Origin of the sequence: Staphylococcus sp. Ze2, assembly GCF_048568365.1 — a bacterium.
GTDB lineage: Bacteria > Bacillota > Bacilli > Staphylococcales > Staphylococcaceae > Staphylococcus > Staphylococcus xylosus.
The window spans coordinates 634,386-749,728 of the sequence record NZ_CP183486.1; the positions used below are offsets into that span (position 1 = coordinate 634,386).

Genomic DNA, 115,343 nt, shown 5'->3' on the forward strand with positions numbered 1-115,343 from the left:
AGATAAGTTTCCATTATTAACTAAAATATTAGATGCAAATGATAATTTGTCAGTACAAGTACATCCAGATAATACGTATGCGCAAAAGTATGAAGGTGAATATGGTAAGACTGAATGTTGGTATATCTTAGATGCAAAAGAAGATGCAGAAATTATTTACGGTGTAAATGCACAGAATCAAAATGAGTTAAATCAAATGATTGATAACAAACAATTCGATGCATTATTCAAATCAGTTAAAGTACAAGCAGGAGACTTCTTCTATGTGCCAGCGGGTACCGTGCACGCAATAGGAGAAGGGATATTAATCCTAGAGACACAACAATCTTCTGATACTACTTACCGCATTTATGATTACGATAGAACTGATAAGGATGGCAATAAAAGAGCGCTTCATTTAGAAGAAAGCAAAGAGGTAATTGACCTTTCGGCTAGCTCACCCAATACATCAGCTAAGCATGAAATGATTCAAGGTCAGGATTATACGCAATTTGTATCTAATACGTTCTTTACAGTGGAAAGATGGATAATCAATGGTCATTTAACTTATACAAAACCACAATCATATTGTCTAGTATCTATTGTAGAGGGCAATGGCGAAGTTACGGTAAATAATGAAACTATTACTTTAGAAAAAGGGGCACATTTTATACTGACGACTGAGGATGAAGAAATAACATTTAAAGGTGAGATGACATTTATCGTTAGCTATGTATAAAAAAGTTAAAGGCGAGATAATTTTAGTTATCTCTGCCTATCTATGTAATCATAGGAGGTAATTACCATGCTGAAAATTTGTACAGATATAGGTGGAACAAAGACAATTGTAGGTTTGATTAATGAAGATTTAGAAATTATAGAGAGCCATAAATTTGAAACGTATATAGATAATCCTGAACAACAGTTTACTGAAATAATCAATATAGCTAACACTTACTTAAAAAGTGTTGAACATGTGGATGATAAAGTACTAAATATTGCTATGCCTGGGCCGTGTGATTATACTCAGGGTGTTTTTTTAAATCCTCCTAATTTGCAAAGATACAATGGCTTTAAGGCAGGTAAATTCATCACTGAACATAGTTCATTCAAACCATATTTTGTAAATGATACGGATGCTGCTATATTAGCAGAACAACGCTATGTTTCATCGAGCACAAAAGATTTTATATATTTAACTATAAGTACAGGTGTTGGCATGGCATATATGAGAAATGGCAAGCTAGTTTCTGGTAGCGATGGTAATTTCGGTGAGATTGGTCATACAATTATTAAAGATAATAGTGACTACCTATGCCCTGTTTGTAGACAATATGGTTGCGTCGAAAATGAAATTTCTGGACTAGCAATAAGTAGAAAAGCAGGTGTATTGCTTAATAAAGAAGTTAGTACGAGAGAAGCAATAGAACTATATAATGCAGGAGAAAATAAGCAAATCGTACAGATGATAGAAGAAGTAATAGATTTAACACAAAAGTTATGCACGAACCTATATAGTATCTTCAACGTATATGATATCGTACTTGGAGGTGGTGTAACACAAAGTTCATTACCTTATAAAGCGCGAATTGAAGCATATGCACAAAAACATCACTTGATTCAAAATAGAGAAATAGTAGTCAGAATAAGTGATTTAGATGCGAATGTGCTAACGGGGCTTTATTTTGTGAACAAAAATAAATAAAGGCTTTCTAGTGTCTATGGGAGTGATACAGAAATCTATTTTTGATGAAAAGGTTCTGTTCTCTCTCCGAGGCAATGGAGACTAGAGTTGAAAAACATCTTTTAAAGGCTTTTTCAACTCTAGTCATCTTTACCATTATAATGAGTTGAGACAGAAACATTATTTATATTTCAATCACATGCGCACTGTGGAACTTTTTATAATTTGTTTCTTTTCACTAATAATAATTTACGGATATTGAGTGTCTTCGATAACTGGTCAGAAAGTAACAGGCCTAGAGCAATTGATCCAGCAATCAAAATAGCACGAATAAATGTATTTGTAGCATCTGTGAAATTGAGCGTCACAAGTTGCTGGGTCGCTCTAAAGGCAATGCTACCAGGGACCAAAGGTATAATACCAGGAATCATAAATAACACAACTGGTGCTTTATAAACACGACTTAAGATATGTGCTATTAAACCTAGTGTTAAACTTCCTAACAAACTTGTGTATATACTATCCATATGAAAGTTTCTTTCTAAAATAAAAGTTATGGAATAACCCATAGCGCCAGCCAATCCGGCAGGTAAGAATATTTTTCTAGGTGCATCGTAAATCACATTGAAAAAGTAAGATGCACTGAAACTACATAGAAATGTGAATAGAATCGTCATTACGATCCCCCCTTTAAAAGATGAGATAAGCGATAGCAATGCCAGACCCTATAGCAAATGCGATTACAAGTGCTTCTAAGAACTTGGCTGTAAACATTAACATATGTCTTCCGAACAAATCTTGAATAGCTGTTGTTATTAGTACACCTGGAACTATTGGCATAACAGCTGCAATCATCGCTGGACCGAACATTTTATTGACATTAAATAAATTGGACCCCAAAATAACCAGCATACCAAGTACAAAAGAACCCACAAATTCAGGAATAAACATCGTCAATGATTTACTCTGCATATATTCAACAATTAAGAAACCAATTGACCCGGCAATAATTGTGGTGATTGCATCTGCCCAGGTTCCCCCTTGTAAATATAGAAAACTTAATGAAATTATTCCTGCAGCCATTACCTTTTTCCATAATGGAATACTTAAATTAGCGCGATCGATATTTTTTAATAGAATATAAGCCTGATCAATAGATAGTTGGTTACTGGTAAGCTGTCTAGAAATTGAATTAACTTGAAATATTTTTAATAAGTTGGTGCTGTTTTTGTTTATGCGTAATATACGTGTGTCATGTTCTTCGCTTAATGAAAAGTTGATGAACACATTAATTACATAACCTTGGCTATTATAATAGCCCATACAAATTGCGATGCGGCGCATGGTATCTTCTACTCTTGATACTTCAGCACCAGAGGAAAGTAGTATCTTTCCAGCTAATAGGATAACACTTACGGTTAACTTGTCTTTATTTTCACTCAAATGAACACCCCAACTTATGCGATTAATATGATTATTATCCCAATATTAATTTACAAATTCAATATGAAATATAAAGCATAGATAAAGGTATAGCGAATATAGAGGGGAGGCTTAGGTTTGTGTGAGGTCATAGTCCTAGGGAGTCTAAAAAGTTCATTGACTGGTGGATAGGAGGAACCTATGTATTGTACTTCACTATTCATTTTTACATATGATATATGATTAAGGCTGAGGCAATTAATTTGCCTCAGCCTTTTTAGTATTAACCTAGTTTTTAGTTTAGTTTTGTTTTGCATAAGCATCACTAAGCAAATTCCTACGTTAATTTTCAAGTGTTTAAAGGAATACAAAAGTAATCTTTTGCATAAGCATCACTAAGAAAATTCCTACGTTAATTTTCAAGTGTTTAAAGGAATACAAAAGTAATCTTTTGCATAAGCATCACTAAGAAAATTCCTACGTTAATTTTCAAGTGGTTAGAGGAATACAAAAGTGTTCTTTTGCATAAGCATCACTAAGAAAATTGCTACGCTAATTTTCAAGTGTTTAAAGGAATACAAAAGTAATCTTTTGCATAAGCATCACTAAGAAAATTCCTACGTTAATTTTCAAGTGATGCTTTAAAACCTTTTTCAAGGTCATTAATTATGTCATCAATATTTTCAGTTCCAACTGATAATCTTACAAGTTCTGGTACAACGCCTGAAGCTTGTTGTTCTTCAGGTGATAATTGTAAATGTGTAGTACTAGCAGGATGGATGATTAAAGATTTAGAATCCCCAACATTTGCTAAGTGAGAGAATAGATTTAAAGCATCAACAAATTTTGCAATATCTTCAACAGAACCGTCTACACCAAATGTGAGCACTGCACCTTGACCATTGGGTAAATACTTTTGGGCAAGATCGTGATATTTATTGTTTTCTAATCCTGGATAATTCACCCAAGTTACGTTTGGATGTTGTTCCAAATATTGTGCAACACGCAAGGCGTTTTCAGAGTGTCTTTCTAAACGTAAATGTAAAGTTTCTAATCCTAATAAAAATTCATGAACGTTGAACGGTGACACTGCTGAACCTAAATCACGTAATAATTGTACACGTGCCTTCGTTATATAGGCTGCTTCTCCAACATCTTTAGCATATGAAATGCCATGATAACTTGAATCAGGTTCCACAAGGCCTGGGAATTTACCATTATCCCAATTGAAATTACCACTATCTACAATAACACCACCTATAGAAGTACCGTGACCACCTATAAATTTAGTTGCTGAATGTACAATAATATCTGCACCAAATTCAAAAGGACGTAGTAAATATGGTGTTGGGAAAGTATTATCCACAATTAAAGGGATGTTATTTTGATGGGCAACGGTTGCGACTGCTTCAATGTCTAACACATCAATTTTTGGATTACCTATAGTTTCAGCATAAACAGCTTTTGTTTTATCGGTAATAGCGTGTGCAAAATTTTCAGCATCACTTGGGTCTACAAAATGAACTTTGATTCCTAATTTTTTAAAAGTAACATTTAGTAAATTATAAGTTCCTCCATACAAGTTAGAAGAAGCTACAATTTCGTCTCCAGATTCTACAATATTTAAGAGTGCTAAATGAATTGCAGCTTGTCCTGAAGACGTCGCTAAAGCTCCGATGCCACCTTCAAGTGCTGCAATACGTTCTTCAAAAACATTTTGCGTTGGGTTCATTATTCTAGTATAAATATTGCCAGGTTCTTCTAAAGCAAAAAGCTTTCTCGCATGTTCAGTATTATCAAATACATAACTAGAAGTCTGATAAATAGGAACTGCACGTGATTTTGAAAAATCATCTGTTACTTGACCGCCGTGGATGGAAAGTGTATCTAAATGCCAAGGGTTTTGAGTCATGATATAAATCCTCCTAAAATTAGAATTTTCTGATAATTTTCACTATACAAGAGCTTTTTAACCTTTTCAACTATTTCTTATTAAAAAAGTAAGAATTAATTTGTGTTTTTTACAATGTATTTAATCCAAAGAGGTTGCAAAGAGAAGAGAAATTGTTTATAATTCTTATCGTTATAGTAGGATATTGTGAAAAAGAATGGAAATGGTTAATTCATGGAGGAAAAAATGATTGGTTTTGACTTAATAGGAAACACACCGCTTGTACTTTTAAAATCATTTAGTAATAAAGACGTTCAAATTTATGCAAAGTTAGAACAGTTCAACCCTGGCGGTAGCATAAAAGATAGATTAGGGAAGCATTTAATCGAGGTAGCTTTGAAAGATAGTGCGATTCATGAGGGCGATACAGTAGTTGAAGCATCAGCTGGTAATACGGGCATCGGCGTTGCTCTTGCAGCCAACTATTATGGTCTAAATAGTGTAATCTTTGCGCCTTTAGGTTTCTCTGAAGAAAAAGTGTCTATTATAAAAGCTTTAGGAGCGAAAGTAATAAGAACAGAACAAGAACTTGGTATGGAAGGTGCAAAAATAGCAGCACGAGAATTCGAATCAAAAACGGGAGCTTTTTATTTAAATCAATTTGAATCGAAACATAATCCTGAAGCCTATCAATATACCTTAGCACAGGAAATTACGGACCAACTAGATGACATTGATTATTTTGTCGGTGGTGTAGGATCTGGTGGAACCTTTGCAGGTATTGCTGAACATTTATCTCAATTTAATATTGAAAGTGTCATAGTAGAACCTGAAGGATCTATCTTAAGCGGTGGCCAAGCACATGCACATGATATAGAAGGCATTGGTTCTGAACAATGGCCATCATTTTTACCTGAAACATTAGTAGCGGATATTATAAAAGTCAGCGATGATGACGCATTTAAAAATGTAAAATTAATCGCTCAACAAGAAGGGCTCTTAGTTGGCAGTTCATCAGGGGCAGCGCTACAGGGAGCACTAGACATAAAAAAACATATTAACAAAGGTGTTATTGTCACAGTTTTTCCTGACGGAAGTGACCGATATATGTCAAAACAAATCTTAAATTATAAGGAGAATGATTATGAATAAAAAAACACAATTAATACATGGCGGCGTGACAACAGACCCATACACAGGCGCAGTAACGACACCAATTTATCAAACGAGTACTTATATTCAAGATGATATTGGGGATATGAGACAAGGTTACGAATATTCACGGTCTGCGAATCCTACAAGAACTGCGTTGGAAGGGCTAATTGCAGATTTAGAAGAAGGGCAATTTGGCTATGCATTCGGTTCTGGTATGGCAGCCATTTCAGCAGTTATTATGTTGTTAGATAAAGGTGATCATTTATTAATTAATTCAGATGTTTATGGTGGCACGTATAGAGCATTATCTAAAGTGTTTACTCGTTTTGGTATAGAAGCTGATTTTATTGATACAACGAAAATTGACGAAATTGAACAATATATTAAACCTGAAACGAAAATGTTATACATTGAGACACCATCTAATCCATTATTACGTGTAACAGATATTAAAAAATCTGCCGAGCTAGCTAAAAATCATAATTTGATTTCCGTCGTAGATAATACGTTTATGACACCTTATTTCCAAAATCCATTAAAATTTGGTATCGATATTGTATTGCATTCTGCAACAAAATATCTCGGAGGTCACAGTGATGTTGTTTCTGGCTTAGTTGCTACAAATGACGAAGCATTAGCAGAACGTATTGGATTTATTCAAAATTCAACAGGTGGTGTACTTGGACCACAAGATAGTTATTTATTAATTCGAGGTATTAAAACCTTAGGTATACGTATGGAACAAGTACAACGCAATACCCTTGAAATTATAGCAATGTTGCAAGAACATAATGCTGTTAGACAAGTATTCCACCCAAGTATTGCTACTCACTTAAATCATGATATTCATCAAAGCCAAGCAGAAGGGCATACAGGTGTAATTGCATTTGAAGTTGCAGATATAGAAAGTGCTAAGCAAGTAATTAAAGCATCTAAGTATTTTACGTTAGCTGAAAGTTTAGGTGCGGTAGAAAGTTTAATTTCCGTACCTGCGTTAATGACGCATGCATCTATACCAAAAGATATTCGTGAGAAAGAAGGCATTGCAGACGGCTTGATTCGTTTGTCTGTTGGTATTGAAGATACAGAAGATTTAGTAGAAGATTTAAAAACAGCACTAAGTACTTTAAATTAATTAGATATAAAGATAACCCAGGAAATACTTCATTTAATCAGACCCTTTAAAGAAGATGTTAAAAACTTCTTTAAAGGGTCTGATCATTTTCAGAAGAAAACTGGGTTATTTTCAATTTATACGAAATTGAATAGCTTAATTATTGTTATATTCTGTTTGCGATGGTGTTTCAAATTCAAAAGAACGTTCTGAATTTAAAACATCAGCATTGGTTTGTTGTAATTTGCTATAGTATCCTTTAGGTACTTTGCTTTTGGTAATTTCAACCTTAGGATAAATTAATAGAGGTATGAAACCAATTACGCCATATATTAAAAAAGTCTGTTTGTAGCTTAGTATATCTATGAATACACCTGCGAAAGAAGAACCGATGATTTGTCCAACTGCTAATAGTAAAAAAGGAATACCTATACCTAACGAAGCATTTTTTACAAATAATTTAATCCCCCAAACAAGTAAAACACCTGTTAAAAATATATAACTCATACCAAATAATGAAGATGAAATAAATGGGAGTAACCATATATTTGGGGTGAATGCTAGTAAAACTGTGGCACATGCTAACGCAATTACGCCGATATTAAACGCAAAATGAAGACTTTTCTTATCGATAATAGCTCCAGATATACCGCCAATCACCCCGAAAATACCAATTAAAATCCAAAATATAGAAAGAGCTATATCTGAGTAATGACCAGTAAGTTGAACAAATGACTTTGAAAAGGTCCAAAATGGTGCAGTTGAAACACCGAGTATTGTAGAAGCCATTACAATACGTTTACTAGCGGAAATATCTCTGATATTCAAACTACCAGTATCGATTTTAATATCCTGTTGTAGACTTGGAATTATAATATAATTCCAAGTTAATACAATTAATGATATAAATGCATAGATTAGGTAGGTGTCACGCCAATCAAGAAAGATAAACATAGCAGTTATACCAGTGAACACTAAACCTAAACTTGTACCTGAATTAATCCATGTATTTGCTTTGCCTTGATCTTGCATTTTAATCCATAAAGAAATTGTATAACCATAGGGTGGTGATACTAATCCAGTACTAGCTCCAGCAAATATGACACCTAAGGAAAGTATGATTGCATCTGATGAGAAGCCTATTAGAATTAAGCCAATTAATACAGAAAGCCCTGCAAAGATAATCATCCGTTTAGGGCCGACCTTGTCAGTTTTCAACGTAGAATAAATAATTGTAAAACAATAGGCCAAATAAAATAGTGATGAAATCATACCCGCTTGAGAAGCTGTTAACCTTAAGTCTGTGGAAATCTCTGGGAGAAAGAGACCAAAACTAAATCTGCCCAAGCCATAAGTCGTAGCAATCATAGCGATACCTGGTAATACAAGTTTTGAAAATTTCATAAAATACCTCCACATTTATATAGAATGTTCATTCTAATAAAAGATAAAAATATATAGAATGTTCATTCTATTTTTGTTTTGAAATAACGAGTAGGGTAGTGATTCTTTCGAATACTAGTACCTACTCGTCTATGATTTATTGATTATGCGCTTCATGTAATAATAACTTTGCCATAGTAATAGCATGTTCAGTAGCTTCTTTAGACCCCAGTAATGCAGTCATTGAAGTTGTGCCTTCTAATAACAATGTGTATTGTACAGCGAGATCATAGCCGTTATCAATACCTGCATCGTTAGCGAGTTTTTCTAAATAATGCAACAGGCGTGCTTTATGTCCTCTTGCAGTGCTTTCGATTTCATTATCAGTATCAGCATAATCTTCAATCGCTCGCATAAACATATCACCTTTATAAGAGTAGTCATTAAGCCATTGACAATGTGCTTGAACGGCTGAAATAAAAGGCTTATCTGGGCGTTTTTCGACGAAACTATCGAGATAACGCCAATAGCGTGCTTCTCTTTGTTTTAATACTTGTGCTACTAAATTATCTTTAGATTCAAAATGGTTATATAGTGTCATGGTTGCAACATTTGCTTCTTGAATAATCTGCTTTAAACCAACACCACGAAAGCCATGCTCATAAAATAAACGTTCCGCGACACTCAGTATATCTTGTTTCTTCTGCGACATAGTATCTCACACTTCCAAAATAGAATGGTCATTCTACCTTATGGTATCAATAGAGAGATATGATGTCAAAAGCGAAGTATGTCGCAATGCACTATTTACTTTGAGGTATTTGAATAACATGACCTAATTGTTTAGGTGCATCAAAATGTTGTTGTTGATCAAAATAATTTTTAATTTTTTCTTGAATAGGTGTTGGGAATTCTGTGCTACTTCTAGTATGGTTGTTAACCCCCATCATCATCGCTTCATATGTAGCAGTGCGTTCATTATTTGCGTTGAACATAGTTAAGAATAAATGTATCCGTTTAGCATCATAATTATAAATATGAATCTTGATGTAAAAAGCATCGTGAAGTAATAGTTCCTTTAAATAAGAAATGTGCGCTTCAACGTTAAATATTGTAACGTCTTGGCTGTGACGATAATCAGTTGAAAAATCAATATGTTCCAAAAATCCAGCGACTGCATCACTAAATACGGAATAATATTGCGCATCATGCATATGATTATTATTATCTATCCAAGATGGTTGTACTGTGTTTTTATAAATATATTCTTCTATCACAAGATCACTCCTACCAGAAATTATTTATTAGCCTTTACTATTGTAGCAATAATAAAAGTACAGAGTTAACAATTTGTTTATTTATAAAAAGCATTTGGTATTCTTTATTAATAAACTAGGTTAAGATGGTATGACAATTAGTAATTTTAGTGAATGTTACTCAGATGGGAGGGGGATTTTATGGTGTTCGTTGCATTAATATTATTTATTTTATCTTTAGTTTTACTTATTTATTCTATTACTTTATTAATGGGGAAAGATGGGACATTATTTAGTTTGTTTACTAAAAAAGAAAATGAATTGAAAAAAAGTCAAAAATTAACAATTTATATTACGACGATTGTATTATTAGTATCTAGTCTTGTGTGGTTCTTGAATATAATTTAGTTTTTTAATTATAATACCATGAGTTTTACAGTAAGTGTTATTTAGATTAGTCGTTAGTTAAATTATCAAACTAGATTAATATAAAAAGGAGAGCGCAAAATTTTGGGCTCTCCTTTAGATTATAGTTTTTAATATTTTCTTAAAAAATCCACATCACGATCAAATATTGTTTTTACTACAAATTCTTGTAAGGTCGTCAATATTTTTTCTATTATTTGTGTTTTGTTTGATAATATTCGAATGCTAAAACCGTGTGTTGGTAACTTAGTGATGCCGAAACGACAATCATATTGCTGTTGATAATGCTTGATTTGTTCATAAACACTGTCGATTAATTTTTGATTTACATTAGGGTGTATAAAATAACACGACCCTAAGTGTGTGTAATCTTCCATATAACCAAGCCCATCGACTTTATTCTTGGATGGTTCAAGCAAAGTATTATCAAAAACTACCAATTCATCATCAACATAAATTTCATTTAATAGGTGCATATACTTATAACTGAATTTTTTATCATCTTTAGAATAACCTGGAGTTAATATGTCTGTATAAAATAATGCAGCTGTAGGTTTTAAATGAAAAGTATTATGTTGATAGAATTTTGCATTTTCAAAAGCGATAATTGGATCGCCTACATACTCAGCATATCCATCATCTTGAATACTAAAGTTTTGGTATTGTTCTACATGATCATTAGGTGTTTTATAAATTTTTGTAGCACCTTGTGAAGTTAAGATAACTTTTGCATTAGGTTCAATATTAAAATCCATTTTGTAACGATCTCCATCTAAGTAACCGCCACCTACATTTACAATATAAAATGTAGGTATATCAGAGTTATTTAAATAAACTGGTCGCATGACTTTTAAGGCTTTTTCGAAAAAAATATCACGCGCCACCGATTTCTTGCCATTATTAAAGACAGTTAAATCTAATTGGCCGGTCCATTGATTCTGTCCATCAGACATTAAGCTAACCCTTTAAGAAATACGTCTTGTTCTATCCACTCAATAACTTCATCTAAACCTTCATCTGTTTTAAGATTTGTAAAAGTGAAAGGACGATTGCCACGGAATACTTTTGTATCTTCGGCCATGCGTTCTAATGACGCACCAACATAAGGTGCTAAGTCAGTCTTGTTTATAACAAAGAAATCGGATTTAATCATACCTTGTCCACCTTTTCGAGGGATTTTTTCCCCTTGAGCAACATCGATAATATAGATAGAGAAATCTACTAATTCTGGACTGAAAGTAGCAGCTAAATTGTCGCCACCAGATTCGATGAAAATAAGTTCGATATCATCGTTTCGTTCTTTTAATTCATCAATTGCAGCAAAATTCATTGAGGCATCTTCACGTATAGCTGTATGGGGGCAACCACCCGTTTCTACACCGATAATTCTGTCTTCAGGTAATACGCCAGAATTAACTAATATTTTTTCGTCCTCTTTTGTATAAATGTCATTCGTGATGACACCAATACTCATGTCTTTTGCTAAGCGTTTTACAATTTTTTCAATAAGTTGCGTTTTTCCTGCACCAACAGGTCCACCAACACCTATTTTAATTGTGTCTGTCATAAAGTTTGACCTCCTAAGATATAAAAATTCTTACGTTCACGTTTTCATGTTCCATCTGGTTGATTTCTAAACCTGGTGCAGTAATACCAAGTTGTGATTCATCTAAAGTCATAATATGATCTCTAGTATCTTTCATGATAGGTATCATTTGATGAACGATACGTTGCCCAGCAGTTTGACCTAAGGGTATTGCGCGTACTGCATTTTGAGTAAGGCTAGACACGTTTTGATATAAATAGTAATCAATAATCGTTTCTATATCGACCCCGAGATGATGGCCAAGCATAGTAAAACAAATAGCGGGGTGTAATATCGCTTTTTTATCAAGCATTTGAGCATGATACCAGTCTAACCAATCACTATCATATAGCTCAGAAGCAAGTTTCACCATACGATTACCCATCTGTTTAGAACCTTGCCGTGTTTCTTTTGGTATATTTTGTACAAAAAGGATACGATCTAATCGTAAAATAGCTTGTGTATCATCTTGTTCGAGCGCATTGTATACGAGACGCATCGTTAAGCCATCAGCATAAGTTAATTGTTCATTTAGAAAAAGTATGAGCCATTGCTGAAAACTTTGTTCATCATGAACGATATCGCGTTGGATATAAGTTTCAAGTCCAAATGAATGGCTGAAAGCACCTGTTGGAAATTGTGAATCACAAAATTGAAACAAGCGTAGGTGTGCGTGATCAATCATGTGAATGACCTATATGTCTGAATGCTTTATTAACTTTACGATCTTCATGTTCATATGGTATTCCTAAATCTTTCAATAGTGATTCGACTAAGTAATCATATTGAACGAGCATCTCAGTTTCTGTAAATTGCGCAGGTAAATGTCTATTACCAAGTTGATGAGCGATATCTCCCATTTCTTGTAAAGAGCGAGGTTTAATTACAAGCAAATCTTCAGAATTTACATCTACGACGATCATATTAGTATCATCTTTATACAAAATATCTCCATATTGTAAGTCGATTGGCTGTTTTAAACGGATACCAATTTCATTACCGTGATCTGTTTTAACACGTTGAATGCGTTTAACTAAATCAGAGTTTTCTAAATATACTTTTTCTATATGTTTTCCTTTATCGCTATCTGAAATGTTAGCAATATTACCTACGATTTCTTCGATGATCATTTTTAACCTCCTAGAATAAGAAATAACGTTGTGTTAATGGTAGTTCTGTAGCTGGTTCACTCGTGATTTTTTCACCATCTACAAATACTTCATATGTCTGCGGATCAACGTCTATTTTTGGCGTTGCACTATTATTTTTCATATCTGCTTTAGTTAGCTTACGAATATTATGCACAGGTCTTAATTTACGTTTTAAACCTAATAATTTGCCAATATCATTTTCATAAGCAGTAGTAGATACGAATGTCATTGAAGTACCTTGCATATTTCCTCCAAGTTGACCATACATCTTACGGTATTTTAGTGGTTCTGAAGTTGGGATAGAACCATTAGCATCCCCGTTAATTGCAGTGTTTATTAATCCACCTTTAACAATGACATCAGGTTTAACGCCGAAGAATGCGGGCTCCCACATAATTATATCAGCGAGTTTACCTTCGTCGATTGAACCTACGTAATCTGAAATACCATGAGTAATAGCAGGGTTAATTGTATATTTCGCAATATAGCGTTTGATTCTATTATTGTCATTATATTCGCTGTCACCATCTAGTGAACCACGTTGCTCTTTCATACGGTGTGCAACTTGCCAAGTTCTTGTAATTACTTCACCGACACGTCCCATAGCTTGTGAATCAGAGCTAACCATACTAAATACACCAATATCTTGTAATACGTCTTCTGCAGCAATCGTTTCTTTACGAATACGTGAATCTGCAAAAGCAATATCTTCTGGTATAGAAGCATTTAAATGGTGAGTAATCATAACCATATCTAGATGTTCATCAATTGTATTTACAGTGTAAGGTAAAGTAGGGTTTGTGGAAGATGGTAGTATGTTGGAATAAGCTGCGGATTTAATTAGGTCAGGTGCATGTCCGCCACCTGCGCCTTCTGTATGGTACATATGCAGTACACGGTCTTTAACCGCAGCCATTGTTTCTTCCATAAAGCCTGCTTCGTTTAATGTATCTGCGTGTAATGCAATTTGAACGTCATAATCGTCAGCAACTTGAAGGGCATGATCTAATGCTGAAGGTGTCGCACCCCAGTCTTCATGTACTTTTAAACCGATAGCGCCAGCATGTATCTGCTCTACTAAAGCAGTATGGTTAACTGCTTGGCCTTTACCAGTAAAACCAATGTTTAAAGGTAACGATTCTGCTGCTAGTAACATACGATGTAAATGCCAAGGGCCTGGAGTAACAGTAGTTGCTTTAGCACCTTCAGATGCTCCTGTCCCACCACCGATATGCGTTGTAATACCACTTTCAAGGGCAACTTGAGATTGTTCAGGATTTACGAAATGGACGTGAGTATCGATACCGCCAGCTGTTATTATTTTACCTTCTGCAGAAATAATATCTGTAGTTGCACCAATAATAATGTCTACGTTATCCATAATATCTGGGTTGCCAGCTTTACCTATTTTCATAATATAACCATTTTTGACACCAATATCTGCTTTAACAATTTTATCGTAATCAAGAATTAGCGCATTTGTAATTACTAAATCTGCTACTTGTTTATCATCACGTGTCACATTAGGGTTCTGAGCCATACCGTCACGGATTGATTTACCGCCACCAAATGCGGCTTCATCACCATATGTTGCGTAATCTTTCTCGACACGAGCAAATAAATTGGTATCTCCTAATCTTACAGAGTCTCCGACAGTAGGGCCATATAGACTTGTATATTGTGATTGCGTCATTTTAAAACTCATCTGTTATACCCACTTTCTTTATTAGCATTTTCGCTGACTTTATTTTCTTCAGCTATAACTTCTGTAGCGCTGTCGTCATCTTCAGCCTTATAAACACGCGCCTCGTCAATAGGTCCATTCACTTCACCATGGAAACCAAAAATTCTTCTTTTACCGCTATATTCAACGAGCTGAACTTCTTTTTCGTCACCAGGTTCAAAACGCACTGCGGCACCAGCAGGGATGTCTAAACGTTTCCCATAAGCTTTTTCTCGTTCAAATTGTAAGGCGGGATTCGCTTCAAAAAAATGATAATGAGAACCTACTTGAATAGGGCGATCTCCTGTGTTTTTTACATCGAGTATAGTAGCGTTGTGTCCGCGATTAACTTCAATTTCTGTACGTTTAACTATAATTTCGCCAGGTTTCATAATTAACTTCCTCCTCTACACAATTGGGTGATGAACGGTAATTAATTTAGTACCATCAGGGAAAGTTGCTTCAATTTCCATTTCGGTTAACATATCTGAAACGCCCTCCATTACATCATCCTCACCTAGTATTTGCTTGCCGTAACTCATAAGTTCTGCAACAGTTTTTCCATCTCTTGCACCTTCTAATAACTCAAAACTTATAATGGCAACTGCCTCAGGATAATTCAACTTAAGACCTCTTTGTTGACGTCTACGAGCTAAATCCGCTGCAATAACTAACATTAGTTTGTCTTGTTCACGTTGTGTAAAATGCACATGCTCACTACCTTTCGACGTTTTTATAAAATAAATATATAGTATGTGACTAATCTAATAATAAGACGATTGGACGTATACTACAAGAATAACCCTCTGAATTAAATTAATGACGAAAAAAATAGGGTTGAAATTAAATATGTATTGCTTTAAATTTTATCCGGTATAATATATTATATTGTATGGTGGAATAAGTATAGAAACTAGGTGACAATGTGAACGCTGTTCGAATCATATTAAAGAACATCGCACAAGTACTGCTCTTAGATAATGCATGGACAGGGCTATTTATTTTATTAGGTTTATTCGTAGGAAATTGGAAAGTTGGTATTATGGCCTTAGCTGCGAGTATTATTGCATTATTATTAGCGAAACGAACAAATTACTCACAAGAAGAGATTAATACGGGATTAGCAGGTTTCAATCCAGTACTAACAGCAATTGCATTGACACTATTTTTAGTGCCAGAATGGTACAGTATATTAATTGCTTTTATAGCAATTGTGATTACAATGCCAATCGGCTCAGCATTTAGAGAATTTTTTAAGCCTTTTGGTGTGCCTATGTTAACTATGCCATATGTGTTTGTTAGCTGGGTAATCTTACTAATGTCATTTCAATTTAAGTTTGTAAATGCAGATGTCAATATATTGCCTGATATAGTACAAGAGATACAATTTTCAGGACATAGTATACATTTTATAAATGCTTTTTTATCAGGCTTTAGTGAAATATTCTTGTTGAAGAGTATTATGGCAGGATTATTGATTCTTATAGGTATTTTTATTGCTTCAAGAAAGGCTGGTTTATTTGCTATAGTAGCCAATTTAATTGGTTTTACTGCTGTATTAGTGCTTGGTGCAAATCATGATCAAATTAATGATGGATTATTTGGATATAATGTCATACTTACAGTGCTGGCTTTAGGTGTTGCTTTCCGTACTAGGATTCAACGATATGTCAGCATTGTTTTAGGAATCCTTTTGACAGTTGTATTACACGCGGGCATGACGACTTTATTAACGCCGTTCGGTTTGCCAGTGTTTACGCTTCCTTTTATTATAGCGACGTGGATTATGTTGTTTGCAGGTAATCAAATGAAGGTACAACAAATTGATTAGCGTGGCATTATAGAATCAATATCCTAAATCATATTTTATAATATAGGCATCGTTTAAGAGTAGCTCGATTTTCTAATTGATTATTAATTTATTAGGAAGAAGGAATTATAGTGAAAAAAATTGTTTCATTACTTGCAATATCAGCCGTAGTCTTAGCGGGGTGTAGTGGTTCAGGCAATGAGTCCAAAGGAAAAACTTTAGACGTTGAACTGCCATTAAAAACAACTTCTATTGCACCTTATGAGACAGACGTGCCTGTGAAAATAGGTGCTGCAGAAGCTTTATTTAAAGCTGGTGCAGATGGTAAAGTTGAAAAAGTATTGGTTGATTCATACAAACAAAAATCACCAACACAATTGGATATTAAGTTAAAAGATGATATTAAATTCCAAAATGGTAAGAAAATGACAGGCGAAGCGGTAAAAGCTAGTTTGGAAGAAAGTATTAAGAAAAGTGATCTCGTTAAAGGGTCGCTTCCAATTAAAGATATTAATGTAGATGGTCAAAATATTACGATTACTACAAAAGAAGCTTATCCTGAATTAGTGTCAGAGTTAGCAAGTCCGTTTTCTGCAATTTACGATACAGAGGTAGAAGATGTTAATAAAACGCCTGTTGGTACAGGACCATACCAAATTAAACACTATAAGCAATCTCAAAATATCAAGTTAGATCGTTTTGATGATTACTGGCAAGGTAAACCTAAGCTAGATCATGTAAATGTTACATATCAAGAAGATGGTAATGCACGTACAAGTGATTTAGCATCAGGTAAAGCTGATGTAATTACAGATGTTCCTGTTGAAAAGGAAAAAGAGTTGAAAGATGGAGATAAGACAACTACTGATACAGTATCAGGATTTAGAACGTCATTACTTATGTACAATCATGCAAGTGACAAAATGTCAAAACCTATACGTAAAGCGCTAGATAAAGTTATTAATCGTGAAAGTATCGCGCGTAATGTCTCTAAGAATCATGCTCAACCAGCTACAGGACCATTTAATACAAAATTAGATTTCATAGATAAGCAACCTATACAAAAACAAGATTTAGAAGAAGCCAAACAAATTATGAAAGAAGAAGGATATTCTGAATCGCATCCATTAAAATTAACTATATCTACGTATAATGGGCGACCAGAACTGCCTAAAATGGCACAAGTCATTCAATCAGATGCTAAAAAAGCCAATATCGATATTACTATTCGCAATGTAGATGATATTGAAGGTTATTTAAGTTATAAAAAGCAATGGGATGCCTCTTTATATAGCTTTGGTACAATACCTAGAGGAGATACAGGGTACTTCTTTAATCAGGCATACAAACCTAAAGGTGCAATTAATTCTGGAGACTATAACAATCAGAAAGTAACAGCATTAATCGATGAGTTTAATAAAACAGTAGATAAATCTGAACGTAATCGATTAACAAATGAAATTATTAGCATTACGCAAAATGATTTTGCAAATAGCTATATTTCATATATGGATAATATCGTCGGCATGAACAAAGAAGTGAAGAACTTAAAAGCAACACCCGAGGGTATCTATTTAATCGATTATAAGGTCGATAAGAAATAATGATAATTAAAAATATACTCTCTAGAATTGGACAAATGATCGTTGTATTGTTTGTCCTTTCTAGCATTACATTCATATTAATGAAACTAACACCTGGCGATCCAGTTAATAAAATTCTACATTTAGATATAGCAAATGTATCCTCAGACCAAGTAGAAGCTACAAAAGAAAAGCTAGGACTAAACCAACCAGTTGTCATACAATATTTTCAATGGTTAGGACAAATTGTACAGCTTAATTTCGGAACGAGCTACCAAACAGGTGAACCCGTAATAAAAGAATTAATTTATTATACACCGCCGACATTAAGCATTGCTTTTCTAACTATAGTGGTTGTCTTGCTAACAGCAATTCCAATGGGGATTTTAGCAGCGAAATATTATCATACGTGGGTTGATATATTTATTAGAACTGTAACATCCTTTACGGTGAGTGTTCCTTCATTCTTTTTAGGTACAATCTTAATTTATATTTTTGCGCAGAAATTTAATGTTTTGCCATCTTCAGGTATAGATACGATAGCTGGCTACATTTTACCTGTGATAGCATTGAGTGTGGGTATGAGCGCATACTATGTCAGATTGATGCGATCGAATTTAATAGAATTATACCAATCTAAAGAGGTTGAGGCTTCACGTCTTAGAGGTATGTCTGAAAGATACATTTTGTGGGGTGATTTGTTTAAACCGGCGATTTTACCTGTTATAACGGTGCTAGGTATGTCTGTGGGGAGTCTTATAGGAGGCACTGTTGTCATTGAAAATTTATTCGGAATACCAGGTATTGGGCACTTCCTAGTAGATAGTATACGTGCAAGAGATTACCCTGTTGTACAAGGTGCGGTAATTATGATTGGTTTCTTTGTGGTTTTAGCTAATACAGTAAGTGATTTATTATTGTTATGGTTAGAGCCCAAACGCCGTTTCAATAACACACGCCATCTTAAGAAACGGCAAAGACAGGATGGTGAAATATAATGAAGCAATTAAATAAACAGCATCTTATATTTTATGTGTTTGCATTGTATTTATTGGTTCTTATCATCGCACAATTTTTTGTGTCAGTAATTAACGCTTATGAGGTGAATTTAGGAAGTAGTCTTGAACTGCCGAGCTTAAACCATTGGTTAGGCACAGATGATTATGGTAGAGATTTACTTTCAAGAGTTATTATTGGTGCAAGGTATACATTGATTATTAGTTTGATTACCTTGTTGATTACGGTCATAATTGGCATGCCATTAGGATTAATTGCTGGTTACAAAAAAGGCATCGTTGATACAATTATTATGCGCATTATTGATATAGGATTAAGTATTCCTGAATTTGTCCTTATGATTGCATTTGCTAGTTTTTTTAAACCTAGTATTTGGAATTTGGTTATAGCAATTACCATTATTAAATGGATGACTTACACTAGGTTGACCCGTTCAATAGTAAGTAGTGAAATCACAAAACCTTATATACAAATGGCTCGATTATTTAACGTGCCAACACATGTCATTATCTTTAAACATTTCTTTCCACAAGTTTTACCATCTATTATTGTGCTGATGACAGTAGATTTTGGGAAAATAATATTATATATTTCATCGCTTTCATTTCTTGGTTTAGGCGCACAGCCACCTTCACCTGAATGGGGAGCAATGTTGAATACAGGCAGAGATTATATTAGTTCATATCCGTTACTTTTAATTGTTCCAGCGTGCTTAATTACAGCAACTATTCTCTTGTTTAATTTAGCTGGCGATGCATTAAGAGATAAATTATTAAAAGGAAAGCGTGATACGAATGACTAATTTATTTGAGATTAACAACTTAACAATTAAAGATGAAAGATGTACTACATTGATAGATCACATAAATCTCAATTTAAAAGCAAGTAAAGTAAATGTTTTGGTAGGAGAAAGTGGTTCGGGAAAGAGTTTGACTGCCAAAGCGTTAGTGCAACAACTACCTGATAATTTAACAATGACCTACGACAGTTTAAATTATGACAGTGAAAAATTGTTGAATATGCACGAACTTTTGGGAAAAGAAATTGGTTTTATTTCTCAAGATTATACGCATAGCTTCAATGAGCATACGAAATTAGGTAAACAATTGATTGCGATTTATAGGCAACACTATAAGATAGATAAAGCTAAGGCTAAAAAATTTGTAACGCAAGCGCTTGAATGGGTTGATTTAGTACCTGATAAAACAATGGATAGTTACCGTTTTAGTCTGTCAGGTGGGCAACTTGCTAGAGTACAAATAGCGAGTGTGTTGATGCTCAATCCGAAATTAATTATTGCTGATGAGCCCACTGCATCACTAGATGTGATAACAGGCGCTAACATTATGAACCTAATCAAACATTTGGCAGAGGTTCATAAAGTTACGCTTTTACTAATAACGCATAATTTATCACATGTTTTAAATTTTAGCGATTGGATACACGTGATCCAAAAAGGAAAAATAGTCGATTCAAACCATATACAAGCCTTTAAAAATCATGATGTAGATCCATATAGCTTGAAATTATTTAACTCCCGTAGCCAATTAAAGGAGGGGAGCAGTAATGATTAACATAAGTAACTTGAATTTTAAATATGGTCAAACCCCTATTTTAAATAATATAAATCTTACTATACAGTCAGATGAAATTGTAGGTATTGTAGGTGAGAGTGGTTCTGGTAAAACGACATTGGCACAAATTATTTTAGGTCTATTACCAGTACCTCAAGAACAATATACAAATAATAATTTTCGATTATTACCTATATTTCAACATGCTTATGATAGTTTTAACCCAAAATTTAAAATTTCCAAATCTTTAGAAGAAGCGATAAAGTATCATCGTGACTCAAACTCATATGAAGTTCGTCAGCGAATGCATATACTAATGAAAAACATGTACCTAGACGAAAAGTTATTGAATAGGTTCCCCGATCAATTAAGTGGTGGCCAATTACAACGTTTTAATACGATTCGTACATTGATGTTAGCACCAGATATGTTGGTTTGCGATGAGATTACAGCTAGCTTAGACGTTATTGCTGAGCAAAGTATGATCGGAGTATTAAAACAGTACTACGCAGATACACACAAAGGTATGTTATTAATATCTCATGATTTAGCATTTTTAAATCAAATCGTTGAACGATTAATTGTCATGAAAAATGGTGAAATCATAGATGATTTTAATATTAAATTTTTATTCGACAAACAGCGCCATGAATACACGAAACAGCTACTAGCAATTTATTAGGTAGCTGTTTTTAATTTTTAATGATAGAAAAACTATATGTTTTAATTTTAAAAATAATGTGCGTCATATTATTGAGAATCATATAACTTCATGTATAATTATATTCAATATGAGAAAAGGGGATATTTTACGCATGAAAAAAATATTATTACCATTGCTAGCTTTAATACTTATGTTAGCAGCATGTGGCAATGGTTCAAATGACAAGTCGTCAAAGGAAAATAGTGAAAAGACAGCATATAAACAAGACTCAGGAGAAAAAGTTGAAATACCGAAAAAACCTAAACGTATTGTAGTCTTAGGTGCTACATATGCTGGGGGATTGAAACAACTTGATGCCAATATCGTTGGCGTAGCTAATATTGTAAACGATAGTAAAGTTTTAAAAGATAAATTTAAAGATGTAGAAAAAGTAGATGCTGAAAATGTTGAAAGTGTAGCAAAACTAAAACCAGATTTGATAATTACGTACAATACAGATAAAAATATCAAAAAATTAAATAAAGTTGCACCTACAATAGCTTTTGACTATATGAAACATGACTATAAAGAACAACATAAAGAGTTAGGTAAAATTGTAGGTAAAGAAGATAAAGCAGACGCATGGGTTAAGCAATGGGAAGAAAAAACGAAAGACGATGGAAAAGAAATTAAAGACGCAATTGGTGCAGATACTACAGTATCAATTATTAAAGACTTTGATAAAAAAATCTACGCCTTAGGAAAAACATATGGCCACGGCAGTGAAATTCTATATGATTCCTTTGGACTGAAAATGCCTGAAAAAGTAGAAAAAGCAACACAAGAAAATGATTTGGCAGATATCTCTGAAGAACAAATTCCTGAAATGACAGGTGATTACGTGGTAACACCAGTTGCTAAAGGCAGTGATTTATCATTCGAAAATAAAGATGTTTGGAAGAATACAGATGCAGTGAAAAAAGGGCAAACGTTTAAAGTAGATGAAGGTATTTACTGGTTAAATGATCCTTATTCATTAGATTATGAACGTAAAGATTTAAAAGAAAAATTATTACAACATTAATTGATTTATAACACCATGCTCTAATAAAGCATCAATCTATTCTTTATAATGGATTGATGCTTTTTAGTGAGCACTTTTTAGGTATTATTTTTGGTCAAACAGAAGTTTAATAATTAATTGGTATTAAGGATGTATAAATGTTTTAGCAATACTTATCAAATTTATGTATTAATTGATAAAGGTCTCAGCAAATATTTCAATATACGTTATGATGATGTAAAATATTAATAACAATTAATAAATTGAGTATTAGGGATTTATATATGAAGGATGTATATTACATTGGCTAACTTTAATATAAATGATTTTTTATGAGTAAAAGATAAACTATGAGAAGTAATCATAGATATATCTTTGGGAGGATATGATGGAAAAACAACAAAAAATCGATAATTGGGTACAATTAACCAAATACGTTCATTATATAGAAACATTAATTGAGAAAAAAATGAAGCAATCTTACAATTTAAGTTTGAAAGAATTTTATGTATTATATGAAATTTATAAAGCTAAAGGAAAAAAATACAAAATTAATGATTTGATAAAAATTGTTGATTTAAGCCAAAGTGCAATGTCTAGATTGATTGTACGAATAGAAAAACCAGAAAAAGCATTAGTTGTAAGGCAAGAATGTGTTGAAGATCAACGTGCTATGTATATCTATTTAACAGAAGAAGGACTTAAAATCACAGAATCGGCTTTAAATACCTATGAAAAATTAATTAAAAAAGTAGACTTTTCTAATATTCGTAAGTTATCCCAAATAGATGAGGATGAAGATTAATCTTTTGCTAACATATAAAACAGGTTCGCAACATTAATGTTCCGAACCTGTTTTTGTTTATTAAGAAGGTTTTCCTTTTTTAGAATGTCTCACACCGTATACGAGATAAATAATTAGCCCTATGATAAACCAGGCAAGTGTATATAATTTTGCTTCTGAACCTAGTCCCCAGAATACGATGACTACACTCACGAATGTGATAACGGGCATTACAGGATAAAAAGGCATTTTGAATGCTGGTACTGGAATGTCTTTACCTTCTCTAGGGCGTAAACCAAAAATTCCTATAGAAACAAACATAAACGCGACAAGTGTACCGGCAGATATTAATTGAGCCAAGAACGCAAATGGGAACATTGACCCAATAATAACTGCAATGATAGTAAGTATTATTAGTGCGCGATTAGGCAAGTTTTTATTATTTAATTTTCCTAACCAAGAAGGTAAGAGACCGTCTCGACCAAAAGAATACAGTAAGCGCGAACCTGCTAACATCATACCGATGAGTGCTGTGAACATACCGATTACAGAAATTGCTTGTACTATTGCAGCTACTACACCAAATCCACTTTGTCTTAAAGCCCAACCAACAGGTTCTGCGTTACCAGCATATGCTGAGTACGTGAACATGCCGACAAGCACAAGTGAAACTGCAACAAATAGTACTACTGCAATTAATAGTGAACCTAAGATTCCTCTAGGCATTGTTTTTTGTGGATTGATTGCTTCGGCCGAATTAGCAGCAATTGAATCAAAACCAATATATGCTAAGAAAATCATAGACACACCAGCATAGATACCTTGCCACCCTCCAAAGGATCCAGTTTCGGTAACTTTATGTTCTGGAATAAATGGTACATAATTACTGAAATCAATAACTGTTAAACCTACGACAATAAATAATAATACGGCTAATACTTTAATGACGACAAGTATATTTTCGATACGTGCAGCTGCTGATACGCCGTATGCTAATAAGCAAGTTGTAAGAATAATTACGATAGCTGCGACAATATCAATGACACCACCATCATTACCTAATGTGTTAGAAAGTGATTTTGGTAATTCGAGTCCTAATGGTGAAACTAAACCACGTAAGTTCGCAGAGAAACCTGATGCAACAAAGGCGACAGCAATAAAGTATTCTGCAAGTAAGGCCCATCCTGCTACCCAGCCAAACACCTCACCAAATACTACATTTATCCATGAATAAGCCGAACCAGCAAAAGGCATTGCAGACGACATTTCAGCATATGCAAAAGAAACAAGACCAGCTACTACTGCTGCTAGTAAGAATGAAAGTGCAACTGCAGGACCTGTGTGTTGTGCTGCAACGACTCCGGGCAGCGTGAAAATAGAAGTAGAAACTATGGTGCCGACACCTAAAGCTAAAAAATCCTTAACTCGTAATGTTCTATTTAAATGAGCATCTTTCACTTGATAAACGGATGGTTCCGCCCTTTTAAAAATTTTGTTAAAAAAATCTTTCATAATAAACCTCTCCCAATGAATACTATATCGTAAAACTTTATAACTAAATTATGATAATTTATATCATAGCATAAATACTTCTAAATATTCAGAAAATTTTGTGAAATTTATATGTAAAATAGTGAAATATAGCTCGTTTGAGTGTTATTAGTTGTTTAAAGTGATTATTTACTCTTTTGTGTGGTGGTGAATCTTGTAATCTATTGATTTTAGAAATATATATAAAGGGCGAGAATGAGTATAATTAAATTATCACTCACTCTCGCCCTTACAAGCTAAGTTTATCTATTCATATATTAAGATTATTATATTTATATTTATATTGTGTTTGATTATCATAGTTGCACATCAAATACCAAACTTTATTGTCTTTATAATGAAATGACTTGTGGTTGGACTTCGACATCATGATTGGCAATCGCTTTGATACAGTGTTCGTCTATTGCTTGGGCTTTTACCCAATTTAATGATTTGATTGCATCATCTTTATTTATTACGAGACCAGGCAAAATGCCGTTTTTCCAAGATTTTTCAGCATAACCTACATCTGAGGCCAACAATAAATATGGTGCATCATCTTTATGCGCTTTAACACGTGTAGTACATAGTCCAGCGCTATGCCCAGGTGTATGAATAAACTCGAGTGTACCATCACCAAATAAATCAAAGGATTTACCTGTAGGTCCAATACCATTATCTGTTAAAGGATAAGTTTGAATATTAATATTGTCCCATTGGTGTGGAAGATAGTGAATTTTATCGTTATTTGCAGCATTCCATTCTAATTCACTGACTAAGATATTTTTTGCATCAGCTACATGTGCCAAGCCATCAGCATGATCACAGTGTAAATGACTCAACATCACATAATCTATATCAGTAGGTTGATAGCCTAATGCTTCAATTTGTTCATGTACAGCGGAACCTTTAGGTAGAACTGATTTGTTTATTGGATATTGAAAAGCTAAATTTTTAATAGGCTTTGTTCGATTGATTTCATGCCAACCCGTATCAATTAGAACAAGGCCCTTTGGATGCTCTATAAGATAGACAGATACAGGTAGACGCAGTTGGTTCTTTTTAGATCTAAATAATCCAGTCCATGCTAAAGGGGGATTATATTTATAGTTGAATGGTAATGCTTCATCTACTATCACTGAACCAGTGTGTAAGACGTGCACATTGATTGTACTAGTCATTTTATTTTACTCCTTTTAGTTAAAACAATATGGCTAATGTAAAACGAATAATCAGAGATATGTAGGATTTGATTATTCAAATGCCATAAAATACTGATGATTAATAATATACTTTAATTTCATCATAATTTGGTTATAACTATCTTTAGATGCTTTAAAGTGTTGAAAATAAGCAAATAAGATGTTAAAAACTTTAACTCATTTAGAGATTATGTGTCAAATAAATATGAATTTATTATCGTAGTTTATTAAGGAAATTACCGTATAAGCGAGAAAGACGAGGGATGAGATAGTTTCATTATAGCGCTTTAAAAGTGGAGTATGGTATGGTGATTAAAAATGGGGGGACTAAAATGAATATACAATCATCTTGGCTTAATCTACCGGTAGAGGATTTAGCAGCAAGTGAAACATTTTTTAGTGAAATAGGTTTTACAATTAAAAGGAACGAAGCAGTTTTAGATAAAATGAGAGGAATTGAAACTTTAGATAATAAAATCATAATGCTTATTGAACGCAATCAATTTGAGAAAGTTGCTCAAGTTTCAAATGTCGGAAGTAATAGTGCATTAATTTCTATTTCTGTGGCTGAACCAGAAGATGTGGATTATTTATTAGAACAAGTTGAAGCGTCAGGTGGACAAGTTCTACAAAGTGGTACTATGCATGAAGGTTATTATGGCGGTTTATTTAAAGATATTGATGGTCACCTTTTTAATATTATTGTAATGTAGTTTAAACAAGTATATGACTATTTAATTATACCTCGAAAACAGAAAGGAGTATCAATGATGATAAAAGCAATCGCAGTAGATAAAGATGGTACATTTTTAAAATCAGATCACACATATGATAAGGCATATTTTGAGAAAATATTTTATGAATTGAAACGGCAAGATATTAAATTTATTGTGGCAAGTGGTAATCAATATGCTCAATTACAGTCATTTTTTCCAGAAAAAGATCAACATATTACGTATGTTGCTGAAAACGGTGCTGTTACTTATTATGATAATGAATTGGTGACATCTTACTATTTTGATCCACAACTTATTTATGATGTAGTGGAGACACTTACAGCAGACTTTGAGTTAACGGACATTGTATTGAGTGGTATTCAATCAGCTTATGTCAAGCAGACAAGCAGCGAAGAATTTTTGAATTTTATTAGTAATTACTATTATGATATTGAAAAAGTAGAGTCCTTTGAGCAAATAGAGGATGATAATTTTGTGAAAGTTGCTATGCGCATCAAAGATAAAGATTTAGTTAAAGAAGTTATGGATACATTAGAAACTAAATTTAGAGGAGAGTTACGCGCAGTAACAAGTGGTAACGACAGTGTAGATCTTATTTTACCAAATGTTAATAAAGGTGTTGCAATTCAAGATATATTAAAACAATGGGGTATTGAACAAGACGCGTTATTAGCATTTGGAGATGCCAATAATGATTTAGAAATGTTAGGTTTAACTACACATAGCTACGCGATGGCTAATTGCAGTCCGGAGGTAGAAGCGGTTGCCCAGCATAAAGCACCTTCAAATGATGACTCTGGTGTCTTACAAGTGATTGAACAGTATTTGAAGCAACATCAATAAAAAATAAACTCAATGTCTCTATCATAAATGAATAGAAGCATTGAGTTTTTTGTATGAAGGCTAATTTATAATAAGTACGGGTATATCCACGTTACTTGCAATCTTGTGTGTCACATTACCAAGTATATTTTTAATATCTGATTTTGTACGCGTATTACTCATTACAACAATATCATAGCTGTGTTCTTTAATTTCTGACAAAATTGAGTTTTTGATGTAGCCAGTACTAAATCTAATATTTACATTTAAACCTAGGTCTTTTAATTGATTAACAAAAGGTTCGAGTAATTCGCTTTTTTCATGTGCCAAATCTTCAAAATGTTTATTATCATACCGTACTGAAGTTTCTAACTCACTTTCCGGTATAACATGAAACACTGTGATTTCAGCATCATCCACGCCAACGGTTAGATTTTGCAACGCTTCAGGTACATTGTTAAACGAATTATCAAAATCGTAAGCTAATAATATATTTTTATACATAATGGCACTACCTCCTTTTATTATACATATACCCTATTATTATTAAAGTAAAAGAGGCAGTGCAAGAATGAGTGCAAACAAGCACCTAGAAATATTAGGCGTCTAATCCAATAATTTCACTAACGTTATTATAACCATTAGATTTGAGATAAAGTGCTAGTTGCTTATTTAATTTTTGAGTTAATCCAGGTCCTTCAAAAACTAAAGAACTATATATTTGCACTAATGAAGCACCACTACGTAACATTTTAATGACATCAGCATCATTGAAAATACCACCTGTACCAATAATTAAGAATTTGCCATTTGTTTGCTTATAAGCATATGAAATTAATTCTAGATTGCGGTTGAATAACGGTCTTCCACTCAATCCGCCTGTTTCATGACGGTTGTCTGAATTTAAATGCTCACGTTGCTGAGTTGTATTAGCTAGTATAATACCGTCAAAAGTTTGCGTTATCGGCTCTAGCATTTGACCAAGACCGTCTAATGTTAAATCAGATGTAAGCTTGATGAAAATAGGTACATTTAGATTTTGATTTTCTTTATAAGATTGAATAGCTTCGCACAATTGGGCGAATTCATCTTTATCATGGAAACTTTGTAGATTTTTTGTATTAGGAGAGCTGATGTTCACCGTGAAAAAAGTAACGTCATTTTCAAATGTATCTATAACTTTAATATAATCTTCATATCGCGCATCATGAGATGTAGTCTTGTTAACCCCAACATTTAGACCTATCGGAATTTGATAACTATATTTACGTAGATTACTTAAAGCTTTATTCATGCCTAAATTATTAAAACCCATTCTGTTAATCAGTGCGTTATCTTCTACTAAGCGATACATACGTGGTTTGGGATTACCGGGTTGTGGTTTAGGTGTGATACCCCCTAATTCAAGTGCACCAAAACCAGCGTTTTCTAAGGCTTTAGGTACTTCACAAGATTTATCAAACCCAGCTGCTAATCCAATTGGGTTCTCGAAATGTATGCCTTTGATATTTTGGTGTAAGTGTTCATTTTTATAGTGGAATAATTGGTTAACAACAGGTAAAAGTTTTGGATATTTTTGGACGAATTTGAGTGCGTTAATTGTCATCCCGTGCGCTTTTTCAGGATCTATTTGGAATAAAATAGGTTTGATGAGTTTGTACATATCATAATCGCTCCATTTATCAAATTATTTGTAATAAAACTATGTATTGTGATGAGTGCCTAATCAATTTTGTAAAAGTAAAATTGAAAATGATGTCTTTAATAGACTAGCATTTTACGTATTATATGCCTAGAGTAAATAAAAGAATTATTAAAACTTTCACATATAATTTATTTGAACTTGTGTGTGATTACATAAGATGAAAAAAGGCAATAATAATGATGTGCTTATTTTAAATTTTAACAATTGGAGGTATAACTCATGAAACAGTCATGGCAAACACAACTGCCTTTAAATAATATAAAGTCTATTTCACCTGTTAACGGTGGAGATGTAAATGAAGCATTTAAAATTGAAACAGCTGAGGAAATTTATTTTTTATTAGTTCAACGAAACCGAAACGCATCTTTTTTTGATGCTGAAATTTCAGGTTTAGAGCTTTTTGAAGAAGCTGGGATTACTGCCCCACGAGTAATAGGTAGTGGTGAAATTGAGGGTGACGCTTATTTACTATTAACTTATTTGGATGAAGGTTATTCAGGGAGTCAAGAAGCATTGGGGGAATTAGTAGCCCAAATGCATAGTCAGCAACAAAAAAATGACAAGTTTGGTTTTGATTTGCCTTATGAAGGCGGGGATATAAAATTTGATAATAGCTGGACAGATAGTTGGATAACATTATTTGTAGATCGACGCTTAGATCATCTGAAAGATACCTTAGTAGAGCAGGGCGCTTGGAGCGACGACGATGTTAAACAATATGAATCTGCACGTTCAGTAATTGTAGATACATTAAAACAACATCCAAGTAAACCTTCTTTATTGCACGGCGATTTATGGGGCGGCAATTATATGTTCCTGGCAGATGGTTCGCCAGCGTTATTTGACCCAGCGCCATTATATGGGGATAGAGAATTTGATTTGGGTATTACTACTGTGTTTGGTGGCTTTACAGAGGAGTTTTACGATGAATATGATAAATACTATCCACTAAATAAAGGGGTAGAACAGAGGCTCGAATTCTATAGATTATACTTATTGATGGTTCACTTAGTTAAATTTGGTGATATGTATGCGGGAAGTGTTAAACGTTCTATGAAACAAATCTTGGCATAATAAGATATAAAAAAAGGAGCGAGCAAGCAATCTATCTTAAACTAGATTGCTGACTCACTCCTTTTTTGTGATTTAGTTAAGATCTAATGTTCCCATTTCTTCACGTAATTTATAAACTTTATCTGGTGTTACATCTTCACCTAATGGATCAACTACTTTCATTGTTGAAAATGTGTTAATAACTTGTCCACGAATCATTTGTAAATATTCTTGTCTTAATGTGTGTTGCTCTTGTTTTTCTTCAACACTCAATACTTCTACTTTTTCTTTATTTGCAAGTTCATTAATTCTGTCTAATAATGTCATTTTTATATTCCTCCTGTAATAAATGTGGCGGGAAATGTGGTATTACATAATCGCCAATTTCTGTTAATAATGATTTATATGATCTATCGCTTGATTTTAAATGTAACATAATATGATTTGTGCCAATTTTTTCATAGGATTTTAGAATTTTTATTAAAGTATTTCTACCTAAACGATAACCACCTTTAATAGGTTTCACTAATTCGTTCGGTTGGTTTGATAAATCTACAACAAGCGGGTGCATAAATGGTTTGAAAGTATCATTGTTGTGCCATTCTTGAAGTAGCGTTTTCTGTTGTTGAAATGGTTGTGGGTAAAACATTAATCCGTCCATATTTGACTTTAACCAAGACATTTGTTGTTTTGAATATCCTGTGGCAAACATTGGGATATGTTTATGCTTTGGCAACATTTGTAGCCCTGAATCTTCGTATAGTTCAAATATTGAGTTCGATATATCTGGTGAATGTACTTGCCATAACTCATTTATAGCCGAAATAGCATCTTGAAATGTTTCTGTTAACTGTTCTTCTTTTATCTTAAATGTAGGAAATTCAAATTTACGGTCTCCCGTCGCCATACCTAACAAAAAGCGCTCATTTGAAATTAAGTCAAGAGAAGTAGCAGCCTTAGCTATATGAATCGGATGACGTAATGTAGCAACAATGCTAGAGGTTCCGAGAGCGATTTTAGATGTTTTGGCACTGAGATAAGATAAAAATACAAATGGATCGTAGTTTGTCGTTACATTTCCTAGATGTGGACTATAAAGCGGACTGTCACGTACAAATAGGCTAGTAAATCCGAGTTCTTCAGCAAATTGAGCTAACTCAATTTGATTTTCAAATGATAATTCATGGTCTTCCGAATTGTCGAAAGGAAATGCTAACCCTAAGGTCAAGTGATCCTTTTGAAAAGTTCGTTGGAAGCCATGATGGTGTTGGATTGTTGTCACGTCTATCCCTCCTAACTTTTAATTTACAACACGAATTGTCTAACTAACACCTGTTGTATAGATGTATTGTATAACGTGTTTCTGTTTAAAGCAAACAACATGTTTATGCATATATCGTGTAAACAACAAATAATGTTAAATGTTGTTTAGATATGCAAATCTTTATTTAATGAATATAAATTATTCTATAAATAATGAAATGCTTTTTCACAAAGAAATTTAAAATATAATATAATTTGATTATTTTTAGAAACTTCTTTAAATTGAAGAAGAGATTTATATTTTATTGGAGGGTTAATTTATGTTGAAAAGAATATTAATTAATAGTATTGCATGTGCTTTTATTGCTGCATTGTCATTAGCAATGTTTAATAGTGATAGTAAGGTCGATGCTCAGAATACTAATGCAACAGCGCAAGATACTGAAGCGACGCAAAATACAGCAGATCGTCCTGCTGAAAACAAAGCAATGCCAAGAGTTATATTACCCAACGAAGATAGAACACAAATTGAAAATACAAATAGTGGACATTATCAATCTATTGGTTATATCAATATTGGAGACAATATCGCAACAGGTGTTGTAATAGATAAGAATACGGTGTTAACGAATAAACATGTTGCAGACCTTTCAGATGGCAACATGACCTTTGCACCAGCTGCCCAAGATGCTGATACATTTCCTAATGGTTCTTTTACTGAAAAAGAAATAAAAGCGTACCCTGGTGAGGAAGACTTAGTGGTTGTTCATTTTAATAAAAATAAAAACGGTCAATCAGTAGGTGATGTTGTTCAACCAGCAACGTTACAAGACGCTTCAAATGTTAGTAAAGGTGCACCTATAACAGTTACTGGTTATCCTGGAGATAAGTCACTAGCGACAATGTGGGAAAGTAAAGGTGAGATTTTAGCTAATAATAGCAATATACTTACATATGATGCGAGTACTTATGGTGGTAACTCTGGTTCACCACTCTTTAATGAAAATAATGAAGTCATTGGATTACATCAAGGTGGTATTGAAGGCGAAAGTAATAGCGCAGTGGCGATAACAGGTAAAGTGTTAGATTTTATAAATGAAAATAGAGAATAAAGAATTAAGAAATATACATTTGAAATTGTAAAATGATATTTAAATTACAGTATAAAATATAAAGCGGAGCTATAAAATCAAAAATGCCATTTGGTTTTATAGCTCCGCTCTTTAAATATATTTAATTAGTATTTTGATTCATTAGGAAAGGAAGTGCTTGTTTAATATAAGTTTGAGCTGGTAATTGACTCGTATGGAACCAATGCTTTGCCGTTCCATAAAGTCCCCAAGACAAAAATCTCGCAGTTGTAGCAAGCGTTTCACGATTTTCGTTAACGTGTTGTTGTACTAGCAGTGTTAAAAAGATATCTTCTAATTCTTCTTTCACCTTTTTCTCTACAACTTGTCCATAAGCTTCACTATTTAACTTGCATTCATTATGCGTCTGTTGAATATAGTTTGTGATAGTAATAAAACTTTTACATAGTGTTTCTTCATTAAGTTTCGTTGATATATTTAATGAGTCATTTAAGTTTTTAAGTAAAGTTTCCGATAATGTATAGTCCATAATGTCATATTTATCATAAAAATGAGCATAAAACGTTGCACGATTAACAGTTGCACGGTCTGTAATGTCTTTCACTGTTATGGATTGAAGTTTCTTTTCTTTTGCTATAGCTCGGAAGGCATCCATTAATAATTTTTTAGTTCTGGTAATTCTTGGGTCAACATGAGATGTCGGCATTGACCTTGAACCTCCTTTAATTTAAATCACTAGCATATTATTCGATATAAATTATCTTGCTTTCAAAGGAGAATGTCAATGTGACTGTTTGGTTCAAGTTGAAGACATAGTATTCATTATATTTTGAAAATCGTTTTGAAGTTATAACGAAATAGTATACATTGATGTAATTTGATAAATTAGTTGAAATTTTGAATCTCACTATTGTTTTCTCTAATTTTGGCATTCATAAAGCTATAAACAAAAATACCTAAAGTGATAATAATGATACCAATAATACTAATAGGATCTGGTAAAGGTAACCCTAAAAATAACATTTCACCAATGAGTGTAAAGACTATTTCGGTAGCTTGAGTTGCTTCAACAGCAGCTAATTTAGCTTGGTTGTTTTTTACTAAATTTGTCGCATAGAAAAAAAGCGTAGTCGCTATAATACCAGAAAATACAGCGACTAAAAACGTTTGTAATACTTGGTTAGCAGAGGGGAATCCACTGTTCAAAACACCGATTACAAAGATAATAGCCCAGATAGGTAACGTAACTAAAGTCATACCATAAATACGTTCAATTGTTGTTAATTCATTGTCGACAAGTTCCATCATTTTACGATTACCCAAAGGATAACTGAAAGCTCCAATGACTAGTGGAACAACAGATAGAATAAAGGTTTGCATTTCTATGGACGTAATTTGAGGTATTTGAACTAACACGACACCAAATACCATAACGCTAGAAGTACTAACAGAACGCCAAGAAATACGTTCCCTAACTTTAACTAATTGTTTATCAAGCTGAACATATTCATAAAATAAAGGTGCAAGTAATAAACCACATATAATTGTTAATTGCCATGTTGCTGATATTAACCAACCTGGACTGTAATTGGAGACAAATGTAATTGGAATATAGAAAAAGACAAAACCAAGAGTACTCCAAAGTAACCATTGTAAGAAGTGCTTTTTAATATGTCCAAGTATGTATCGGTGTCTTTTTTTTATATAAACAAAAATAAAAAGAAATGGGAACATAAATATAAAACGTAATGAGGCACTGAATAACCAATTGCCACCACTACTTGCCATTGAATGATTTAGTATAAAAGTGACTGAAAAAAATAACGCTCCGAGAATACCTATAAAGATCGCGCGCATCAAATCCCCCCTTATATATAAGTTAATATTTTTAATTTAACAGTTTTTTAAATATAAGCAAGAGTAGAATATTTATGAATACAATATAAGTAATGTATAGAAAACTTTTAAAAAAATAATTTAAGTTGAAATATGAATATAGTTGATTTATGATTGTAATATTATGTAAGCGCATACATAAAGCGGTTTGATTTTTTTATTATTGAATTAATAGTAAATATAATAGGAGAAATTATTTGCTAAAAGCATGTTAACACACTATTAATGTGATTTTGTTGTAACGTTCTTGTTCAAGTAAAAAAGTAGTAAAATAGAAATGTGCACATATTTCAAGGTTAAGGGGTTAGGAACTATGGCAGACAGATTAAAGAGAGAGTTAAGTAATAGGCATATACAATTAATTGCTATTGGTGGCGCAATAGGTACAGGTTTGTTCTTAGGAGCTGGCCAGTCTATTAGTTTGGCAGGTCCATCAATTTTACTTACATATATTATTGTAGGATTTGCATTATTTATGTTTATGCGGGCTATGGGAGAAATGTTGCTTTCAGATTCAAAATTCAATTCGTTTGCGGATATAACAAATGAATATGTTGGCCCACTCGCTGGTTTTATTACTGGTTGGACTTATTGGTTAACGTGGATTATTTCTGGTATGGCAGAAGTTACAGCGGTAGCTAAATATGTATCATTTTGGTATCCAGAAATTCCAAATTGGTTATCGGCATTAGCGTGTATTTTATTACTAATGTCATTCAATTTACTAAGTACAAGATTGTTTGGAGAGTTAGAATTTTGGTTTGCGATTATTAAGGTTGTTACTATTATCGCATTGATTATTATAGGTATTGTTATGATTGTAATGGCTTATCAAACACCATTTGGACATGCAAGTGTTTCTAATATTTATAATAATGGGGGGATTTTTCCAAATGGTATGTCAGGATTTTTAATGTCATTCCAGATGGCTATTTTTTCTTTCCTAGGTATTGAAATGATTGGTATTACAGCGGGAGAAACTAAAAATCCCCACAAAACTATTCCACAAGCTATTAATAATGTACCGTTTAGAATTTTAATATTTTATATCGGTGCACTAGCAGTCATTATTTCTATTATACCTTGGAATCAGTTAGATCCAGACAATAGTCCGTTTGTTAAAGTATTTGCGTTAGTCGGTATCCCATTTGCTGCAGGGATTATTAATTTTGTTGTGTTAACTGCAGCGGCATCTGCTTGTAATAGTGGTATATTTGCAAATAGTAGAACATTATTTGGATTAGCAGATAGAAAACAAGCGCCACCTAAATTCCAAGTAACGAATCGTAGAGGCGTACCTGTTACAGCAATATTAGTAACATGTACATTATTGCTCTTTGCAGTATTACTAAATTATTTTATACCTAATGCGACAACTGTATTTGTTTATATTAGTACGGTTTCTACAGTATTAAATATATTTATATGGACATTGATTATGATTGCGTATTATAGATATACACGTGCTCGACCTGATTTACATAAGGGAAGTAAATTCAAAATGCCTGGTGGTAAGATAATGGCGTTATGTATCATTATATTTTTTGCTTTTATTTTTTGTGTATTATTTGTAAATCCAGAGACACGAATAGGTGTTATTTTTGCGCCGTTGTGGTTAGTTGTACTTGCAATTATGTATAGACAGTACAAAAAACATGCAGTCTAATAACTTTTAACTTTGAAATATACACGTCATGTATTTTTATGATTGGAGTGAAGAATGTGAGTAAAAAAATTATTATGGATTGTGATCCAGGGCATGATGACGCGATTGCGTTAATATTAGCAGGAGCTAAAAATAGTACGTTAGATATATTAGCTGTAACAACAGTGGCTGGTAATCAATCAGTTGAAAAAAATACGAAAAATGCTTTGAATGTATTGGAAGTAATGGGAAGAGGAGATATTAGTGTATCTGTTGGTGCTACAAGACCATTGATTAAGCCAGCTTCATTTGCATCACAAATACATGGTAATAGTGGATTAGATGGTCCGAAATTACCAGAAGTACCTTCGTTAAAACCAACGCAAAGTCATGCCGTTGATGTAATAATTGAAACACTAAAACAGAGTGATGAACCTGTAACACTAGTGGCTACAGGCCCTTTGACGAATATTGCAACGGCTTTAATTAAAGAGCCAAGTATTACACAATATATAGATTCTATAACAATTATGGGTGGAGGAACCTTTGGAAATTGGACGCCTACTGCAGAATTTAATATTTGGGTTGATGCTGAAGCGGCAAAACGTGTATTTGATTGTGGCGTACCTATTAACGTGTTTGGTTTAGATGTAACACATCAAGTGTTGGCGACCGATGCCATCATCAACAGATTTAAAGCTATAGATAATCAAATTGCAAAATTTGTAGTGGAACTTTTAGAATTCTTTAAATCTACATATAAAACACACTTTAATATGGATGGTGGCCCTATACATGATGCTTGTACTATTTTGTATTTATTAGAACCCAATTTATTTACCATGCAACACACACATATTGATATCGAATACCAAAGTGCACTTACCTATGGAACGATGGCTGTTGATTTAAATGATATTACAAATAATGAAAAAAATGCTTATTTTGCGACTACTGTAGATGTTGAACGCGTATGGATATTAATGGAAGATATACTTAAAAGTTATGGTGATGCCCAATAACTAATTAGTGAAAATTTAAATGAGAGTTGTATGTACACTGTTTGGTCGTGCTTCAATACCTGTAAAATAATAATTGTACAGTTTTAAGTTATATGTGGAAGCAGAAATAAGAAATAGTTTATAGATTTTTACGTCAAACTAAAGTATGAGGTGCTTTTTAAGCGTATTATTAGTTTTTTGGAGCTATAAAAAGTATACTTATGAACTAATAATAACTATTTAAAAGGTGATTCATTTAGTGAAAAATACGTTAAAAACAATTGTACTATTAATCATTATAATCGTTCCATTTATTTTCTTAATGATGAATATGGATTATATACAAAAAAGTATAAATGAAAATTTTTCAGAAATCAGAAATCAAAATAATACAAATGAGCGCTCGACATCTTATACAGATTTTTTTGATCGAAGCAGAGAAACTGAAAATTTCGGTGAATATGAGTTTAGCGGTTTTGATGGGAAGCATTATGGAATAGATTATGATTTGCCTGAAGATACGCCAGTTAAAACTGCAACAGATGGCAAGGTTACTCGTACGTTTGAGAATGACTTAGGTGGCAAGGTAGTGCAAATAGCTGAAACGAACGGACAGTATCACCAATGGTATATGCATTTAAACCAATTTAAAGTTAAAGTAGGAGACAATGTACAAGCGGGAGATGTAATTGCACTCTCTGGTAATACGGGAGAACAAACGACCGGATCTCATCTTCATTTTCAGAGAATGAATGGTGGGATCGGTAATGATTACGCGGAAGATCCTAAAGATTTTGTTGAAAATTTACCAGATGGTGAGAAAAGTCTATACGAACTCAAATAACCAAAGCGTTTATTATAACATCATTATAAAAAACTACCGTTTACCCTAAAGTGTTGATAGGATAAGCGGTAGTTTTACGTTTGTTTACGATAATTATGGTTGTTTACTGTAGTAACTCTTGAAGCACAATAGCTTGATTATGTTTTTTATCTTTAGCAGCAAATAATAAAATAATATCTTTATCAGTCTCAGAAACTTTATTTTGCAATTCTTCAAATGCTTGTTTTTGATCAATATTTTCACGGAGTTCCTTCTTGTACTTTTCTTTAAAAGCAGCATATAACTTGGTGTCATGGTTAAACCATTTTCTTAATTCGGAAGTTGGCGCCACTTCTTTTATCCAATGATCTAAATGTGCATCGTCTTTGGCTATACCTCTTGGCCATACGCGATCTACAAGTATCCTTAAGCCTTCTTGTTGTTTGTCTTCATAAATTCTTTGAATGTATATCGTCATATAATAAACCTCCTCAAATGTTTACCTATTAGTTTAATCATTACCTTTAAAAATTGAATGAAAAACGTTTACGGATAAATATGTACTTGTTATATAAAAGGGTATATTAATAAAAATGACTATAGGAGTGACCGTAATGACTAAATTTGATCATATTCAGCCACCTGGCCAGTTTAAATATCGGGATGGCCAAGTTTTGATAAAGAATTATTATGAATTCACTTGTGATAATCGAATTTATTTTACAAATACAGCGCATAAAGACCTAGAGGATCAACAATATCAATTTAATATTGAGATTTTATCAGACATAGATAAATATGGATTGGCATTAGATTTTAATGAAGTTGATAAATTATACCAAAAAGAAATTGAACCATATCTAGATGGTCAGTTGGTAAATGATACGTTACCCGAAATGAATACAACTGCTGAAAATATTGCTATATGGATATGGGAACAATTTGAAAAAAATTTACCTAAGAACAACCAATTGCAAAAATTGGAATTTTTTGAAACGGCATCTCAAGGGCTTGTCCTAACAGCAAGTCTAATGAAGCAATGAAATTGCAATTTTGTTTTACTAACATTTTCTTTCCTTGCAATAATATCATTAGGAAATATGTGAATTATATATAGAAGTAGGTAGACGAAATCGAATTTAAAAATTGAGATTTCGGTTGCCTACTTTTTATATTGCAATATTTTAATAGTAGGTGGGTAATTTTAGTTGCTATCTTGATAAAAAAATTTCTCGAAGATATAAAAATATTTGAGGAAAATACAGAAACAATATTCTGAAAATTAAGGAAATATGATATATTAGTATTTATTTCAGCTTAGGGGGAACTTCTATGATTAAAGTAAGTCCAAAACAATTTTTATATAATGTACTATCTGGTGTAGCGATTGCCATAGTAGCAGGGTTAATACCTAACGCTATTTTAGGAGAATTATTCAAACTTTTCGCTCCTAAGTACCAGGTTTTTCAAACATTATTACAAGTAGTAGAAAGTATTCAATTTACTGTACCATTATTAGTTGGTGCACTAATAGCAATGCGGTTCAATTTATCACCTTTAGCAACGGCTGTCGTCGCGAGTTCTGCTTTTGTTGGGAGTGGCGCAGCGCAATTTAAAGATGGTGCTTGGATGCTTGTAGGTGTTGGAGATCTTATTAACACAATGATCACTGCAGCAATTGCTGTGTTTTTAATATTAGTCGTTGGTGAAAGATTTGGTAGTTTAACGTTAATTATTCTGCCGACCATTGTCGGTGTGATAGCGAGTTTTATAGGTGTACTTATATTGCCATATGTCCAAATGATTACAACTGGTATTGGCAATTTAGTCAATACATTTACAGAATTACAACCAGTATTGATGTCTATGCTTATTGCATTAGTATTTAGTTTTATAATTATTTCACCTATATCAACTGTAGCAACTGCATTAGCTATAGGTATTAGCGGTTTAGCTGCTGGGTCTGCTTCACTGGGGATTGTGGCATGTGAAGGTGCATTAGTTGCAGGTACGTTAAAAATAAATAGAGCTGGTGTGCCTTTAACAATCTTTTTAGGTGGTGTGAAAATGATGATACCTAATATGGTAAGGCATCCTATTATTCTATTACCAATTTTCTCTAATGCACTAATCACTGGCTTTGTTGGTGCGCTCATAGGAATTGGTGGAACAAAAGAATCAGCAGGTTTTGGAATCATTGGGCTTGTTGGGCCAATTAGTGCATTTAGATTTATGGAACATTCAATATTATTAAACTTAATGTATGTATTTATTGCATTTTTTGTAGTTCCGTTCGTAATGGGATATTTGATAAATACGTTTTATATGAAAACATTAAAGCTATATGATAGAGAAATCTTCAAATTCTTGGCGTAAAATTATAAATAATGTTTAAAATGTATCGTTATTTCTGTAATATAATGTAATGTTTTGAATGATGGACAAAAGAAGAAAATATATTAAAAAGGCCACAAAACAGTGGTCTTTTTAAATTTCAGACAAAAAAATTTGCAAGTTTTACTCCAAAGTATAAATTTTTTGTCCTTTTATTATTTTACAGTTGTGTAACAAAAAGATTTGCTGTAATAATTCAGACTACGTAAGATTATTCGATGATAAAGTTATGAAGCTTAATATAACAGCAATATACACAATATAATTTGAAAATGATGTGAGAATTATGCATTACAAAACAAAACAGCGATGTTTCAATGTTACAAAGTATAGTTTCTTTTGTAACGTTTTGTTATTGAAGTGTAATATAAAAAGGCGAAATATGTGTTATATTATTTGTGGCGAAAAAATAAAACATAAAAATTAATCGATTACAGCACATACGATAAATAATTTAACGAAAATATAATTTTACTTAAAAAGATTTTAATTGGAGGATTTTTTAATTATGAAGAAAACAATTTTAGCATCATCATTAGCAGTAGCATTAGGTGTAACAGGATACGCAACAACAGCAGACCACAATCAAGCTCACGCTTCAGAAGAAAATATCGACAAAGCGCATTTAGCTGATTTAGCTCAAAACAATCCTGAAGAATTAAACCAAAAACCATTACACGCTGGCGCGTATAACTATAACTTCGTTTTAGGTGGAAATGAATATACATTCACTTCAAATGGTCAATCTTGGTCATGGAATTACACAGCTGCAGGTGCTCAAAGTGCAACTTCTAACTCAGTACAAGACGTAACTACTCAAGCAACTACAAACACTAACGAAACTTCAGCTAGTGAAGTAAGTGCTCAAAAACAATCAAGCAATACTCCAGTAGCAGCAGTTGAAGCGCCTAAAGCTTCTTCTAATACAAGTGTTAAAACTGCTCAAACAAGCACTACTTCTAAAACAACAACTACAAATACATCAAGCATTGATGCCATTGCTAACCAAATGGCAGAACGTACTGGTGTATCAGCGTCACAATGGAAAGGTGTTATCCAACGTGAAAGTGGCGGTAATGGAAGTGCGGTTAATGCGTCATCAGGTGCATATGGTTACTTCCAATTATTAGGTCATGGTGAACATGCAGGTATGTCAGTTCAAGATCAAATTGACACAGCAGTAGAAGTTTACCAATCTCAAGGTTCTAGCGCATGGGTTGGTTGGAACTAATTAATAAATATTAAGGCTGAGAGCGACTCAATTGAGTCGCTCTTTATTTATGTTGACATGTTTGAATATTCTGATAAAATTAATGGTAATTTAATAAACTTATCCAGAGAAGCTGAGGGATTTGGCCTGATGAAGCTTCAGCAACAGACTTTGTTATAAAAGTACTGTGCTACTTCCAACAAGCAATAATGCTTGAAAGATAGGTGACATGTGTAACTATATGCCACACAAGTCGGCATATAGTTTTTTTAATAGGAGGATTTTTATGACAATTTCAGATAGATTGGCACAGATACCAGATAGTTATTTTGCAAGAACAATGGGCCAGAAAGTAGAACATGGTCCATTACCTTTAATTAATATGGCTGTAGGTATTCCTGATGGTGAAACGCCCAAAGGAATTATTGACTGTTTTGCTGATGCGCTACGTCAGCCCGACAATCAAAAGTATGTTGCTTTCCATGGTAAAGACTCATTTAAACAAGCAATAGTAGATTTTTATCAAAGACAATTTCAAGTTGAATTAGATAAAGAAGATGAGGTATGTATTTTATATGGTACTAAAAATGGTCTTGTAGGTTTACCAACATGCATCGTGAATCCAGGGGAAAATGTGTTGTTACCAGATCCTGGATATACGGATTATAAAGCTGGGGTATTACTTGCTGATGCCCGACCACAACCACTCGTTTTAGAACCTCCTTATTATTTGCCTCAGTGGGACAAAATAAGCAAAGAAATATTACTCAATACTCGTTTAGTTTATTTGACTTATCCAAATAATCCGACAGGTTCAGTTGCTACAAAATCAGTATTTGAGGAAGCGATTGAGCGTTTTAAGGGAACAAAGACAAAAATCGTTCATGATTTTGCATATAGTGCTTTTGGTTTCGATGCTAAAAATCCTAGCATATTGCAAGCAGAAGGAGCAAAAGACTTAGCAGTAGAAATTTTTTCATTATCAAAAGGCTACAATATGTCAGGATTTCGAGTGGGTTTTGCAGTAGGAAACAAAGATATTATACAAGCATTAAAAAAATATCAATCACATACACATGCAGGTATGTTTGGCGCATTGCAAGACGCAGCAACATACGCTTTGAATAATTATGACGCTTTTCTAGAAGAGCAAAATATAGCATTTAAACGTCGTAGAGATGAATTTGAAGCTAAACTACAACAAGCGGACATACCTTTTGAACCAATGAAAGGTGGCATTTTCTTATGGTTACGTACGCCGAGAAACTTTGATGGGGAAAGTTTTGTTGATTATTTATTACAAGAACAGTCAATCCTTGTTGCGCCAGGTATACCATTTGGAGAACATGGAAAAGATTATGTGCGTATTTCTTTAGCATTAGATGATGAATCATTATTAGAGGCTGCAGAAAGGATACAAGCGCTTAAGCATCTTTATGAATAGAACAAATCTGATTGGAGTGATTAACTTATGACAAGTATTAAAATTTTTGGAGTAAGAGAAGAGGATATACCTTATATTAAGGCATGGTCAACAAAGCATAGTGTAACTGTCGATTTAGATGAAGCATTACTATCATCAGAAACTGTCGATCGTGCAAAAGGATTTGATGGTGTTTCGATATCACAGCAAATTCCTTTTGGTGAAGATGTATATCGCAAGTTGCATGAATTTGGAATTAAGCAAATTGCTCAACGAAGTGCTGGTTTTGATATATATGATTTCGATTTAGCTCAAAAATATGATTTAATTATTTCTAATGTGCCATCTTATTCACCGCATTCTATTGCTGAATACACAGTGTCACAGGCGCTTAATTTGGTTAGAAACTATAATGATATACAACAAAAAACAGCTTCATATGACTTTAGATGGCAACCAGAGATCTTATCACGCTCTATTAAAGATTTGAAAGTTGCTGTTATAGGAACTGGTCGTATCGGTTCAATCGTTGCTAAGATCTTTTCACAAGGTTTTGAAGCTGAAGTGATTGCTTACGATGTTGTCCCTAATGAAAGCTATAAGTCATTTTTAACGTATGCCAATAGTATAAAAGAAGCTGTGCAAGAGGCTGATATTGTTACGGTTCATATTCCTGCAAGTAAGGATAGCGATTATTTATTTGATGATGCATTGTTTAATGAATTTAAACCAGGATCAGTATTTATCAATTGTGCAAGAGGATCCATTGTAAAAACTAGTGCGTTAGTACATGCGCTGGATAACGGTATTTTAAAAGGGGCAGCAATTGATACATATGAATGGGAAAAAGGATTGTTTCCAAGCGACCAACGACAAACGGGATTAAAGGATGAAGTATTAAAGCAATTAATCGAACGACAAGATGTTATTGTTTCGCCTCATATTGCTTTTTATACAGATGCTGCTGTTGAAAACCTAATTGTCGATGCTTTAGATGCAACAATCGAAGTTATTGAGACTGGTGATACTAAATTACGCGTGAATTAATAAGAGAGCAAATATAGATTTAAACCGTGAAAATATAAAAAAAGAGCAGGACAGAAATCTAATTTGTTAGAGAAGATTTCGTTGTCCTACTCCGGTATGGATAAATAGAGTTGAAAAAGGCTGGTTTAAAAGCTTTTTTCAACTCTATTTAATTACTGCTATCACACTGAGTTGAGACCGAGACATTAAATATGTCCTAGCAACTTTATTTTACGTCATAACCTTGATCCTCTATTGCTTCGTACATGTTTGGTGATGTGACTTTGTTATCATCAAAATCAACTTTAACATTACCTTCTTCAAGGTTAACATCAGCTGTTGATACACCATCAAGATTTGTTAGGGCACTTTCAACTGCATGTTTACAGTGCTCACAACTCATACCTTCTACTTTAATTGTTTCAGTTGCCATATCAATCACCTCCTTAAAAATGATTTGTCATATAATCATCTCAAATTTTAATTATAATTTCATGCGTTTTAATCTAAGCGCATTAGCGACAACACTTACAGAACTTAAAGCCATTGCAGCACCGGCAATCCATGGTGCGAGTAAACCTAGTGCAGCAATAGGAATGCCTGCAACGTTGTAACCAAATGCCCAAAATAGGTTTTGACGTATATTACGTATAGTCGATTTACTAGCTGTGATTGCTTTAGGTACGAGTAACAAATCACCACCAAGAATGGTAACGTCAGCGGCTTCTATGGCAACTTCTGTACCTGTACCAATAGCAATTCCTATATCTGCTTGGACTAATGCTGGGGCATCATTTACGCCATCTCCTACCATAGCTACAGTCTTATTATTAGCTTGTAATGATTTTATCTTAGTCGCCTTTTCTTCTGGTAACACTTGTGCAATGACTGTATCTATACCAACTTGTGAAGCAATGGCTTCTGCTGTAAGTTGGTTATCTCCAGTCAACATAACGACTTCTATATTTAAATCATGTAACTGTTGGATTGCTTTCTTGGTAGAATCTTTGACAGTATCAGCTACTGCGATTGCACCACTTAATTGTTGATCAACCGCTATCAACATAGCCGTCTTACCTGATTGTTCAAACTGGGATAATTGTAGTTCAGAACTATTAATGGTTACGTGATAATCTTCTAAGAATTTACGATTACCCACCAATAAAGATTTTCCGTCAATTGTAGCTTTGATGCCACGTCCAGGTACCGCTTCGAAGTCATGAACTTCTAATAAATCAACTTGTTTTGTTTTTGCATAATTAATGATAGCTTCTGCGAGTGGGTGTTCAGAAGCTTTTTCGGCGCTAGCTAATAATTGTAATGTTTCACTATCGCCATCAAAGTCTGTAACTACAGGTGTTCCGTGTGTGATAGTTCCTGTCTTGTCTAAGACAACGGTATCGATTTGATGCGCACGTTCAATATGTTCGCCACCTTTAAATAGAATACCGTTTTCGGCAGCCTTTCCAGTACCTACCATAATCGAAGTAGGAGTGGCTAACCCAAGTGCACAAGGGCAAGCAATAACCATGACGGCAATTGCTGCTACTAAAGCTGGTTCAAATTGGCCTTGGTGTACTAAAGTAATCCATATAGTAAATGTTAGAATAGCAATACAAACTACAATAGGCACAAAATAGCCAGATATAATATCAGCAAGTCTCTGAATAGGTGCTTTAGAACCTTGAGCTTCTTCAACTACTTTGATAATAGAAGCGAGCGCAGTGTCTTTTCCAACTTTCGTGGCTTCGATTGTGAGCACGCCATTTTGATTCATTGTTGAACCAATAACATAATCGCGCTGTGTTTTTTCAACAGGTATAGATTCACCGGTTAACATGGATTCATCTACAGAAGTTTTGCCTTTGACAATTTTTCCATCTACTGGTATTTTCTCTCCCGGTTTAATAATTAAATAATCGCCTTCTACGACTTCACTTAAAGGTATCAGAAATTCCTCATTATTACGTAGTACACGTGCTTCCTTAGCTTGCAAGTTTAGCAATTCACTTAAGGCATTTGTTGTATGTGATTTTGCACGTGCTTCCAAATACTTACCAAATAAAATAAGTGTAATGAGTACAGCACTTGTTTCGAAATACAAATGAGGCATAATCTCTGTATTGTTCAGCCATTTAATCATCTCATATAAGCTATAAAAATAGGCTGCGCTCGTTCCTAATGCTACTAATACATCCATGTTTGCTGAACCATTGCGAAGATTTTTATATGCCCCAACATAAAATTGCCAACCAATGATAAATTGTATCGGAGTTGCTAAGATAAATTGAAACCATGGATTCATTAAAATTGAAGGCAATTGCATGTTAAAGAGATGTACAAACATAGTTAATAGTAACGGGAAAGCCAATATAGCTGAAACAATTAATTTTGTAAGTTTACGTTTTAACTCTATTGCTTTGTGTGATTGTTTTTCATCAGCTTCTTTTTTAGGCTGCGCATCATAGCCCAATTTTTGAATTTTTTCAATTAAAGTATCGACGGAAGTTGAATTAGGATTATATAAAATCGTAGCATTTTCAGTTGTAAGGTTTACGTTAGCTTCCTCTACACCATCAGTACGATTCAATACCTTTTCAATACGGTTAGAACATGCGGCACATGTCATGCCTGTCACGTCTAAGTCAACTTTTTCATTTAATACGCCATATCCTGTTTTTTCTATTGTATTGGAAAGGTCAGTAGACGAAGTCGAGCTAGGGTTATAAATTATTGTGGCTTTTTCAGTTGTTACGTTAACGTTAGCTTCAACATCATCCATTTTGTTTAAATTTTTCTCAATACGGTTAGCGCAAGCTGCGCATGTCATACCCGTAATATTGAAAGTAGTTTTTTTCTGTTCACTCATTGGAGTAGCCTCCTTTCAGGTTGCAAATAAATACCCGTAACAATAGAATCTTTACACTATTAATATACCCCTAGTAGGTATAGTTGTCAATGTTGTTGTTTTAAAAAAGAGAGACTAGAAATACAAAATCAAAATTTACAAATTGACTTTGTATTCCTAGTCCCTCAAGATATTACGATAATGATTTACTAATTTGGCTTGTTTGCTTTATACATTCTGTTCGTAAGGTTGATTCAATGATAAACACACTAATAATAAAAAATAATGGTATTTTACTTTACTATAGTTTAGTTTTGTTGGAACTTAATAAATGAAACAACAAAATCAATTTAATATGCTTATTCTGTATTCTATGCGAACTAACTTGAATTTATAAAAGATGCTGCTGGTTTACTTTACTTAATTCGTTAACAATTTTACGACTATCTTTATTTAGATGCTGGACATAAATTTTGTTGTTCTTTTTATGGTAATTTTCAATTAATGTATCTATGGCATTAACTGCTGAATCATCCCATAAATGTGCTTCTTTAAAATTTAGATAGATAGTTTTGTCCCGTAATTCTAAATTGAGTTGGTTCATTAATGAATCTATAGAAACAAAGAAGATTTGCCCTTTGATATTGTAATGAATAGCATGGTCAATTTCTTCATATTGTACGGAAACATTTGAAATTTTGGTAGCGAAACACAAGGCGCTTACAATTACACCAATAATTACGCCTAATGCTAAATTGCTTGTAATTAATACGATAGTTACGGTAAGAAGCATCACGAGCGCATCTGTACGAGGTGCTTTTTTAATGAATTTAAATGACCCCCAATTAAAAGTCCCCACAGAAACCATAACCATAATAGCTGCTAGAATTGGCATCGGAATTTCAACGACCCAATCACCAAATACGATGATTAAAATAATTAAGAACACACCAGCAGTGAAGGTTGAAAGGCGCGTCGTAGCACCAGAGCGGACATTGATTACAGATTGACCGATCATCGCACAGCCACCCATAGAACCAAAGAAACCGGTGATAACATTGGCGATTCCCTGGCCACGAGATTCTTGGTTTTTACTACTGTAGGTATCTGTTGCTTGATCAACAATTCGAGCTGTAAGCAAGCTTTCCACAAGTCCAACAATCGCCATAGATAAGGCATATGGGAAAATAATTTTTAGTGTTTCTAAGTTGAACGGAACATCAGGAATAAAAAATTGAGGTAATGAACGTTTAATTTCACCTAAATCTCCAACTGTTTCTACATTTGCACCAGTCACTATGTAAGCTACTGTTAATAATATGATTGCAATTAGTGGTGCAGGTATCTTGTTAAAAATACGTGGTAAAAGGTAGATAATCAATAAGGTAACGATAACAAATAGATAAGTAGCAAAAGATATGCCAAAAATATGTTTGATTTGTGTTAAGAAAATCATGATTGCTAAGGCATTAACGAAACCAATCATGACAGAGTTGGGGATAAACTTCATTAAACGACCAATTTTTAATATGCCGAAAATAATTTGAATAAGCCCCATTAGAATAGTGGCTGCTAATAAATATTGGACACCGTGATCACGTACTAAAGGTACAATAACTAGAGCTACAGATCCTGTTGCTGCAGAAATCATAGCTGGTCTTCCACCTACGAAAGAAATAACAACTGCAATAATAAAGGAGGAATATAGACCAACCATAGGGTCTACTCCTGCTATAATTGAAAATGAAATGGCTTCTGGAATTAATGCTAAGGCGACGACGATACCAGCCAATATATTGATTCCTGGAGCGGTTAGCCATTCGCGTTTGATTTTATTTAACATCTATTTTACTCCTTATTTAAAAATGAACTAGACTATTATATCATATGGTGAAAGTTATTACTCCTAAGCTATAAAAGTAGCTCTAAAATAAAAAGTTCAAAATATGAGTGAATCATGATTTTCAAAAGGTGTGACAAGTTTGTCATTTTAGAACCTAAGGTTGTTAGATGAAACGAACGAAAATATACTGCGTCTTAGTTAAACTAAGGTTATAAATTATTTAAGGAGTGAAGGACATGTCTATATTAAAAGTAGAGGGGCTTACTAAAAGCTATGGCAACAGACATAGACAACAAGAAGTGCTTAAAGGCCTTGATTTTTCTATAGAAAAAGGCGAGTTTGTTACGATAATGGGACCATCAGGATCAGGAAAAACAACATTGCTAAACGTCTTAAGTTCTATTGATTATATTACGAGTGGTACGGTCGAAATCAATGGCAATAAAATAAATAAAATGAGTAATAAAGCATTAGCTGATTTCAGAAAAAAAGAAGTGGGCTTTATTTTTCAAAATTATAGTGTGCTAAATACACTTACAGTTAAAGAAAATATTATGTTACCACTTTCCATTCAAAAAATGTCTAAAACAGAGAAAGAGCAAAATTATAGTGAAGTCACTAAGGCTTTAGGGATTCAAGATTTAGGCCATAAATACCCTAATGAAATATCTGGTGGCCAACAACAACGTACTGCAGCAGCGCGTGCGTCCGTTCATAAACCAGCGATTATATTTGCGGATGAACCAACAGGTGCATTAGATTCTAAAAGTGCACAAGATTTGTTAAATCGCTTAGAAGATTTAAATAAAAATTTAGAAGCGACAATCGTTATGGTTACACATGATCCTGTCGCAGCAAGTTATTCTAATAGAGTAATCATGCTAAAAGATGGCAATATTCACTCTGAAGTGTACCAAGGTGATGATTCAAATCAAGCCTTTTATAAAAATATTATTCATATGCAGACGGCATTAGGCGGTGTCGCACATGAGTTTTAATCAAATTGTACTTAAGAATTTAAAACAGAACTTACGTCATTATGCGATGTATATTTTTTCATTGATTGTAAGTATCGTATTATATTTTAGTTTCGTGACTTTAAAATATACAGATAGTATTAATAATGAGAATTCAATGGCAATTATAAGAAAGGGGTCTGACGTTGGATCTTATTTCTTATTTTTTATCATCATTATCTTCCTAATGTATGCAAATCAATTGTTTATTAAGAGACGTACGCGTGAATTTGCTTTATTCCAATTGATTGGCCTAACTAAGTCTAATATATTGCGCATGCTTATAATTGAACAGATTGCTATGTTTTTAGTCACTGGTATCATTGGTGTCATAGTAGGGGTGTTTGGATCTAAGTTATTACTCATGGTTGTGTTAAAAGTTTTGCATATTAGTACAAGTGTAGCTTTAACTTTCCAATTTGCTGCAGTATTTCAAACAGGTTTACTAATATTCATATCTATGCTGCTAATTATTATACAAAGCTATATTTTCTTACGCAGACGTAGTATTTTATCGATGATGAATGATAGTACAAAATCAGAAGTATCAAAGAATACCATATCAATAGTTGAGGTTTGCTCAGGTATCTTAGGTATTGTGATGATTGTGATTGGCTATTATATGTCTACAGAAATGTTTGGGAAATTCTCAAGTAACATGATGTTTACACCATTTATTATATTGTTTTTAACAGTAGTAGGTGCTTATTTATTCTTTAGAAGTTCTGTATCTGTTATTTTTAAAATGATAAAAAATGCAAAACGTGGCAAAGTGTCAATCACTGATGTTGTATTTACATCTTCAATCATGCATAGAATGAAGAAAAATGCTTTGTCGTTAACGATAATTGCAACTATATCGGCAGTAACGGTTACTGTTCTTTGTTTTGGGGCAATCAGTAAATCAACTATTGATGATAATGTCGCCTTGACATCACCTCAAGATTTTAATTTTATTGACAATAAACAAGCAGAGTCATTTGAAAGTAAAATGAAAGAAGCGCATATCGATTTTGATAAAAAGTATAAAGAAGTTTCTGAAGTGAAAATGTCGAAAGATACTTTTTTTAAAGATAATGGTAATCCAGATATGTTTAAACGTGATTCGATGTTAATTACGAGCAACAAAAATTTTAATGATAATCAAGTTAATGGTAATCGTGCGAAAGTGGTTAATATGGTAGCTCCTGGAGGAATGGTTCAGCACAATGAAAAAGGTGAGATTGTGTTAGAAAATCAATCCCAACAAACGTTTAAAGTCGTTGGATCAGAAAAAGACGTTAACTTCATGAGTGCAATTAGTTTTGGTGGTCCGGTGTTATTAGTTAGTGATGATAAATATAATGATTTAAAACTTAATTCTAGCGAAACAAGACAACAATTTGGTTATAATTTGGAAAAACAAAGTGATTGGAAAGCAGCAAACCAAATTGCTAAATCAGTGTCGCCAAATATCGAATCGAAAAAAATGGTACGTCAATCGATGGATGATACTGTAGGTATTTTATTATTTGTTACATCATTTTTAGGATTAGCCTTTTTAGTCGCAGCGGGCTGTATCATCTACATTAAACAGATGGATGAAACTGAAGATGAAATACCAAATTTTATTATTTTACGTAAAATTGGCTATACACATTACGATATGTTAAAAGGTTTAGCTTTAAAAGTGATGTTTAACTTTGGCTTACCTCTCATTGTATCCTTACTGCATGCTTATTTTGCAGCAAAAGCATTTATATTACTTATGGGCGGTAATAGTATGTTACCAGTTTATATTGTTATGGGTACTTATTCTGTTGTGTATTGTATATTTGCAATTATGGCATTTGTACATTCAAGTAGGATCGTAAAGCATTCAATTTAAAGGAAATCATAGAAGTCATTTAAAATAAGATAGAACTTAACTGCTATAGATGAAAGTAAGCTTGCCTATATTGGTTAATTCTAGAAAAAGTATATTTACTACAAAGTAGATATAAATGATTAGCAGAGGTGTCTGCTGAATAAATTGCACGTTGTTTATACCATGTAAGCCTTTGGGAAATCCGTATATTTCTCAAAGGCTTTTTTTGTGGTATTAATAAGTTGTTTACTATTGAATGTTGGTCGAACATGTTTGATTCCTATTGAAAGTGGTATTTGGCAGTAAAAGGGTAAAATGGAGGTATGTAGCATATGAATTTAACTGAATTCCATAAAGAAATTAAAGGATATACGCAAGATAGACAGCCAGGTATACAAAAAGATATGAATCCACAACCTATTACTGAGATGGAAGGTTACAAAAGTGGTGGTAAACTCCAAGGTAAAATTGCATTGGTTACTGGGGGAGATTCGGGGATTGGTCGCTCTGTTGCGGTATTATATGCCAAAGAAGGGGCAGATGTGGCGATTGGTTATTTCGATGAACAGGAAGATGCTGAAGCGGTAGTAGAACAATTAACTTCATTAGGTGTCAATGCGAAAGCATATGCGCATGACTTAAAAAGTGTCGACGCATCACAAAATTTAATTGATAAAGTCGTTAAAGATTTTGGAGGATTAAATATATTAGTTAACAATGGAGGGGTACAATTCCCTCAGGATAACTTTGAAGATGTTTCGCCAGAACAGATTAAAGAGACGTTTGAAACAAATGTTTTTGGCATGATGTTCTTATCACAAGCTGCAGCACCGCATTTAACAGATGGTGATGCAATTATAAATACTACAAGTGTAACTGCTTATAGAGGATCGGCTCATCTGATTGATTATTCTGCTACAAAAGGTGCAATCGTTGCTTTTACACGTTCATTAGCGTCATCTTTAATTGATCAAGGTATTCGAGTAAATGCTGTTGCGCCAGGACCAATTTATACACCATTAATTCCTGCTACTTTTTCAGAAGATAAAGTTGAGAATCAAGGTGGAGATACACCAATGGGAAGAAGAGGGCAACCAGCAGAACTTGCACCGTCATACGTTTTCTTAGCATCATATGCAGACAGTTCTTATATTACTGGTCAAGTTATACATGTGAATGGCGGAGACTATATCACATCATAATATAAAATTAAAAATAAAAAGCAACGAGACAGTCTTTTGGCTGTCTCGTTGCTTTTATGTCTGAAGGTTGTCTTGGAAATTTCAGTATAAACAATTTATGTCAGTTGTAGATTATTTTATCTAGAAGAAAGTGTATAAACGTTAGAAGAAATCTGAAGGTTTCAGATCATTGAAATCTAAATTTTTTAAGCTGTCGAAGTTAATGTTTTCAATACTTTGTACAATTTCACCACTTTTAACTTGGTTATAATAGTTTGTCGCTTCTGAAACAACATCGTGTTCCTGGAATGTTTTTACTATACCAAGTATTAAGACAATTGCTATCGCTCCTTTAAATAAGAATTTCATAATTATTGACTCCTTCTATAAGTTTATAACGTTATTTTACAGTGTTTTTTCTAGTAAAACATGCGTCCATAGTATAGAAAGTGTATCATACATAAGTTGTATGTTGTATATTAAATGATTGTGTTTAATTTATTTTTTATAATCCGAATGCGATAGGTAACCAGAAGTAAGCAAAGAGTGAAATTACAATGATAGCGAAAATATTTAATATAAAGCCAGCTTTCACCATATCTTTCATCTCTATTTCGTCAGAACTAAATATGGCTGCATTCGGTGGTGTTGAAATCGGCAGCATAAATGCACATGTAGATGAAAGGGCAACTATACCCATAATTATAAACGGATCTTGGCTAATCGCTGCTGCAAAGCCAATACTAATTGGCATCAACATATTAGAAACAGCTGTGTTTGACATCACCTCTGTTAAAAATAGAATTGCTGTTGATAATACTAGCACGATTAATATTAATGGTAGAGGTTTTACAATTCCCATCATGCTACCAAACCATTTTGTAAGTCCTGAATCTTCAAAGGCTGCAGCTAAAGATAACCCGCCTCCGAATAAGAGTAGTATACCCCAAGGGAGTTTGGTCATATCGCCCCATATAAGTAGCCCTCCTTTTTTGGATTTTGCAGGAATGAGAAACAGTAATACTGCGCCAAACATTGCAATGCTAGTGTCTGTTATATGTAATGAACCAGGGAGTAATCCGCCAAATATCCATAAAAGACTGACAAATAGAAAAACAATTCCCGTAAGTTTCTCTTCCTTAGACATAGGTCCTAAATCATGTAATGCTTTCTTCGCAAAATCTGATGATATATGATCAGCATCTTCAATTCTGAATAACCATTTCGTTAGTAAGAAATAAAGAATTGCTAATAATATGACAGTAAGAGGTACGGCAAAAATCATCCACTGAGCAAAGGATACTTTCCTATCAAGGCTAGACGACGCAATTGCCGCAAAAACGGCGTTTGGCACTGAACCGATAAGTGTTGCTAGTCCACCTATAGAGGCCGAATAGGCTACAGTTAGGAGGAGTGCTTTACTAAATTTACTAGCAGACTCAGGCTTAAGAAATTGTGCGTCTTTAATTTCTTTGATGAGTGCTAAAGCAATAGGCAACATCATGAGTGCCGTAGCCGCATTTGAAATCCACATAGAGATAAAGGCGGTAGCAATCATAGTACCTAGGATGATACGGTTACTACTTGTTCCCATCATTGATATAATGGTCATTGCAATACGCTTGTGTAAGTTCCATTTCTCAATGGCTAAAGCAATAATAAATCCACCCATATACATAAATACGATAGGATCAGCATAAGCACTCGATGCGATAACTTCATCAGTGCCTCCTGTTAATGGAAGTAGAATTAATGGAAGTAGGGATGTTGCTGGTATAGGAATAGCTTCGGTTATCCACCATGTTGCCACAAATAGTGTAACTGCAAGTACAGCTCTAGGTGAGTCATCCAACCCTGTTATCCCAGGAATAAAGTAAAAAATAAGAAAAAGTAAAGGGCCTAAAAATAACCCGATTTTTTGTTTCATAATTATTTCCCCCTTGTTTATGACGCTATAACTGTAAGAATATCAATAAGCTAACGTATAGACAATTAATTTTTCAGAAAATTATAAAAATATACAACTGAGACTGATAGAATATAAGTAATAGATTAAAACAAATATAAGCAAGGGGATGATTTTATGGTAGTGGGGGCACTTATAGACAAAGGAGATACATGGATTTTATGGGCAATCATTATTGTGTGGGCAACTATGAGCTTATTTTTAGAACAGAGGTATCAATGGGCTAGTAAAATTTCTGGGGCTATTATTGCACTTGTTGGTGCGATGGTATTATCTAACTTTAAGGTGATACCAACGAGCTCACCAGTTTATGATACTGTATGGGATTACATTGTACCTTTATCGATACCATTACTGTTATTTAGTTCTAATATTATGAAAATATGGAAAGAAAGTAGAAGATTGTTGATTATATTCTTCATTGCTTCGATAGGAACTATGATTGGAACATTTGTTGCATTTATTATATTAAATCAATGGATACCTTATTTGAATAAGATAGGAGCGATGATGACAGGTAGTTATATTGGTGGTGGAGTTAATTTTGCGGCGTTAAGCTCTAAACTTGAAACACCAGGGGATATGGTGTCATCAACAGTAGTCGCAGATAATAGCGTTATGGCGTTGTACTTTATGCTATTGATTGCGCTCCCTTCACTTCCATTAATTAAAAAGCATTTTAAAACAGATTATAATATAGAACAATCTCCAAAGGTGCAACAATCGTATTGGCAACCCCAAAAAATTCAATTGCTAGATATAGCATTTTCGGTAGCGAGTGCAATAACACTTGTAGCAGTAAGTTTTAAAGGTGCTGAATTGGTTCAACAATGGATACCTAAAAGTAACGTTGTGCTCACTATTATTAGTTCTTTCTTTGGAGATGCCTATCTTTTATTAACTACTTTAACATTAATTGTGGTAGCGATATGGGGAGACTTCTTTGAAAAGTTAGCTGGTGCATCTGAAATAGGAACTTTTTTAATTTATATTTTCTTTGTAGTTATAGGGATTCCTGCTTCTTTTGCCACAATTATAACAACGGCACCTTTACTCTTTGTTTTTGTTATTATGATACTTATTTTTAATTTAGGGTTAAGTTTGTTGTTAGGTAAAGCATTTAAATTTAAAATTGAAGAAATATTATTAGCAAGTAATGCCACAGCAGGTGGACCCACAACAGCAGCTGCACTAGCTATTGGAAAAGGATGGACAGGACTTGTTGGACCTATTCTTATAATAGGAACATTGGGTTACGTCGTAGGAAATTATGCTGGAACATTGATTTATCAATTGTTAAGTCATATGACCTAAATAGCATTGAAGTATAATATGTAATTATAATAATAGGTGAATTAAACTAAATGTCTATGATAAGAAAGGAAGAAATAATTATGAGTGAAAAAAATAAGATGCTAGCTAGTGAATGGTACGATGCAAACAATGATAAAGATTTAGGGGCAGAGCGAATGAAAGCTAAAGATTTATGTTTTGATTTAAACCATGTTCGTCCTAGCGATCAAGCACAGCGACAAGGAATAATAACAGAGATTTTAAATTATGAGCCTCAATCATTAGAATTACTAAGTCCATTCCAAGCTGATTATGGCTATAATATCAATTTAGGCCAGCGTGTCTTTATTAATCACGATTGTTATTTTATGGATTGCAATAAAATTACGATTGGAGATGATGTATTTATTGGTCCTAATTGTGGCTTATATACAGCAATTCATCCTCTTGACTATCAATCGAGGAACAAAGGGATAGAAAAAGCTTTACCCATCAATATTGGAAACAATGTTTGGATAGGAGCAAATGTAGCTGTATTGCCGGGTGTGACTATAGGTGAATGTGCTGTTATAGGAGCGGGTAGTGTGGTTGCTAAAGACATACCTGCCAATGCGCTTGCACTCGGCACACCTGCTAAAACTGTTAGTACAATTAATCAATAAGCAAGTTTTTTCTGATTTTACATGATACATTCATATAATATTTAAGAGAATGCCGTCAAAAGATTGTTGTTTTGGCGGTATTTTATATAATTTGAATTTCTTGTTTTAATTTATAGAGTTTCGATTTAGTTTGGATAAATAATAAAAATCGATGTATCTTTCACATAAATGTTGTAGGGAGTGGAATTATATTTGTATTTGGTTGTGTAATATCAAAGAACAAATTAAAATTATATTGAAAAATATTCCGCAGAGCTTAAATTAAAAATAATTAAATTGTTCGGAATATAATTGAGATTTGTGTTAAAATATAAAAATGTGAGTGAAATGGTAAGAGTAATAATAGTGACTATATAAACATGAATGCAAAATTTATAAAATATAAAGTTTTTACAGATTGTTTGAACAAGCCAACTTTTAAATGACGATTTCCATATCTAACTTAACGATTACTAGACAAGAAAAGAGGAATATTGAATATGGATATTTTAATTGGAACATTATTTTTAATTATAGTGTTAGCTTTATTTACAATATTTACATATCGAGCACCTAAAGGTATGCGTGCCATGGGAGCTTTAGCAAATGCAGCAATTGCAACATTTTTAGTAGAAGCTTTTCACAAATATGTAGGTGGAGATTTATTAGGTATTAAGTTTTTAGGTGAATTAGGTGATGCTGCTGGAGGTCTAGGTGGCGTAGCGGCAGCGGGCTTAGTATCATTAGCAATTGGTGTTTCACCGGTTTATGCGTTGGCAATCGCTGCTTCATGTGGTGGTTTAGATTTGATACCAGGATTTGTAGCTGGTTATGTAATTGGTTATCTAATGAAATATGCTGAACGTAAAGTACCAGACGGTATAGATTTAATAGTAGGTATTATTATTATTGCGCCTTTAGCGAGATTAGTTGCAACGGGTGTAACGCCGTTAGTTAATAATTCGCTATTAAAAATAGGGGACATTATCCAAAGTTCAACTGAAGTAAGTCCAATTATTATGGGGATTATTTTGGGTGGGGTCATCACTGTTGTTGGTACAGCTCCACTAAGTTCTATGGCTTTAACTGCATTATTAGGGCTTACGGGTATGCCAATGGCGATTGCAGCAATGGTGTCATTTGCTTCTTCATTCATCAATGGTACCATGTTTAGCAAACTAAAATTAGGTGACCGTAGATCTAGAATTGCAGTATGTATCGAACCACTATCTCAAGCCGACGTAGTGTCTGCGAATCCAATACCGATATATACAGCAAACTTTATAGGAGGAGCGATTGCAGGTGCAGTCATTGCCTCTTCCGGTATGATCAATGATGCTACAGGTACTGCTACACCGTTAGCTGGATTTTTGGTTATGTTTGGATTTAACGATCCAGTGAAAATCTTTATTTACGGTGCTATTGTAGGTGTTATTGGCTTAATTGTTGGTTATGTATGTTCTATTATATTTAAGAATCATCCAATTGTTTCAAAAGAAGACATTGAAGCAAGATAAAATAAAAAAGCACTTTGACGTTTGTTTTTAGATACGTCAAAGTGCTTTTCTTTAATCGCTTAATTGGCTATCAGGAATATCTGTAATGAACATATGACCGGGAGCGTGTGTAATCATAATGTCTGGTTTAGCATCTAAAGCGACAGATTGAGGTGTCACACCACATCCCCAAAAGACAGGAACTTCATTATTTTTAATTATTACAGGTTCACCAAAATCAGGCTTACTTATATTAGAAATACCAATTTCTGAAGGATTTCCAATATGCATAGGTGTACCATGTACATTTTTAAAACGAGAAGTGATTTCCGTTGCTTTAATCGCTTGTTGCATAGTCATAGGACGCATGCTTACGGTGATGTTACCAGAAAATTGGCCGCTATCGGCAGCTGGAATATTAGTCATATACATTGGTACATTATGTCCTTCTTCTAAATGACGTATAGGAATACCGGCTTCCAGTAATGCATGTTCAAATGTAAAGCTACAGCCTATTAAAAAACTAACCATATCTTCTGTAAACAAAGCGTCGATGTTAGGTATTTGTTCTATGAGTTTACCTTGTTTATAAACACGATAGGCAGCAACTTCGGTAGTAATGTCAGCTTGTTGACCAAAGGTAGGAAATGACTTCGATCCTTTTTCAGACACATCTAAGAGTGGGCAAGTTTTAGGGTTTCTAAAACAAAATTTCAAAAAGTCATAAGCGTAAGCAGAAGGAAGTATGACAACATTAGCCTGAATATAGCCTTTGGCCATACCACTTGTATGGTCAGTCAGTTCTCCTTGTTTAATCATTTTTCTTATTGTAGCTGGTTGTTGTATTTGTAAGTCCAAATTTATCATCCCCTTATAAAATAATAATATCATTTTACCAAAAATTCAGAAAATTATAGTGTTGAACATATTTTAATTACTTTGAAATACGGTTTTAAAATACTAAAAGTGACGTTATAATAAATTAGTAGATGCATTGAGTCATAATGATTTCTTGGGAGGATACATATGAAGAGAACTGGAGAAAAAGTACTTGTATGGATTGGTATTATCTTACAGTTTATATTAATATTTTTAATGGCAATTATCACACCATTTTTAAATGATGTAAGCGTGAAAAACGAATTAGCAGATGCTATTTATAATAGCAGTATGTATGATCAAGGCACACCACAAATAGATGCATCTAATTTAGTAGATGTTGCTAGTCAGATATTTCTTCTAGCTTTAGTTATAGTGATTATATGCACTGTTTTGGCAATTATATTTGCTTTATTCATTAATAAAATTCCAAAAGTTGTAGGCGTATGCTTTATTCTTCTTGGCATTGTTACCGTATTAACGCTAAATTGGCTTACGGCGGTTCTATGGTTGATTGCTGGCATTATGCTGTTGGTAAGAAAACAAAAACATACAGAAAGCCTGTATGAGCCGAGTGTGTATAATAATTATAACAGAAGAAACTAAAGTAACTATAATGGAATGCGAAGAGCTAAGGTAGATGAAACTCCACAGGCGCGTAATAAACTTAACGTTATAGAGCAAAAGTAATCAACAAAATTTAATCGTATTGAAAGTAATGAGAAATAGTATTATTGAATATTGTGTATACTCAAGATATTGTCAAACAAAATTGGAACATAATTAGCGACAATTAAAATAAAAGGTGAGACAGAAGTAATAAGTTACTGTCTCACCTTTTTTATATGCAATTCATGGAGCGAATAACGTTAATTCATTTTGCCATGTTTATAACTTTCATAAACACTATCATATTTGATATTACCGATACCACCGACAATAAATTTACCAAACTTAAATAGGTTAAATAAATATGCTAAGCAGACAGACACTACTAAAGTGATAATAAAGTTAAATACAATATTACGTATCGAACTATCAGCTCTTAATAACCCTAAATCATGTACAAAGAAATAGTGGGTTAAGTAAATACAAAATGAATAGTTACTAATAAATAATATAAATTTAGGGACATATTTTATATAAGAAGAGAATAAGAAAAAGACTAATATGACCATAGTGACATAAAATGGAATGTCAAAACGTTTTGATTCCACCCAAGTACTAACGCCTAACAGGTAATTACCAATTAAAATAGAGGAGGCAATTACTAGTCCTATAATAATGGGCCAAGTGAAACGTTTAATATTTTTCATGAATGTTTCATAATAAATACCTGTATAAAATCCAAGTAAAAAATAACTAATCCATCCTAAAAATAACATCCAGCCTTCTCTTTCCCAAAATAAGCCTAAAATATCATTTTCTGATTGTGGTACATACTGGCGGAACGCCCAGTATATTGTAGCGAATATTATCGAACCAATAATCATTGGAATAGGTTTCCATTTAATTAAATACTTAGCAAAAAGAATATGCAATATGTAAAATTGGAAGATAATGACAATAAAGTAGGTGACGGCACCACCATGAAACATAGTATCTCCGACATTATGCATATATTGAGCTAATGTTTTGGGTTCGAAATAAAAATATGAAATACCAAGATTAATCAAGATATAAGGAATACATAGATAGATTAACTTACTCTTCAAAAATCCTGGTTTAGTTTTAACGTGATAATTTTTAGCTAATAAAAATTCTGAAATAAATACGAATAATGGTGTGCTAAACATAAGAAGTAATTGTAATACTCTAATAGTTGTACCATAACCAACAAAATCCATTTTACTAAAAGTTGTTGTAATCGAATGAATAAGAACAATACTTAAACAAGCTATCGCACGCATCCAAAATATCACAGATGTATAAGTTCTCATTATAGCTGACCTCTCGATTGTTCTATTTGTATTTTTAAAATAAATATAAAAATAATTATTTGTGAATAATCATCCTAACATATTGAATTTAATCTAAATGTAAAGTTTAGATTACAAATTATTAAATCTCTATGTTATATATTTATTAAAGTGATAATAAATGTGATTGAATAAAATTTCAAATATCAACGCAATTTGATGAAATGAGTTCAACACCATTTATTTTAATAAAAAAGGTTGTAAGCGATTGCAATTATTGTTTGATATCTATACAATGGCATTAAGAATGGAAACATTTCCATTTAGTTTTCTATTTACAAACTGACATGGGGGTAGAAAAATGGTAGTCAATTATCACAACGAACCAGGCATTGATTTTACAGATAGTAAAAATGTCGAATCATTCAAAAAAGCTTTAGAGAAAGTTAAAGGTGAATTGAATCAAAAAATTCCTTTAGTTATTAACGGGGAAGAGAAGTTCACAAAAGATACGTATCAGTCTATCAATCCGGCTAATACTTCTGAAGTTATTGCTGAAGTTTCAAAAGCAACGCAAAAAGATGTAGATGATGCATTTGATGCGGCTAATGAAGCATATAAATCTTGGAAGAGATGGTCTCACAAAGACCGTGCAGAGTTTTTAATTAGAGTTGCAGCGATTATTAGACGTCGTAAAGAAGAAATCTCAGCTGTTATGGTTTATGAAGCAGGTAAGCCATGGGATGAGGCTGTTGGTGATGCTGCAGAAGGAATTGACTTCATTGAATACTATGCAAGATCAATGATGGAACTTGCAGATGGTAAACCAGTATTAGATAGAGAAGGCGAACATAATAAATATTTCTATAAACCTATCGGTACAGGTGTAACAATCCCACCATGGAATTTCCCATTCGCAATCATGGCTGGAACAACATTGGCACCAGTAATTGCTGGTAACACAGTGCTTTTAAAACCTGCTGAAGATACGCCACTAACTGCTTATAAATTAATGGAAGTCTTAGAAGAAGCGGGATTACCTAAAGGCGTTGTTAACTTTGTTCCAGGTGATCCAAAAGAAATCGGTGATTACCTTGTAGATAGTGTACACACACACTTTGTAACATTTACAGGTTCTCGTGCTACAGGTACAAGAATCTTTGAAAGAGCTGCAAAAGTACAAGATGGTCAACAATTCTTAAAACGTGTTATAGCTGAAATGGGCGGTAAAGATGCGATTGTAGTTGATAAAAACATCGATACAGATTTAGCAGCAGAGTCTATTGTAACGTCAGCATTTGGCTTTTCAGGACAAAAATGTTCTGCATGTTCTCGTGCTATCGTTCACAAAGATGTATATGATGAAGTGTTAGAAAAAGCAGTAGCTTTAACTAAGAACTTAACGTTAGGTAACACTGAAAACAACACATATATGGGTCCTGTTATTAATCAAAAACAATTTGATAAAATCAAGAACTATATTGAAATTGGCAGTAAAGAAGGTAAGTTAGAACAAGGTGGCGGCACAGATGATTCTACTGGTTACTTCATTGAACCAACAATTATCTCTGGCCTTAAATCAAGCGACCAAATTATGCAAGAAGAAATCTTTGGTCCGGTTGTAGGATTTGTTAAAGGTAAAGACTTTGAAGAGTTATTAGAAATTGCTAATGATACTGATTATGGTTTAACTGGTGCAGTGATTACAAATAATCGCGAAAACTGGATTGAAGCTGTAGAGTCTTATGACGTAGGTAACTTATACCTCAACCGTGGTTGTACTGCAGCAGTTGTAGGCTATCATCCATTTGGTGGCTTCAAAATGTCAGGTACGGATGCTAAAACAGGTAGCCCAGACTACTTATTAAACTTCTTAGAACAAAAAGTTGTTTCAGAAATGTTCTAAAATAAATGACTAAAAGGAGCGAGTATACGCAATCAAAATTGATTGCGTATGTCGCTCCTTTTTTATTCATCTATGACTTGAATATTAATTAATTTCCTGAAATACTTGTCTAGTTCAGCAGGTGGCAGTTCGATACATTGTTCTCTAATCCACTCTGTAAATCCAAACAGACTTGCACCATAAACATAAAATATAAGTTCGGCAGGAATATCAGAGTCAACTGAAATACGGTGCTCATTTTCTTTAATATCATTCTGTAAAACACTAATGAAGTGATTTGATATCGTACGTTCAAACTCTTTGTCATGTTGTTGTTTGTCCTTAATACGTTGCAATTCAATCACATCACTAGTTCTATCTATTACTGTAAATGGTGCATTGATACGTTCTTTTAAATCGATTGAAAAGTAATCTTTTGTTACGTATTTAATCAAATAAATCAAAAGATCATATTTGTCATAAAAATGCTTATAAAATGTTGTTCGATGTACTAATGCTTTTTCGCATATTTGATTTACTGTAATAGTTGAGAAAGTTTGTTTTTCAAGTAATTCATAGAAACTTTTCGAGAGAGCACGTTTAGTTTTAATAACACGTAAATCTTTTGTGTTCAATATACATTTCTCCTTATTTGTAGTTTAAATATACAAATTGTAATAATTAATTCTTTTAATAAAAGGGTAAAGCATTTAATATGTGGATAGAAATAATCTACAGTATATATTTAAACTATAACGTTGATTAATTTAGGAGGCAATAGTTTGGCAAAGTTTTTATATAGAGTAGGATCGTTTGTGGCTAAGCATAAATGGTGGAGCATTGTTGCGTGGGTAGTTTTGCTTGCGGCTATTATTATTCCCCTTACAATAAGTTCGCCGAAGTTCGATAATGACATTACTATGAATGGCTTACAATCACTCGATACTAACAAGAAAATTGAAGATGAATTTGGTCAAGATAGTGAAAAAGCTCAAATAAGAGTTGTATTAAAAAGCGATGCAAAAGAAGGTATCGTTAAGCCTGATGTGACAAAAGACGTCAAAAAAGCTTTGAAAGATATTAAAGATGACGATAAAGATATCAAAAATGTTTCTGATCCTTATGACAGTAAACAGATTAGTAAAGATAAAACAACTGCATTTGCAGATGTCAATTATGATGTTAAAACGACATCACTTAAATCAAGTTCTAAAGATAATATCAAAGAAAAAGTAGATGAAATTAAAGAAGACCATAATGTACAGGTTGAATTAATGGGTACGGGTATGGAGTCGACAGAAATTGGTGGCGCTTCTGAGATAATAGGTGTCATTGTAGCATTTGTTGTACTATTAATTACATTTGGTTCAGTTATTGCTGCAGGTTTACCAATCATCAGCGCATTACTTGGATTAGGTACAGGTGTGGGTGTGATTTCATTACTTACATATGCATTTGATATACCTAATGTTACTTTGACTTTAGCAGTTATGATTGGTTTAGCAGTTGGAATAGATTATGCATTATTTATATTATTTAGATATAGACAAATAATGAAGACTGAAACAAACCATATTAAAGCAATTGGACTAGCAGTAGGTACGGCAGGTAGTGCAGTGATATTTGCTGGTGTCACTGTAATTATTGCAGTATGTGGTCTATCTCTTGTAGGAATAGATTTCTTAGCAGTTATGGGGTTTGCTTCAGCAATTAGTGTATTTGTAGCAGTGGTGAGTGCACTTACTTTATTACCAGCATTAATAAGTATATTCCATAAACAAATTAAACCTAAAAGAACGAAATCAGAATTTAAAAATGATAACGACACAGGATGGTCAAAATTTGTTGTAGGAAAACCATTATTAGCTATATTGGTTGGTTTAATTATACTAATATTAGTTGCTATACCAGTTAAAGATATGCGTTTAGGTATCCCAGATGATGGTATGAAGACTGCGGATTCCACGCAGAAAAAAGCATATGATATTATCTCGGATAAATTTGGCGAAGGATTTAATGGTCAAATTGCAATGTTAGTTAATGTTAAAGATCAGAAAGATAACCCTCAAGCTTTACAGAATGATTTGAAAGCTATGCGTCAAGATATTAACGATATGGATAACGTTGATGTAGTTACAGCTCCACAACTAAGTGAGAGTAAAGACTATGCGATGATCGCAGTTATACCTGAAAAAGGGCCGAACGCAGAATCAACAAATACATTGGTTCATGATTTAAGGGACTATAATGATAAAGCTAAAGATGAATATGACTTCAAGACAGAAGTTTCAGGCCAAAGCGTTATTAATATAGACATGTCCCAAAAATTAAATGAGGCAATTCCATTGTTTGCTGGCGTAATTGTGGCATTAGCTTTTATATTATTAATGGTTGTATTCCGTTCGATTATTATACCTTTAAAAGCAGTACTTGGTTTTGTATTATCCTTAATGGCGGCACTCGGATTTACAACAGTAGTTATGCAAGAAGGTGTAATGTCAGGACTGTTTGGTGTCGATACTACAGGACCATTGCTTGCATTTTTACCAGTTATAACTATAGGACTATTGTTTGGTTTAGCAATGGATTATGAAGTGTTCTTAATGTCACGTATTCACGAAGAATATACAGTAACACATGATAATGAACGTGCTATAAAAGTAGGTATTAAAGAGAGTGGCCCAGTAATTGTTGCGGCTGCGTTAATCATGTTTAGTGTCTTTATTGCCTTTGTCTTCCAAGACGATGTGATGATTAAATCGATGGGATTAGCACTCGCATTTGGTGTACTCTTTGATGCAGTTATCGTCCGTTTAATATTAGTACCAGCATTAACTAAAATATTCGGTAAAGCATCATGGTATATGCCTGCATGGTTAAACAAAATCTTGCCAAGTGTCGATATAGAAGGACATGGGTTAAAAGATGATATAGATAAATCAGATAAAAAGTAAATACTTGTTAATGAATGCATACTAAGATTAGCCATGAAGAAATCTATCAAAATAGAATTCTTTATGGCTATTTTTTATAATTTTAAAGAAGAATTTATAGGATTTATTAGTTTTAAAACTCATGACTGTAAAGTGTATTTCATCCCCAGTTACATTTGATAGAATGGAGCGACGTGAAATTTTTGAAGCAATACCATTTTTGTGGCACTAGCTTTTTGTCAAAAAAAGAACAAATTCTAGAATTTATAGATTATTGGGGATATTTCTTTAAAATAATAAACTATAAAGAGGTGAATTATGGAAACTTTTTATAGTATAGATTTCATGGAAAAGACTAAGGATAGTACCCAGATTAACCAAGGGTTACGAATTGGTTTAATATTGAATAATGAGATGTCAATTTGGAAATCTAATGAATCTAATGAGTTCAATGAAGGCGATGTATTTATTATTAATCATCGAGAACCGTATAGGTATAAGAAAGACAAAGATACTTTATGTATAGTGCTTCATTTAACAGAAAGTTATTTGAAACAGTACTTAACTGACTTTAGCGATAAATTATATATATTGGACAAAGCTCATATACAAGATGCGATATATAAACAAATTGTTAATATTGTAGCGAAAATCGGGGTTGTTTATATTAGAAGGGGTGAATTTTATCGCCTTTATATAGAACAACAATTGATAGAATTAATGTTTATTATTGCACGATTTTTACCTACAAAAAGCAATGAGTTTTATAGAGATAGTGTAGAGGATAATCGTGTAGCATTTGTATGCAATTATATAGAAAATAATTATAGTAATAGTCTTTCTCTCAATGAAGTAGCTAATATGGTACATCTCAGTTCTGCTTATTTATCTAAAGTATTCACACGACAAGTTGGTATGGGTTTTAGTCAATATATCATCCATATAAGACTGAAACATTGTAAGAAAGATTTAGTCATGACGGATAACTCAATTACACAAATTGCTGTGAAACATGGGTTTAGTAATTCGAGCACTTTATTAAAACATTTTAAAGCACATATGAAATTAACACCTTCGCAATTTAGAGAAAAATATAAAAATTTAGAATTAGTAGAAACTATAAATAAAGAACAAAAAGAAGTTATTTATCAAAGATATTTATATTATTTATCATTATATATTTACCAAACAGATGATATGTTACTACAGTCACCTGAGGCTCAAAAAAGAATAGATATTAAACTTAAAGAAACAAAGCGAAGGCTGTCACCTTATGGACATGTCATACAAATAGGGGACTTAGAAGTATTACTCATCAAAAGGTTTAGACGACAACTGCTTGAAGCTAAGCATCATATCGGTGTAGATCATGTGCTAATCAAGGATCCAATCAAAGAGGGGTTTATAGAGCATAAATGGATTGAAAGTGATGAAGAAATACCCAATATTCACCCATATATGAAGTTAGATGATTGCTTTAATTTTTTAATTGAATATCAAATAGGTTTAGGAATAGAAATAAACCCACCTAAGGCAAGAGTGAACTTTAAAGTGTATTATCAGGAAATGACTTATTTATTAGAACACATATATAATACATTAATGGATAGAAAATCACTTGATTTAATAGTTTATATTAGTACTAATGATGAACATTTATTTCAGTCTCTTTTGAAATTGTTTAAAAATTATTTTCCTCACGTCAAAATAGTGATGAATACAAACATTGATTCAGAAAAACAAGCAACCGCAACTAAGTATATTTTAGATCATCATCGAAATAATATTGATAGTATTAGTTTTAGTGCAAATCAAAATGATATGATTAATTTTAAATCAATCGACGATAACCAATATACCCAAACAAAAAAACATATTAAATTAAAATTGAAGCAAATTAAGCATTGGTTAGGTTTGAAAGATTATTGTATTCCATTTACGTTGTTAAAGTGGAATACATTAACGGGTAATACAAATTATACTAATGGCGCATATTTTCGAGCTGGTATTATTTTTGAACAATTAGTGGAAATGAACGAGGACATTCGTTCTATTGGGTACTGGCTAAATTTTGAGATACATCAACAATACTGTCAGAAAGAAACTATTGCTCAGTTGAATGGTATCGATTTATATCATCAATTTGGTGGCAAGAGACCTGCATTTTTTACCAGTACAATGTTTTCAAAACTCACTGAGCACATTTTATATAAAAATGAAAACTGTATGGTTACAGGTGATTTTAATCATTTTCAAGTGGTTATATGGAATGCAGAACATTACAATCCATATTTCACGATAAATGATTCATCGAATGATATAAATTACAATGAATATCAGTTTAATATTACAAATGCTTTACCAGGTATTTATAAAATTAAACATTACACTTTAGATAAGAATCATGGTGCATTATATAAAGTATGGCAACAATATAATACACGCTATGGCATGGATAAAGAAACGATTGATTACGTAAATAGAGTTAATTATCCAAAATTAACTATTAGTGAAATCAAAGTTACAGATACAATTACATATCACTTAAAATTACTAACTAATGCATTACAAATTATTGAATTCAGAAAGTATTATAATAAATAAGCTTAGTAGCTAACCTAGGGGATTGAAATTCAAACGCCCTGGGTTAGCTTTTTTGTTGGGATAATGATTACTTAGGGGTATTGTAAAGTTTAGTAGTAATGACAAAAAAAGGAGTTCTTTTTTTGTCATTGCTTAAAACGGACACAAAGTCATTATAAAAAGAATACAAAAATAGCAAATAATCTATATTAATAAGAATTTGAGCGCGCTACAATCTTTTTTGAGAGAGGATAGCAAGTATCATTGATAGAAGATGTTTAGTAAACATCTCACAATTGAGCTTATCTTCCCTATTTGTCATTTGTAAATTTAAAAATAGGAGGAACGTAAAATGACTCAAAAGGGAAATGCGCAAACATATAAAGGTGACAATAAACTGATTTTAGGTATCGTGTTAGGTGTTGTGACTTTTTGGTTATTTGCACAATCTTTGTTAAATGTTGTACCTACGTTGCAACAATCGTTTCATAGTAATATCGGAACAATCAGTATCGCAGTGAGTATTACGGCACTGTTCTCTGGGATGTTTGTTGTTGGTGCTGGAAGCCTAGCTGATAAGGTAGGTCGTGTAAAGATAACTTATATCGGCTTATGGTTAAGTATTATTGGATCATTATTAATTATCGTTAGTAACTTACCAATATTATTAATTATTGGCAGAGTTATTCAGGGATTATCAGCAGCAGCTATTATGCCCTCGACATTAGCAATTATGAAAGCTTATTTTTATGGTAAAGATAGACAACGTGCATTAAGCTATTGGTCAATAGGGTCATGGGGAGGTTCAGGATTAGCATCACTATTCGGTGGGATGGTCTCAACATTTATTGGCTGGCGTTGGATTTTTATTTTATCTATACTTATAGCTTTATTATCAATGTATTTAATCAAAGGGACGCCTGAAACGAAATCACCAGTAACTAATAATAAGCACTTTGATTATGTTGGTTTGATTTTATTTGTAATTATGATGTTAAGTATCAATGTTGTTATTACACAAAGTAGTGCGTTGGGATTATTCTCACCAATTATTTTAGGACTTACTCTCATTTTTATACTTTCGACAATTATTTTCTTAAAAGTTGAAAATAAAATAGGTAATCCATTAATTGATTTTAAACTATTTAATAATAAGGCGTATACAGGTGCAACATTATCCAATTTCTTATTGAATGGTGTGGCAGGTGCTTTACTAGTTGCTAATACATTCGTACAGCAAGGGTTAGGGTTTAGTGCATTTCAAACAGGATTGCTATCAATAACATATTTAATAACCGTATTATTAATGATTCGTGTTGGCGAAAAAGTATTACAAAAAGTTGGTGCGAAGAAACCAATGGTTTTAGGAACTTCTTTTAATATGGTTGGTATCATTCTAATTTCGCTAACTTTTTTACCTAGTATGATTTATGTAGTTGTATGTATTTTTGGCTATTTGCTTTATGGCTTAGGGTTAGGATTTTATGCTACGCCTTCCACAGATATGGCAATTTCTAATTCACCAGAAGATAAAGTTGGTGTAGCTTCAGGTATATACAAAATGGCTTCATCATTGGGCGGTGCGTTTGGTATTGCTTTATCTGGCGCATTATATGGTATTGTAACTCATTTAACTAATGTACAAATTGGTGCGTTAGCGGGCTTATGGTTAAACGTTATTATGGCATTATTATCCTTATTCATCATTATGGTCATGGTGCCAACAACAAAACAACTTAGAAAATAAAATCCCAATAGGGCTGACAAATATTTCGATAATAAAAAGTGTATAATGTAATTATCACGTTATAGGGGGAACTATTATGGTGAAAGAATTAATAGATTTATTGAAAGATAAAGAAGAACGAATGATTGAAATTCGTCGATTTCTACATCAATATCCTGAACTATCGTTTCATGAAGAGCAAACTCCAAAATATATTGAAGAGTTTTATAGAAATAAAGATTGTGATGTAGAAACTAACATAGGGCCTAACGGATTAAAAGTGACAATTGATAGTGGGAAACCTGGCAAAACAATTGCTATTCGTGCAGATTTTGATGCATTACCAATTGAAGAAGATACAGGTTTATCATTTGCTTCAAAAAATAAAGGTGTGATGCATGCATGTGGTCACGATGCTCATACAGCATACATGTTAATACTTGCAGAAACATTAATAGAATTAAAAGAACGATTTAATGGCAAAGTAGTAGTTATTCACCAACCTGCAGAAGAAGTCCCACCAGGAGGAGCACAAGCAATGATTAAGGATGGCGTGTTAGATGGTGTGGATCACGTGTTAGGTGTTCATGTTATGAGTCATATGCCTACTGGAACGATTTTTTATCGTGAAGGTAACGTGCAAACTGGTAGAGACTTTTTTAAACTTACAGTAAAAGGACAAGGTGGTCATGGTTCATCACCACATACAGCAAACGATGCTATTGTAGCTGGTGCGTATTTTGTTAATGCTGCTCAAACAATTGTTTCAAGAAGATTAAATCCGTTTGAAACAGGCGTCGTAACGATTGGTTCATTTGATGGTAAAGGTCAATTTAATGTCATCAAAGACAGTATCATTATTGAGGGAGATGTTCGAGCGTTAACAGACGATACAAAACGCACAATTAAAAATGAGGTTACACGCCTATCAGAAGGTTTAGAATCAATGTTTGGTGTAACTTGCGAGTTAGAATATCATGACGATTATCCAGCGCTATATAACGATCAAGAATTCACACGTTTTGTAGTGGATTCTATTGAAAATGCAGAAACAGATGCAATTAAAAAAGTAGAAAGATGTGAACCACAACCACCATCTGAAGATTTTGCATATTATGCTAAAAAGTTACCGAGTGCATTTATATATGCAGGCGCAGCTCCAGAAAATGGGGATATTCATCCTCATCACCATCCTAAATTCACAATTAGTGAAAAAGCAATGCGAGTTTCTGCAGAAGCGGTAGGCATTACTGTATTAAACTATTTAAAATAAACCAATATTTAAGACACCTTATTATAAAGCGATAACTATTCACTTTATAGTATTAAGGTGTCTTATATTATGTTGCGCTAATGATTATCAAACTATTATTTAAATCCATCACTTTAATATTGCTATAAAAGTTTATGAGCTAACTATTGAGTGTATATATAAAAAGATAATAAAAAGATGAAGGATGATGATGATGAATGGCGACAAAAAAATAAGTGAATTACTAGATAGTTATAAAAAACCATTAAAAAAACTTTTTAAGTATGATAAATCAAAAGCCTTAACATTTGATAAAGAAAGTAGAAGTAAAGTTGAAAATGAAAAGGGTATCTTTGTCATATTTAATAATAAAAAGCCGATATTTGTTGGACAAGCTGGTGGATTAATGACGGGCTATAAATTGACCCAAAAAGATTTGAATGATAAATTAGGTCAATTTAATTCGAAATCTGCCGCAGGTACAGCGAAATTTAGAAGAGTGTTTAGCACACAGCAAAACTTAGATGAAATGGAACAACAAAATATTAAGGCAGAAACTTATAATTTAAAATTTCAATATATTAAAGTAAAAGAGAATCCAGCAATGATCAATATATTAGAACTACTTGCTATAGAATTCGCAAAAGATAATGAAATTGAACTGTATAACTTTTTATAATTCAAGGTGTATCATACTCAATTTTTAATGCTTAAAGTGAGGTGTTTTGAAATGAATTTAAACTCATTAAGTATTTATTTTCAACATCATGAAATAAGAATAAAACTACCGAAAAACTATTTTAAGACTGAAGGGAAGTCTTATCCACTAGTTATAGTACAAGATGGCGACTATTTATTTAAAGATGTAAACAAAGATGTAGTGTTTGCAGGAGTTGTTCCTAATGACAGAAAGCAAGAGTACACGCCTTGGTACACAAAGGTAAATGGAATTGAATTTGATGGCAAGGCAGACGACTATTTAGTTTGGATAACGAGTGAATTATTGCCATATTTGAAAAAATGTTTCAGTATTTCTGAGGAACAGAAAGATATAGCTATCGCAGGCGCATCGCTGGGGGGCCTAGTATCGTTGTATGGACTATTAACGGAGAAGTATGCTTTTGGTAGCTTTATATTAATATCGCCATCAATATGGTATCCTGGATTTTTAAAATTTATGAAAGAGCATGAAATTCTTAAACAGCCATTCCATGTTTACTGGTATGTAGGAGAGTTAGAAGGAAAGCAAAACAAACTTTCAAACCAAAATATGATTTCACAAACAGAACAAGGCGTCGATATTATAAATGAACTATTAATATCTGAACAATCGGTGTTTCACTTTGTAACTAATAGAAAAGGTATACATCGTAAAGATTACTTTAAAAAATACTTCAAGCATGCAATCAAGAAATTGTTTTAACGAAATGAAAAAGTTTTTCGTTTATATTGTCAGAAAATTCTTTATATTAAACTAAATTTGCCACTTTCAAGTTAGAAAAATGGTAATATTTATAGTGTAAATATTTATAAAATAGATTAACATGTATCTAATGATGAAATGTAACACTTTGAATATAGCATTGATTAATGATTTGAATTTTTATAAATATTAAGTGAAATTATATTTAAATATAGGGGATGCTTTTATGACAGAAAACACTAAAAATTTTTCGGGAAGTAAGTTATTGACTGGTATTGTATTATCTATATTAACTTATTGGTTGTTTGCACAGTCTTTTTTAAATATAGGGCCAAAGATACAATCAGCATTTGGCACTAGTCCAGATATAGTTAATATTTCAATTAGCTTAACTTCGTTTGTTACTGGCGTTTTTATGGTTGTAGCGGGTAATTTTTCAGATAAACTTGGTAAGGTGAAGATGACTAGGATCGCATTGATACTTAGTATTATAGGTTCGCTAATGTTAATCGTTTCTGGAAACGTTGTTTTATTACTCATGGGGAGAGTAGTACAAGGACTATCAGCAGCTATTATAATGCCGGCCACAATTTCAATAGTAAATGATTTTTTTGAAGGTGATGAGAGACAAAAAGCGTTGAGTTATTGGTCGATTGGCGCTTTTGGTGGTACTGGTTTATCTTCTTTTTTTGCAGGTGCAATGGCAACATTTATATCATGGCAATCGATTTTTGTATTATCTATTATTTTATCTCTTTTGGCGTTATTTTTGTTGAACAAGTTGCCTGAAAGTAAATTAGTTAAATCCACGTCTAGTCAATTTGATTATATAGGACTTACTATATTTGTGATTATGATTGCAAGTATTAGTTTTGTGATAACACAAGGTTATAAAATGGGGTGGTTAAGTACACCTACATTAGTCTTAAGTTTACTATTTTTCGTTTGTATTTTTGTGTTTTATAAATTTGAAAAGTCCAAACGAGCACCTTTTATTGATTTAGAATTATTTAAAAATAGACCATATATTGGCGCAGTATTGGCTAACTTTTTATTGAATACAGGTGTAGGTGTTATCGCTTTGTTTAACATGTATGTACAAGGTGGAATGAAATTGAGCGCATTTCAAGCGGGGATGCTTACCTTACCTTATGTAATTACATTATTACTTGTTGTTAGATTAGGTGAAAAGAGTATTAAACGTTTTGGAGCAAAACGTGTAATGGTTATAGGTCCAATTTTTACAGCTTTAGGAATATTACTGTTTAGTTTTACTTTTTTTGATAAACCTATATATATAATTGTATCGTTAATAGGGGCTGTGTGTTTCGGAGGAGGAACCGGATTGTTTGCGACGCCAGCTCTAAGTACAGCAGTATCAACTACGCCACCTGAAAAAGTAGGAGTCGCATCAGGAATTTTTAAAATGGGATCTACACTAGGTGGTGCATTTGGCATCGCAATTATGACATCTATTTATACAGCTATAATACAAAGTGGCCAGAGTATGGAAGTAGCGGCAAGCATAGGTTTTATCGTTGGGACATGTTTAGTTGTATGTGGCGTGTTAGCGAGTGCGCTGATTATCCCAACTAGGAAGATTAAAACTAGATTGAAAACAAGTTGATTTTTTAATCAATACGTAAATTGTATAGATGATAGTTTAAATAACAGACATATTATGAAATTAATGATTAGAAGAAGAGGAGTTGACAGCCACAGACTTGGTTTATCTACTCCTCTTTATTCTCAATTTATATTTTATGTTTAAAAGCTAAATGTAAATCGTGAGTAAATACAATCAAAGGTCTTATCGTCATTTGAATACTACCTATAACGAATAATACAGTACCAGTTGTTACAGTTGAACTGTTGAAAAATAAAAAGCTACCACATAGGAATACTAAGCCTAAGATAATATCATTTAATTGGTAGAGTGCTTTATAAATTAATGTAATGCGTTCGGATTTTGGATTTTTATGAAAATTAAGGTCTATATTTTTGTGGTGTTGTTTGAAGTGACTCACTTAGAACCTCCTAGAGTTAAATACTATATGAGTTGTACATACCCCTAAGTATTTACATAAAACAAATAAAGTTTTATGATTATAGCAAATTAAAAGGTGGAAAAGAGGGATATTATGTATTATAAAACAACTTATCAATCACCGATTGGCCAAATCACCTTAACCTCTGACGGAGAAAGTATTACAGGTTTGTGGTTACCAAACCATCAAGACATTGAATCACATTACGATGATAAATTAATTGAAAAAGATCAACCAGTATTTGAACAAGCTACACATTGGTTAGATAGCTATTTCTCAGGAAATAAACCTAAAATAGATTTTCCTTTGAAGGCGATAGGGACTCCCTTTAGAGAAACAGTTTGGAAAATATTGTTAGAAATACCACATGGAGAAACGGTAACTTATAGTGATATTGCCCAAAAAGTAGATCTAGAAAGAGGTAAAGAGAAAATGTCGTCCCAAGCTGTAGGTGGAGCAGTTGGAAGTAATCCAATTTCTATTATCATTCCATGCCATAGAGTTGTCGGGAAAGACGGAAGCTTAACAGGTTATGGTGGTGGCATTGACACTAAAATTGAATTATTAAAATTAGAACAACAAGATATGACTCAGTTTTACAAACCTAAAAACAGTACCAAACCTTGAGTTTGATACTGTTTATTTTGCGTTTTCAAAAAATAAAATATGTATAAATAAATATACTGGATTTTATGGAAAGTTGATTACTATCTTCAGTGTGTTATTCTGTACAACATAATAATAATTTATTTAGGTGGTGCGATTTTTGGGAGATGATGAAATGCGATTTCAAGTGTATTTGTTAGTTCTTATTGGTGGAATTTTTTAATCCAATTTGGAGAAATAACAGGATACATAGATAACAGTTTAATAAGAAATTCTGTCATTCAAATTTTAGAAGATGGATACATTGTTTTTAAAATGAGAAAAAATATGGACTTATAGTATATCTTTGTGTCTCTATAGACTACGACGCTATAATATGTGTAACGAAAATAAGTGTTCACTTATATACTAATCCCCTCACTATGCCAGTAGTGAGGGGATTGATGTTGATGTGGCATAATGTCTCCTAATTTTATTGTATTTACTTAGCTAATAAGTAAATACGTAACGGCACAGCCCTGATGACTGGCGCTATGATGTGGAAGAAAGCATCCCTTTATACATCTACTCTCTACGTCAAATTGGCACCTGAGAGTTAGGCGGATTCCCTACAAATGAAAAAAGCATCTCCACTTCCAATACATTGAATGATGTCAGTTCAAGAGCAAAATAATGTGCCTTACTTTGATAAAAGTTGAATTCGACTCTAGGATTGACCATATAATCATTTTGTACAGATATAAAGAACAAATGAGGCTGGAACAAATGAATTTTGCCCCAGCCTCACATTAATTTATAAAGAGATAAGAATAAGTGATTTAAAACTTAATTTAAGGTATTATAATTACGGATATGATCGTTAATGCTTTCAAGATAGAAAATTGCATTTTCTTCATTTTCTAATTCAGTTTCGTGATCAAATTCTAAATTATCAAAACGGTTGAAGAAAGTTTCATATGTTTCAACTGAGATTTCTGTACGGTTGTTTAGTAAATCTTTATGTCCTTGAATATCGAGCGCATCTTGGTAATCTTCAACAACTTTACCGCTAAAGAATTCTCCAACAGATCCAGAACCATAACTGAATAAACCAATTGTGTCATTAGCAGCTAAATCATGCGTTTCTAATAATGAGATTAAACTCAAATATAGAGAACCTGTATAGATGTTACCTACATAACGATTATAATAAGTAGCTGCATCATAACCAGTAGTTAGACGCGTTTTAGTTTCTTCATCTATGTCATCTGTTAAAATTGAATCAAGTGCTTTTTTGCCCATTTTAGTAAATGGTACATGGAAGCATAAAGAGCTGAAATCAGCTAGTGATTTATTGTAACGACGTGCATATTCTTGCCAACTTTCTTGGAATGAATGGATGTACGCATCTTTTGATAACGCACCATCTACAAGTGGATAAGGTTGGCCACTTGGACGCCAAAAATCATATACGTCTTCAGTGAAAGCAACTGCGTCGTCATTTAGTTCAAGAATACGTGGGTTTTGTGATATCATCATAGCAACTGCACCTGCACCTTGTGTAGGCTCGCCACCAGAATTTAAACCATAACGCGCAGTATCACTTGCGATGACAAGTACTTTCTCATCCGGACGTTGCGCTAAATAATCTTTAGCTAATTGGATAGCTGGTGTTGCAGCATAGCAAGCTTCTTTCATTTCAATACAACGTGCAAATGGTTGAATACCTAACAAATTATGTATCTGCACTGCTGAAGCTTTTGCTGAATCTATTGCAGATTCAGTTGCAACAATAACCATACTGATTTGTTTTTTATCTTCTTCTGTCACGATGGCTTTTGCAGCATTAGCACCCATCGTAACAATATCTTGACTCATAGGACTTACTGACATCTCAGTTTGCCCGATGCCTAATAAGAACTTGTTTGGGTCCACTTGACGTGATTCGGCAAGTTTAGCCATATCTACATAAAATCTTGGAACATAAAAATTAATTTGATCAATACCGACTGTCATAAAGCGTATCGACACCTTTCTATATATAAATAAGCAACTGTATCATACCAAATCATAAGCATAAAATACAATTATTTGAAAAGAGCTATAAAGGAGACTAATTATGAATAAAGTAGCAATCGTAAGTGCAAAACGTACACCAATAGGAAGATTTAGAGGGAAATTAAGTAAATATTCAGCAGTTGAACTTGGAACAAAGACATTAGAAGCTGCGATGAAGGCAATTAACATAGATCCACAGAAAGTTGAGCAAGTTATCTATGGTAATGTATTACAAAGCGGCAGTGGTCAAAATCCTGCCCGTCAAATAGCAATCCATTCCGGTGTTCCAAATACAACACCAGCTATGACCATAAATGAAGTGTGTGGCTCTGGCTTAAAGTCTATTATTTTAGGAAAGCAATTAATCCAATTAGGTGAAGCTAAAGTAGTGGCTGTAGGTGGTGTAGAAAGCATGACAAATGCACCTAAGTTAGTGCTTAATGAAGGTGAATCCCCTGTAGATAGCTTTATGCACGATGGTCTTACTGACGCTTTTTTAAACGTACCTATGGGTATTACAGCTGAAAAAATTGCAGAAAAGTACAACGTATCACGTGAAGCACAGGATTATTTTGCTAACGAATCTCAACAAAAAGCACAACAAGCGACAGAAGCAGGTAAATTTAATAATGAAATCGTTCCATTAGAAGATGTAAATGGAGAAATGATGACTAAGGATGAAGGTATTCGTGGAAATAGTAGTGTTGAGAAATTAAGTACATTAAAAACAATATTTAAAGAAGATGGCACGGTAACAGGCGGTAATGCGTCTAGTATTAATGATGGTGCGTCTACAATTATTTTAATGGATGCTGACTATGCGAAACAAGAAGGCTATGAAATTTTAGCTATAGTTGGAGAGCATGCTGAAATTGGTTGTGATCCGCAGTATATGGGCTATGCGCCATATCATGCAGTGACAAAATTATTAGATAAGACAGATAAGGTCATCGATGACTTTGACGTAGTAGAAATGACGGAAGCTTTTGCGTCACAAAGTATTCCTGTGAGAGACAATTTAAGTATATCTGAAGATAAGCTGAATTTATATGGTGGTGCGATTGCGTTAGGTCACCCTATAGGTGCAAGTGGTACACGCTTAGTTACAACTTTAGTTAATATTTTAGCTCAAGAAGAGAAACAATCAGGTATAGCAACCGCTTGTATCGGTGGCGGTTTAGGAATTGCAATTCAAATTGAAAAGGAGAATAACTAATGGAACCATTAGGTAAGACGTTTCGTCATTTGTCTAGAACAGAAAAGTTAGAAGAGTTAGTAATTAAAGGTTGGTTATCTGAAGAAAATAAAAATGTGTTACTCAATAATCCTTTAATTTCGGAAGAGATTGCGAATAGTCTTATAGAAAACGTCATTGGACAAGGGGCATTACCTGTAGGATTATTACCTGAAATCAACGTAGATGGTAAATCATATGTTGTACCAATGATGGTAGAAGAACCTTCAGTAGTTGCAGCAGCTAGTTACGGAGCAAAGCTTGTAAATCAAACTGGCGGCTTTAAAGTTATTGCTAGTGAACGTTTAATGATTGGTCAAATTGTGTTTGATAGTGTGACAAATACAGCAGTTTTAGAGGAGCAACTTCAACAACTTGAAGTGCAAATGAAACGTATTGCAGATGAAGTGTATCCTTCAATAATTGAGCGTGGTGGCGGCTTTCGTAAAATAGAAATAGATACATTCCCAAATGAAGGCTTAGTGTCATTAAAAATCTATGTAGATACTAAAGATGCAATGGGTGCAAATATGTTGAATACCATTTTAGAAGGTATCACAGCGTATTTAAAAAATGAATTGGAACATGTTGATATATTGATGAGTATTTTATCTAATCACGCTACTGCATCGGTTGTTAAAGTGCAGGGGGAAATCTCAGTTGATGCATTATCAAAAGGCGGTCGTGATGGTAAAGACGTTGCTAAAAGAATGGAACGCGCCTCTGTATTAGCTCAAGTTGATATACATCGAGCGGTAACACATAATAAAGGTGTGATGAATGGTATTCACGCTGTAGTGCTGGCGACAGGTAATGATACTCGTGGTGCTGAAGCGACAGCACATGCATATGCAAGTAAAGATGGTCAATATCGTGGTCTAGCTACGTGGCATTATAATGAAGAAAAACAAGTGCTTGTAGGGACAATTGAGGTGCCTATGACATTGGCTACTGTGGGCGGCGGTACAAAAGTTTTACCAATTGCAAAAGCCTCGTTAGAATTAATGAACGTTGATTCTGCACAAGAATTAGGTCATGTTGTCGCTGCCGTAGGATTAGCTCAAAATTTTGCTGCATGTCGTGCCTTAGTTTCTGAAGGTATTCAACAAGGTCATATGAGTTTACAATATAAATCATTAGCAATTGTAGTAGGTGCGCAAGGTGAAGAAATTGCTCAAGTAGCAGAACGTTTAAAAACACAAGACCGTGCCAATACAGCAGTTGCTCAACAACTCTTAGAAGAGTTAAGATTACAAAAACAATAACATAAACTAATCCCTAAATGAATTCTCCAATACATTTAGGGGTTTTTATATAAATAAAATAGATAGTGATTTTTAAAGGGATTGATTTATTTGAAACTATGGTTGCCATATAATTAAAATATAAAGAAAGTGAAGAAAGGGGAAATGATTAATGGAAAATAAAAAATTACCTGCGTTATCGTATACGAGAAATGCTAAAAGTGAGGTGCCCATTCTTGCTCATGAACAAGGCCTACAAACCATTACGGCTGAACCATGGTTAGAGATTTCTGATAAGGGATTACAACTTGAAGGACTTTGCTTCGATAGAAATGGAGACTTAGTACTTTGCGAAGTCTTTGGGGGAACTATTTTTCATGTATCCTTACCTGACAAAAAAATCACACAATTATTAAAGTCACATAAAGATAACCCAGCAGCCGTTAAAATACATAAAGATGGACGATTATTTGTATGTTATTTAGGTGATTTTGATAGTTCGGGTGGTATTTACGCTGTTGATGGAAGCGGCAATAAAATTCAGGAAATTGTATCAGATATTGAAACAGAATATTGTGTGGACGATTTAGTGTTTGATAGTAAAGGTGGGTTTTACTTTACGGATTTTAGAGGTTATTCGACAAATCCTAAAGGGGGAGTATATTATGTCTCACCTGACTTTAAGTCCATCACTCCTGTGATACAAAATATTGCAGTTGCGAATGGTGTTGCGCTTAGCACTGACGAAAAAATACTTTGGGTAACTGAAACGAATGCAAATCGATTACATCGTATAGAATTATTAGAAGACGGTGTTACGATTGCGCCCTTTGGAGCTTCTATTCCTTATTATTTCACAGGGCATGAAGGGCCAGATTCTTGTTGTATAGATAGTGATGATAATTTATATGTTGCTATGTATGGTCAAGGAAGAGTATTAGTTTTTAATAAGAAAGGATATCCAATAGGTCAAATTTTGATACCTGGTCGTGATTCGGGTCATATGTTGAGATCAACACATCCAGCATTTATACCAGGAACAGATCAATTGATTATTTGTTCAAATGATATTGAAAATGATGGCGGTTCTTGGATTTATACCGTAAAAGGTTTTGCTAAAGGACACCAAAGTTATCAATTTCAATAAAGTAAAAAGAAACGTTAATTTGCAACGAAAAGCTGCAAATTAACGTTTTTTTAGAATCAAAGAGTTATTAACTGCTTAGAAAACTATCTTACGCAGCTTCCTAATAGATATAGTTATATTTGGCAGCTGCTGATTTACTTAATATTCTTGTGCCATATGCTAGAGGACGATTGTAATTATATTCGGATACTTTGATACTACCATTTTTATAAACAGTTTCTACATAAGCAACATGGCCATATGTGCCAACAGTTGATTGCATTACCGCTCGTTTCGCCGGTACTCTACCTACACGATAGCCACTATTTTTTGCTTTGTAATACCAATTTTTAGCATTTCCCCAACTATTGGGTACAGGTTTACCCACGCTCGCTCTTTTATTAAATACATACCATGTACATTGATTTTTACTATAATAATTAACTGCTGCATTAGCAGTTTGATTTTCATGTGTTGTTTGAACAGTTGTTGTCCCAGTTATAAGTATCGTATTCGCAATAAGTGTGTTTGTTGTTATCTTTTTAATATTCATACATTACTCCAGACATTTTTAAAAATTATATATTTATCATAAGTAGATAGAGTAAAAAGTACAATAAGATAAACTATTATTACAAATAACTTTAATATATTTGAAATATATGCCACGCAATTGTAATTTTGCTAAAAAACACTTAAAGAAAAACTATAACAGATATTTTTTTAATGATAATAAATGTAATTTATTGAATATAAAAATTAAAATTAAACATAAATTTAAATAATAAAGGAAGTATTGAAAGTGTTTCTCAACTTGAGTATGATTTAACTAACAAAGGAGGTGGCTATTATTTTTAGTAGAAACACTAAAAACAATAGTAGTAAGCACAAGGTGAAAAAGCCATTAGGTTTTGTTTCGGCGATTGTTACGTTAGTGACAATGATTGCAGCAATGCTTTTTACAGTTGCAGTACTAGAAAAGGAACCGCATATTCCTTTATTAATAGGAACAGCTGTAGCGATACTAATTACAATGTTACACGGTTACGAGTTTAGTGAAGTTGAAGAAATGATGTATAAGGGGATTCGTCATGCTTTGCCAGCAATCGTAATCATCATACTTGTAGGATTAGTAATAGGATCATGGATAGGCAGCGGTGTAGTCGCAACGATGATTTACTATGGATTACAACTGATAGACCCAAGATACTTTTTAGCAGTTGTTATTATCTTATGTGGCATCGTAGCTTTAGCTATAGGTAGTAGTTGGTCGACGATGGCGACTGTGGGGGTTGCCTCGATGGGTATTGGCATTAGTATGGGTATATCACCCGGTATCGTTGCTGGTGCAGTGATTTGTGGGTCATACTTTGGTGATAAGATGAGCCCGCTATCGGACACTACGAACTTAGCTTCTGGATTAACTGGTGTTGACTTGTTTGAGCATATAAAACATATGTTTTATACGACAATCCCAGCATTAGTTATTTCATTAATTGCTTTTTTCTTTATAGGGCAACGCTTTGGTGGAAGAAATTTTGATGCAAAAAACATAAATGACATTCTTGCAACGATGCAAGATAACTTTTTAATTACACCATGGCTATTGCTTATACCAATTATTGTAATTGCACTTGTTGTAGTAAAAGTTCCTGCGATTCCAGCAATTTGTGTAGGGATCATATTAGGATTTTTTGCTCAGATATTTTTACAAGGTGGTTCTATTACAGAAGCACTTACAGCTCTGCAAACAGGCTATACAATTGAGTCAGGCAATAAATTGGTAGATGAACTATTCAATCGAGGTGGATTGGAGTCAATGTTCTACACAATATCACTGACACTTGTTGCAATGACCTTTGGGGGTGTCCTAGAATATTCAGGTATGCTCACAGCGTTAATTGCTGTTATTTTAAAAGTGGCTAAATCTACGGGATCATTGATTGCATCCGTTATTATATCGTGTATTGGCACAAACTTTACTTGTTCTGAACAATATATTTCCATTATTGTGCCATCGCGCATGTACATAAATACGTTTAAAGATAAGAAACTGCATCCGAAAAATCTATCTAGAGCGCTAGAAGATGGTGGAACATTGACGTCTGTGTTTGTACCTTGGAATACATGTGGTGTCTTTATTGCATCAACTTTAGGCGTTTCAGTGGTAGAATATGCGCCGTTTGCTATTTTAAATTATACTGTACCAATCATTTCGATTATATTTGGTTATATTGGTTTTAAAATTATTGGTTTAGATGAATCAGAGAGTGAACAAGCAGACCAATCTCAAAAAAATGATACAAATTTAGCATAGTGCATAAATATAATAGCTGTAATTATTATGAAGGAGTGGGACATCATAGGTGTTCCGCTCTGATTTTTATACGATAAGTTTTTGAATGACTATATAAAGTATGTGATTGAATTATTAGAAATTCTACGTATACTGAACAGTATTAAATATGTTTCAAGTAGAGGTGTAAACATATGGATATTAAACATATGAAATATTTTGTCGAAGTCGTAGATCAAAAAGGAATGACTAACGCTTCAAAATCACTATATATTGCTCAACCTACAATTAGCAAAGCAATAAAAGACTTAGAAAAAGAACTTAATATGACTTTTTTCGATCGGAGTAAGAGACAACTCGTATTAACTGATGCTGGAAAAGTATTTTACAAAAAATGTAAGGAAATTTTGACTTTATATAAAGATTTACCAAAAGAAATTAATAGCTTGTTGGGATTAGAAACAGGTCATATAAGTATTGGCTTATCAGCAGTAATGAACATGAATAAGTTTATACATATCTTAGGTGAGTTTCATCAAGAATACCCAAACGTGACCTACAATCTTGTTGAAAAAGGTGGCAAAATGATTGAGACACAATTAATCAATGATGAAATTGATATTGGTATTACAACGATACCCGTAGACCAAGATATTTTTCACTCTATACCACTGTATCAAGAAGACTTGAAATTAGTAGTAAATAAAGAACATAGATTAGCGGATAGAGAACAGATTAATATGGCTATGTTAAAGGATGAAGATTTTATCTTATTTAATGAGGACTTTTATCTAAATGATAAAATTATTGAAGCGGCAAAAAACGCTGGTTATGTACCGAAAACGATATCTAAAATTTCGCAGTGGAATTTTATAGAGAATTTATTAAGTGCACACTTAGGCGTAAGTATATTACCGGAAAATATTGTGAATTTATTAGATGGTAGCTTTAAAAACATAACAATTGATGATCCGAGTATGCGTTGGGAATTGGGAGTTATTTGGAAGCGAGATAAATATCTTAGCCACGCAACAAGAAAATGGATTGAATTTATGAAAGAACGTTTATAGAAATGAGTTGTAAAGTGCCACATTACTTTTAAGAAAGCTTTATTTAAAAAAGTTGTTCATAGCAAGTGGGTCGGCGAAACACTTTTGTACATTGTGTTTTCGTTGTCCCGCTCTTTTTTTATTTTGAAAAATAATCAAGCAAGTAAAAAAATAAGCGCGCATTAGCATATTTCCAGTTTTTGTTAAAATTTATTAATATGGAATAGTTATAGATAAATATAATTGAATAAACCGCTTTCATTCATAAAAGTAATAAGTCATATTAAAAATCAATATTTTTATTATATGATCAGGGGACTTATAATAAGAGATGTAATCAATAAAGTTTAAAATAATAATGCAATAAAGGATGATGAATATTGCAAATATCAAAAAAGGTATCAAAAATTTTACTGCAAGTATTATTAATTATGGGAATCACTTATATAGGCAATGTAATTCAGAGCGTATTGCATATACCAATCGCAGGTAGCATTGTAGGATTACTTGTGTTTTTCCTCTTATTACAGTTTAAAGTAATTCCGTCAAAATGGGTCAGTGAAGGCTCTAACTTTTTCCTTACAACGATGGTGTTTTTCTTTGTACCGTCAGTGGTTGGTGTTATGGATGTCGTTTCTGATATTAACTTGAATTTTATCCTATTCTTTTCAATGGTTATTTTAGGAACATGTTGTGTCGCATTAATTTCTGGTTTTATAGCTGAGAAAATGGTTAAAACTGCGCGATACGGGAATGGACAAAATTAGATGATGTTTTTAAAAGGCTTTTTAATGATTGCTTTGACACTAGCAATGTTTATAGGTGCCAAAAAATTACAGTTAAAATATAAAACACCATTTTTAAACCCGGCATTAATATCGTCTATAGGAATTATTATTGTACTTCTATTATTTAAAGAAGATTATCAAGATTATATGACTGGCGGAAAATGGATTCATTATTTATTGAATTGCACTGTTGTTTGTTTAGCATTTCCACTATATCAAAATCGCCATAAAATACTACAAAATGCGAGTATTATTTTTAGTAGTGTGCTGACAGCAGTGATGTTAAATTTCATATTTGTGTATAGTATATTGAAAATTTTAGGATACTCAAAAGAAGTAATCGCGACAATGTTACCAAGATCAATGACTGCTGCGGTAGGCATAGAAGTATCACATCAGCTAGGTGGTATTGATACTATTACAGTTATGTTTATTGTAACTACTGGTTTGATTGGTAGTATTTTAGGTTCATATTTATTGAGATTAGGTAGATTTAAAACTTCAATTGCGAAAGGTTTGACATATGGAAATGCTTCACATGCTTTTGGTACAGCGCAAGCATTAGAGATAGATTTAGAATCTGGTGCATTTAGTTCTATTGGAATGATACTAACAGCAGTTCTAAGTTCAATCATCTTACCTATTCTGATCCTTTTCTTATACTAAATGATTACTGTTTAGTGATAATAGATTGCGAAGTTAATTAAAAATATGGGAAAACAACTTGAATATTGAAAGGAGCTATTTTGATAATGGCAAAAATTAAAGCGAATGAAGCATTAGTGAAAGCATTACAAGCATGGGACATTGATCACTTATATGGTATTCCTGGTGATTCTATTGATGCAGTGGTCGATAGCTTAAGAACGGAAAGAGATAATATTGAATTTGTTCATGTTCGCCATGAAGAAGTAGCAAGTTTAGCTGCTGCTGGCTACACAAAACTAACAGGTAAAATTGGCGTCGCATTAAGTATCGGTGGCCCTGGTGTTATTCATTTACTAAATGGAATGTATGATGCGAAGATGGATAATGTACCTCAATTGATTTTAGCAGGCCAAACAGACAGTACTGCTTTAGGAACAAAAGCCTTCCAAGAAACCGATATTAGCAAAATGGTTGATGATGTAGCAGTATACAAACATCAAGTAACTGAAAATGATAAAGATATTTTTGGAATTGTAAATGAAGCAATACGCACAGCTTACGAGAAAAAAGGTGTATCTGTCTTAATCTTGCCTAACAACTTATTGACGCGCAAAGTTAAAGACACTACTAATCAAAAAGTGGATACTGCACCACCAGCTCGTGTAGCACCAAAACCAAATACTATAAAGAAAGCGGCTAAACTCATTAATAAAAGTAAAAAGCCAGTAGTATTACTTGGTACTGGTGCACAACATGCAAAAGATGAAGTCCGTGAATTTATAGAAGCATTTAAGATACCAACGATTGTAACGTTACCAGCAAAAACAGTTCTGTCTGATGCGCATCCTTATAACATAGGAAATCTTGGTAAAATAGGTACTAAAACAGCATACCAAACGATGCAAGATGCGGATTTATTAATTATGGTTGGTACTAATTATCCCTATGTAGATTATTTACCAAAGAAAAATATCAAAGCAATACAAATTGATACAAATCCAGAAAATATTGGACACCGTTTTGATGTTAATGTGGGCATTCTTGGTGATAGCAAACTAGCATTGCTACAATTAACTGATATGGCTAAGCATGTTGCAGATCGCAACTTCTTAAATAAAACATTAGAAAGAAAGGCTACATGGGATGCTTGGATGGCTGAAGATATGGCTAATGATAGTAAACCTATTAGACCAGAACGTTTAATGGATGCTATAAATAAAGTTAGAACAGACGATGCCATCTTCTCTATAGATGTCGGTACAGCAACGGTATGGTCTACACGTTATTTAAACTTAACAGTGAATAATAAATTTATTATTTCTAGTTGGTTAGGTACGATGGGGTGTGCGTTACCTACTGCAATAGCTGCCAAACGCGAGTATCCAAATCGCCAAGTAGTTGGTATTATTGGTGACGGTGCGTTTGACATGGTTATGCAAGATTTTGCAACTGCAGTGCAGTATGATTTACCAATGACATTATTTGTATTAAATAATGAACAACTTTCATTTATTAAATATGAACAACAAGCTGCCGGTGAATTAGAATATGCTATTAACTTCACTGATATTGACTTAGAAAAATTTGCTGAAAGTTGTGGCGGGGTTGGTTACACACTTAAAGATCCAAACAGAATTGATGAAGTAGTTGAAGCTGCTATGGCTGAAAATAAACCAACGATTGTTAATGTTTATGTAGATGAAAACGCAGCGCCATTACCAGGTAAAATTGTAAATGAAGAAGCAATTAATTATGGTAAATGGGCGTTTAGATCTATTACTGAAGATAAAAAATTAGACTTTGATGAATTGCCACCAATGTCAACAGCAGTAAAACGTTTCTTCTAACATAACAATGAGGCGTTAGTTGCTATAGATGGAGATTTGAAATGTTTTATTGGAAAATAGTTAGTGAATATAAATGATATAAGTAATTTTATAGGGCGAGAACATGTAATCAAAGAAACTTTTGATTTGTGTCTCGCTCTTTTTTTATATACTAAGATATTGATAAAAATCAAGACTATGGAATAATAGAGTTAACTAAATTTTCAGACAAAAGTAGAAAAGCATGCATTGTGCATCAATAACACTTAGGACTTATAGTGCATTGATTATTTTATAGCATAGTGTAGTTAAATTGGAGAGGGATGTAAAAATGATTAAAAAAATATTCAAAAATAATCAATTAAAAACACCGCACACTTATGCTCTGTTACTCTTTATTATCATCTTTTCTAGTGTACTGACATATTTAATACCTGCTGGTGAGTATGCAAGAGAGAAGAAAGATGGACAGACTTTAGTAATATCAGGTTCATATGAACAAGTTCAGCAACAAGGTGTATCGTTCTTTGATATTTTTAGGGCTATACCAGAAGGGTTGATTAGTGGTGGAGAAATTGTATTTTATATTTTTCTAGTAGGTGGGGCGTTTGGAATTGTACATAAGACTGGTGCATTTGAAAATGGTGTGAATAAAGCGATGCAAACACTAGGTTCATACAAAGTGCTAATGATTCCTTTAACTATGACTATTTTCTCGATATTAGGTTTTTCAATAGGATTAGCGGAAGAAACGATTATCTTTGTTCCTATTGGCATAATTATCGCACGCACACTAGGTTATGACGCGCTTACTGGTGCAGCAATGGTTATTTTGGGAGCGGCCAGTGGTTTTATAGGTGGAATGTTAAACCCTTTTACTGTAGGTGTAGCACAAACTGTGGCAGAATTACCAATGTTTTCGGGATGGGGTCTACGTACCATTATTTATATATTTATTCTAATTGCTGCAATTACTTCAGTTATGTTATATGCGCGAACTGTAAAACGAGATATGTCTAAATCTTTAGTATACGAATTAGAACAAGTTGAAAGTCATGAAAATAGTGTGATTGAAGCAGCACGCTTTACAAAACGACAAGCAATTGGTTTAGGGTTAATAGTGATGGTAATCGTATTAAATGTATATGGCATATTTACGTATGGTTGGTCATTTAATGAAATGAGCGCTAACTTTATACTTGCTGGTTTACTCGCTGGTTTCATTGGTGGCCTTGGATTAAATGGTACTTTTGATGCGATGATTGATGGAATGAAAGATATTCTGTTTGGTGCTATGATAGTTGGATTTGCCAAAGGTATTATTGTTATTCTGGAAAATGGTCAAGTTATTGATAGTATTGTGCATGGCATGACAACGTTACTTGCGGATGTACCATCTTCTTTAGTCATTATTGCTATGTTTATATTACAGTTTATGCTTAATTTCTTTATACCATCTGGGTCTGGTCAAGCCTTGACTACAATGCCTTTAATGGTACCTATTTCTGATTTGTTAGATATTAATAGACAAATTACCGTGTTAGCATTCCAATACGGTGATGCTATTAGTAATGTATTATTTCCAACGTCAGCTATTTTGATGGGAGCCTTAGCAGTAGGTAAAATAACCTATACGCAATGGTTGAAGTTTGCTTGGAAGATCATCTTAGCTTGGGTTATTATCTGTTGTATTGGTATGTCCATTGCACTTATAATTGGTTATTAACGTGAGTTGTTTGGTGCAATTGTATAAGGTCATACAAATTAAAAATAAAAATTTATATTGTATATTTTATGAAAGCGTTATATAATGTAAAAAAACATATCGTTACTTTGCGTGTTACTGGTTAAGCAGGCATGAGCAAACAGAAAGACTATAGGGAATAGTCTGTTTGCTCATGCCTTTTTTGCGCACTAATAACGATCAAATTATATTTTTGGAAGGGATGTTTTTATATGTTTAAAAAGCTATTCGGACAGCTTCAGCGTATAGGTAAAGCTTTAATGTTACCAGTCGCTATTTTACCTGCTGCCGGGCTATTGTTGGCAATAGGTACAGCTATACAAGGTGAGGAACTACAACACTATCTACCATTTATTCAAAATGCGGGTGTTCAGAGTGTTGCCGAAATGATGGCAGGCGCTGGAAGTAGTATATTTGATAATTTACCAATGATATTTGCTTTGGGTGTTGCGATAGGTTTAGCTGGTGGAGATGGTGTTGCAGCAATTGCAGCCTTTGTCGGCTATGTTATTATGAACAAAACAATGGGGGCATTTTTACATGTGACACCAGATAACGTTAATGATGCAGCAAGTGGTTATGCAAGTGTCTTAGGAATCCCAACGTTACAAACAGGTGTGTTCGGCGGTATTATTATTGGGGCATTAGCAGCGTGGTGTTATAACAAATTCTATAATATTTCATTACCGTCTTACTTAGGTTTCTTTGCTGGTAAACGTTTTGTACCAATTATGATGGCAACAACTTCATTTGTATTAGCGTTCCCAATGGCATTAATATGGCCAAGTATTCAAACTGGCTTAAACGCATTTAGTGAAGGATTATTAGATTCAAATACAGGGGTCGCAGTTTTCTTATTCGGATTTATTAAACGTTTGTTGATTCCATTTGGTTTACATCACATTTTTCATGCACCGTTTTGGTTTGAATTTGGCGCTTGGAAAAATGCAGCTGGCGAAATAATTCATGGTGACCAACGTATCTTCATTGAACAAATTAAAGAAGGTAGTAATTTAACTGCTGGTAAATTTATGCAAGGGGAATTTCCAGTTATGATGTTTGGTCTCCCAGCAGCAGCTTTAGCAATTTATCACACAGCAAAACCTGAAAATAAAAAAGTAGTAGCTGGATTAATGGGGTCAGCAGCTTTAACTTCTTTCTTAACAGGTATTACAGAACCATTAGAATTTTCATTCTTATTTGTAGCACCATTACTATTTTTAATTCATGCAATTCTTGATGGTCTATCTTTCTTAACTTTATATTTACTAGATGTACACTTAGGCTATACTTTCTCAGGTGGATTTATCGATTATGTCTTATTAGGGGTCTTACCTAATAAAACACAATGGTGGCTAGTTATTCCTGTAGGACTTGTCTACGCAGTAATTTACTACTTTGTATTCCGATTCTTTATCCTTAAATTTAAATACAAAACACCAGGTCGCGAAGATAAACAAGCGCAAGTTACGAATTCATCTGCAAGTGAATTACCGTTTAATGTTTTAAACGCAATGGGTGGACAAGATAATATCAAACACCTTGATGCATGTATTACGAGATTGCGTGTTGAAGTAGCAGATAAAAGTAAAGTGGATACTGCGGAATTGAAAGCATTAGGTGCTTCAGGTGTACTTGAAGTAGGTAATAATATGCAAGCAATTTTTGGACCTAAATCTGATCAAATTAAACATGATATGTCTTTAATTATGAAAGGCGAAATCACAAAACCTAGTGAGACTACAATCACTGAAGAAGATGAGGAAAATACGGTTCAATTAAATAAAGACTCAGATACAGAGATTTATGCTCCGGGTAAAGGACAGCTTATTCCTTTATCAGAAGTGCCTGATCAAGTATTTGCTCAAAAAATGATGGGTGATGGTGTAGGTTTTGTTCCAGAAAATGGAGAAATTGTAGCACCATTTGATGGAACCGTTAAAACAATCTTCCCGACGAAACATGCTATTGGTCTAGAATCTGAACAAGGCATAGAATTATTGATTCATATCGGCATCGATACAGTTAAGTTGAATGGTGAAGGTTTTGAAAGTCTTGTGAATACTGGAGATACGATTAAGAAAGGTCAACCGCTTATGAAGGTTGATTTAGACTATATTAAGTCTAACGCACCAAGTATCGTAACGCCTTTAATCGTAACAAATTTAGAAGATCGTACAATTGAAACAGCTGATGCGAACCATGTATCTGCTGATGAACTAATTATGAAAATTAGCCAAAAATTATAAATCATAAAATTAAAACTAATAGAGCTCGAGACATCATACAATATGTCTCGAGCTTTTTTATCATGATAAGGATTATATAGAAATAAAAGTGTTGAAATATTCTGAAATTGTAAATATCATTAGAATTAAGAAAAGAGAAAGTAATGGGTGATAAAAATGAAATATAAACCAACTATGCATGTAATGCCGAAAGTATCGTTAGTACCACCAGAATTAAATATGGCAGAACCACTGTATAGAACAATTAAAAATAACTTTACACACTTGGCACCGTTTTTAGATTTTATAACAGAAGATGTGACGATTGAAGATGAACGTGCATATTTAAAAATGATGATTCAGCAACATGCGGACAATAAAGCGAGGTTATTCTTAATTTACTATGAGACATCACTTATAGGTACTGTTGATTTACATAAAATAGATCATAACAATCGTAAAGCTGAAGTAGGTTATTGGATAGCTGAAGGATATGCGGGTAAAAACATAGTAACGAATTGTGTTAATCATTTATGTCACTTTGCATTTGAAACCTTATCTCTTAACAAACTTATAATTAAAGCGGATGTTAGAAATATAGCCAGTAACAAAGTGGCTGAAAAAGCAGGATTTACTTTTCTAGCAACAGATGTAGAAGACATCTTTGATGGTGAAAATTATAGAGATATGAATAGATATGTCTTACTTAAAAAACAATTTGATCAGCAACCGAGATAATTTGTTATTAGGAGGGGAGTATATGGAACTTACTAGAGGCATTAACCATATAGGCTTAACAGTTCCTGACATTGAAAGTGCTACTCAGTTTTTCAAAGAAGCTCTAAACGGTAAAATTGCGTATGATAGTCAAACTAAAGCAGAGGAGCCACGAGGGGGAGCACATGTTGAACATGTTTTAAATATTGAACAAGGGGCAGTAATTGTAAAAAAACGTATGATGGTATTTAATAATGGTCCTAATATAGAGATGTTTGAATTTGAACAAGCTAAACAAAATAATCCGACGTCTTTACAGGATATAGGATTTACACATATTTCATTTTATGTTGATGACTTTGACAATACACTAGCACAAGTTAAACAAGCCGGAGGTATACCAGTATCTGAACCACATACTAATACAAGATATGAAGATACGGTAGGTAATCAAACAGTGTATATTAAAACACCATGGGGGAGTCTCATTGAGTTACAAACAGTACCTAATGGCTTTTATTATCCGGAACATAGCGAAGCAACTGTTTTTATACCAGAGCCATAAACAGATATGACTAAAGGGAGGAAATAAAGATGTTACAAAACAAATTAAATGTAGCTAATTTGAAAACACCTATTCATAAATTAGAACAATTAAGTGAGACTTTAGGTAAAAATATTTATATTAAAAGAGACGACTATACTGGAACTGAGATTTCTGGTAACAAGGTGCGTAAATTAGAATATACCTTGCAATATGTCTTGGATAATGGCTACGATACAGTAATCACAACTGGAGCCATAACATCAAATCACGCAAGAGCGACCGCTGCATTATGTGCACAATTCAACATAACATGTCATTTAGTACTCCGAGGTAACTTGGCAGAGTTTGAAGGGAATTTATTTTTAGATGCAATGTTGGGGGCACACATTCACATTATTGAGCCATCTGCTTCAAGAGAAGAAGCAATGGAAGCATTACAAACTGAATTAGAAAAACAAGGGAAACGGACATTTGCTATACCGACAGGCGCTTCTGATTGGATAGGATCACACGGTTATATCAACGCTTTTAATGAGATTGTTGAACAAGAAACAGATATGGATGTCCAATTCGATTCAATTAATTTAGCTGTCGGTTCTGGAGGAACTTATGCTGGTCTTTGGTACGGTAATATAAGCCATGATTTAAATAAAAATATCACGGGATTCGCAGTTACTCAAAGTGCGTATGAATTTAAAACAAAAATAATCGATATATTAACTCATTTAGATGATAGTATAGCATCATTTGACACGATATCTATCAACGATGATTATATTGGTCTAGGTTACGGGCAAGCTACAGATGAAGAATTACAATTTTATATCGATATTGCCCAACAAGAAGGAATTATTTTAGACCCAACCTATACAGGAAAAGCCTTTAGAGGCTTAGTAGAAGAAATTAAAGCTGGTAGCTACGACAATCAAAATAATATTTTATTTATCCATACAGGTGGATTACAAGGTTATACACAGGCAACAAGAACGCGTATGCAACAGTTACTTACTGAAATTTCACATGATAAAAAGAAATAACCTAGGAACTATTATTATATTTGGATTAAAGTAATGTATTACAGACAAAGTTTATATTGGTGAATTTGTGTATTATTATATTTATATTATTGTGGAGTATCATTCCACGTAATTATATAAGGAGCGTAATGAATCATGACCGTTAGAAAATTAGTGTCAGAAAAAGCGATAGAAGTGAATGGTTACGATATAGATGGGATGGGTATCGTAAGTAACATAGTATATATCAGGTAGTTTGAAGATTTACGTACGGATTTTATAAATCAATATATGCCTTACTCTGATATGATGAATCAACATATTTCACCAATATTAATGAAAACAGAAGCAGAATACCAAACACCTATAACGATACATGATAAACCAATAGGACGTTGCTACATTGTAAAAGCGAGCAGATTGCGTTGGGAATTCGAATTCGAGATTGTGTCGGAGAACAAAGTACATTGTTTAGGCCATCAAAATGGCACATTTTTTGACTTACAACAGCAAAAGTTAACCAAATTACCAGAAGTTTTTCAAAATATATTGCGAGAATAGAATTAGCTTAGTGAGGTATTTGAATGAGTTTATGTATGATATTATAGGTAAGCATAAAGTTTGCTACATTATAGATAAACACGGCATAATGATATTCAATTTATTAAAACAAAGGTGGTGTTCAATCGTGCAACAAACATTGACAACGATAGATTCATTTCACGACTTTATAGCTCGACATCCATTGGCTATAATACACATTATGAGGGACAATTGTAGTGTGTGTCACGCAGTATTGCCACAGATAGCTGACATAGTAAAGGATTTTCCTAATGTACCATTGGGTATTGTTAATCAAAGCGAGTTGGAAGAGATAGCGGGTGAATTATCTATCTTTACAGTACCGGTAGATTTGATATATCTAGATGGAAAAGAGATGCATCGCCAGGGTCGTTTCATTGATATGCAACAATTTGAACATCAATTGAGATTAATGTATGAAAGTTTAGATAACTAAAATTTGGTGAGCGCTTTTTTGTAGTTACTCATATTAATAAAATAATGAATCTCTGTTAATATAATATGAACTTCTTTTGGGGTTGCTATATATTTGAAAGCTATTAAGCAAAGATTATGAAAGAGCTGAGACAATAATTATCTCTCAGCTTTTTTTTGTTTTCTAGAAATCAAATTGCTCATCATAAAAGAGTGGAAAATTTGATAAAAACTGTCATAATTACATTAAATAATGTATGATAAGTAAAATTCATAGTGCTAAGGGGGATTTTTATGCGAATTGAAAGGGTTTGTCCGAATGAAGCGGAAGCGCTTTATGATTGTATGAAAAAAATTGATCAAGAGTCCCAATATATGCTCTATTTACCAGAAGAGAGAAATTTCGATAAAGAACGCTTTGTAGACGATATAAGACGCAATTTTTATATTGGTGTTAAGTCGGAAAATAATCAAATCTTAGGTTATTTATCGGTACATATTAGTACATTAGCAAAAGTGAGGCATATTGGTTACATTGTTACTGGATTAATCAATGACATACAACAACAAGGTTTAGCAACTCAAATGTTTGATGAAACTTTTAAATGGGCTAAACGAAAAGGTCTCAGAAGGTTGGAATTAACAGTGATTACTACCAATAAACGTGCTGTGAATTTTTATGAAAAGATAGGATTCAAGATTGAAGGAATTAAACATAGTTCTGTTTATATGGATGATCATTATTTTGATGAATTGTATATGTCTATGATGTTAAATGAAATATATGATAGCGAGCCTAAAGATATAGGGTAAGCCTTTTTGTTAATTTTAGATAATGTCATTGTTAGCTAAGGATATAGTTCCTTTTGTTAAAATTATTGCTAAGTTTGTTATAAACTATATGTAATAACAATATTAATGTAATAGGCAAGGAGGAAAAATTGTGATAAAGAAAATAGCTGCATTATCAAGTGTGACAATTGCTGCTTCATATCTATACGTAAAAGTAAGAGAAAAACGAAGTTATAAAAGTTTTTTATATGAATTAATGTTAAAAATTACTAATGCGAAAAGTTCATTTGAAAATGTTGAAAATGCGCAAAAAAGCTTAGATGCTGTGAAAGAAGAAACAAAGGGTCTATACGATGGTACAGCGTATCGTTTTAAACATAGAGTGCAAGCAACAACTGTCCAACAGTCTACGGTTTATACGGTCAATGATCAAGCCGATAGACAACAACAAGTCGTATTATATATACACGGTGGTGCTTGGTTCCAAGATCCATTGAAACATCATTTTGATTATATCGATACACTTGCAAGTGAATTGAACGCTAAAATCGTCTTACCAATTTATCCCAAAGTGCCACATGCGACATATAAAGAGACATTTACATTATTAAAAGAAATATATGAAAGTATTGTGAGACAGGTAGAAGATCCACATCAAATCATAGTGATGGGAGATTCAGCGGGTGGGCAAATCGCGTTATCATTTGCTCAGTATATTAAAATGCAATCACTACCTCAGCCAAGTAATATTATCATGATTTCTCCTGTACTAGATGCAACATTATCTAATCCTGAGGCAGTAATTTATGAAGAAATTGATCCGATGTTAGCTAGAGAAGGAAGTAAGTTTTTTTTAGAATTATGGTCAGGAGATTTACCATTAACAGATTGGCGTATTTCCCCTATGTTTGGAGATTTAGAAGGACTTGGGCATATTACGTTAATCATTGGTACAAAGGAAACATTATATCCAGATGCACTTAAACTTTCGAATATGTTGAATAAACAGAATATAAGTCATGATTTTTTACCAGGGTATAACTTGTTTCATATTTATCCAATATTTCCAATTCCAGAAAGAGCACAAGTAATAACAAAACTAAAGCAGATTATCAAAAAATATTAGTCTCAATATGGAACATAATAGTTTAATAGTGGGATGATAAAACTTAATTAATATAATAAAGAAGTGAGTTAGCAGTCTAATATATAATTTAGACCAGTTAACTCACTTCTTTTTAATTATTTATTAAAATAAATCATATAGTTCTTAACATCAATTTAATAATATACTAATTTTTATTTTAGATTTTTTAAGTAAGTAGGGAAAAATTCTGTGTATAAATCAATGAATTTGAAGTAGCTATCTTTCTCAACATATTCGTCTACTTGATGAGCCTGACTTACAAGGCCAGGACCGTACATGATAAATGAAAAATCTTCATCTTTATCAACTAATAAGTCAGAAGCATCTGTAACTCCTGGCGATGCTTCGTAAGGTAAATCTGTATTTAAATATTTTAGCCCTAAATCGTGAGCTAGTGTTGCTAGTTTATTTTTACCGGTAGTATAAACGGGCGGTCTAGACATATACGTATCAATTTCTATATCTGTTTGATCAGTTTCAACTTGTTTTAAAATTTCGTTAAAATAGGTTATGAATTGGTCATTGTCATGTTCAGGAATAGTGCGAATGTTAAACTCAGATTCAGCATGTTCTGGTATAGAGTTTACTTGATTGCCACCATTGAAAATTGTAGCGTTCATAATTGGATTTCCTAATAAATCATTATTTTGATCAAATTTAGCGAACCCTTCATCCGCTTTATATACAAATTTAACTAGAGGTGAGATTGCATTAAATCCTAATTGTGGCATAGAGCTGTGGGCAGCCTTTCCTCTTGAAATAACGCGAATGTCCATAGAACCTTTATGGGCATAGATGATTCTATCTTGTGAAGGCTCTGCAATAACTAGTGCCTCTACATCTTTCATGTAACCTTCTTGTTGGAAAGTTTTAGCACCTTCACCAACAATTTCTTCTCCTGCAGTGGCTAATAGCCTGATACGACCATATTCTAATAAGTTTTGATCATGGATATCAATCATGCTTAATACTAAAGCAGCTAATCCAGATTTCATATCGGCTGATCCACGACCATATAGTTTGCCATCTACTTCAGTCAATTTAAATGGATCATATGTCCATTTATTAATATCGCCTTCAGATACGACATCCATATGACCAGAAACACCTAAAACAGGCCCTTCAGTTCCAATCTCAGCAACTAAGTTAGCTCTCGTATCATTGATTTTAATTATTTTTGATTCGATACCGTGTTGTGATAATAAATCTTTTAAGTACTCACAAACTTGGAGTTCATGGTTATTTACGGATTTAATTGTCACTAAATCCTCCAAAATTTGAACCTTTTCACTATCTGTAAATTTACTCATAATTAAAAACCCCTTTTCAATAAATATAAAATTCAGACAATTTAAGTATAGCTAATAAAATTGAAGAATTGTAACTAAAAGGGTTGAATTTAACGTAAAGAAAATTTGGGTAGCAATGCTTTGTAACATAAATAATAAAGTGGTAGAGCTTATTAAATATAAAAAATCATACATGATTTTTTATCAACTTTGTTCTAAAGTCCATGTATGATGCTGATTATCTTTCATTGAAGATACATTATTTAATTTGTAATCATTACTAGATTGTGAATCTTGAGGTATATCACTAGATTCAGTAGTTTTTAACTTAGAAGATTGGGAACTGTTGTTGATATAGTCTACGTTTTCAATATTTTTAGTGTTATCAGAATCTAATACGGCGCCTCTCATATCATTACCTTGAAAACTTCCTACTAAAAGCATAACCAGATAAGCGCAGCAAATAATTGCTACCACAGCAAGATATATTGAAACCACCAATTTGACTGATTTACTCATAAACTACCTCCTAAAATTTGTATCAGCTGTCCCTTACACATATAAGATAACATTTGAATTTTAAGGCTATGTAAAAATGAGGTAAATAATATATTTATTTGTTTTCATTATAAATACTTAGAAAAAATAAAAAATATTAAAAATCTTCTTATAAGAATAAAACGTGTACAAAAATAAAGAAAAAGCTTTTGTATAAGGATTTCTAAGTGGAATTAATTTGTTTTCGGATTAATTGTAAACTTCAATTTACAAATTATTAATAGATAATTCAAACTATTTAAACTAAATCAATAACTGCATGATAGCATGTCATTATCAAAAGGTTGCAGTAGAGTAGACATGTCATTTAGTAATTATTGATATTCTACGCTATTTTGAATACATACAATTAAATAGGTTGTTGAAAAGAGGGATAAAATTTGCTACTAATCATAATTTGTATCGGGGTTATTCTTTGGTTAGGTATTGTTGAAAAGAAAAGACATTCTAACAGATTAGAAAAGATTCCTATACGCATCAATATAAATGGTATTAGAGGTAAATCTACTATAACTAGATTGATTTACAGTACTTTACGTGAGGATAACTATCGCGTTATTGGTAAAACAACAGGTACAGATGCGCGTATGATGTATTGGTTTACACCTAGAGAATACCCAGTTTATAGAAAACCACAAGGAGCTAATATAGGAGAACAACGGGATATTATCAGGAAAGTTGTGAAACAAAAAGCCAATGCTTTAGTTAATGAATGTATGGCTGTAAATCCCGATTATCAAATAACGTTCCAAAAAGATCTTGTTAAAGCCAATATAGGCGTCATCGTTAACGTAATGGAAGATCATATGGATGTTCTTGGACCGACGTTAAATGAAGTGGCGGAAGCTTTTACAGCAACCATACCTTATAAAGGACATCTTGTTGTAATGAAAGATGACTATACAGACTTTTTTGCTAAAGTAGCAAAAAAGCGTAAGACGAAGCTTATCGTTGTAGATAAGGAAGAAGTGCCAGAATCGTATTTAAGGAAATTTGGCTACATTGTGTTCCCTGATAATGTAGCTATTGCAATGGGTGTTGCAGAAGCACTTGGTATTGATAGAGAAATAGCATTAAAAGGTATGCTGAACGCACCGCCAGATGTTGGAGCCGTTGAGGTTAAATACTTTGATGCTAATCAGTCAACTAATGTTTATGTCAATGCGTTCGCTGCTAATGAACCGAAATCGACTAAGGCAATATTAAATAAGGTGGAAAGTTATAACTATCCATATAAGAAAATTGTTATCATCTTGAATTGCCGTTCTGATAGGGTCGATAGAACAAGGCAGTTTGCTGAGGACTTTATTACTGAAGTTGATTTTGACACATTGATTTGTACTGGTAAGAGTACGCAAATGGTTACTGAAGTAATGAAAGGCCAACCGGATAAAAAGTATTTGAATTTTGAAGGTAAAGATATAAAAGAAATAGAGCAAGCGTTATACCAAGAGTCTCAAAATGCATTGATATTTTGTGTAGGTAATATCCATGGACCAGGTAAACAAATAGCGCAGTATATAGAAGGGATCAAATAATATGATAGGTTCAGAATTATATTTTTCATTATTTGTGGGCATTGTATTAAGTTTAATCTTCGCTGAAAAATTTGGTATTAGTCCAGCTGGATTAGTAGTACCTGGATATTTAGCTTTAATTTTTGATCAACCCATTATGCTATTATCTGTACTGATCATTAGCTGTATTACATACTTTATCGTAAATCATGGTATAAGCCGTATTGTTATACTATATGGCCGAAGAAAGTTTGCAGCCATGATATTGACTGGAATGGTTTTAAAATTTGTTTTTGACTTGATATATCCAATCACACCATTTGAGATGGTTGAAATGTCAGGCATAGGTGTGGTTATACCAGGCATTATAGCAAATACGATTCAAAAGCAAGGTGTCATTATTACTTTATCAACTTGTATGCTTTTAACATGTATCACTTATGTCATTTTATTCTTTTATAGCTTTATCAACTAGTAAGGAGCATATATATGAAGAATTCAAAAAGATTTTCAATAGAAGAACGCATACTCAAGTGGACTAAACGACATAAGAAAAGAAATACAATTTACACTAGCGTTATTTTAATTATCGCTATTGTACTTTTAGTATTTGTCATGACATCACAAAAAATTGAACCCGTTAAAGCTATGAATAAAGGTCAAGGTGATATAAGAATGACATATTTAGGAAATGTCGAATTAAATAACCACATTAGGAAGAATAATATTAGCGAAACTTTTAGTGCTATTAAGCCAATTTTAAAAGGGAGTGATTATTCTACGGCAAGTTTACAAGTATCGAAATTCTCAGATGATAGAAAAACAAATATCAATAAAAACTTAGAAAATGTAATGTTTTTAAGAGATTTGAATATAAAAAGCTTAAATCTTATCAACCAAGTTACAGACAATATAACTGCGAGAGATTTAATGAAATCAGTAGAAGCACAGTCAGGATATAACTATTTAACCGGAAATGGCTCCAATGCTATCAATAGTAAAACAGTACAACAAACGGTTAAAAATAAAAAAATAGCTAATGTATCTTTTACCGATGTTGAGTCAGACTATACAGATACATTAAAAAATACGACATCAGTGAGTTTAGAGCCAAACATTTATATCCCTTTAATCAAAAAACTAAAAGAAAACAATGATTATGTAGTTGTCAACGTTGATTGGGGCATTACAGATGAACGATCAGTGACAACAAGGCAAAGAGAATACGCGCATTCGTTAGCTGATGCCGGTGCTGATGTGATAATTGGTCATAACTCGGTAGTACAAGAAATTGAAAAATACAAAGATACCAGTATCTTTTACAGTTTAGGCAATGTAACATCAGAAGATTTTTTATCTAAAAATAAACAAGGTTTAGCAGTACAACAAAATTGGAATGGTGATCAGTCTCAGTTTACGGTGACACCAATTAAGTCACAAGGTGGACAAATCACTAAATCTAACCCCAATAAAGTAGAAGAAATCAAGTTACTTAATAATATCGAAGGTAAAGACATTAATTTCAAAAAAGAGAATGGAGGTTACGTTTATGAACATTAAAGAACATTGGGTAAGTATAACAGTTATTTCAGTTGTATTAGTTGTTTTTCTATTAATCGTTTTCGCGAGAGCGAACGAAGGATTAGATCAATATGAACTAAATGAATTGAAAACTTCTCATCACCAATATCTGTCTAAAGGAGCTTAAGTATGAGTATTTACAATAAAAAAACGCTCATCGTAATATTACTCCTTACAATTATCATATCTTTTAGCTTTTTTATGATAACTAAAAAAGATAATTATAATAAAGATGAATTATATGAGAATAAAATAGCAGATCATGACCAAGATCTTTCAGATAAAAATTACGGTGTTGCTTCAAACAATCCAATCGCAACGCGCGTTGGGGAAAAAATATTGCAAGACGGCGGTAACGCGATAGATGCATCTGTAGGTGTTTCTTATGCACTTGCAATAACAGAGCCTCATTCATCTGGTTTAGGTGGTGGCGGTGCAATGTTAGCTTATGATGGCCAACAAAATGTTGCACCAAAACAATGGCAATACAAAGATATATCATCTTTTAATTTTAAACAAAAAGACGAGATAGGTACACCTGGCTTTGTACGTGGTTTACATGATGCACATAACGAAGGGGGCAAAATGGACGAAAAGAAAATACTAGACTATGTTATACCTTTAGCTGAGGATGGTTTTGAAGTGGATTCAGAGTTGGAACGTAGTTTAAAACTTTATGGTTCAGATATTGACCGAGATTCCCCATTTTTTGATAGTGGTCAGACGAAAAGAGAAGGTGACGTAGTAAAACAACCCGCTTTAGCTAACACGATTAAGGGCATTAGAGACCATGGGCCGGAATACTTTTATGAGAAAGTAGGTAAAAGTGTCTCTAAGCAAATAGATGAAGAAGTTAATGAAAAAGATTTTACAAGTTACAAAACAGAGAAAAAAGAACCGGTAAGTACAGATTACTTAAATAATAAAGTGTATTCTGCATCTAATCCATTAGGTGGCACGCTAATGCTTCAAGGTTTAGAGATCGATGAAGCAACTGGAAATGATACAACACCAGATAACCGATTAGATTATATTACAGGTATGTTAAAATCCAGGGCATTGATGTATAGAAATAGAGATATCATTAATGGTCAAGATGAAGACTACGATGAATATTTATCTCAAGATTATATATTAGGAAAATTAAATGAGGTTAATTTTAATAGTAATTTCAATACAAATAATATGGACAATACAAGTACTACACATTTTGTAGTTATAGACAAAGACGGTAAGTTAACAAGTACTACCAATACGTTAGCAAGTTTCTTTGGTTCTGGTAAATACATGAAAGAGGGATTCTATATGAATAACTCATTAAACAACTTTTCATCAAATCCGGCAAGTCCGAACTACGGTGGAAAGCATAAAGAGCCAAGGTCGTTTACAGCACCAAGTATTGTTGTAGGACCTGATTATTACATGGGTATAGGGACACCAGGTGGTAACAAGATACCGACTACATTGAATGAAGTGTTGGTAGATTATTTAAGAGGTGATGGTACCCTACAAGAATCGATAGATAAACCGCGTTTTTATAACGATGGTGGACAAATTTTTTATGAAAATGCTACAAGTAAACAAGATATAGACATATTCAAAAGTTTAGGTTTTCAAATTGAAGAAAAACGTAACGACCCTAACTTTGGTAGTGTCCAAGCCGCACTTTACAATAAGAATAATAAAACTGTTGAAATTGGACACGATGTCGGTAACAGATAGTAAATAAAGGGGTAAGGTAGAAATCTAATATAGCATCAATAACAAAAGAAAACGGATAGATATCAGTTTGAGATATCTACCCGTTTTTTTACAAAATATTTAAGTGAGTTGTATTACCAACCTTGACCTGCTATATCGTAGTTTTCTAATTGACCTGTTTCAAAGTCTTGAATTGCAGCCTCTAACACGTTTAAAGCAGTGTTTAACTGGTCATAAGTTATGACTAATGGTGGTTGGAAACGCAGTACATTACCAGCAACAGCAATGATAACGACACCATTATCAAAACAGCGATTACAAATCTTTAAAGCAGCTTCAGGATCTCGCACTTTTTTGACTTTATCTGACACAATATCGATACCGATAGAGAGCCCTTTACCTCTGACATTTCCGACAGAGTTATATTTTTCAGGCCATTGATCTAGACGTTCACGAACGTAATGTCCTTTATCAGTGCTAGCTTGTAAGAGCTCTTGATCTTCAATCATAGAAATTGTAGCTAATGCAGCTTCACAACTTACTGGATTGGCACCAGTAGTAAATAAGTGAGCAGGAGCATCTAAATAGTTCATAATTTCTGAACGCCCAACAATGGCGGACATTGGCAGACCACCTGCTAGTGATTTACCAAATGTAATAAGATCAGGTTCAATATTATAATGCGATACGGAACTCCAACAACCTGTTCGTCCTAGCCCTTGCTGGATATCGTCCACAGCCAACAATATACCGTGTGTTCGGCATAAGTCTTGTAAGGCTTCAAAGTAACCATCTACGGGTTCAAGTAAGCCACCGTCGCCTTGGATGGTTTCAATCATGATACAAGCTACTTCATCGGCTGGTACGTACTTTTCGAACATTTCTTTAAGAGGAGCAAGATATTCTTCAACCGTATTTGGATTTTGCTGCTCAAACATACCTCGATAATTATCTGGAAAAGGAATGTGATAGAAACCTGGTAGCATTGGGCCATAATGTTTACGCATATTTAAGCTAATGGCAGACATAGAAAGTGATCCGTATGTAGAACCATGATAAGCATTAATAAAACTAATAATATAAGGTCTTCCTGTATAAGCGCGAGCTAGTTTGACGATACCGTCATTTGCATCTGAGCCCGAAAGTCCAAACAGTGCACGCTTCTCATATGAACCTGGTGCAATTTCACATATCTTTTTCGCTAATTTGACTAAAGGTTCATGATACATGTATGCAGGCGTGTAATGTATGAATTGATCAACTTGTGCTTTGATAGCATCGGTAACCTGTTTAGGTGCATGACCAACATTTTGAGAACTTGCACTTGATAGCAGGTCGATATAGGTTTTACCTTCAACGTCTACTAGCGTTGCACCATAGCCATGTGAGATAGCTAATGGGTAATATTTAATTCTTCCTGGCTTGGCAAAGTATTTACTATCTTCATTAATAAGTTGTTCTGATTTGTTCATAATTGATGCGCCTCCCATAATTTAGCGTAGGATGTATCGACATGTATAAAGTTATTGTGAGCTATGTATCGTCAGCTTACATACATCCTAAAAAATAGTAAAAGTAGTCTTTATACTCATGGTGAAAAAGTCACGTTAATAATAGCTAATAAGTCGAATATACTAAGAAAATTTAGAATTGTAAATATATTCTGAAAAATTAAGGTTGAATAACGCTTTTTTAGTGTAAATTAACTATTATATTAAGTGAATGTGCTCTATTTTAATTGATTTTAAGTTGAATATAATAATAATATATATCGGACGAGGTAATATGATGCTATTAAAAATATAAAAACAGTTATAAGTAGAAATGAATGATGAAAATTGGTATATTGTGCTTAAGAAATAATGTTTCTCTCTATAACATAAAAATACGAATCTTTAAAATATTTATCGAATGGTGGAAAGTTAAAATTAAAAAATAAATTATAAAATTCAAAGGTATGTAGGAGGAAAAATATATGATATATGCTGGTATATTAGCAGGCGGTATTGGTTCTAGAATGGGAAATGTGCCTTTACCAAAACAATTTTTAGATTTAGATGGTAAGCCTATATTGGTTCATACGGTTGAAAAGTTCTTGCTCACAAATGAATTTGACAAAATATTTATTGCGACGCCACAAAAGTGGATTTCGCATACGAAGGATACGTTGCGTAAACATCAAATTAATGATGAAAGAATCGAAGTGGTACAAGGGGGTTCAGATCGTAATGAAACGATTATGAATATTATAAATGAAGCTGAAAAAGCACACCCTATTACTGATGAAGATGTAATCGTTACACACGACGCGGTTAGACCATTTTTAACGCACCGAATCATTAAAGAAAATATTGAAAGTGTGTTAGCACACGGTGCTGTCGATACTGTAATAACTGCAACTGACACTATTATCACCTCTAATGATGGAGAACAAATACAGTCTATCCCGATTAGAAGTGAAATGTATCAAGGTCAAACACCACAATCATTCAATATAAATTTATTGAGAAATAGCTATAATGCATTATCTGTAGAAGAGAAAGAAATAATGACAGATGCCTGCAAAATTCTTGTGGTAGCTAATAAAAAAGTGAAATTAGTGATGGGAGAATTGTATAATATTAAAATTACGACACCTTATGATCTTAAAGTAGCGAACTCTATCATTAAAGGTGGGATGTTGAGTGATTAACCAAGTTTATCAACTGGTAGCGCCTAGACAATTTGAAGTAACATACAATAATGAAAATATTAAAAGTGATAAGGTCGTTGTAAGACCATTATATTTATCAATTTGTGCGGCGGATCAAAGATATTATACGGGTAGTAGAAATGAACAAGTACTTAAGAAAAAATTGCCGATGTCCTTAGTTCATGAAGGCGTCGGAGAAGTTGTTTATGATAACAAAGGCGTATTTAAGTCGGGGACAAGAGTTATTATGGTACCGAATACCCCCGTAGAAACAGATGAAGTCATAGCAGAAAACTATTTACCAAGTAGTAAGTTTAGATCTAGTGGCTATGATGGTTTTATGCAAGATTATGTTTTTATGGATCATGATCGTGTTGTAGAAATTGATGATAGTATTGAAGATCTAAGTACAATTGCATATTCTGAATTGGTAAGTGTGAGTTGGCATGCAATTCAAAGATTTGAACGTAAATCTAATGCAAATAAAAATAGCTTTGGTATTTGGGGAGATGGCAATTTAGGATATATTACTGCAATTTTATTAAATAAACTATATCCAAATGCATCAATTTATATCTTTGGAAAAACAGATTATAAATTAAGTCATTTTTCTTTCGCAAATGAAATATATCATATACATGAAGTACCTGAAGGGGTTACTTTTGACCATGCATTTGAGTGTGTAGGTGGGAAAGGTAGCCAGTCCGCAGTAAACCAAATCATTGATTTGATTTCACCAGAAGGCACAGTTAGCTTGTTAGGTGTAAGTGAATATCCTGTTGAAGTTAATACAAGATTAGTGTTAGAGAAAGGTTTAACGATGTTTGGAAGCAGTAGAAGTGGTGCGCAAGACTTTAAAGATATTGCGAAATTCTATAAAGATCATCCAGATGTTGTAGAAAAATTAGCACTACTAAAAGGCAATGAATTTGATGTTAGAACTATTAATGACGCAGTCAATGCATTTGAAACAGATTTATCGACTTCATGGGGCAAGACTGTAATTAAATGGACGATGTAAACTTTTAATCAATAAGCAATCATATTTTGAAATAATGTTATGAACAGGATAAAGAGAGGGTTTTTAAATTGAGTAAAGCTAAAATAATAATTGATAATATTTATTGGGAACGTATTCAATTATTTATTTCAGGTCATGTTGAGGATATAGAATTGAACAAGAAGTGTTTTGTTCTACGTAATTTAACTGAGACCAAAGAATTGAAAGCAAACGATGTGAAAATTAATGGAAATCAATTCGTAGCACGTTTTAATGTGGCAATATTAGATGACGGAAATTATCTACCTTCAGGTGAATATTTAATTGTATATAAAGGTGACTTTGATTATATAGCTAATATTAATGCATCATTGTTAGAACCAATACAGTATACGTTAGAGGAAGAAGAACTGGAGCAATATTACGAGATAGCAACTCAAAATGGGAAGAATAATTTTCTATTAGAACATTTTATGTACACATTTAAAAAAGGTGGCAACTCTAATAAAACAGAGTATATTGTGAAACCTATGATATCCAGTGAAGTTAATGAGTTTGTGCTAAATATTTTATTTAAAGCACCAACACCTAAGTTGAATCCTCTTAAACAAAAGATTGCAAATTTGAAATTAAAGTATAATCGTTATTCATATAATGTGCGTAATTTTGTCTTCCAAATGATATTTAATACGACAAAATTTTTCCATTTGAAAAAGGGCAATACTGTACTGTTCACGTCTGACTCAAGAGCTGAAATGTCAGGGAACTTTGAATATGTTTATAAGGAGATGTTACGCCAAAATTTAGATGGAAAATATAACATTCATGCATTGTTTAAATCTAATATTTCGGCACGTCGCAATTTTATAGATAAATTTAAATTTCCATATTTATTAGGTAAAGCAGATTATATATTTGTTGATGATTTTCATCCATTACTCTATACAGTGAAATTCAGAAAAAGTCAGGAAATTATTCAAGTATGGCATGCGGTTGGTGCTTTCAAAACAGTTGGTTATAGTCGAGCTGGAAAAAAAGGTGGACCATTCTTTAATTCTGTAAATCATAGAAATTATACCAAGGCCTTTGTGTCTTCAGAAACAGATATACCATTTTACGGTGAAGCCTTTGGTATTAAAGAACAAAATATAATTCCAACTGGTGTCCCTAGAACAGATATCTTATTTGATGAGGCGTATGAACAACAAGTTACAGCAGAAATGGAGACGGCACTACCAATTATTAAAGATAAGAAAGTGATTTTATTTGCGCCTACATTTAGGGGTAATGGACATCATACGGCGCATTATCCATTCTTTAAAATTGATTTTGCTAGATTTGCACGATATTGTCGTGAAAATAATGCAGTAGTTTTATTTAAAATGCATCCATTTGTGAAGAATAGATTAAATATTCCTAGAGAATATGAGCAATACTTTGTGGATGTTTCTGATTTTAGAGAAGTTAATGATATTTTATTTGTTACGGATATTCTAATTAGTGATTATTCATCACTTGTTTATGAATTTGCAGTATTTAAACGACCAATGATTTTTTATGCATTTGACCTTGAAGATTATATTACATCGCGTGATTTTTATGAGCCATATGAAACCTTTGTGCCAGGGAAAATTGTAGAGTCATTTAATGATTTAATAGCAGCGCTAGATAACGAAGACTTTGAAGTAGAGAAAGTAGAGCCATTCTTAGATAAGCACTTTAAATATCAAGATGGTCGTTCGAGTGAACGTTTAGTAAGAAACGTATTTGGAAGCTAAGAAAAACTGAAAATAAAAAATTATGATGAGCTGAAACAATAACTTATAAATTGAAGGTAAGATAACGAATCTATTCATAGATTAGGTATCATTAAACTAACTATGTGTTATTAGTATTTCAGCTCATTTTTATAAGGTGGATAAATCAATGAAATTTTCAATCATAGTACCAAGTTACAATTCTGAAAAGTATGTAGGTGAACTATTGAATAGTTTACAGAATCAAAAATATGATAAGAAAGACTTTGAAGTTCTACTGATAGATGATTGTTCTACAGATAACACTTTAGAGGTAGTAGCGTCTTATAAAAATAAATTGAATTTAACTGTAAAACAACTTGAAGCCAATTCGGGTGGGCCTGGAAAGCCTAGGAATACAGCTCTAAATATGGCTCAAGGAGAGTATGTGTTCTTTGTAGATTCAGATGATTACATTCATCCAGATACATTGAATGATGTGTCAAAATTTGTTGAAGGTAATCAAGCTGATGTAGTTCTAGTTAAAATGGAGGGTGTAAATGGTCGTGGCGTTCCCAAATCTATGTTTAAAGAAACAAACGATGATGTCACATTAGCTAATTCACGTATTATTTATACATTAAGCCCCACTAAGTTTTATCGTACATCATTACTACGAGATAATCATATTGAGTTTCCAGAAGATTTACGTAGTGCAGAGGATCAACTGTTTACAATGAAAGCATACGTTAACGCAAAGAAAATAGCTGTATTGGCAGATAAAACGTACTATTATGCTACTAAGCGAGAAGGGGAACATATGAGCTCGGCATATGTGTCGCCGAAAGATTTTTATAAAGTTATGGGATTAATTACAGAAGAAATTTTGAATAGCCATTTAGAGAATAGACATGAAATATTAGGATATTTTTTAGATCGCCATTTTTCATTTTCAAGAACAAATAATTTCTCACTTAAAATAGCAGATGATAAAAAAGAAGCTTGGATGGATGCGTTAGGTGACTTTATACAAAAAGTACCTACCGAAGTAGATGATATCGTGAGAGATTCACTGAAACCATTGTTATATTATGCGCGCAAAAAAGATATGAAACATTATCAAATTGTTGAAGAAAGCTTTAATAATGGTCAGTTTTATAATTTCAGTGCGCAACAAGGTGTACTGCAAATTCAATTTGATCGTGAAGAACCTTACTTTATATTCAATAAATTAATGAAACCTGATATAAGAATGACGCAGTTTAAATTTAATGAACAAGGTTTTGAATTGGAGTTAGAATTTTTAAGTTCAATCATCAACCCTAATCATGTGGCTTCTATGATACAACTAAAGTTAGTATCACGTAATAAAAAAGAATTGATTTATATACCTTTAGCTATTAATGATCAAACACGTTTTAAATTTAATGCTTCTATGAAGGATATTATGCCATATTTAATTAAAGAAAAAGTTTGGGATGCGTTTTTAGAGATGAGAGTAGATAATATGAGTGTTGAAAAACGTATTGGCGGTAAACGCTTAAAGTATCCATATGGTAAAGAAACGAGTACGATTGCTTTACTAAATGACAATTATTACCGTTTTACTCCGTACTTCACAAAAGATTTCGACAACCTATCATTTTATGTAACTCAAAACCAATTAAACGATATGATTGAAGTTACGATAAAAGATAGTAAAACGATTCAACTTAGTAGTTTAGAATTTAACTATATTTTGTCCGAAGGTTTAACAACTGTATTACTGCCAGATACATTTATGTATGGCTACATGACTGCTCATCAATCTGAAGAGAAAATGACTTATAATATAGCGCTTAACGATAAAATTAAAGCTAAAAATTTTAAAAATAATTTCACTTTGGAATCACAATATTTTAATTTAAGATATTAATCAGTATAATTTAATAAAAAGCGATATAACGATAAATGCTAAGATCATAAATGTTTATCGTTATAGTGAGCTACCTTGTGGGTAGGAATATGAAATCAATTTTCTAATTTGGTTTCTATCCTACCCCTTAATATTAATATAGCAGTGATGACTAAGAATCAGAGCTATATTTTGCTTTATATATAAGTGTGATGTTATAGAAAGTTCAATAATCTATTGTATACTTTATAAACAATTAGAGACCTATAAACCGATGTCATTGATAATAATTTTCAATTATAGTATCTTTGAAATAAACGTATTTTTAATAGGGATATAAAGCATAAGTTAAGTTGTATATTAACATTTTAGTTTCATAATGAGATATGGCAAGTGAGTTAGCTCTTGTATTCTTTTTCTAGTGACGGCATGGGATGGTAAAAGAGGTTATTTAAATATAATTTTCTGAGTCATCCCAATTTTAGTTTTATGTGAAGAGGGAGTTACTGATGAAAAAAAGTAAAATAGATATTAAAGATTTAATAAATATAGGTATCTTTACGGCGATATATTTTATATTTATAGCACCACCAGGTATTTTAGGCATAATCCCAATATTTATGTTATTACTTCCTGCTATGATAGGCTTGATAGGTGGTATACCGATTATGTTACTTATTACGAAAACGCAAAAGTTTGGCGCACTATCGATTTGTGGCATTGTAGTAAGTTTGATATTAGCAATTATGGGTCATCCTTGGATGGCATTAATTTTAAGTGTACCAATTGTTATATTAGCAGACGCTATTATGGCGATAGGTCATTATAAAAGTTGGAAATTAAATGGTGTGGGTTATATTATCTTCTCGTTTTGGCCAATAGGCAATTTATTACCATTTTATTTTATGAGACAGTCATATCTAGCCTTTATACAAGAGAAATACGGTTCAGAGTACGAAGCTACGGTAGCTGCATTATTTTCAATCGAGATGATTCCTGTCATAATTGTTACAACAATTATTGGAGCGCTGATAGGTGTTTATATCGCTAAAGGTATATTGAAGAAACATTTTAAGCGTGCAGGTATGATTTAGTATGAATAACAAAGTAAAAAATCAAAGTCATATATTTAATTTAGATCCTAGAGTGAAGCTAGGAGTCATGATAATCGTTTCACTTATTTCATTAACTGGTGGTGTAACAGGAAATGAAATTTTCTTAAGACTACTTGTAATGTTAATACCATCTTTATTGGTTCTACTCATTGGTAAACATCTGCTTGGATGGCTATGCATCATTGTTACAATTAGCGCATGGTATGGCGAAGCGTTTGTTACATTTAATCAAAGTCAAATAGCTACTTTACTCATCTTTGTCCCTTCAGGCGTAATTACTCGTTTTTTACCTTCACTCGTAATGGGTTATTACCTTTTTAAGACAACTCAAGTTGAAGAGCTTATTGAGGGTTTAGAAAGTCTGAAAATACCAAGAAAAATTACGATTCCTCTGGCTGTAATGTTTAGATTTTTACCAACGATTCAGTCAGAATCAGCGTCGATTAAAGATGCAATGAAGATGAGAGGTATTTCATTGCGTTTTGCGTTTAAAAAACCACTGCAGTATTTCGAATACCGTGTTGTTCCATTGTTAAATAGCGTCGTAAAAATTGGGAATGAATTGACTATTGCATCGATTACCCGTGGTTTGAATTTAATACATAAAAGAACATCTATTGTAATGCTAAAAATGCGTTGGATAGATTGGTTATTTATCAGCATGATACTGATTTTATGTGTAACTTATTATATAGTGTGAGGTTAAAATATGATTCGAATTGAGGATATGTCGTTTAATTATGAAAATGGAGAAAAGGTGCTAAATAATATTAATCTTACTATTAATAGGGGTGAGGTTATTTGTTTAACAGGAGCATCAGGATGTGGAAAAACTACAGTGACACGCATTCTAAATGGTACTGTACCACATCTATATCATGGTAATATTGAGGGGACTTTTCAAGTCAATGGAAAGGATATACGTCAGCAATCGATTTATGAGATTTCCAAGATAAGTGGCTCAGTTTTTCAAAATCCTCGTTCACAATTTTTTTGTTTGAATACAACGAGTGAGTTAGCATTTGAACCGGAAAACTACGGTGTTAATCCACAACGTATCGAAGCTAATATTAACCATAGTGCTGAAGTACTGAAGGTGAACCATTTATTAGATAGAGATATATTCAACCTGTCCGGTGGGGAGAAACAACTTATCGCTTGTACCGCAATACAAGTAAGTGGACACGAAATTATCATTTTAGATGAGCCTTCATCTAACTTGGACTTTACTACAATCACTAAATTACGTCAGTTGTTGGAGCAGTGGAAAAGTGAAGGTAAAACAATTATCATTGCTGAACATCGTTTGCATTAATTGATAGATGTCGTCGACCGTTTTGTAGTGATGAAATATGGTGAGATTGGTGAAATTTACGATAATGGCTCATTCAACGCATTAACGCATGACAATTTAACGCTTTTAGGATTAAGATTGATACATTTAGATGATATGAAACCTAAAGGTTTAAATTACAACAATAGCGAAGAAAAATTAACATTACATAATTTTATTTTTAATTATAAAGCTAAGGAATCATATGCACTTAATATTTCTAAAGTCGAACTACCACAAGGCAAAGTAACAGCTATTATAGGCTCTAACGGTTCCGGGAAATCGACGTTTGCTCGATGTCTAACCGGTGTAGAACGTAAATTTAAAGGACATATCGATATAAATAATAGGATATTAAAACGCAATCAAAGGTTAGATCATGTGTATATGGTTTTTCAAGATGTGAATAATCAATTATTTGCTGAAAGTGTTGCTGAGGAATTACGTTTAAGTAATAATAACTTAAATGATGCATCGGTTCAATCACGCTTAGAACAGTATGGAATATCAAAACATGTTGATAGGCACCCGTTGTCACTTTCAGGTGGAGAAAAGCAGCGCTTAGCTATTGCTAGTGCTGTAGAAACTAAACGAGAGGTTCTTATTTTTGATGAACCCTCTAGTGGATTAGATGGTCAACGTATGCGTGAAATAAGTGGAATCCTTAATCGTTTAGCTAATCAAGGGCACACAGTATTAGTTATTACACATGATTATGAATTATTGATGGCATGTGCAGACGAAGTATTACATCTTGAAAAGGGATGTATTAAAGATCAATACCCATTGGATAATGAACATTTAAGAAAGTTACAGAACTTTTTTGAAATTTAAATATTACAGTAATTGTTCAAATTAAAAATAAGGCTAAAAACAAATGGTGAATTTGTTTTTGGCCTTATTTTGTTATTAACTCATGGCGATCATAATATATTGAATAGACGATTGAGATAGTTTATAAATCAAAGGTTCTTTATAGTAATGTAAACTCAATTTCGATAGTGGATAATTAGCGCTATTGATTTGTTCTATACAGCTTAAATCAAAAAGTTTCTGATCTATATTTGAAGGTATCAAATTTGTAATCATTCCATGATCTTTATTTAAAAGTCTTGAGAACACTGGAAATGATTTGATGAAATGATGATTTACTTTAACGATACAAGACGTTTTTTCTATGTTACTAAATAATAAAATATGATAATGGCAATTTGTTTTACATATAATTGCGTTAGGCAGTAAGGCGACTTGTTGTTTGAAAAAAACCTTTAAAAAGCTATAAATATGAACAATCGGCATTGGACAATGAAACTTATTAAACAGCATAATTCTATCATTATCGTCGGTATAGTAAGGGTAACCCAAACCACAGATACTTTGATTTAATTCAACTAAAAAACGCGTTAATAAAATGTGTGTCTGTTGGCTAGATGTGTTGTAGTAATCTTGTAAGGATTTATGAGTCAAATGAGTTAAAATTAATTTATTTGCATGCTCAATACCTAATTGGCTAATAAATATTAAGAGTACTTGTTTTAAATTATAGTTTTTTTGTGACTTTACTAGCTTAGGTGCCATTAATCTATAAAATCTATTCAAATCTAAATCAATATAGTAAAAATCTGCTTTAATCGAAGTGATATGATGTAGCATTTGAGGTAAAGTATTTTTACTTTTAATTATGCAATCAATCGTCGTACCAATTTTAATAATCGGGTACTTGAGATGGACTTTTTCAATAAAATTTGAAAGCTCATTAAAACCATTATAAGAAAACTCGAATTGTAATGTTATTTGAGCTGAATTAGTGGCTAATTCAGTTAGTAATTTAGCCACTGAAAATTTTTGAGTTTGACGTAAAGATAGGTTAGTTATTTTAATAGTCAACTGATGACCCTTTAGCATTAATTGTTTAATTGTATGTATGATTTGTTGAGCACTTAATGCATTTAATTGCTTCAAATGAGTATCTAATACACAAAAGTTTATTTTTGAAAACATCGTCGTAGAATCATTGCCCACTATATGAGATTCATAAAAATGA

General features: G+C 33.0%; 106 protein-coding genes, 2 pseudogenes and 1 riboswitch (2 of these 109 cut by a window edge). Of the genes and pseudogenes, 71 read left to right on the top strand and 37 right to left on the bottom strand.

Going from position 1 to position 115,343, the window contains the following annotated elements; genetic code table 11:
- Together manA and ACM591_RS02605 are read left to right on the top strand one after the other, a co-directional pair.
- Nucleotides 1–718 carry the 3' portion of a mannose-6-phosphate isomerase, class I gene (gene manA / locus ACM591_RS02600; protein WP_038679203.1) on the top strand. The gene continues 218 nt to the left of window position 1, outside the view, so 718 of the gene's 936 nt are visible here — the last part of the coding sequence; its start codon lies off the left edge, out of view; the stop codon is at nucleotides 716–718.
- A gap of 66 nt (nucleotides 719–784) precedes the next feature.
- A complete protein-coding gene (locus ACM591_RS02605; RefSeq protein ID WP_029378128.1) occupies nucleotides 785–1,684 on the top strand; it encodes an ROK family protein in 900 nt (299 codons plus the stop codon).
- 197 nt (nucleotides 1,685–1,881) lie between these two features.
- Here the strand turns inward: ACM591_RS02605 and ACM591_RS02610 are convergent, their stop codons facing one another.
- The 3 genes from ACM591_RS02610 to ACM591_RS02620 form a co-directional block, all read right to left on the bottom strand.
- A complete protein-coding gene (locus tag ACM591_RS02610; RefSeq protein WP_029378129.1) occupies nucleotides 1,882–2,340 on the bottom strand; it encodes a threonine/serine exporter family protein in 459 nt (152 codons plus the stop codon).
- 13 nt (nucleotides 2,341–2,353) lie between these two features.
- Entirely contained in the window at nucleotides 2,354–3,106 is a 753-nt protein-coding gene (locus ACM591_RS02615) for a threonine/serine exporter family protein (protein WP_029378130.1), read from the bottom strand.
- Nucleotides 3,107–3,707: 601 nt separating this feature from the next.
- A complete protein-coding gene (locus tag ACM591_RS02620; protein ID WP_029378131.1) occupies nucleotides 3,708–4,997 on the bottom strand; it encodes a homocysteine synthase in 1,290 nt (429 codons plus the stop codon).
- Nucleotides 4,998–5,222: 225 nt separating this feature from the next.
- Here ACM591_RS02620 and ACM591_RS02625 point away from each other — a divergent pair, with 225 nt between their 5' ends.
- A complete protein-coding gene (locus ACM591_RS02625) occupies nucleotides 5,223–6,128 on the top strand; it encodes a PLP-dependent cysteine synthase family protein (protein WP_216714953.1) in 906 nt (301 codons plus the stop codon).
- Complete coding sequence (locus tag ACM591_RS02630) at nucleotides 6,121–7,266, top strand: bifunctional cystathionine gamma-lyase/homocysteine desulfhydrase (RefSeq protein WP_058625512.1); 1,146 nt, start codon at nucleotides 6,121–6,123, stop codon at nucleotides 7,264–7,266. The genes ACM591_RS02625 and ACM591_RS02630 overlap by 8 nt, the downstream gene beginning before the upstream one ends.
- 135 nt (nucleotides 7,267–7,401) lie before the next feature.
- On the opposite strand, the gene ACM591_RS02635 is transcribed toward ACM591_RS02630, so the two are convergent.
- The 3 genes from ACM591_RS02635 to ACM591_RS02645 form a co-directional block, all read right to left on the bottom strand.
- Entirely contained in the window at nucleotides 7,402–8,649 is a 1,248-nt protein-coding gene (locus ACM591_RS02635) for an MFS transporter (RefSeq protein WP_135059165.1), read from the bottom strand.
- A 136-nt stretch (nucleotides 8,650–8,785) separates the two neighbouring features.
- The gene (locus ACM591_RS02640; RefSeq protein ID WP_029378135.1) at nucleotides 8,786–9,340 is read right to left on the bottom strand and encodes a TetR/AcrR family transcriptional regulator; all 555 of its coding nucleotides are present in this window, start codon (nucleotides 9,338–9,340) and stop codon (nucleotides 8,786–8,788) included.
- 91 nt (nucleotides 9,341–9,431) lie between these two features.
- Nucleotides 9,432–9,905 (bottom strand): thioesterase family protein, encoded by a 474-nt coding sequence (locus ACM591_RS02645; protein ID WP_029378136.1) that lies wholly within the window; start codon nucleotides 9,903–9,905, stop codon nucleotides 9,432–9,434.
- Between the two features lie 180 nt (nucleotides 9,906–10,085).
- Here ACM591_RS02645 and ACM591_RS02650 point away from each other — a divergent pair, with 180 nt between their 5' ends.
- Entirely contained in the window at nucleotides 10,086–10,292 is a 207-nt protein-coding gene (locus ACM591_RS02650) for a hypothetical protein (RefSeq protein WP_029378137.1), read from the top strand.
- A 128-nt stretch (nucleotides 10,293–10,420) separates the two neighbouring features.
- On the opposite strand, the gene ACM591_RS02655 is transcribed toward ACM591_RS02650, so the two are convergent.
- Genes ACM591_RS02655 through ACM591_RS02685 form a run of 7 tightly spaced genes read right to left on the bottom strand, consistent with a single transcriptional unit; the run spans nucleotide 10,421 to nucleotide 15,479 of the window.
- Nucleotides 10,421–11,263 carry an urease accessory protein UreD gene (locus ACM591_RS02655; RefSeq protein ID WP_326026007.1) on the bottom strand — a complete coding sequence of 281 codons (843 nt, stop codon included), beginning with the start codon at nucleotides 11,261–11,263 and terminating at the stop codon, nucleotides 10,421–10,423.
- On the bottom strand, nucleotides 11,263–11,877 hold the full coding sequence (gene ureG, locus ACM591_RS02660) for an urease accessory protein UreG (protein WP_017723828.1): 615 nt from the start codon (nucleotides 11,875–11,877) through the stop codon (nucleotides 11,263–11,265). Before ureG ends, ACM591_RS02655 begins: the two co-directional genes overlap by 1 nt.
- 13 nt (nucleotides 11,878–11,890) lie before the next feature.
- Nucleotides 11,891–12,580 carry an urease accessory protein UreF gene (locus ACM591_RS02665; RefSeq protein WP_081225186.1) on the bottom strand — a complete coding sequence of 230 codons (690 nt, stop codon included), beginning with the start codon at nucleotides 12,578–12,580 and terminating at the stop codon, nucleotides 11,891–11,893.
- A complete protein-coding gene (ureE, locus tag ACM591_RS02670; protein WP_029378140.1) occupies nucleotides 12,573–13,025 on the bottom strand; it encodes an urease accessory protein UreE in 453 nt (150 codons plus the stop codon). The genes ACM591_RS02665 and ureE overlap by 8 nt, the downstream gene beginning before the upstream one ends.
- Nucleotides 13,026–13,035: 10 nt before the next feature.
- Nucleotides 13,036–14,751: an urease subunit alpha gene (gene ureC / locus ACM591_RS02675; protein WP_029378141.1), complete on the bottom strand. Its 1,716-nt coding sequence runs from the start codon at nucleotides 14,749–14,751 to the stop codon at nucleotides 13,036–13,038.
- Nucleotides 14,748–15,161, bottom strand: coding sequence for an urease subunit beta (locus tag ACM591_RS02680; protein ID WP_029378142.1), 414 nt, complete (start codon nucleotides 15,159–15,161; stop codon nucleotides 14,748–14,750). The genes ureC and ACM591_RS02680 overlap by 4 nt, the downstream gene beginning before the upstream one ends.
- A gap of 15 nt (nucleotides 15,162–15,176) precedes the next feature.
- Nucleotides 15,177–15,479, bottom strand: a complete 303-nt coding sequence (locus ACM591_RS02685) for an urease subunit gamma (protein WP_029378143.1) — start codon at nucleotides 15,477–15,479, stop codon at nucleotides 15,177–15,179.
- Between the two features lie 215 nt (nucleotides 15,480–15,694).
- Between ACM591_RS02685 and yut the strand changes: the two genes are divergently transcribed.
- The 8 genes from yut (at nucleotide 15,695) to ACM591_RS02725 (ending at nucleotide 23,264) form a co-directional block, all read left to right on the top strand.
- The gene (yut, locus tag ACM591_RS02690; RefSeq protein WP_029378144.1) at nucleotides 15,695–16,600 is read left to right on the top strand and encodes an urea transporter; all 906 of its coding nucleotides are present in this window, start codon (nucleotides 15,695–15,697) and stop codon (nucleotides 16,598–16,600) included.
- 110 nt (nucleotides 16,601–16,710) lie between these two features.
- On the top strand, nucleotides 16,711–18,183 hold the full coding sequence (gene nikA / locus ACM591_RS02695) for a nickel ABC transporter substrate-binding protein (RefSeq protein ID WP_326026003.1): 1,473 nt from the start codon (nucleotides 16,711–16,713) through the stop codon (nucleotides 18,181–18,183).
- Nucleotides 18,183–19,160 (top strand): nickel ABC transporter permease, encoded by a 978-nt coding sequence (gene nikB / locus ACM591_RS02700; RefSeq protein ID WP_029378146.1) that lies wholly within the window; start codon nucleotides 18,183–18,185, stop codon nucleotides 19,158–19,160. Before nikA ends, nikB begins: the two co-directional genes overlap by 1 nt.
- Nucleotides 19,160–19,981, top strand: coding sequence for a nickel transporter permease (nikC, locus tag ACM591_RS02705; protein ID WP_326009158.1), 822 nt, complete (start codon nucleotides 19,160–19,162; stop codon nucleotides 19,979–19,981). The genes nikB and nikC overlap by 1 nt, the downstream gene beginning before the upstream one ends.
- Nucleotides 19,974–20,753, top strand: coding sequence for an ATP-binding cassette domain-containing protein (locus ACM591_RS02710; RefSeq protein ID WP_029378148.1), 780 nt, complete (start codon nucleotides 19,974–19,976; stop codon nucleotides 20,751–20,753). The genes nikC and ACM591_RS02710 overlap by 8 nt, the downstream gene beginning before the upstream one ends.
- A complete protein-coding gene (locus ACM591_RS02715) occupies nucleotides 20,746–21,435 on the top strand; it encodes an ABC transporter ATP-binding protein (protein WP_029378149.1) in 690 nt (229 codons plus the stop codon). Before ACM591_RS02710 ends, ACM591_RS02715 begins: the two co-directional genes overlap by 8 nt.
- A 133-nt stretch (nucleotides 21,436–21,568) precedes the next feature.
- Entirely contained in the window at nucleotides 21,569–22,480 is a 912-nt protein-coding gene (locus ACM591_RS02720; RefSeq protein WP_418354418.1) for an ABC transporter substrate-binding protein, read from the top strand.
- A gap of 367 nt (nucleotides 22,481–22,847) precedes the next feature.
- Nucleotides 22,848–23,264: a MarR family winged helix-turn-helix transcriptional regulator gene (locus tag ACM591_RS02725; protein WP_029378151.1), complete on the top strand. Its 417-nt coding sequence runs from the start codon at nucleotides 22,848–22,850 to the stop codon at nucleotides 23,262–23,264.
- Between the two features lie 60 nt (nucleotides 23,265–23,324).
- On the opposite strand, the gene ACM591_RS02730 is transcribed toward ACM591_RS02725, so the two are convergent.
- Nucleotides 23,325–24,755, bottom strand: a complete 1,431-nt coding sequence (locus ACM591_RS02730; RefSeq protein ID WP_186335505.1) for an APC family permease — start codon at nucleotides 24,753–24,755, stop codon at nucleotides 23,325–23,327.
- A gap of 371 nt (nucleotides 24,756–25,126) precedes the next feature.
- Nucleotides 25,127–25,954, bottom strand: a complete 828-nt coding sequence (locus ACM591_RS02735) for an N-acyl homoserine lactonase family protein (protein ID WP_326026001.1) — start codon at nucleotides 25,952–25,954, stop codon at nucleotides 25,127–25,129.
- Between the two features lie 353 nt (nucleotides 25,955–26,307).
- Between ACM591_RS02735 and ACM591_RS02740 the strand changes: the two genes are divergently transcribed.
- Together ACM591_RS02740 and ACM591_RS02745 are read left to right on the top strand one after the other, a co-directional pair.
- Nucleotides 26,308–26,688 (top strand): VOC family protein, encoded by a 381-nt coding sequence (locus ACM591_RS02740; protein WP_029378154.1) that lies wholly within the window; start codon nucleotides 26,308–26,310, stop codon nucleotides 26,686–26,688.
- Nucleotides 26,689–26,745: 57 nt separating this feature from the next.
- Nucleotides 26,746–27,555, top strand: coding sequence for a Cof-type HAD-IIB family hydrolase (locus tag ACM591_RS02745; protein ID WP_038679199.1), 810 nt, complete (start codon nucleotides 26,746–26,748; stop codon nucleotides 27,553–27,555).
- Nucleotides 27,556–27,615: 60 nt separating this feature from the next.
- Here the strand turns inward: ACM591_RS02745 and ACM591_RS02750 are convergent, their stop codons facing one another.
- A complete protein-coding gene (locus tag ACM591_RS02750; protein ID WP_029378156.1) occupies nucleotides 27,616–28,038 on the bottom strand; it encodes a universal stress protein in 423 nt (140 codons plus the stop codon).
- A 94-nt stretch (nucleotides 28,039–28,132) separates the two neighbouring features.
- Nucleotides 28,133–29,197, bottom strand: coding sequence for a quinone-dependent dihydroorotate dehydrogenase (locus tag ACM591_RS02755; protein ID WP_326026000.1), 1,065 nt, complete (start codon nucleotides 29,195–29,197; stop codon nucleotides 28,133–28,135).
- Between the two features lie 261 nt (nucleotides 29,198–29,458).
- Here ACM591_RS02755 and ACM591_RS02760 point away from each other — a divergent pair, with 261 nt between their 5' ends.
- Entirely contained in the window at nucleotides 29,459–30,313 is an 855-nt protein-coding gene (locus ACM591_RS02760) for a fructosamine kinase family protein (RefSeq protein WP_029378158.1), read from the top strand.
- A gap of 72 nt (nucleotides 30,314–30,385) precedes the next feature.
- Here ACM591_RS02760 and ACM591_RS02765 read toward each other — a convergent pair whose 3' ends face one another.
- Together ACM591_RS02765 and ACM591_RS02770 are read right to left on the bottom strand one after the other, a co-directional pair.
- Nucleotides 30,386–30,619 carry a DUF896 domain-containing protein gene (locus tag ACM591_RS02765; protein ID WP_029378159.1) on the bottom strand — a complete coding sequence of 78 codons (234 nt, stop codon included), beginning with the start codon at nucleotides 30,617–30,619 and terminating at the stop codon, nucleotides 30,386–30,388.
- The gene (locus ACM591_RS02770; RefSeq protein WP_029378160.1) at nucleotides 30,597–31,574 is read right to left on the bottom strand and encodes an LLM class oxidoreductase; all 978 of its coding nucleotides are present in this window, start codon (nucleotides 31,572–31,574) and stop codon (nucleotides 30,597–30,599) included. The genes ACM591_RS02765 and ACM591_RS02770 overlap by 23 nt, the downstream gene beginning before the upstream one ends.
- A gap of 301 nt (nucleotides 31,575–31,875) precedes the next feature.
- Here ACM591_RS02770 and ACM591_RS02775 point away from each other — a divergent pair, with 301 nt between their 5' ends.
- The gene (locus ACM591_RS02775) at nucleotides 31,876–32,667 is read left to right on the top strand and encodes a trypsin-like serine peptidase (RefSeq protein WP_029378161.1); all 792 of its coding nucleotides are present in this window, start codon (nucleotides 31,876–31,878) and stop codon (nucleotides 32,665–32,667) included.
- Nucleotides 32,668–32,788: 121 nt separating this feature from the next.
- Here the strand turns inward: ACM591_RS02775 and ACM591_RS02780 are convergent, their stop codons facing one another.
- Both ACM591_RS02780 and ACM591_RS02785 read right to left on the bottom strand, forming a co-directional pair.
- Nucleotides 32,789–33,352 (bottom strand): TetR/AcrR family transcriptional regulator, encoded by a 564-nt coding sequence (locus tag ACM591_RS02780; protein ID WP_029378162.1) that lies wholly within the window; start codon nucleotides 33,350–33,352, stop codon nucleotides 32,789–32,791.
- Nucleotides 33,353–33,531: 179 nt separating this feature from the next.
- Nucleotides 33,532–34,503: a multidrug resistance efflux transporter family protein gene (locus ACM591_RS02785; protein ID WP_326026682.1), complete on the bottom strand. Its 972-nt coding sequence runs from the start codon at nucleotides 34,501–34,503 to the stop codon at nucleotides 33,532–33,534.
- Nucleotides 34,504–34,855: 352 nt separating this feature from the next.
- Here ACM591_RS02785 and ACM591_RS02790 point away from each other — a divergent pair, with 352 nt between their 5' ends.
- The 3 genes from ACM591_RS02790 (at nucleotide 34,856) to ACM591_RS02800 (ending at nucleotide 38,032) form a co-directional block, all read left to right on the top strand.
- A complete protein-coding gene (locus ACM591_RS02790; RefSeq protein ID WP_326025998.1) occupies nucleotides 34,856–36,208 on the top strand; it encodes an amino acid permease in 1,353 nt (450 codons plus the stop codon).
- Between the two features lie 56 nt (nucleotides 36,209–36,264).
- Nucleotides 36,265–37,209: a nucleoside hydrolase gene (locus ACM591_RS02795; protein ID WP_029378165.1), complete on the top strand. Its 945-nt coding sequence runs from the start codon at nucleotides 36,265–36,267 to the stop codon at nucleotides 37,207–37,209.
- A 301-nt stretch (nucleotides 37,210–37,510) separates the two neighbouring features.
- Nucleotides 37,511–38,032, top strand: coding sequence for a M23 family metallopeptidase (locus ACM591_RS02800; RefSeq protein ID WP_225489609.1), 522 nt, complete (start codon nucleotides 37,511–37,513; stop codon nucleotides 38,030–38,032).
- A 103-nt stretch (nucleotides 38,033–38,135) separates the two neighbouring features.
- On the opposite strand, the gene ACM591_RS02805 is transcribed toward ACM591_RS02800, so the two are convergent.
- A complete protein-coding gene (locus ACM591_RS02805) occupies nucleotides 38,136–38,489 on the bottom strand; it encodes a DUF488 domain-containing protein (RefSeq protein WP_029378167.1) in 354 nt (117 codons plus the stop codon).
- A gap of 136 nt (nucleotides 38,490–38,625) precedes the next feature.
- On the opposite strand from ACM591_RS02805, the gene ACM591_RS02810 reads away from it, so the two are divergent.
- The 5 genes from ACM591_RS02810 (at nucleotide 38,626) to ACM591_RS02830 (ending at nucleotide 44,085) form a co-directional block, all read left to right on the top strand.
- On the top strand, nucleotides 38,626–39,054 hold the full coding sequence (locus ACM591_RS02810; RefSeq protein WP_029378168.1) for a 6-pyruvoyl trahydropterin synthase family protein: 429 nt from the start codon (nucleotides 38,626–38,628) through the stop codon (nucleotides 39,052–39,054).
- A 289-nt stretch (nucleotides 39,055–39,343) separates the two neighbouring features.
- Nucleotides 39,344–40,387 (top strand): PTS transporter subunit IIC, encoded by a 1,044-nt coding sequence (locus ACM591_RS02815; protein ID WP_029378169.1) that lies wholly within the window; start codon nucleotides 39,344–39,346, stop codon nucleotides 40,385–40,387.
- A gap of 526 nt (nucleotides 40,388–40,913) precedes the next feature.
- Nucleotides 40,914–41,636 (top strand): transglycosylase family protein, encoded by a 723-nt coding sequence (locus tag ACM591_RS02820; protein ID WP_216714977.1) that lies wholly within the window; start codon nucleotides 40,914–40,916, stop codon nucleotides 41,634–41,636.
- 96 nt (nucleotides 41,637–41,732) lie between these two features.
- Nucleotides 41,733–41,842: riboswitch (SAM riboswitch) on the top strand.
- Between the two features lie 59 nt (nucleotides 41,843–41,901).
- Nucleotides 41,902–43,059 carry an aminotransferase class I/II-fold pyridoxal phosphate-dependent enzyme gene (locus ACM591_RS02825; protein ID WP_326025995.1) on the top strand — a complete coding sequence of 386 codons (1,158 nt, stop codon included), beginning with the start codon at nucleotides 41,902–41,904 and terminating at the stop codon, nucleotides 43,057–43,059.
- 27 nt (nucleotides 43,060–43,086) lie between these two features.
- Nucleotides 43,087–44,085: a D-lactate dehydrogenase gene (locus tag ACM591_RS02830; RefSeq protein WP_081225137.1), complete on the top strand. Its 999-nt coding sequence runs from the start codon at nucleotides 43,087–43,089 to the stop codon at nucleotides 44,083–44,085.
- 205 nt (nucleotides 44,086–44,290) lie between these two features.
- On the opposite strand, the gene copZ is transcribed toward ACM591_RS02830, so the two are convergent.
- The 3 genes from copZ to ACM591_RS02845 form a co-directional block, all read right to left on the bottom strand.
- Nucleotides 44,291–44,497: a copper chaperone CopZ gene (gene copZ / locus ACM591_RS02835; RefSeq protein WP_029378172.1), complete on the bottom strand. Its 207-nt coding sequence runs from the start codon at nucleotides 44,495–44,497 to the stop codon at nucleotides 44,291–44,293.
- Between the two features lie 51 nt (nucleotides 44,498–44,548).
- On the bottom strand, nucleotides 44,549–46,933 hold the full coding sequence (locus ACM591_RS02840; protein ID WP_326025994.1) for a heavy metal translocating P-type ATPase: 2,385 nt from the start codon (nucleotides 46,931–46,933) through the stop codon (nucleotides 44,549–44,551).
- 370 nt (nucleotides 46,934–47,303) lie between these two features.
- Entirely contained in the window at nucleotides 47,304–48,755 is a 1,452-nt protein-coding gene (locus ACM591_RS02845) for a SulP family inorganic anion transporter (protein ID WP_029378174.1), read from the bottom strand.
- Between the two features lie 236 nt (nucleotides 48,756–48,991).
- Between ACM591_RS02845 and ACM591_RS02850 the strand changes: the two genes are divergently transcribed.
- From ACM591_RS02850 to ACM591_RS02860, 3 genes are all read left to right on the top strand, one after another.
- Nucleotides 48,992–49,753 carry an ABC transporter ATP-binding protein gene (locus tag ACM591_RS02850; RefSeq protein WP_029378175.1) on the top strand — a complete coding sequence of 254 codons (762 nt, stop codon included), beginning with the start codon at nucleotides 48,992–48,994 and terminating at the stop codon, nucleotides 49,751–49,753.
- Nucleotides 49,743–51,638, top strand: a complete 1,896-nt coding sequence (locus tag ACM591_RS02855; protein ID WP_038679191.1) for an FtsX-like permease family protein — start codon at nucleotides 49,743–49,745, stop codon at nucleotides 51,636–51,638. Before ACM591_RS02850 ends, ACM591_RS02855 begins: the two co-directional genes overlap by 11 nt.
- Nucleotides 51,639–51,949: 311 nt before the next feature.
- Nucleotides 51,950–52,819 carry an SDR family oxidoreductase gene (locus ACM591_RS02860; RefSeq protein ID WP_029378177.1) on the top strand — a complete coding sequence of 290 codons (870 nt, stop codon included), beginning with the start codon at nucleotides 51,950–51,952 and terminating at the stop codon, nucleotides 52,817–52,819.
- Nucleotides 52,820–52,960: 141 nt separating this feature from the next.
- On the opposite strand, the gene ACM591_RS02865 is transcribed toward ACM591_RS02860, so the two are convergent.
- Both ACM591_RS02865 and ACM591_RS02870 read right to left on the bottom strand, forming a co-directional pair.
- Nucleotides 52,961–53,167, bottom strand: a complete 207-nt coding sequence (locus ACM591_RS02865) for a hypothetical protein (RefSeq protein ID WP_029378178.1) — start codon at nucleotides 53,165–53,167, stop codon at nucleotides 52,961–52,963.
- A gap of 136 nt (nucleotides 53,168–53,303) precedes the next feature.
- Nucleotides 53,304–54,725 (bottom strand): SLC13 family permease, encoded by a 1,422-nt coding sequence (locus tag ACM591_RS02870; RefSeq protein ID WP_135059161.1) that lies wholly within the window; start codon nucleotides 54,723–54,725, stop codon nucleotides 53,304–53,306.
- Nucleotides 54,726–54,881: 156 nt separating this feature from the next.
- On the opposite strand from ACM591_RS02870, the gene ACM591_RS02875 reads away from it, so the two are divergent.
- From ACM591_RS02875 to ACM591_RS02885, 3 genes are all read left to right on the top strand, one after another.
- Complete coding sequence (locus tag ACM591_RS02875; protein WP_326025989.1) at nucleotides 54,882–56,078, top strand: DUF819 domain-containing protein; 1,197 nt, start codon at nucleotides 54,882–54,884, stop codon at nucleotides 56,076–56,078.
- Between the two features lie 80 nt (nucleotides 56,079–56,158).
- Entirely contained in the window at nucleotides 56,159–56,719 is a 561-nt protein-coding gene (locus tag ACM591_RS02880; RefSeq protein WP_326025988.1) for a sugar O-acetyltransferase, read from the top strand.
- A 479-nt stretch (nucleotides 56,720–57,198) separates the two neighbouring features.
- Entirely contained in the window at nucleotides 57,199–58,215 is a 1,017-nt protein-coding gene (locus tag ACM591_RS02885) for a PTS sugar transporter subunit IIC (protein WP_029378182.1), read from the top strand.
- A 51-nt stretch (nucleotides 58,216–58,266) separates the two neighbouring features.
- Here ACM591_RS02885 and ACM591_RS02890 read toward each other — a convergent pair whose 3' ends face one another.
- Nucleotides 58,267–59,061: a putative hydro-lyase gene (locus ACM591_RS02890; RefSeq protein WP_135059160.1), complete on the bottom strand. Its 795-nt coding sequence runs from the start codon at nucleotides 59,059–59,061 to the stop codon at nucleotides 58,267–58,269.
- 159 nt (nucleotides 59,062–59,220) lie between these two features.
- Here ACM591_RS02890 and ACM591_RS02895 point away from each other — a divergent pair, with 159 nt between their 5' ends.
- Nucleotides 59,221–59,679, top strand: a complete 459-nt coding sequence (locus ACM591_RS02895; protein WP_326025987.1) for a DUF4064 domain-containing protein — start codon at nucleotides 59,221–59,223, stop codon at nucleotides 59,677–59,679.
- A gap of 263 nt (nucleotides 59,680–59,942) precedes the next feature.
- On the opposite strand, the gene ACM591_RS02900 is transcribed toward ACM591_RS02895, so the two are convergent.
- Nucleotides 59,943–61,013 carry an acyltransferase family protein gene (locus ACM591_RS02900; protein WP_326025986.1) on the bottom strand — a complete coding sequence of 357 codons (1,071 nt, stop codon included), beginning with the start codon at nucleotides 61,011–61,013 and terminating at the stop codon, nucleotides 59,943–59,945.
- A gap of 340 nt (nucleotides 61,014–61,353) precedes the next feature.
- On the opposite strand from ACM591_RS02900, the gene pruA reads away from it, so the two are divergent.
- A complete protein-coding gene (gene pruA, locus ACM591_RS02905) occupies nucleotides 61,354–62,898 on the top strand; it encodes an L-glutamate gamma-semialdehyde dehydrogenase (protein ID WP_418354419.1) in 1,545 nt (514 codons plus the stop codon).
- 62 nt (nucleotides 62,899–62,960) lie between these two features.
- Here the strand turns inward: pruA and ACM591_RS02910 are convergent, their stop codons facing one another.
- Nucleotides 62,961–63,512, bottom strand: a complete 552-nt coding sequence (locus ACM591_RS02910; RefSeq protein ID WP_038679182.1) for a TetR/AcrR family transcriptional regulator — start codon at nucleotides 63,510–63,512, stop codon at nucleotides 62,961–62,963.
- A gap of 147 nt (nucleotides 63,513–63,659) precedes the next feature.
- On the opposite strand from ACM591_RS02910, the pseudogene ACM591_RS02915 reads away from it, so the two are divergent.
- The 7 genes and pseudogenes from ACM591_RS02915 to ACM591_RS02945 form a co-directional block, all read left to right on the top strand.
- Nucleotides 63,660–65,801 (top strand): annotated as a pseudogene (locus ACM591_RS02915) (MMPL family transporter); the annotation flags it as partial.
- Between the two features lie 327 nt (nucleotides 65,802–66,128).
- The gene (gene aryK / locus ACM591_RS02920; protein ID WP_186335508.1) at nucleotides 66,129–68,414 is read left to right on the top strand and encodes a transcriptional regulator AryK; all 2,286 of its coding nucleotides are present in this window, start codon (nucleotides 66,129–66,131) and stop codon (nucleotides 68,412–68,414) included.
- Between the two features lie 331 nt (nucleotides 68,415–68,745).
- A complete protein-coding gene (locus ACM591_RS02925; protein WP_029378190.1) occupies nucleotides 68,746–70,140 on the top strand; it encodes an MFS transporter in 1,395 nt (464 codons plus the stop codon).
- A gap of 76 nt (nucleotides 70,141–70,216) precedes the next feature.
- Nucleotides 70,217–71,392 (top strand): M20 family metallopeptidase, encoded by a 1,176-nt coding sequence (locus ACM591_RS02930; protein ID WP_029378191.1) that lies wholly within the window; start codon nucleotides 70,217–70,219, stop codon nucleotides 71,390–71,392.
- Between the two features lie 193 nt (nucleotides 71,393–71,585).
- Nucleotides 71,586–72,050, top strand: a complete 465-nt coding sequence (locus ACM591_RS02935) for a hypothetical protein (RefSeq protein WP_029378192.1) — start codon at nucleotides 71,586–71,588, stop codon at nucleotides 72,048–72,050.
- Between the two features lie 51 nt (nucleotides 72,051–72,101).
- On the top strand, nucleotides 72,102–72,794 hold the full coding sequence (locus ACM591_RS02940; protein WP_029378193.1) for an alpha/beta hydrolase: 693 nt from the start codon (nucleotides 72,102–72,104) through the stop codon (nucleotides 72,792–72,794).
- A gap of 226 nt (nucleotides 72,795–73,020) precedes the next feature.
- The gene (locus ACM591_RS02945; RefSeq protein ID WP_029378194.1) at nucleotides 73,021–74,421 is read left to right on the top strand and encodes an MFS transporter; all 1,401 of its coding nucleotides are present in this window, start codon (nucleotides 73,021–73,023) and stop codon (nucleotides 74,419–74,421) included.
- Between the two features lie 127 nt (nucleotides 74,422–74,548).
- On the opposite strand, the gene ACM591_RS02950 is transcribed toward ACM591_RS02945, so the two are convergent.
- Nucleotides 74,549–74,821 (bottom strand): YrhK family protein, encoded by a 273-nt coding sequence (locus ACM591_RS02950; protein ID WP_037557171.1) that lies wholly within the window; start codon nucleotides 74,819–74,821, stop codon nucleotides 74,549–74,551.
- Between the two features lie 114 nt (nucleotides 74,822–74,935).
- Between ACM591_RS02950 and ACM591_RS02955 the strand changes: the two genes are divergently transcribed.
- On the top strand, nucleotides 74,936–75,469 hold the full coding sequence (locus tag ACM591_RS02955; protein WP_326026678.1) for a methylated-DNA--[protein]-cysteine S-methyltransferase: 534 nt from the start codon (nucleotides 74,936–74,938) through the stop codon (nucleotides 75,467–75,469).
- Between the two features lie 804 nt (nucleotides 75,470–76,273).
- Here ACM591_RS02955 and ACM591_RS02960 read toward each other — a convergent pair.
- A complete protein-coding gene (locus ACM591_RS02960) occupies nucleotides 76,274–77,443 on the bottom strand; it encodes a hydroxymethylglutaryl-CoA synthase (protein WP_326026677.1) in 1,170 nt (389 codons plus the stop codon).
- A 103-nt stretch (nucleotides 77,444–77,546) separates the two neighbouring features.
- Between ACM591_RS02960 and ACM591_RS02965 the strand changes: the two genes are divergently transcribed.
- The 3 genes from ACM591_RS02965 (at nucleotide 77,547) to ACM591_RS02975 (ending at nucleotide 81,110) form a co-directional block, all read left to right on the top strand.
- A complete protein-coding gene (locus ACM591_RS02965) occupies nucleotides 77,547–78,701 on the top strand; it encodes a thiolase family protein (protein WP_326026676.1) in 1,155 nt (384 codons plus the stop codon).
- Nucleotides 78,701–79,984: a hydroxymethylglutaryl-CoA reductase, degradative gene (locus ACM591_RS02970; protein ID WP_326026675.1), complete on the top strand. Its 1,284-nt coding sequence runs from the start codon at nucleotides 78,701–78,703 to the stop codon at nucleotides 79,982–79,984. Before ACM591_RS02965 ends, ACM591_RS02970 begins: the two co-directional genes overlap by 1 nt.
- Before the next feature lie 151 nt (nucleotides 79,985–80,135).
- Nucleotides 80,136–81,110 (top strand): SMP-30/gluconolactonase/LRE family protein, encoded by a 975-nt coding sequence (locus tag ACM591_RS02975; protein WP_029378200.1) that lies wholly within the window; start codon nucleotides 80,136–80,138, stop codon nucleotides 81,108–81,110.
- 100 nt (nucleotides 81,111–81,210) lie between these two features.
- Here ACM591_RS02975 and ACM591_RS02980 read toward each other — a convergent pair whose 3' ends face one another.
- Nucleotides 81,211–81,642 carry a CHAP domain-containing protein gene (locus tag ACM591_RS02980; RefSeq protein ID WP_326026674.1) on the bottom strand — a complete coding sequence of 144 codons (432 nt, stop codon included), beginning with the start codon at nucleotides 81,640–81,642 and terminating at the stop codon, nucleotides 81,211–81,213.
- Nucleotides 81,643–81,981: 339 nt separating this feature from the next.
- Between ACM591_RS02980 and nhaC the strand changes: the two genes are divergently transcribed.
- The 14 genes and pseudogenes from nhaC (at nucleotide 81,982) to ACM591_RS03050 (ending at nucleotide 96,862) form a co-directional block, all read left to right on the top strand.
- Nucleotides 81,982–83,406 carry a Na+/H+ antiporter NhaC gene (gene nhaC / locus ACM591_RS02985; protein ID WP_051664343.1) on the top strand — a complete coding sequence of 475 codons (1,425 nt, stop codon included), beginning with the start codon at nucleotides 81,982–81,984 and terminating at the stop codon, nucleotides 83,404–83,406.
- Between the two features lie 173 nt (nucleotides 83,407–83,579).
- Nucleotides 83,580–84,455: a cidABC operon transcriptional activator CidR gene (gene cidR / locus ACM591_RS02990; RefSeq protein WP_029378203.1), complete on the top strand. Its 876-nt coding sequence runs from the start codon at nucleotides 83,580–83,582 to the stop codon at nucleotides 84,453–84,455.
- Between the two features lie 359 nt (nucleotides 84,456–84,814).
- Complete coding sequence (locus ACM591_RS02995; RefSeq protein ID WP_029378204.1) at nucleotides 84,815–85,201, top strand: CidA/LrgA family protein; 387 nt, start codon at nucleotides 84,815–84,817, stop codon at nucleotides 85,199–85,201.
- On the top strand, nucleotides 85,202–85,888 hold the full coding sequence (locus ACM591_RS03000) for an LrgB family protein (protein WP_029378205.1): 687 nt from the start codon (nucleotides 85,202–85,204) through the stop codon (nucleotides 85,886–85,888).
- Between the two features lie 86 nt (nucleotides 85,889–85,974).
- On the top strand, nucleotides 85,975–87,717 hold the full coding sequence (locus ACM591_RS03005) for a pyruvate oxidase (protein WP_029378206.1): 1,743 nt from the start codon (nucleotides 85,975–85,977) through the stop codon (nucleotides 87,715–87,717).
- Nucleotides 87,718–88,027: 310 nt separating this feature from the next.
- The gene (locus tag ACM591_RS03010; RefSeq protein WP_029378207.1) at nucleotides 88,028–89,422 is read left to right on the top strand and encodes a YfcC family protein; all 1,395 of its coding nucleotides are present in this window, start codon (nucleotides 88,028–88,030) and stop codon (nucleotides 89,420–89,422) included.
- Nucleotides 89,423–89,652: 230 nt separating this feature from the next.
- Nucleotides 89,653–91,689: a glucose-specific PTS transporter subunit IIBC gene (ptsG, locus tag ACM591_RS03015; RefSeq protein WP_029378208.1), complete on the top strand. Its 2,037-nt coding sequence runs from the start codon at nucleotides 89,653–89,655 to the stop codon at nucleotides 91,687–91,689.
- A 156-nt stretch (nucleotides 91,690–91,845) separates the two neighbouring features.
- A complete protein-coding gene (locus ACM591_RS03020) occupies nucleotides 91,846–92,406 on the top strand; it encodes a GNAT family N-acetyltransferase (RefSeq protein ID WP_029378209.1) in 561 nt (186 codons plus the stop codon).
- Nucleotides 92,407–92,428: 22 nt separating this feature from the next.
- On the top strand, nucleotides 92,429–92,950 hold the full coding sequence (locus ACM591_RS03025) for a VOC family protein (protein ID WP_029378210.1): 522 nt from the start codon (nucleotides 92,429–92,431) through the stop codon (nucleotides 92,948–92,950).
- 29 nt (nucleotides 92,951–92,979) lie between these two features.
- On the top strand, nucleotides 92,980–93,969 hold the full coding sequence (locus tag ACM591_RS03030; protein WP_225489465.1) for a D-cysteine desulfhydrase family protein: 990 nt from the start codon (nucleotides 92,980–92,982) through the stop codon (nucleotides 93,967–93,969).
- A gap of 135 nt (nucleotides 93,970–94,104) precedes the next feature.
- A pseudogene (locus tag ACM591_RS03035) lies at nucleotides 94,105–94,509 on the top strand (acyl-CoA thioesterase).
- Between the two features lie 127 nt (nucleotides 94,510–94,636).
- The gene (locus ACM591_RS03040; protein ID WP_029378212.1) at nucleotides 94,637–94,966 is read left to right on the top strand and encodes a thioredoxin family protein; all 330 of its coding nucleotides are present in this window, start codon (nucleotides 94,637–94,639) and stop codon (nucleotides 94,964–94,966) included.
- Between the two features lie 272 nt (nucleotides 94,967–95,238).
- Nucleotides 95,239–95,757, top strand: coding sequence for a GNAT family N-acetyltransferase (locus ACM591_RS03045; RefSeq protein WP_029378213.1), 519 nt, complete (start codon nucleotides 95,239–95,241; stop codon nucleotides 95,755–95,757).
- A 130-nt stretch (nucleotides 95,758–95,887) separates the two neighbouring features.
- Nucleotides 95,888–96,862, top strand: coding sequence for an alpha/beta hydrolase fold domain-containing protein (locus ACM591_RS03050; protein ID WP_058625882.1), 975 nt, complete (start codon nucleotides 95,888–95,890; stop codon nucleotides 96,860–96,862).
- Nucleotides 96,863–97,035: 173 nt separating this feature from the next.
- Here ACM591_RS03050 and ACM591_RS03055 read toward each other — a convergent pair whose 3' ends face one another.
- Together ACM591_RS03055 and ACM591_RS03060 are read right to left on the bottom strand one after the other, a co-directional pair.
- Nucleotides 97,036–98,193 carry an ArgE/DapE family deacylase gene (locus ACM591_RS03055; protein ID WP_029378215.1) on the bottom strand — a complete coding sequence of 386 codons (1,158 nt, stop codon included), beginning with the start codon at nucleotides 98,191–98,193 and terminating at the stop codon, nucleotides 97,036–97,038.
- A gap of 183 nt (nucleotides 98,194–98,376) precedes the next feature.
- The gene (locus tag ACM591_RS03060; protein WP_029378216.1) at nucleotides 98,377–98,691 is read right to left on the bottom strand and encodes a hypothetical protein; all 315 of its coding nucleotides are present in this window, start codon (nucleotides 98,689–98,691) and stop codon (nucleotides 98,377–98,379) included.
- A 419-nt stretch (nucleotides 98,692–99,110) separates the two neighbouring features.
- Here ACM591_RS03060 and pgsB point away from each other — a divergent pair, with 419 nt between their 5' ends.
- From pgsB to ACM591_RS03085, 5 genes are read left to right on the top strand one after another with little or no spacing between them, the layout of a single operon-like run.
- Nucleotides 99,111–100,268, top strand: coding sequence for a poly-gamma-glutamate synthase PgsB (gene pgsB / locus ACM591_RS03065; RefSeq protein WP_058625883.1), 1,158 nt, complete (start codon nucleotides 99,111–99,113; stop codon nucleotides 100,266–100,268).
- Nucleotide 100,269: 1 nt separating this feature from the next.
- Nucleotides 100,270–100,722, top strand: coding sequence for a poly-gamma-glutamate biosynthesis protein PgsC (pgsC, locus tag ACM591_RS03070; RefSeq protein WP_029378218.1), 453 nt, complete (start codon nucleotides 100,270–100,272; stop codon nucleotides 100,720–100,722).
- A 14-nt stretch (nucleotides 100,723–100,736) separates the two neighbouring features.
- Nucleotides 100,737–101,807, top strand: coding sequence for a CapA family protein (locus tag ACM591_RS03075; protein ID WP_029378219.1), 1,071 nt, complete (start codon nucleotides 100,737–100,739; stop codon nucleotides 101,805–101,807).
- Complete coding sequence (locus tag ACM591_RS03080) at nucleotides 101,797–101,955, top strand: hypothetical protein (RefSeq protein ID WP_099265790.1); 159 nt, start codon at nucleotides 101,797–101,799, stop codon at nucleotides 101,953–101,955. Before ACM591_RS03075 ends, ACM591_RS03080 begins: the two co-directional genes overlap by 11 nt.
- 2 nt (nucleotides 101,956–101,957) lie before the next feature.
- Entirely contained in the window at nucleotides 101,958–103,550 is a 1,593-nt protein-coding gene (locus ACM591_RS03085; RefSeq protein WP_326026671.1) for a gamma-glutamyltransferase, read from the top strand.
- Between the two features lie 113 nt (nucleotides 103,551–103,663).
- Here ACM591_RS03085 and ACM591_RS03090 read toward each other — a convergent pair whose 3' ends face one another.
- Nucleotides 103,664–105,001, bottom strand: a complete 1,338-nt coding sequence (locus ACM591_RS03090) for an aspartate aminotransferase family protein (RefSeq protein ID WP_038679154.1) — start codon at nucleotides 104,999–105,001, stop codon at nucleotides 103,664–103,666.
- A 503-nt stretch (nucleotides 105,002–105,504) separates the two neighbouring features.
- On the opposite strand from ACM591_RS03090, the gene ACM591_RS03095 reads away from it, so the two are divergent.
- From ACM591_RS03095 to ACM591_RS03130, 8 genes are all read left to right on the top strand, one after another.
- A complete protein-coding gene (locus ACM591_RS03095; protein WP_029378222.1) occupies nucleotides 105,505–106,221 on the top strand; it encodes a D-ribitol-5-phosphate cytidylyltransferase in 717 nt (238 codons plus the stop codon).
- Entirely contained in the window at nucleotides 106,214–107,242 is a 1,029-nt protein-coding gene (locus ACM591_RS03100) for an alcohol dehydrogenase catalytic domain-containing protein (protein WP_029378223.1), read from the top strand. Before ACM591_RS03095 ends, ACM591_RS03100 begins: the two co-directional genes overlap by 8 nt.
- A 68-nt stretch (nucleotides 107,243–107,310) precedes the next feature.
- Nucleotides 107,311–108,999 carry a teichoic acid ribitol-phosphate polymerase TarL gene (gene tarL, locus ACM591_RS03105; RefSeq protein ID WP_038679152.1) on the top strand — a complete coding sequence of 563 codons (1,689 nt, stop codon included), beginning with the start codon at nucleotides 107,311–107,313 and terminating at the stop codon, nucleotides 108,997–108,999.
- Between the two features lie 148 nt (nucleotides 109,000–109,147).
- On the top strand, nucleotides 109,148–110,872 hold the full coding sequence (locus tag ACM591_RS03110) for a glycosyltransferase family 2 protein (RefSeq protein ID WP_058626030.1): 1,725 nt from the start codon (nucleotides 109,148–109,150) through the stop codon (nucleotides 110,870–110,872).
- A gap of 488 nt (nucleotides 110,873–111,360) precedes the next feature.
- On the top strand, nucleotides 111,361–111,945 hold the full coding sequence (locus tag ACM591_RS03115; protein ID WP_225489467.1) for an MptD family putative ECF transporter S component: 585 nt from the start codon (nucleotides 111,361–111,363) through the stop codon (nucleotides 111,943–111,945).
- Between the two features lies 1 nt (nucleotide 111,946).
- A complete protein-coding gene (locus ACM591_RS03120) occupies nucleotides 111,947–112,666 on the top strand; it encodes an energy-coupling factor transporter transmembrane component T (protein WP_029378227.1) in 720 nt (239 codons plus the stop codon).
- Nucleotides 112,667–112,675: 9 nt separating this feature from the next.
- Nucleotides 112,676–113,281, top strand: coding sequence for an ABC transporter ATP-binding protein (locus ACM591_RS03125; RefSeq protein ID WP_326026669.1), 606 nt, complete (start codon nucleotides 112,676–112,678; stop codon nucleotides 113,279–113,281).
- Nucleotides 113,282–114,133, top strand: a complete 852-nt coding sequence (locus ACM591_RS03130) for an ATP-binding cassette domain-containing protein (protein WP_326026668.1) — start codon at nucleotides 113,282–113,284, stop codon at nucleotides 114,131–114,133. It begins immediately after the preceding gene.
- A gap of 75 nt (nucleotides 114,134–114,208) precedes the next feature.
- On the opposite strand, the gene ACM591_RS03135 is transcribed toward ACM591_RS03130, so the two are convergent.
- A protein-coding gene (locus ACM591_RS03135) for a helix-turn-helix domain-containing protein (protein WP_418354420.1) crosses the window boundary here: on the bottom strand, nucleotides 114,209–115,343 show its 3' portion. Its footprint extends 950 nt past the window's final position; 1,135 of the gene's 2,085 nt are visible here — the last part of the coding sequence; its start codon lies beyond the right edge, outside the window; it ends in the stop codon at nucleotides 114,209–114,211.

What these genes read in the sequence shown, in the direction of transcription:
- ACM591_RS02730 (WP_186335505.1), bottom strand. Translation starts at nt 24,755, where the DNA reads ATGAAAGATTTTTTTAACAAAATTTTTAAAAGGGCGGAACCATCCGTT.
- ACM591_RS02870 (WP_135059161.1), bottom strand. Translation starts at nt 54,725, where the DNA reads ATGAAACAAAAAATCGGGTTATTTTTAGGCCCTTTACTTTTTCTTATT.
- nikC (WP_326009158.1), top strand. Translation starts at nt 19,160, where the DNA reads ATGAAGCAATTAAATAAACAGCATCTTATATTTTATGTGTTTGCATTG.
- ACM591_RS03010 (WP_029378207.1), top strand. Translation starts at nt 88,028, where the DNA reads ATGATTAAAAAAATATTCAAAAATAATCAATTAAAAACACCGCACACT.
- ACM591_RS02840 (WP_326025994.1), bottom strand. Translation starts at nt 46,933, where the DNA reads ATGAGTGAACAGAAAAAAACTACTTTCAATATTACGGGTATGACATGC.
- ACM591_RS02680 (WP_029378142.1), bottom strand. Translation starts at nt 15,161, where the DNA reads ATGAAACCTGGCGAAATTATAGTTAAACGTACAGAAATTGAAGTTAAT.
- ACM591_RS02750 (WP_029378156.1), bottom strand. Translation starts at nt 28,038, where the DNA reads ATGTATAAAAATATATTATTAGCTTACGATTTTGATAATTCGTTTAAC.
- ureE (WP_029378140.1), bottom strand. Translation starts at nt 13,025, where the DNA reads ATGATCATCGAAGAAATCGTAGGTAATATTGCTAACATTTCAGATAGC.
- ACM591_RS02895 (WP_326025987.1), top strand. Translation starts at nt 59,221, where the DNA reads ATGAAGAGAACTGGAGAAAAAGTACTTGTATGGATTGGTATTATCTTA.
- ACM591_RS03055 (WP_029378215.1), bottom strand. Translation starts at nt 98,193, where the DNA reads ATGAGTAAATTTACAGATAGTGAAAAGGTTCAAATTTTGGAGGATTTA.
- ACM591_RS03025 (WP_029378210.1), top strand. Translation starts at nt 92,429, where the DNA reads ATGGAACTTACTAGAGGCATTAACCATATAGGCTTAACAGTTCCTGAC.
- copZ (WP_029378172.1), bottom strand. Translation starts at nt 44,497, where the DNA reads ATGGCAACTGAAACAATTAAAGTAGAAGGTATGAGTTGTGAGCACTGT.
- ACM591_RS02800 (WP_225489609.1), top strand. Translation starts at nt 37,511, where the DNA reads ATGATGAATATGGATTATATACAAAAAAGTATAAATGAAAATTTTTCA.
- ACM591_RS02965 (WP_326026676.1), top strand. Translation starts at nt 77,547, where the DNA reads ATGAATAAAGTAGCAATCGTAAGTGCAAAACGTACACCAATAGGAAGA.
- ACM591_RS02665 (WP_081225186.1), bottom strand. Translation starts at nt 12,580, where the DNA reads ATGATTGATCACGCACACCTACGCTTGTTTCAATTTTGTGATTCACAA.
- ACM591_RS03125 (WP_326026669.1), top strand. Translation starts at nt 112,676, where the DNA reads ATGATTCGAATTGAGGATATGTCGTTTAATTATGAAAATGGAGAAAAG.
- nikB (WP_029378146.1), top strand. Translation starts at nt 18,183, where the DNA reads ATGATAATTAAAAATATACTCTCTAGAATTGGACAAATGATCGTTGTA.
- ACM591_RS02825 (WP_326025995.1), top strand. Translation starts at nt 41,902, where the DNA reads ATGACAATTTCAGATAGATTGGCACAGATACCAGATAGTTATTTTGCA.
- ACM591_RS02820 (WP_216714977.1), top strand. Translation starts at nt 40,914, where the DNA reads ATGAAGAAAACAATTTTAGCATCATCATTAGCAGTAGCATTAGGTGTA.
- ACM591_RS03045 (WP_029378213.1), top strand. Translation starts at nt 95,239, where the DNA reads ATGCGAATTGAAAGGGTTTGTCCGAATGAAGCGGAAGCGCTTTATGAT.
- ACM591_RS03020 (WP_029378209.1), top strand. Translation starts at nt 91,846, where the DNA reads ATGAAATATAAACCAACTATGCATGTAATGCCGAAAGTATCGTTAGTA.
- aryK (WP_186335508.1), top strand. Translation starts at nt 66,129, where the DNA reads ATGGAAACTTTTTATAGTATAGATTTCATGGAAAAGACTAAGGATAGT.
- ACM591_RS02855 (WP_038679191.1), top strand. Translation starts at nt 49,743, where the DNA reads ATGAGTTTTAATCAAATTGTACTTAAGAATTTAAAACAGAACTTACGT.
- pgsC (WP_029378218.1), top strand. Translation starts at nt 100,270, where the DNA reads ATGATAGGTTCAGAATTATATTTTTCATTATTTGTGGGCATTGTATTA.
- ptsG (WP_029378208.1), top strand. Translation starts at nt 89,653, where the DNA reads ATGTTTAAAAAGCTATTCGGACAGCTTCAGCGTATAGGTAAAGCTTTA.
- ACM591_RS02640 (WP_029378135.1), bottom strand. Translation starts at nt 9,340, where the DNA reads ATGTCGCAGAAGAAACAAGATATACTGAGTGTCGCGGAACGTTTATTT.
- ACM591_RS02970 (WP_326026675.1), top strand. Translation starts at nt 78,701, where the DNA reads ATGGAACCATTAGGTAAGACGTTTCGTCATTTGTCTAGAACAGAAAAG.
- ACM591_RS02755 (WP_326026000.1), bottom strand. Translation starts at nt 29,197, where the DNA reads ATGTACAAACTCATCAAACCTATTTTATTCCAAATAGATCCTGAAAAA.
- ACM591_RS03115 (WP_225489467.1), top strand. Translation starts at nt 111,361, where the DNA reads ATGAAAAAAAGTAAAATAGATATTAAAGATTTAATAAATATAGGTATC.
- ACM591_RS02955 (WP_326026678.1), top strand. Translation starts at nt 74,936, where the DNA reads ATGTATTATAAAACAACTTATCAATCACCGATTGGCCAAATCACCTTA.
- ACM591_RS03030 (WP_225489465.1), top strand. Translation starts at nt 92,980, where the DNA reads ATGTTACAAAACAAATTAAATGTAGCTAATTTGAAAACACCTATTCAT.
- ACM591_RS02930 (WP_029378191.1), top strand. Translation starts at nt 70,217, where the DNA reads ATGGTGAAAGAATTAATAGATTTATTGAAAGATAAAGAAGAACGAATG.
- cidR (WP_029378203.1), top strand. Translation starts at nt 83,580, where the DNA reads ATGGATATTAAACATATGAAATATTTTGTCGAAGTCGTAGATCAAAAA.
- ACM591_RS02925 (WP_029378190.1), top strand. Translation starts at nt 68,746, where the DNA reads ATGACTCAAAAGGGAAATGCGCAAACATATAAAGGTGACAATAAACTG.
- ACM591_RS03090 (WP_038679154.1), bottom strand. Translation starts at nt 105,001, where the DNA reads ATGAACAAATCAGAACAACTTATTAATGAAGATAGTAAATACTTTGCC.
- ACM591_RS02650 (WP_029378137.1), top strand. Translation starts at nt 10,086, where the DNA reads ATGGTGTTCGTTGCATTAATATTATTTATTTTATCTTTAGTTTTACTT.
- ACM591_RS02875 (WP_326025989.1), top strand. Translation starts at nt 54,882, where the DNA reads ATGGTAGTGGGGGCACTTATAGACAAAGGAGATACATGGATTTTATGG.
- ureC (WP_029378141.1), bottom strand. Translation starts at nt 14,751, where the DNA reads ATGAGTTTTAAAATGACGCAATCACAATATACAAGTCTATATGGCCCT.
- ACM591_RS02715 (WP_029378149.1), top strand. Translation starts at nt 20,746, where the DNA reads ATGATTAACATAAGTAACTTGAATTTTAAATATGGTCAAACCCCTATT.
- ACM591_RS02735 (WP_326026001.1), bottom strand. Translation starts at nt 25,954, where the DNA reads ATGACTAGTACAATCAATGTGCACGTCTTACACACTGGTTCAGTGATA.
- ureG (WP_017723828.1), bottom strand. Translation starts at nt 11,877, where the DNA reads ATGACAGACACAATTAAAATAGGTGTTGGTGGACCTGTTGGTGCAGGA.
- ACM591_RS03110 (WP_058626030.1), top strand. Translation starts at nt 109,148, where the DNA reads ATGAAATTTTCAATCATAGTACCAAGTTACAATTCTGAAAAGTATGTA.
- ACM591_RS02620 (WP_029378131.1), bottom strand. Translation starts at nt 4,997, where the DNA reads ATGACTCAAAACCCTTGGCATTTAGATACACTTTCCATCCACGGCGGT.
- ACM591_RS02720 (WP_418354418.1), top strand. Translation starts at nt 21,569, where the DNA reads ATGAAAAAAATATTATTACCATTGCTAGCTTTAATACTTATGTTAGCA.
- ACM591_RS03060 (WP_029378216.1), bottom strand. Translation starts at nt 98,691, where the DNA reads ATGAGTAAATCAGTCAAATTGGTGGTTTCAATATATCTTGCTGTGGTA.
- ACM591_RS02860 (WP_029378177.1), top strand. Translation starts at nt 51,950, where the DNA reads ATGAATTTAACTGAATTCCATAAAGAAATTAAAGGATATACGCAAGAT.
- ACM591_RS02605 (WP_029378128.1), top strand. Translation starts at nt 785, where the DNA reads ATGCTGAAAATTTGTACAGATATAGGTGGAACAAAGACAATTGTAGGT.
- ACM591_RS03005 (WP_029378206.1), top strand. Translation starts at nt 85,975, where the DNA reads ATGGCAAAAATTAAAGCGAATGAAGCATTAGTGAAAGCATTACAAGCA.
- ACM591_RS02830 (WP_081225137.1), top strand. Translation starts at nt 43,087, where the DNA reads ATGACAAGTATTAAAATTTTTGGAGTAAGAGAAGAGGATATACCTTAT.
- ACM591_RS02765 (WP_029378159.1), bottom strand. Translation starts at nt 30,619, where the DNA reads ATGACATTATTAGACAGAATTAATGAACTTGCAAATAAAGAAAAAGTA.
- ACM591_RS02980 (WP_326026674.1), bottom strand. Translation starts at nt 81,642, where the DNA reads ATGAATATTAAAAAGATAACAACAAACACACTTATTGCGAATACGATA.
- ACM591_RS02850 (WP_029378175.1), top strand. Translation starts at nt 48,992, where the DNA reads ATGTCTATATTAAAAGTAGAGGGGCTTACTAAAAGCTATGGCAACAGA.
- ACM591_RS02725 (WP_029378151.1), top strand. Translation starts at nt 22,848, where the DNA reads ATGGAAAAACAACAAAAAATCGATAATTGGGTACAATTAACCAAATAC.
- ACM591_RS02710 (WP_029378148.1), top strand. Translation starts at nt 19,974, where the DNA reads ATGACTAATTTATTTGAGATTAACAACTTAACAATTAAAGATGAAAGA.
- ACM591_RS03120 (WP_029378227.1), top strand. Translation starts at nt 111,947, where the DNA reads ATGAATAACAAAGTAAAAAATCAAAGTCATATATTTAATTTAGATCCT.
- ACM591_RS02745 (WP_038679199.1), top strand. Translation starts at nt 26,746, where the DNA reads ATGATAAAAGCAATCGCAGTAGATAAAGATGGTACATTTTTAAAATCA.
- ACM591_RS02790 (WP_326025998.1), top strand. Translation starts at nt 34,856, where the DNA reads ATGGCAGACAGATTAAAGAGAGAGTTAAGTAATAGGCATATACAATTA.
- ACM591_RS02865 (WP_029378178.1), bottom strand. Translation starts at nt 53,167, where the DNA reads ATGAAATTCTTATTTAAAGGAGCGATAGCAATTGTCTTAATACTTGGT.
- ACM591_RS02630 (WP_058625512.1), top strand. Translation starts at nt 6,121, where the DNA reads ATGAATAAAAAAACACAATTAATACATGGCGGCGTGACAACAGACCCA.
- ACM591_RS03080 (WP_099265790.1), top strand. Translation starts at nt 101,797, where the DNA reads ATGAACATTAAAGAACATTGGGTAAGTATAACAGTTATTTCAGTTGTA.
- ACM591_RS02635 (WP_135059165.1), bottom strand. Translation starts at nt 8,649, where the DNA reads ATGAAATTTTCAAAACTTGTATTACCAGGTATCGCTATGATTGCTACG.
- ACM591_RS02610 (WP_029378129.1), bottom strand. Translation starts at nt 2,340, where the DNA reads ATGACGATTCTATTCACATTTCTATGTAGTTTCAGTGCATCTTACTTT.
- ACM591_RS02900 (WP_326025986.1), bottom strand. Translation starts at nt 61,013, where the DNA reads ATGAGAACTTATACATCTGTGATATTTTGGATGCGTGCGATAGCTTGT.
- pruA (WP_418354419.1), top strand. Translation starts at nt 61,354, where the DNA reads ATGGTAGTCAATTATCACAACGAACCAGGCATTGATTTTACAGATAGT.
- ACM591_RS02880 (WP_326025988.1), top strand. Translation starts at nt 56,159, where the DNA reads ATGAGTGAAAAAAATAAGATGCTAGCTAGTGAATGGTACGATGCAAAC.
- ACM591_RS02805 (WP_029378167.1), bottom strand. Translation starts at nt 38,489, where the DNA reads ATGACGATATACATTCAAAGAATTTATGAAGACAAACAACAAGAAGGC.
- ACM591_RS02775 (WP_029378161.1), top strand. Translation starts at nt 31,876, where the DNA reads ATGTTGAAAAGAATATTAATTAATAGTATTGCATGTGCTTTTATTGCT.
- ACM591_RS02960 (WP_326026677.1), bottom strand. Translation starts at nt 77,443, where the DNA reads ATGACAGTCGGTATTGATCAAATTAATTTTTATGTTCCAAGATTTTAT.
- ACM591_RS02815 (WP_029378169.1), top strand. Translation starts at nt 39,344, where the DNA reads ATGATTAAAGTAAGTCCAAAACAATTTTTATATAATGTACTATCTGGT.
- ACM591_RS03095 (WP_029378222.1), top strand. Translation starts at nt 105,505, where the DNA reads ATGATATATGCTGGTATATTAGCAGGCGGTATTGGTTCTAGAATGGGA.
- ACM591_RS02890 (WP_135059160.1), bottom strand. Translation starts at nt 59,061, where the DNA reads ATGATAAATTTGGACTTACAAATACAACAACCAGCTACAATAAGAAAA.
- ACM591_RS02740 (WP_029378154.1), top strand. Translation starts at nt 26,308, where the DNA reads ATGAATATACAATCATCTTGGCTTAATCTACCGGTAGAGGATTTAGCA.
- ACM591_RS03085 (WP_326026671.1), top strand. Translation starts at nt 101,958, where the DNA reads ATGAGTATTTACAATAAAAAAACGCTCATCGTAATATTACTCCTTACA.
- ACM591_RS02935 (WP_029378192.1), top strand. Translation starts at nt 71,586, where the DNA reads ATGAATGGCGACAAAAAAATAAGTGAATTACTAGATAGTTATAAAAAA.
- ACM591_RS02760 (WP_029378158.1), top strand. Translation starts at nt 29,459, where the DNA reads ATGAAACAGTCATGGCAAACACAACTGCCTTTAAATAATATAAAGTCT.
- ACM591_RS03075 (WP_029378219.1), top strand. Translation starts at nt 100,737, where the DNA reads ATGAAGAATTCAAAAAGATTTTCAATAGAAGAACGCATACTCAAGTGG.
- ACM591_RS02625 (WP_216714953.1), top strand. Translation starts at nt 5,223, where the DNA reads ATGATTGGTTTTGACTTAATAGGAAACACACCGCTTGTACTTTTAAAA.
- ACM591_RS02845 (WP_029378174.1), bottom strand. Translation starts at nt 48,755, where the DNA reads ATGTTAAATAAAATCAAACGCGAATGGCTAACCGCTCCAGGAATCAAT.
- ACM591_RS02940 (WP_029378193.1), top strand. Translation starts at nt 72,102, where the DNA reads ATGAATTTAAACTCATTAAGTATTTATTTTCAACATCATGAAATAAGA.
- ACM591_RS02810 (WP_029378168.1), top strand. Translation starts at nt 38,626, where the DNA reads ATGACTAAATTTGATCATATTCAGCCACCTGGCCAGTTTAAATATCGG.
- ACM591_RS02785 (WP_326026682.1), bottom strand. Translation starts at nt 34,503, where the DNA reads ATGCGCGCGATCTTTATAGGTATTCTCGGAGCGTTATTTTTTTCAGTC.
- ACM591_RS03000 (WP_029378205.1), top strand. Translation starts at nt 85,202, where the DNA reads ATGATGTTTTTAAAAGGCTTTTTAATGATTGCTTTGACACTAGCAATG.
- ACM591_RS02975 (WP_029378200.1), top strand. Translation starts at nt 80,136, where the DNA reads ATGGAAAATAAAAAATTACCTGCGTTATCGTATACGAGAAATGCTAAA.
- ACM591_RS02885 (WP_029378182.1), top strand. Translation starts at nt 57,199, where the DNA reads ATGGATATTTTAATTGGAACATTATTTTTAATTATAGTGTTAGCTTTA.
- ACM591_RS02655 (WP_326026007.1), bottom strand. Translation starts at nt 11,263, where the DNA reads ATGTCTGATGGACAGAATCAATGGACCGGCCAATTAGATTTAACTGTC.
- ACM591_RS02780 (WP_029378162.1), bottom strand. Translation starts at nt 33,352, where the DNA reads ATGCCGACATCTCATGTTGACCCAAGAATTACCAGAACTAAAAAATTA.
- ACM591_RS02945 (WP_029378194.1), top strand. Translation starts at nt 73,021, where the DNA reads ATGACAGAAAACACTAAAAATTTTTCGGGAAGTAAGTTATTGACTGGT.